At 58.3% G+C, this 113,845-nt stretch carries 100 protein-coding genes, 2 tRNA genes and 6 pseudogenes (1 of these 108 cut by a window edge); 42 read left to right on the top strand and 66 right to left on the bottom strand.

Annotated elements, in window-relative coordinates; all coding sequences use genetic code 11:
- A protein-coding gene (locus JTJ32_RS15330) for a methionine ABC transporter permease (protein ID WP_099229332.1) crosses the window boundary here: on the top strand, positions 1-473 show its 3' portion. 172 nt of this gene lie to the left of the window's left edge; the window shows 473 of its 645 coding nt (coding positions 173-645); its start codon lies off the left edge, out of view; its stop codon occupies positions 471-473.
- Positions 474-518: 45 nt separating this feature from the next.
- Positions 519-1,145: a class I SAM-dependent methyltransferase gene (locus tag JTJ32_RS15325; RefSeq protein ID WP_210042554.1), complete on the top strand. Its 627-nt coding sequence runs from the start codon at positions 519-521 to the stop codon at positions 1,143-1,145.
- Positions 1,146-1,289: 144 nt separating this feature from the next.
- Here the strand turns inward: JTJ32_RS15325 and JTJ32_RS15320 are convergent, their stop codons facing one another.
- The 11 genes from JTJ32_RS15320 to JTJ32_RS15270 all read right to left on the bottom strand — a co-directional run bounded on the left by JTJ32_RS15320 (position 1,290) and on the right by JTJ32_RS15270 (position 14,765).
- On the bottom strand, positions 1,290-4,394 hold the full coding sequence (locus JTJ32_RS15320) for an efflux RND transporter permease subunit (protein WP_210042552.1): 3,105 nt from the start codon (positions 4,392-4,394) through the stop codon (positions 1,290-1,292).
- Positions 4,391-5,461: an efflux RND transporter periplasmic adaptor subunit gene (locus JTJ32_RS15315; RefSeq protein WP_099229329.1), complete on the bottom strand. Its 1,071-nt coding sequence runs from the start codon at positions 5,459-5,461 to the stop codon at positions 4,391-4,393. Before JTJ32_RS15315 ends, JTJ32_RS15320 begins: the two co-directional genes overlap by 4 nt.
- Positions 5,458-6,576, bottom strand: a complete 1,119-nt coding sequence (locus JTJ32_RS15310; protein ID WP_099229328.1) for an efflux RND transporter periplasmic adaptor subunit — start codon at positions 6,574-6,576, stop codon at positions 5,458-5,460. The genes JTJ32_RS15315 and JTJ32_RS15310 overlap by 4 nt, the downstream gene beginning before the upstream one ends.
- A gap of 246 nt (positions 6,577-6,822) precedes the next feature.
- Positions 6,823-7,941 carry an RHS repeat-associated core domain-containing protein gene (locus tag JTJ32_RS15305; RefSeq protein ID WP_236059322.1) on the bottom strand — a complete coding sequence of 373 codons (1,119 nt, stop codon included), beginning with the start codon at positions 7,939-7,941 and terminating at the stop codon, positions 6,823-6,825.
- A 75-nt stretch (positions 7,942-8,016) separates the two neighbouring features.
- Positions 8,017-9,063 carry an RHS repeat-associated core domain-containing protein gene (locus JTJ32_RS15300; RefSeq protein ID WP_099229327.1) on the bottom strand — a complete coding sequence of 349 codons (1,047 nt, stop codon included), beginning with the start codon at positions 9,061-9,063 and terminating at the stop codon, positions 8,017-8,019.
- Between the two features lie 125 nt (positions 9,064-9,188).
- Complete coding sequence (locus JTJ32_RS15295) at positions 9,189-10,184, bottom strand: RHS repeat-associated core domain-containing protein (protein WP_210042551.1); 996 nt, start codon at positions 10,182-10,184, stop codon at positions 9,189-9,191.
- 127 nt (positions 10,185-10,311) lie between these two features.
- The gene (locus JTJ32_RS15290; protein WP_099229325.1) at positions 10,312-10,524 is read right to left on the bottom strand and encodes a DUF6124 family protein; all 213 of its coding nucleotides are present in this window, start codon (positions 10,522-10,524) and stop codon (positions 10,312-10,314) included.
- A 436-nt stretch (positions 10,525-10,960) separates the two neighbouring features.
- Positions 10,961-11,980: an ABC transporter substrate-binding protein gene (locus JTJ32_RS15285; RefSeq protein ID WP_099229324.1), complete on the bottom strand. Its 1,020-nt coding sequence runs from the start codon at positions 11,978-11,980 to the stop codon at positions 10,961-10,963.
- A 44-nt stretch (positions 11,981-12,024) separates the two neighbouring features.
- On the bottom strand, positions 12,025-12,891 hold the full coding sequence (locus JTJ32_RS15280) for an ABC transporter permease (RefSeq protein ID WP_099229323.1): 867 nt from the start codon (positions 12,889-12,891) through the stop codon (positions 12,025-12,027).
- Positions 12,892-12,973: 82 nt separating this feature from the next.
- Positions 12,974-13,855 carry an ABC transporter ATP-binding protein gene (locus JTJ32_RS15275; RefSeq protein ID WP_231660054.1) on the bottom strand — a complete coding sequence of 294 codons (882 nt, stop codon included), beginning with the start codon at positions 13,853-13,855 and terminating at the stop codon, positions 12,974-12,976.
- Between the two features lie 13 nt (positions 13,856-13,868).
- The gene (locus JTJ32_RS15270) at positions 13,869-14,765 is read right to left on the bottom strand and encodes a TauD/TfdA dioxygenase family protein (protein WP_210042550.1); all 897 of its coding nucleotides are present in this window, start codon (positions 14,763-14,765) and stop codon (positions 13,869-13,871) included.
- A gap of 289 nt (positions 14,766-15,054) precedes the next feature.
- On the opposite strand from JTJ32_RS15270, the gene JTJ32_RS15265 reads away from it, so the two are divergent.
- From JTJ32_RS15265 to JTJ32_RS15255, 3 genes are all read left to right on the top strand, one after another.
- The gene (locus JTJ32_RS15265; RefSeq protein WP_408004599.1) at positions 15,055-18,123 is read left to right on the top strand and encodes an autotransporter domain-containing protein; all 3,069 of its coding nucleotides are present in this window, start codon (positions 15,055-15,057) and stop codon (positions 18,121-18,123) included.
- Between the two features lie 165 nt (positions 18,124-18,288).
- The gene (locus JTJ32_RS15260) at positions 18,289-19,650 is read left to right on the top strand and encodes a DUF6861 domain-containing protein (RefSeq protein WP_210042548.1); all 1,362 of its coding nucleotides are present in this window, start codon (positions 18,289-18,291) and stop codon (positions 19,648-19,650) included.
- 10 nt (positions 19,651-19,660) lie between these two features.
- Positions 19,661-20,278 (top strand): GAD-like domain-containing protein, encoded by a 618-nt coding sequence (locus JTJ32_RS15255; RefSeq protein ID WP_184322154.1) that lies wholly within the window; start codon positions 19,661-19,663, stop codon positions 20,276-20,278.
- A gap of 366 nt (positions 20,279-20,644) precedes the next feature.
- Here the strand turns inward: JTJ32_RS15255 and JTJ32_RS15250 are convergent, their stop codons facing one another.
- The 4 genes from JTJ32_RS15250 to JTJ32_RS15235 all read right to left on the bottom strand — a co-directional run bounded on the left by JTJ32_RS15250 (position 20,645) and on the right by JTJ32_RS15235 (position 24,734).
- The gene (locus tag JTJ32_RS15250) at positions 20,645-21,427 is read right to left on the bottom strand and encodes a MetQ/NlpA family ABC transporter substrate-binding protein (protein ID WP_099229317.1); all 783 of its coding nucleotides are present in this window, start codon (positions 21,425-21,427) and stop codon (positions 20,645-20,647) included.
- A gap of 198 nt (positions 21,428-21,625) precedes the next feature.
- Complete coding sequence (locus JTJ32_RS15245) at positions 21,626-22,576, bottom strand: sigma 54-interacting transcriptional regulator (RefSeq protein WP_210042547.1); 951 nt, start codon at positions 22,574-22,576, stop codon at positions 21,626-21,628.
- An 81-nt stretch (positions 22,577-22,657) separates the two neighbouring features.
- Positions 22,658-23,239 carry an alpha/beta hydrolase gene (locus JTJ32_RS15240; protein ID WP_184322018.1) on the bottom strand — a complete coding sequence of 194 codons (582 nt, stop codon included), beginning with the start codon at positions 23,237-23,239 and terminating at the stop codon, positions 22,658-22,660.
- Between the two features lie 211 nt (positions 23,240-23,450).
- Positions 23,451-24,734: an MFS transporter gene (locus JTJ32_RS15235; RefSeq protein WP_180274399.1), complete on the bottom strand. Its 1,284-nt coding sequence runs from the start codon at positions 24,732-24,734 to the stop codon at positions 23,451-23,453.
- A 597-nt stretch (positions 24,735-25,331) separates the two neighbouring features.
- On the opposite strand from JTJ32_RS15235, the gene JTJ32_RS15230 reads away from it, so the two are divergent.
- Positions 25,332-26,324, top strand: a complete 993-nt coding sequence (locus JTJ32_RS15230) for an AraC family transcriptional regulator (protein ID WP_210042546.1) — start codon at positions 25,332-25,334, stop codon at positions 26,322-26,324.
- A 68-nt stretch (positions 26,325-26,392) separates the two neighbouring features.
- On the opposite strand, the gene JTJ32_RS15225 is transcribed toward JTJ32_RS15230, so the two are convergent.
- The gene (locus JTJ32_RS15225) at positions 26,393-27,097 is read right to left on the bottom strand and encodes a Crp/Fnr family transcriptional regulator (RefSeq protein WP_210042544.1); all 705 of its coding nucleotides are present in this window, start codon (positions 27,095-27,097) and stop codon (positions 26,393-26,395) included.
- An 84-nt stretch (positions 27,098-27,181) separates the two neighbouring features.
- On the opposite strand from JTJ32_RS15225, the gene JTJ32_RS15220 reads away from it, so the two are divergent.
- Positions 27,182-27,706: an Mpo1 family 2-hydroxy fatty acid dioxygenase gene (locus tag JTJ32_RS15220; protein WP_099229311.1), complete on the top strand. Its 525-nt coding sequence runs from the start codon at positions 27,182-27,184 to the stop codon at positions 27,704-27,706.
- A 77-nt stretch (positions 27,707-27,783) separates the two neighbouring features.
- Here the strand turns inward: JTJ32_RS15220 and JTJ32_RS15215 are convergent, their stop codons facing one another.
- From JTJ32_RS15215 to dibA, 6 genes are all read right to left on the bottom strand, one after another.
- Complete coding sequence (locus JTJ32_RS15215) at positions 27,784-28,764, bottom strand: sulfate/molybdate ABC transporter ATP-binding protein (RefSeq protein ID WP_099229310.1); 981 nt, start codon at positions 28,762-28,764, stop codon at positions 27,784-27,786.
- A 2-nt stretch (positions 28,765-28,766) separates the two neighbouring features.
- Positions 28,767-29,639: a sulfate ABC transporter permease subunit CysW gene (cysW, locus tag JTJ32_RS15210; protein ID WP_004882801.1), complete on the bottom strand. Its 873-nt coding sequence runs from the start codon at positions 29,637-29,639 to the stop codon at positions 28,767-28,769.
- Between the two features lie 10 nt (positions 29,640-29,649).
- Positions 29,650-30,471, bottom strand: coding sequence for a sulfate ABC transporter permease subunit CysT (gene cysT, locus JTJ32_RS15205; RefSeq protein ID WP_057408445.1), 822 nt, complete (start codon positions 30,469-30,471; stop codon positions 29,650-29,652).
- Positions 30,472-30,568: 97 nt separating this feature from the next.
- Entirely contained in the window at positions 30,569-31,579 is a 1,011-nt protein-coding gene (locus tag JTJ32_RS15200) for a sulfate ABC transporter substrate-binding protein (protein WP_099229309.1), read from the bottom strand.
- 130 nt (positions 31,580-31,709) lie between these two features.
- The gene (gene oscA / locus JTJ32_RS15195; RefSeq protein ID WP_099229308.1) at positions 31,710-31,892 is read right to left on the bottom strand and encodes a sulfur starvation response protein OscA; all 183 of its coding nucleotides are present in this window, start codon (positions 31,890-31,892) and stop codon (positions 31,710-31,712) included.
- 202 nt (positions 31,893-32,094) lie between these two features.
- Positions 32,095-34,026 (bottom strand): phosphodiesterase DibA, encoded by a 1,932-nt coding sequence (gene dibA, locus JTJ32_RS15190; protein WP_210042542.1) that lies wholly within the window; start codon positions 34,024-34,026, stop codon positions 32,095-32,097.
- Between the two features lie 157 nt (positions 34,027-34,183).
- Here dibA and desA point away from each other — a divergent pair, with 157 nt between their 5' ends.
- Both desA and JTJ32_RS15180 read left to right on the top strand, forming a co-directional pair.
- Entirely contained in the window at positions 34,184-35,368 is a 1,185-nt protein-coding gene (gene desA / locus JTJ32_RS15185; RefSeq protein WP_184322027.1) for a delta-9 fatty acid desaturase DesA, read from the top strand.
- 137 nt (positions 35,369-35,505) lie between these two features.
- Positions 35,506-36,492, top strand: coding sequence for a GGDEF domain-containing protein (locus JTJ32_RS15180; protein WP_099229306.1), 987 nt, complete (start codon positions 35,506-35,508; stop codon positions 36,490-36,492).
- A 68-nt stretch (positions 36,493-36,560) separates the two neighbouring features.
- Here the strand turns inward: JTJ32_RS15180 and JTJ32_RS15175 are convergent, their stop codons facing one another.
- A complete protein-coding gene (locus JTJ32_RS15175) occupies positions 36,561-37,532 on the bottom strand; it encodes a thymidylate synthase (RefSeq protein WP_004882817.1) in 972 nt (323 codons plus the stop codon).
- Between the two features lie 52 nt (positions 37,533-37,584).
- The gene (gene lgt, locus JTJ32_RS15170) at positions 37,585-38,397 is read right to left on the bottom strand and encodes a prolipoprotein diacylglyceryl transferase (RefSeq protein ID WP_099229305.1); all 813 of its coding nucleotides are present in this window, start codon (positions 38,395-38,397) and stop codon (positions 37,585-37,587) included.
- 125 nt (positions 38,398-38,522) lie between these two features.
- On the opposite strand from lgt, the gene JTJ32_RS15165 reads away from it, so the two are divergent.
- Complete coding sequence (locus JTJ32_RS15165) at positions 38,523-39,269, top strand: NRDE family protein (protein ID WP_210042540.1); 747 nt, start codon at positions 38,523-38,525, stop codon at positions 39,267-39,269.
- Positions 39,270-39,460: 191 nt separating this feature from the next.
- Here the strand turns inward: JTJ32_RS15165 and ptsP are convergent, their stop codons facing one another.
- Both ptsP and JTJ32_RS15155 read right to left on the bottom strand, forming a co-directional pair.
- Complete coding sequence (gene ptsP / locus JTJ32_RS15160) at positions 39,461-41,740, bottom strand: phosphoenolpyruvate--protein phosphotransferase (protein ID WP_025994331.1); 2,280 nt, start codon at positions 41,738-41,740, stop codon at positions 39,461-39,463.
- 21 nt (positions 41,741-41,761) lie between these two features.
- Positions 41,762-42,241 carry an RNA pyrophosphohydrolase gene (locus JTJ32_RS15155; protein ID WP_002555745.1) on the bottom strand — a complete coding sequence of 160 codons (480 nt, stop codon included), beginning with the start codon at positions 42,239-42,241 and terminating at the stop codon, positions 41,762-41,764.
- A gap of 142 nt (positions 42,242-42,383) precedes the next feature.
- On the opposite strand from JTJ32_RS15155, the gene JTJ32_RS15150 reads away from it, so the two are divergent.
- Entirely contained in the window at positions 42,384-43,040 is a 657-nt protein-coding gene (locus JTJ32_RS15150; RefSeq protein WP_184322033.1) for a histidinol-phosphatase, read from the top strand.
- A gap of 9 nt (positions 43,041-43,049) precedes the next feature.
- Here the strand turns inward: JTJ32_RS15150 and JTJ32_RS15145 are convergent, their stop codons facing one another.
- Both JTJ32_RS15145 and ilvA read right to left on the bottom strand, forming a co-directional pair.
- Positions 43,050-43,478, bottom strand: a complete 429-nt coding sequence (locus JTJ32_RS15145; protein ID WP_099229302.1) for a DUF2269 family protein — start codon at positions 43,476-43,478, stop codon at positions 43,050-43,052.
- Positions 43,479-43,633: 155 nt separating this feature from the next.
- Positions 43,634-45,148, bottom strand: a complete 1,515-nt coding sequence (gene ilvA / locus JTJ32_RS15140; RefSeq protein ID WP_210042538.1) for a threonine ammonia-lyase, biosynthetic — start codon at positions 45,146-45,148, stop codon at positions 43,634-43,636.
- 145 nt (positions 45,149-45,293) lie between these two features.
- Between ilvA and rpiA the strand changes: the two genes are divergently transcribed.
- The gene (gene rpiA / locus JTJ32_RS15135) at positions 45,294-45,965 is read left to right on the top strand and encodes a ribose-5-phosphate isomerase RpiA (protein ID WP_024694429.1); all 672 of its coding nucleotides are present in this window, start codon (positions 45,294-45,296) and stop codon (positions 45,963-45,965) included.
- 67 nt (positions 45,966-46,032) lie between these two features.
- On the opposite strand, the gene JTJ32_RS15130 is transcribed toward rpiA, so the two are convergent.
- From JTJ32_RS15130 to JTJ32_RS15115, 4 genes are all read right to left on the bottom strand, one after another.
- Positions 46,033-46,941 carry an SdiA-regulated domain-containing protein gene (locus JTJ32_RS15130; protein WP_184322037.1) on the bottom strand — a complete coding sequence of 303 codons (909 nt, stop codon included), beginning with the start codon at positions 46,939-46,941 and terminating at the stop codon, positions 46,033-46,035.
- Between the two features lie 108 nt (positions 46,942-47,049).
- On the bottom strand, positions 47,050-47,982 hold the full coding sequence (locus tag JTJ32_RS15125) for an SdiA-regulated domain-containing protein (RefSeq protein WP_210042536.1): 933 nt from the start codon (positions 47,980-47,982) through the stop codon (positions 47,050-47,052).
- A 179-nt stretch (positions 47,983-48,161) separates the two neighbouring features.
- Entirely contained in the window at positions 48,162-48,827 is a 666-nt protein-coding gene (locus JTJ32_RS15120; protein ID WP_099227314.1) for a fumarylacetoacetate hydrolase family protein, read from the bottom strand.
- Between the two features lie 73 nt (positions 48,828-48,900).
- The gene (locus JTJ32_RS15115) at positions 48,901-50,295 is read right to left on the bottom strand and encodes a D-2-hydroxyglutarate dehydrogenase (RefSeq protein WP_210042535.1); all 1,395 of its coding nucleotides are present in this window, start codon (positions 50,293-50,295) and stop codon (positions 48,901-48,903) included.
- A 161-nt stretch (positions 50,296-50,456) separates the two neighbouring features.
- Here JTJ32_RS15115 and serA point away from each other — a divergent pair, with 161 nt between their 5' ends.
- Positions 50,457-51,686 (top strand): phosphoglycerate dehydrogenase, encoded by a 1,230-nt coding sequence (gene serA, locus JTJ32_RS15110; RefSeq protein ID WP_099227312.1) that lies wholly within the window; start codon positions 50,457-50,459, stop codon positions 51,684-51,686.
- 89 nt (positions 51,687-51,775) lie between these two features.
- Here the strand turns inward: serA and JTJ32_RS15105 are convergent, their stop codons facing one another.
- From JTJ32_RS15105 to gabT, 3 genes are all read right to left on the bottom strand, one after another.
- Positions 51,776-52,264, bottom strand: a complete 489-nt coding sequence (locus tag JTJ32_RS15105) for an Lrp/AsnC family transcriptional regulator (protein WP_002555947.1) — start codon at positions 52,262-52,264, stop codon at positions 51,776-51,778.
- A 47-nt stretch (positions 52,265-52,311) separates the two neighbouring features.
- A complete protein-coding gene (locus JTJ32_RS15100; RefSeq protein ID WP_210042534.1) occupies positions 52,312-52,968 on the bottom strand; it encodes an HAD family hydrolase in 657 nt (218 codons plus the stop codon).
- Between the two features lie 80 nt (positions 52,969-53,048).
- Positions 53,049-54,353: a 4-aminobutyrate--2-oxoglutarate transaminase gene (gene gabT, locus JTJ32_RS15095; RefSeq protein WP_210042533.1), complete on the bottom strand. Its 1,305-nt coding sequence runs from the start codon at positions 54,351-54,353 to the stop codon at positions 53,049-53,051.
- Positions 54,354-54,635: 282 nt separating this feature from the next.
- Here gabT and JTJ32_RS15090 point away from each other — a divergent pair, with 282 nt between their 5' ends.
- Together JTJ32_RS15090 and JTJ32_RS15085 are read left to right on the top strand one after the other, a co-directional pair.
- Positions 54,636-55,565: a 2-hydroxyacid dehydrogenase gene (locus tag JTJ32_RS15090; protein ID WP_210042532.1), complete on the top strand. Its 930-nt coding sequence runs from the start codon at positions 54,636-54,638 to the stop codon at positions 55,563-55,565.
- A 77-nt stretch (positions 55,566-55,642) separates the two neighbouring features.
- A complete protein-coding gene (locus tag JTJ32_RS15085; RefSeq protein WP_099227308.1) occupies positions 55,643-56,287 on the top strand; it encodes a TetR/AcrR family transcriptional regulator in 645 nt (214 codons plus the stop codon).
- Positions 56,288-56,331: 44 nt separating this feature from the next.
- Here JTJ32_RS15085 and JTJ32_RS15080 read toward each other — a convergent pair whose 3' ends face one another.
- From JTJ32_RS15080 to JTJ32_RS15050, 7 genes are all read right to left on the bottom strand, one after another.
- A complete protein-coding gene (locus JTJ32_RS15080; RefSeq protein WP_210042531.1) occupies positions 56,332-57,447 on the bottom strand; it encodes an RHS repeat-associated core domain-containing protein in 1,116 nt (371 codons plus the stop codon).
- 132 nt (positions 57,448-57,579) lie between these two features.
- Positions 57,580-57,795, bottom strand: coding sequence for a TOBE domain-containing protein (locus tag JTJ32_RS15075; protein WP_002555770.1), 216 nt, complete (start codon positions 57,793-57,795; stop codon positions 57,580-57,582).
- Between the two features lie 27 nt (positions 57,796-57,822).
- A complete protein-coding gene (ssuB, locus tag JTJ32_RS15070; RefSeq protein WP_099227306.1) occupies positions 57,823-58,635 on the bottom strand; it encodes an aliphatic sulfonates ABC transporter ATP-binding protein in 813 nt (270 codons plus the stop codon).
- Positions 58,632-59,429, bottom strand: coding sequence for an aliphatic sulfonate ABC transporter permease SsuC (gene ssuC, locus JTJ32_RS15065; RefSeq protein ID WP_099227305.1), 798 nt, complete (start codon positions 59,427-59,429; stop codon positions 58,632-58,634). Before ssuC ends, ssuB begins: the two co-directional genes overlap by 4 nt.
- A gap of 28 nt (positions 59,430-59,457) precedes the next feature.
- Complete coding sequence (locus tag JTJ32_RS15060) at positions 59,458-60,423, bottom strand: sulfonate ABC transporter substrate-binding protein (RefSeq protein WP_025996024.1); 966 nt, start codon at positions 60,421-60,423, stop codon at positions 59,458-59,460.
- Between the two features lie 275 nt (positions 60,424-60,698).
- On the bottom strand, positions 60,699-61,337 hold the full coding sequence (locus JTJ32_RS15055) for a peroxiredoxin (RefSeq protein WP_099227303.1): 639 nt from the start codon (positions 61,335-61,337) through the stop codon (positions 60,699-60,701).
- A gap of 169 nt (positions 61,338-61,506) precedes the next feature.
- Positions 61,507-62,859 (bottom strand): OprD family porin, encoded by a 1,353-nt coding sequence (locus JTJ32_RS15050; protein ID WP_184322053.1) that lies wholly within the window; start codon positions 62,857-62,859, stop codon positions 61,507-61,509.
- A gap of 777 nt (positions 62,860-63,636) precedes the next feature.
- On the opposite strand from JTJ32_RS15050, the pseudogene tauA reads away from it, so the two are divergent.
- The 3 genes and pseudogenes from tauA (at position 63,637) to tauC (ending at position 66,251) form a co-directional block, all read left to right on the top strand.
- Positions 63,637-64,614, top strand: a pseudogene (gene tauA, locus JTJ32_RS15045) (taurine ABC transporter substrate-binding protein).
- 24 nt (positions 64,615-64,638) lie between these two features.
- A complete protein-coding gene (gene tauB, locus JTJ32_RS15040) occupies positions 64,639-65,424 on the top strand; it encodes a taurine ABC transporter ATP-binding subunit (RefSeq protein ID WP_099227300.1) in 786 nt (261 codons plus the stop codon).
- Positions 65,421-66,251 (top strand): taurine ABC transporter permease TauC, encoded by an 831-nt coding sequence (gene tauC, locus JTJ32_RS15035; RefSeq protein ID WP_099227299.1) that lies wholly within the window; start codon positions 65,421-65,423, stop codon positions 66,249-66,251. The genes tauB and tauC overlap by 4 nt, the downstream gene beginning before the upstream one ends.
- Before the next feature lie 279 nt (positions 66,252-66,530).
- On the opposite strand, the gene JTJ32_RS15030 is transcribed toward tauC, so the two are convergent.
- On the bottom strand, positions 66,531-66,971 hold the full coding sequence (locus JTJ32_RS15030) for a hypothetical protein (RefSeq protein WP_099227298.1): 441 nt from the start codon (positions 66,969-66,971) through the stop codon (positions 66,531-66,533).
- Here JTJ32_RS15030 and JTJ32_RS15025 point away from each other — a divergent pair.
- Positions 66,970-67,425 (top strand): tRNA (cytidine(34)-2'-O)-methyltransferase, encoded by a 456-nt coding sequence (locus JTJ32_RS15025; protein ID WP_099227297.1) that lies wholly within the window; start codon positions 66,970-66,972, stop codon positions 67,423-67,425. The two genes, JTJ32_RS15030 and JTJ32_RS15025, sit on opposite strands and share 2 nt — an antisense overlap.
- A gap of 154 nt (positions 67,426-67,579) precedes the next feature.
- On the opposite strand, the gene secB is transcribed toward JTJ32_RS15025, so the two are convergent.
- Genes secB through JTJ32_RS15010 form a run of 3 tightly spaced genes read right to left on the bottom strand, consistent with a single transcriptional unit; the run spans position 67,580 to position 68,777 of the window.
- Positions 67,580-68,071 carry a protein-export chaperone SecB gene (gene secB, locus JTJ32_RS15020; protein ID WP_004883102.1) on the bottom strand — a complete coding sequence of 164 codons (492 nt, stop codon included), beginning with the start codon at positions 68,069-68,071 and terminating at the stop codon, positions 67,580-67,582.
- Between the two features lie 38 nt (positions 68,072-68,109).
- Entirely contained in the window at positions 68,110-68,361 is a 252-nt protein-coding gene (gene grxC, locus JTJ32_RS15015) for a glutaredoxin 3 (protein WP_099227296.1), read from the bottom strand.
- Between the two features lie 2 nt (positions 68,362-68,363).
- Entirely contained in the window at positions 68,364-68,777 is a 414-nt protein-coding gene (locus tag JTJ32_RS15010; protein ID WP_024685360.1) for a rhodanese-like domain-containing protein, read from the bottom strand.
- Positions 68,778-68,922: 145 nt separating this feature from the next.
- On the opposite strand from JTJ32_RS15010, the gene gpmI reads away from it, so the two are divergent.
- The 4 genes from gpmI to JTJ32_RS14990 all read left to right on the top strand — a co-directional run bounded on the left by gpmI (position 68,923) and on the right by JTJ32_RS14990 (position 74,070).
- Positions 68,923-70,455 carry a 2,3-bisphosphoglycerate-independent phosphoglycerate mutase gene (gene gpmI / locus JTJ32_RS15005; protein ID WP_099227295.1) on the top strand — a complete coding sequence of 511 codons (1,533 nt, stop codon included), beginning with the start codon at positions 68,923-68,925 and terminating at the stop codon, positions 70,453-70,455.
- A gap of 153 nt (positions 70,456-70,608) precedes the next feature.
- Positions 70,609-71,919: a murein hydrolase activator EnvC family protein gene (locus JTJ32_RS15000; RefSeq protein WP_099227294.1), complete on the top strand. Its 1,311-nt coding sequence runs from the start codon at positions 70,609-70,611 to the stop codon at positions 71,917-71,919.
- Between the two features lie 33 nt (positions 71,920-71,952).
- Positions 71,953-73,284, top strand: a complete 1,332-nt coding sequence (locus tag JTJ32_RS14995) for a S41 family peptidase (RefSeq protein ID WP_025993337.1) — start codon at positions 71,953-71,955, stop codon at positions 73,282-73,284.
- 3 nt (positions 73,285-73,287) lie between these two features.
- On the top strand, positions 73,288-74,070 hold the full coding sequence (locus JTJ32_RS14990; RefSeq protein ID WP_184322061.1) for a divergent polysaccharide deacetylase family protein: 783 nt from the start codon (positions 73,288-73,290) through the stop codon (positions 74,068-74,070).
- 3 nt (positions 74,071-74,073) lie between these two features.
- Here the strand turns inward: JTJ32_RS14990 and JTJ32_RS14985 are convergent, their stop codons facing one another.
- Positions 74,074-74,829: a substrate-binding periplasmic protein gene (locus JTJ32_RS14985; RefSeq protein WP_184322063.1), complete on the bottom strand. Its 756-nt coding sequence runs from the start codon at positions 74,827-74,829 to the stop codon at positions 74,074-74,076.
- 237 nt (positions 74,830-75,066) lie between these two features.
- Between JTJ32_RS14985 and JTJ32_RS14980 the strand changes: the two genes are divergently transcribed.
- A complete protein-coding gene (locus JTJ32_RS14980; protein WP_210042530.1) occupies positions 75,067-76,581 on the top strand; it encodes a trypsin-like serine peptidase in 1,515 nt (504 codons plus the stop codon).
- 56 nt (positions 76,582-76,637) lie between these two features.
- Here JTJ32_RS14980 and hisF read toward each other — a convergent pair whose 3' ends face one another.
- From hisF to JTJ32_RS14945, 7 genes are all read right to left on the bottom strand, one after another.
- Positions 76,638-77,408: an imidazole glycerol phosphate synthase subunit HisF gene (gene hisF / locus JTJ32_RS14975; RefSeq protein WP_025993341.1), complete on the bottom strand. Its 771-nt coding sequence runs from the start codon at positions 77,406-77,408 to the stop codon at positions 76,638-76,640.
- Positions 77,409-77,443: 35 nt separating this feature from the next.
- On the bottom strand, positions 77,444-78,181 hold the full coding sequence (hisA, locus tag JTJ32_RS14970) for a 1-(5-phosphoribosyl)-5-[(5-phosphoribosylamino)methylideneamino]imidazole-4-carboxamide isomerase (RefSeq protein WP_210042529.1): 738 nt from the start codon (positions 78,179-78,181) through the stop codon (positions 77,444-77,446).
- Positions 78,182-78,204: 23 nt separating this feature from the next.
- Positions 78,205-78,465 (bottom strand): DUF2164 domain-containing protein, encoded by a 261-nt coding sequence (locus JTJ32_RS14965; protein WP_099227289.1) that lies wholly within the window; start codon positions 78,463-78,465, stop codon positions 78,205-78,207.
- A 5-nt stretch (positions 78,466-78,470) separates the two neighbouring features.
- Entirely contained in the window at positions 78,471-79,109 is a 639-nt protein-coding gene (gene hisH / locus JTJ32_RS14960; protein WP_004883085.1) for an imidazole glycerol phosphate synthase subunit HisH, read from the bottom strand.
- On the bottom strand, positions 79,109-79,702 hold the full coding sequence (hisB, locus tag JTJ32_RS14955; RefSeq protein WP_004883084.1) for an imidazoleglycerol-phosphate dehydratase HisB: 594 nt from the start codon (positions 79,700-79,702) through the stop codon (positions 79,109-79,111). The genes hisH and hisB overlap by 1 nt, the downstream gene beginning before the upstream one ends.
- A 283-nt stretch (positions 79,703-79,985) precedes the next feature.
- Positions 79,986-81,182, bottom strand: coding sequence for an amino acid aminotransferase (locus JTJ32_RS14950; protein ID WP_210042528.1), 1,197 nt, complete (start codon positions 81,180-81,182; stop codon positions 79,986-79,988).
- 173 nt (positions 81,183-81,355) lie between these two features.
- Positions 81,356-83,017 carry an OFA family MFS transporter gene (locus JTJ32_RS14945; protein ID WP_210042527.1) on the bottom strand — a complete coding sequence of 554 codons (1,662 nt, stop codon included), beginning with the start codon at positions 83,015-83,017 and terminating at the stop codon, positions 81,356-81,358.
- Between the two features lie 263 nt (positions 83,018-83,280).
- Here JTJ32_RS14945 and JTJ32_RS14940 point away from each other — a divergent pair, with 263 nt between their 5' ends.
- The 8 genes from JTJ32_RS14940 to JTJ32_RS14905 all read left to right on the top strand — a co-directional run bounded on the left by JTJ32_RS14940 (position 83,281) and on the right by JTJ32_RS14905 (position 90,533).
- The gene (locus JTJ32_RS14940; RefSeq protein ID WP_099227286.1) at positions 83,281-83,685 is read left to right on the top strand and encodes an acetyl-CoA sensor PanZ family protein; all 405 of its coding nucleotides are present in this window, start codon (positions 83,281-83,283) and stop codon (positions 83,683-83,685) included.
- Positions 83,686-83,788: 103 nt separating this feature from the next.
- Positions 83,789-86,017 (top strand): AsmA family protein, encoded by a 2,229-nt coding sequence (locus JTJ32_RS14935; RefSeq protein WP_210042526.1) that lies wholly within the window; start codon positions 83,789-83,791, stop codon positions 86,015-86,017.
- A gap of 159 nt (positions 86,018-86,176) precedes the next feature.
- Positions 86,177-87,244 carry an A/G-specific adenine glycosylase gene (gene mutY, locus JTJ32_RS14930; RefSeq protein WP_210042525.1) on the top strand — a complete coding sequence of 356 codons (1,068 nt, stop codon included), beginning with the start codon at positions 86,177-86,179 and terminating at the stop codon, positions 87,242-87,244.
- Entirely contained in the window at positions 87,241-87,513 is a 273-nt protein-coding gene (locus JTJ32_RS14925) for an oxidative damage protection protein (protein ID WP_004883065.1), read from the top strand. Before mutY ends, JTJ32_RS14925 begins: the two co-directional genes overlap by 4 nt.
- Positions 87,514-87,614: 101 nt before the next feature.
- A tRNA-Phe gene (locus tag JTJ32_RS14920) sits at positions 87,615-87,690 on the top strand.
- 332 nt (positions 87,691-88,022) lie between these two features.
- Positions 88,023-88,304 (top strand): hypothetical protein, encoded by a 282-nt coding sequence (locus JTJ32_RS14915; RefSeq protein ID WP_029244073.1) that lies wholly within the window; start codon positions 88,023-88,025, stop codon positions 88,302-88,304.
- Between the two features lie 262 nt (positions 88,305-88,566).
- Positions 88,567-89,913, top strand: a complete 1,347-nt coding sequence (locus tag JTJ32_RS26610) for a methyl-accepting chemotaxis protein (protein WP_210042524.1) — start codon at positions 88,567-88,569, stop codon at positions 89,911-89,913.
- Positions 89,914-90,047: 134 nt separating this feature from the next.
- Positions 90,048-90,533 (top strand): hypothetical protein, encoded by a 486-nt coding sequence (locus JTJ32_RS14905; RefSeq protein WP_099227282.1) that lies wholly within the window; start codon positions 90,048-90,050, stop codon positions 90,531-90,533.
- A 243-nt stretch (positions 90,534-90,776) separates the two neighbouring features.
- On the opposite strand, the gene gabP is transcribed toward JTJ32_RS14905, so the two are convergent.
- Positions 90,777-92,168: a GABA permease gene (gene gabP / locus JTJ32_RS14900; RefSeq protein WP_184322073.1), complete on the bottom strand. Its 1,392-nt coding sequence runs from the start codon at positions 92,166-92,168 to the stop codon at positions 90,777-90,779.
- Between the two features lie 536 nt (positions 92,169-92,704).
- On the opposite strand from gabP, the gene JTJ32_RS14895 reads away from it, so the two are divergent.
- The 5 genes and pseudogenes from JTJ32_RS14895 to JTJ32_RS14875 all read left to right on the top strand — a co-directional run bounded on the left by JTJ32_RS14895 (position 92,705) and on the right by JTJ32_RS14875 (position 96,969).
- Complete coding sequence (locus tag JTJ32_RS14895) at positions 92,705-93,478, top strand: ABC transporter ATP-binding protein (protein ID WP_024685593.1); 774 nt, start codon at positions 92,705-92,707, stop codon at positions 93,476-93,478.
- A gap of 13 nt (positions 93,479-93,491) precedes the next feature.
- Positions 93,492-94,253 (top strand): ABC transporter substrate-binding protein, encoded by a 762-nt coding sequence (locus JTJ32_RS14890; RefSeq protein ID WP_099227280.1) that lies wholly within the window; start codon positions 93,492-93,494, stop codon positions 94,251-94,253.
- Between the two features lie 66 nt (positions 94,254-94,319).
- Positions 94,320-95,015 (top strand): ABC transporter permease, encoded by a 696-nt coding sequence (locus tag JTJ32_RS14885; RefSeq protein WP_099227279.1) that lies wholly within the window; start codon positions 94,320-94,322, stop codon positions 95,013-95,015.
- Positions 95,012-95,701, top strand: coding sequence for an ABC transporter permease (locus JTJ32_RS14880; RefSeq protein WP_210042523.1), 690 nt, complete (start codon positions 95,012-95,014; stop codon positions 95,699-95,701). The genes JTJ32_RS14885 and JTJ32_RS14880 overlap by 4 nt, the downstream gene beginning before the upstream one ends.
- 1 nt (position 95,702) lies before the next feature.
- Positions 95,703-96,969: pseudogene (locus tag JTJ32_RS14875) on the top strand (methyltransferase).
- A 299-nt stretch (positions 96,970-97,268) separates the two neighbouring features.
- Here the strand turns inward: JTJ32_RS14875 and JTJ32_RS14870 are convergent.
- Positions 97,269-97,595: a DUF6124 family protein gene (locus tag JTJ32_RS14870; protein ID WP_210042520.1), complete on the bottom strand. Its 327-nt coding sequence runs from the start codon at positions 97,593-97,595 to the stop codon at positions 97,269-97,271.
- Between the two features lie 440 nt (positions 97,596-98,035).
- Entirely contained in the window at positions 98,036-99,049 is a 1,014-nt protein-coding gene (locus JTJ32_RS14865) for a J domain-containing protein (protein ID WP_099227274.1), read from the bottom strand.
- 822 nt (positions 99,050-99,871) lie between these two features.
- Here JTJ32_RS14865 and JTJ32_RS14860 point away from each other — a divergent pair.
- Positions 99,872-99,947, top strand: a tRNA-Thr gene (locus JTJ32_RS14860).
- A gap of 1,727 nt (positions 99,948-101,674) precedes the next feature.
- On the opposite strand, the gene JTJ32_RS14855 is transcribed toward JTJ32_RS14860, so the two are convergent.
- The 5 genes and pseudogenes from JTJ32_RS14855 to JTJ32_RS14835 all read right to left on the bottom strand — a co-directional run.
- Positions 101,675-102,394 carry a peptidoglycan recognition protein family protein gene (locus JTJ32_RS14855; RefSeq protein ID WP_210042519.1) on the bottom strand — a complete coding sequence of 240 codons (720 nt, stop codon included), beginning with the start codon at positions 102,392-102,394 and terminating at the stop codon, positions 101,675-101,677.
- Positions 102,394-102,933 carry a PAAR domain-containing protein gene (locus JTJ32_RS14850; RefSeq protein WP_184322081.1) on the bottom strand — a complete coding sequence of 180 codons (540 nt, stop codon included), beginning with the start codon at positions 102,931-102,933 and terminating at the stop codon, positions 102,394-102,396. Before JTJ32_RS14850 ends, JTJ32_RS14855 begins: the two co-directional genes overlap by 1 nt.
- Positions 102,934-103,161: 228 nt before the next feature.
- A pseudogene (locus tag JTJ32_RS14845) lies at positions 103,162-104,131 on the bottom strand (phage baseplate assembly protein V).
- Positions 104,116-104,814 carry a hypothetical protein gene (locus tag JTJ32_RS14840; RefSeq protein WP_184322083.1) on the bottom strand — a complete coding sequence of 233 codons (699 nt, stop codon included), beginning with the start codon at positions 104,812-104,814 and terminating at the stop codon, positions 104,116-104,118. The pseudogene JTJ32_RS14845 and the gene JTJ32_RS14840 overlap by 16 nt, the downstream one beginning before the upstream one ends.
- Positions 104,811-105,062 (bottom strand): annotated as a pseudogene (locus JTJ32_RS14835) (baseplate complex protein); the annotation flags it as partial. The pseudogene JTJ32_RS14835 and the gene JTJ32_RS14840, both read right to left, overlap by 4 nt.
- On the opposite strand from JTJ32_RS14835, the pseudogene JTJ32_RS14830 reads away from it, so the two are divergent.
- From JTJ32_RS14830 to JTJ32_RS14820, 3 genes and pseudogenes are all read left to right on the top strand, one after another.
- Positions 105,051-105,440: pseudogene (locus JTJ32_RS14830) on the top strand (tyrosine-type recombinase/integrase); the annotation flags it as partial. The pseudogenes JTJ32_RS14835 and JTJ32_RS14830 sit on opposite strands and share 12 nt — an antisense overlap.
- Positions 105,441-106,350: 910 nt before the next feature.
- Positions 106,351-107,331, top strand: coding sequence for an integrase domain-containing protein (locus JTJ32_RS14825; RefSeq protein WP_210042518.1), 981 nt, complete (start codon positions 106,351-106,353; stop codon positions 107,329-107,331).
- Complete coding sequence (locus JTJ32_RS14820) at positions 107,328-107,603, top strand: hypothetical protein (RefSeq protein WP_099169306.1); 276 nt, start codon at positions 107,328-107,330, stop codon at positions 107,601-107,603. Before JTJ32_RS14825 ends, JTJ32_RS14820 begins: the two co-directional genes overlap by 4 nt.
- 150 nt (positions 107,604-107,753) lie before the next feature.
- On the opposite strand, the gene JTJ32_RS14815 is transcribed toward JTJ32_RS14820, so the two are convergent.
- Together JTJ32_RS14815 and JTJ32_RS14810 are read right to left on the bottom strand one after the other, a co-directional pair.
- A complete protein-coding gene (locus tag JTJ32_RS14815; protein ID WP_069553461.1) occupies positions 107,754-108,386 on the bottom strand; it encodes a hypothetical protein in 633 nt (210 codons plus the stop codon).
- Between the two features lie 195 nt (positions 108,387-108,581).
- Positions 108,582-109,184 (bottom strand): hypothetical protein, encoded by a 603-nt coding sequence (locus tag JTJ32_RS14810; protein WP_210042517.1) that lies wholly within the window; start codon positions 109,182-109,184, stop codon positions 108,582-108,584.
- Positions 109,185-109,427: 243 nt separating this feature from the next.
- Here JTJ32_RS14810 and JTJ32_RS14805 point away from each other — a divergent pair.
- A pseudogene (locus tag JTJ32_RS14805) lies at positions 109,428-111,032 on the top strand (DUF6119 family protein).
- Between the two features lie 38 nt (positions 111,033-111,070).
- Here JTJ32_RS14805 and JTJ32_RS14800 read toward each other — a convergent pair.
- Together JTJ32_RS14800 and JTJ32_RS14795 are read right to left on the bottom strand one after the other, a co-directional pair.
- A complete protein-coding gene (locus JTJ32_RS14800) occupies positions 111,071-112,003 on the bottom strand; it encodes a retron St85 family RNA-directed DNA polymerase (RefSeq protein ID WP_210042516.1) in 933 nt (310 codons plus the stop codon).
- Entirely contained in the window at positions 112,000-112,938 is a 939-nt protein-coding gene (locus tag JTJ32_RS14795) for a retron St85 family effector protein (protein ID WP_210042515.1), read from the bottom strand. The genes JTJ32_RS14800 and JTJ32_RS14795 overlap by 4 nt, the downstream gene beginning before the upstream one ends.
- Positions 112,939-113,845 lie beyond the last annotated feature (907 nt).

The raw sequence follows: 113,845 nt of genomic DNA, 5'->3' as shown, positions 1-113,845 counted from the left end.
ACCTGTTCCGCTCGATCCCGTTTCTGATTCTGATGGTGGCGCTGATTCCGTTCACCCGGCTGATCGTCGGCACCACCTATGGTGTATGGGCAGCCATCGTCCCACTGACCATCGCCGCCACGCCGTTCTTTGCGCGCATCGCCGAGGTCAGCCTGCGGGAAGTCGACCATGGCCTGATCGAAGCCGCACAAGCCATGGGCTGCCGACGCCGCCACATCATCTGGCACGTGCTGCTCCCCGAAGCGCTGCCTGGAATCATTGGCGGTTTCACAATCACGCTGGTGACCATGATCAACTCCTCGGCCATGGCCGGAGCCATCGGCGCGGGCGGCCTGGGCGATATCGCCTACCGCTATGGCTACCAGCGTTTCGACACACAAGTGATGCTGACGGTGATCGTGCTGCTGGTGGCGGTAGTGGCATTCGTGCAACTGGGTGGCGACCGGTTGGCGCGGCGCTTCAACAAGCGCTGACGGTCCGGGGTATATTAGCCGCCTTCCCGGACCGGACCGCCTTTGATGAAACTCGATCCCCAGACCCTCGACCAGATCACCACGACCACGCTGGATAACTACAACCGCGTCGCCGAAGACTTTCGCGAAGGCACGCGGGACCATGACGTCAGCCAGAACATCGACGCGCTGCTGCGCCATATCGAAGGGCCGACGCCTTGGCAGATTCTGGACTTCGGCTGCGGGCCGGGGCGTGACCTGAAGGCCTTCACCGCGATGGGTCATGTCGCGGTCGGGCTGGACGGCTCCGAGCGCTTCGCCGAGATGGCCCGAACAGAGACCGGCTGCGAGGTGTTGCAGCAAAACTTCCTCGAACTCGACCTGCCGCCCGCACGCTTCGACGGCATCTTCGCCAACGCCGTACTGTTCCACGTGCCGCGTCAGGAACTGCCCCGCGTGCTGCTGCAGCTCCACGCCACGCTCAAGCCGGGCGGCGTGCTGTTCAGCTCCAACCCGCGCGGGCAGAACCAGGAAGGCTGGAACGGGGAACGCTACGGCACCTACCACGATCTGGAATCATGGCGCGCCTTGCTGACCGAGGCCGGGTTCGTCGAACTGGAACACTATTACCGCCCCGCCGGACTGCCGCGAGAGCAACAGCCATGGCTGGCGAGCGTCTGGCGCAGGGTATAAGCCTGTCCGGAATGTGAAGGGGACTTGTATACGATGAGCGCGGAACGTGAGGCACGACGACAATCAGCCAACTGATCGCTCCCACGCGTTGGAATGCCGCCCAGTACGCTGCGCGTCCGACTCCACAGCCGACGCGCAGCTCAATCAGTGCCCTGTCGCCAGTTCGCCCTCCTGATCCTTCTTCTCATCCGCCTCGCGCCGCTGTTCATCGGTTGGTTCCTTGATCCGGTACCAGGCCACATACAGCGCAGGCAGGAACAACAGTGTCAGCAGCGTCGCAATGATGATGCCGCCGATCATGGCGTAGGCCATCGGTCCCCAGAACACTTCCCGCGCAATCGGGATCATGCCCAGACTTGCCGCCGCAGCCGTCAGCAAAATCGGCCGACGTCGATGCTCGGTGGCTTCAACCACCGCATCCCACGGCAGATACCCGCTGCGCTCGTAGGCGTCGATCTGGGTCACCAGAATCACTGAGTTGCGGATGATGATGCCGATCAGCGCCAGCACGCCCAGAATTGCCACAAATCCCAGCGGCGTGCCGGTCGGGATCAGTGCCAACACAACACCGATCAGGCCCAGCGGCGCGACACTCGCAACCAGGAACATCTTCTGCACGCTGTGCAGCTGAATCATCAGGAAGGTCGCCATCAGAAACAGCATCAACGGCACCACGCTCGCAATCGGGCCTTGGGCCTTGCTGCTTTCTTCCACCGTGCCGCCGGTCGCCACCTTGTAGCCCACCGGCAGGCCGGCGGCGAATTTATCGATCTCGGGCTTCAACTGCTTGACCAGGTCCGTTGGCTGAATCTCGTCGCGCACGGCACCTTTCACGGTGATGGTCGGCTTGCGATCGCGACGCCACACCAGCGGCTGTTCAAGCTCATAGCCCACGGTCGCAAACGCCAGCAACGGAATGGACGCGCCGCTCGGCGTGACGATCTGCAGGTTTTGCAGGGTTTCCGGCGTGCCGCGCTCGGCGTCTTCGGCGCGACCGACCACGTTGATCAGGTAGATATCGTCGCGCACCTGAGTCACGGCAGAACCGCTGACCACGCTGTTCATCAGGTTGGCGACATCTTCGGAAGACAACCCCAACTGCCGCGCCTTGTCCTGATTGATGTCGATGCGCAACACCTTGCCCGGCTCGTTCCAGTCGTAGATCACCTCGCCCACATGGGCGTTTTGATCCAGCAACGTGGCCAGTTCGATGGCGTGCTGACGCACCTTGTCGACGTCCTCGCCGCTGACGCGGTACTGCAAGGGACGTCCAACCGGAGGCCCCATTTCCAGCGGCTGCACATAGGAGCCGATGCCGACGAAATCATCACGCAAACGTTTCTGCAGACGCGCCGTCAATGCGCCACGCTCTTCCAGACCTTTGCTGACAATCACCAGCTGGGCGTAGAACGGGTTTTCCAGTTGCTGGTCCAGCGGCAGGTAAAAACGCAATGCGCCCTGGCCAATGTAGGTGCTCCAGCGCTCAATGTCCGGATCGTCCTTGAGGCTTGCCTCGAAGCGATCAACCACCTTGCGCGTCTCGTTGACCGACGCATTCTGCGGCAGGTTCAGATCGACCAGAATCTCAGGCCGGTCGGATGACGGGAAGAACTGACTCTGCACAAACTGCATCGAGAACAGCGACGCAGCGAAAAGAGCCAGTGTGATGCCAATCGCCAGCCAGCGATGACGCATGGCCCAGACCATGCTGCTGTTGAAGGCACGACCGACGCGGCCCGGCTCTTCGGATTTGGGTTTGACGTTGCTGCTCAGGATATGAATCCCGATCACCGGCGCAAACAGCACGGCCACCAGCCAGGACACCAGCATCGCCACCGCGATCACTGCAAACAGCGTGAAGGTGTATTCCCCCGCCGAACTGTTGTTCAGGCCAATCGGCACGAAGCCTGCCACCGTGACCAGCGTGCCGGTCAGCATCGGGAAAGCCGTCGAGGTGTAGGCATAGGTCGCGGCCTGCTCCTTGGTCTCGCCCATTTCCAGCCGTGTGACCATCATCTCGACCGTGATCATCGCGTCGTCCACCAACAGACCGAGGGCGATGATCAGCGCTCCGAGGGAAATCCGCTGCATGGTAATGCCGCTGTATTCCATGAACACGAACACCATCGCCAGCACCAGCGGAATGGAGCACGCCACCACAAGACCGGCGCGCACGCCAAGGCTGATGAAGCTGACGACCATCACGATGATCACCGCTTCGAACAGGGCGCTGGTGAAACCGCCCACCGCCTTGTCCACCACTTCGGCCTGATCCGATACCTTGTGCACGCCAACGCCGACCGGCAGTTCAGCGGTCGTGGCGTCCATGCGTTCATGCAGCGCCTTGCCGAATGCCTGAATGTTGCCGCCCTTCTTCATGGCAATCGCAAGGCCAATGGCGGGCTTGCCGTTGTAACGGAACAGCGGCTTGGGCGGGTCGGTGTAGCCACGGCTGATGTCAGCGATATCGCTCAGACGGTAGAAGCGATCATTGAGCCGCAGGTTGACGGCTGCCAGATCCTTCTCGGACGCGAACTGTCCCGAGGTGCGAACGGAAATCCGCTCCGGCCCGGCTTCGATCACGCCCGCAGGTGTCACGGCGTTCTGCGATTGCAGGCTTTGCACGACCTGCCGCTGATCCAGCCCGAGCGCCGCCAGTTTGCGGGTCGAGAAATTCAGGTAAATCACTTCGTCCTGCTGGCCGACCATTTCGACCTTGCCCAGCCCTTCGACTGAACGGATATCGACGCGAACCTTTTCGACGTAATCGCGCAACTGCCGCATCGAGAACCCGTCCGCCGTAAAGGCGTAGATGGACCCGTACACGTCGCCGAATTCATCATTGAACGCAGGCCCCTGCAGCCCTTGAGGAAATTGCCCGCGAATGTCGTCGATCTTCTTGCGCACCTGATACCAGATCTCCGGTATCGCCTTGGCGCTGGTGGTGTCGCGCAGGAAAACCATGACCGTCGACTCGCCCGGCCGGGTGTAGCTTTTCACATAGTCCAGGGAGTCCAGCTCTTCGAGTTTTTTCTCGATGCGGTCAGTCACCTGTTCCAGCGTTTCGTCCACCGTCGCGCCCGGCCAGCGGGTCTGGATGACCATGGTCTTGATGGTGAACGAAGGATCTTCCTCGCGCCCCAGCTTCATGTAGGAAAAAACGCCCATCAACAGCGCGACGAACATCAGGTACCAGACGAACGACTGATGCTTGAGCGCCCACTCGGACAGATTGAAATTCCCTTTCATTGCGGGCTTTCCTCATCGACTTTGACTTTCTGCCCCGGCTTGAGGCTGTTGACGCCCGCACTGATCACTTTTTCTCCGGCGCTCACGCCGCTGGCCAGCAGAAAACTGCTGTCGTCCTGGCTCACAATATTGACGACTCTCGGGTTGACGGTCTGGCTCTGCGGATCGATGACCCAGATCTGGCGTTTGCCATCGACGTCCTGCAAGGCGTTGAGCGGCAGGCGGATGCGCGGGGCGATGGCCGAGCTGAGGGTCACACTGATCGCCGTTCCCAGGCGCAGCGCAGGCGGCGTTTCGGTCAGCGAAAAGCGCGCCCGACGCGTGCGGGTCGAGCGGTCCGGTTGCGGTTCGATTTCACGCAGCGTCGCGGTGGTGTTCACGTCCGGATCAAGCTGGCTTGCGACGGTGTACACCACATCGGCAGGCAACTGGTCAGCCAGTTGGGCAGGCATGTCGATCACCGCTTCCTTGATATCCGGACGCGCCAGCGTGACCACTTCCTGACCGGCCGTGACGACCTGCCCGGCTTCGACTTTCCATTCGGTGACCACCGCATCGTGATCGCTGCGCAGCTCGCTGTAGCTCAGTTGATCACGGGCCTGCTGCTCGGCAGCCTTGGCCTGATCCAGCGATGACTGAGCGGTTTTCAGGTTGGTCAGCGCGATGTCCAGCTGCGCCTGCGCACCGACACCACGGTCGAACAACGCCTGTTGGCGACGGGCATTGGCCTGCGCGTTGATCCACTGCGCCTGAACATTGGCCAGATCACCTTGACGGCCACGCACATTGTTCTGCTGATCGGTGGGATCGAGCGTGGCGAGCAGATCGCCCTTTTTCACTTCACTGCCCACGTCCACGTGACGACTGGCAATGCGGCCCGGCACGCGAAAGCCCAGCACGCTTTGGTAGCGCGCTTCGATATTGCCCGCAAAGCGCCCGAAATCCTCCATCGACTCAGGCTTGGCTTCGACGAACACCACCGGACGTACAGGCTCTGGCGGGGTTTCATCCTTGCCACAACCCGCCAGTAGCAAGCCACTCAATACGACGCACGATAGACGCTTCATGGCTGCACCTTGGCATTCTGCGGCCGGGATTGATCGGCGATTTCCACCTGCATGTCCGGGTGCAGCAACTGCCCTCCTGCGGTGACCACCTTCTCTCCCGCCTTGAGGCCGTCACTGATGATGACGTGGGAGGTCAGGTAACGCGCAACCGTGACGCGGCGCAGATTGGCCTTACCCTGCTCGTCAACGACCCATACGGCAGGTTTGCCAAGGTGCTCGCCAAGGTCTTTGGTGAGCGCCGACCACGGCAGCTCGACGCTGGCATTGGCCGGTTTGCTCAAGGCAACACTGACCACCGACCCCAGGTCCATGCCCTCAGGCAGCGGGTCGAGCGCGATCTTGACCTGCAGGGTGCCGGTTTGCGCCGACACCGCTGGCGTGACCTCACGCACCTTGCCGCTGACCTTGATCGCCGGGTTGTCGAGCAGAGTCACCTGGACCGGCTCGTCACCCGGTGGCTGCACGAACAGGGACTCGTAGACGTTGAATACCGCATCGCGCTCGCCATCACGCGCCAGATCGAAGATAGGCACCGTGGCTTGCACGACCTGCCCGACTTCGGCCTGACGGGCTGTGATCACACCCGACACGTCGGCGACCAGTGCGGTGTAACTCAGCTGCTCACGGGCGTTGGCCAGTTGCGCCTGGGCGGCTTTCAGCGAACTTTCGCTGCCACGCAGCGCGGCCTGCGCAGAATCGTATTCGCTCTGACTGGTATAACCCTTGGGCAGCAACTTCTGCTGGCGGACAAAGGCGGCACGGGTCTGGCTGACACGTGCCTGCTCGGCCGCGACCGACGCCTGCGCCGAGTCGACATTGATCTGCAGATCCTTGGGGTCGAGCCGCGCCAGCACCTGCCTGGGCGTTACCCGATCCCCTACATCCACACTGCGCTGGATGATCTTGCCGTTGACCCGGAACGACAGCTGCGTTTGCACCCGTGCCTGAATATCGCCCGTCAACGCAACACTGGCGGCGAACTCAGCCGTTTTAACCGGCTGCACGTACACCCGGGGCAAATCGGGCGCCGCCGGTTTTTCCTCGCCACAGCCGGCCAGTACCGCCATGGCAGCGGCAAGGCCGAGCGTAAACAAACTTGAAGGACGGGCAGGCATGCAGACTCCTTTTGCGGATGCCAGGGTGCAAGCGTAGGGGTTACGAGAGAATCACGTGAACATGCGACTGTTGGCGCGCGGGAGGGTTCCTTGTAGGCGCTCGCAATAGAGGTCCGTGTGACTGGCAGGGCAGGTTTGATGGCGGCGCAAGATGCCCGAGCAATTGGACGGGGCAAACGCGTCGATCACGCATGCCTGCCATGATCACCCAGCAGCAGGCATGCGAGATATCACGCAATGGATCTCTCAGGCAGTTGTCTCACGCACATCTGGCACGGACCTTCTGATCTGATCTGACGAAAACTCAATGACACGCGCCGGCCTTGCCATAGCCTCGTCGTAAGAAGGTGGAGGCAACTCAAGATTGCCCTGCGAAAACAACTCCTCGTAGGCAGGAGGCCTATCCCTTTGAGCAGCAGAACCTCGTTCATTGATGGAAAAAGCACGACTCCCATCGCCTCGTGATGGGCCAGACGGTGCAGAAATGCCGTTTCTGCGCCCTCGCAGTGCGCCATTGCCTGAAACAAAATTATTCACGCGCTCTCGCGCCGCACGACGTCCAGGAGCAGCACCATGCGGTTGTAGTCCTGCAAGGACTTCAGTGCGTCCTGGGTTAGCCCTTCTTGCAAGCGCCGCACCGACCGAGCTGCCCAGTACTGCCACTCCCAGGGCTGCGGTCACGCTCCCTGCTATGATCAGTGGCATGGAAAGTTCCGGGTTTGACTCCTTAGTCACCCCGCCGGCTACCGTGGCTCCAATGCCAGCAGTCGTGAGTATCAAACCGGCTATAGCCCCGAGTGAAATGAAACTCATCTGCCCCGTCGGATCGATGCGGTTAACCGGATTGCCCGCACAATAGGCATACGCATTCAACCCGCCCTTACCGAATGGACTCAGGCTGTCCGGACTATTGAAGCGCATCAACGTCGGGTTAAAAGCGCGATAGCCATTGCCCAGCAAGTAATGCCCCGTCACCCGCTCGGGTTGTGCGCCGGTGAAACCCGGCAGCGCGGTGCCGAACAGGTCAGGGTCGCGATGGCCGTAAGGCGAATAGGCGATATCGATCTGTTGCGCCGCGATGGTCACTCCCAACGCGCTGTTCTGCGTATCAGTAACGATCAAATCGACAGCACTGTCATTGCCCTCCCGATTCAGTTGCGCCAGCAGGTGAGTGTCTGCCTGGAACAATGTGCGCATCAGGTCTCCCTGACGCTCAGTCGTCATTCGTCCGTTGCAGTAGAAGCGTTGAGTGAGTGCCTGAGCCAAGGGGCTCAGTGTCGCAATTCGGTCCAGCGGATCGTAGGTGTAGGTGCAAAGAAGCGTCATGTTCATGTCCCTATGATTAAAGAAGGTGTCCTTTGGCATGCTTGGGAACACCAATAACTTTATTGAACAGACAGGCCCGTTGCCGCCTGAAAGCAAACGGCACCCTGTGAGTATTCAAGCGCCCGACTCTCTTATACTTCGCATAGGAAAATTGCCATGAGACAGAAGTAACCTCATTTCATCAAAGGTCGTGTCGGGCGGGAGCGGTATCGCGAAGGCGATCCGTTCAAGTCCTGCAACGGTGGGTAGACGCCGAGACAGGTAAGCGGGGTCTTCAAGAGCATGCTGATCCAGTCTTTGCAGTTTTATGGCGCTGATGGCTCGCTTATCTTCAAGATTTTCTATACGTTTAATCAGATTCGAATAGGAGTCATCACCACCTCGACCGCTGAAACCGGGTCTATGTTTCGATCCGGGCGAACTGACTGAAGGTGAAGTGAGCGTTTTTTTTCTTGCACCGATCCTGCGGGTGGCTGTCACCCCACCCAAGAGTGCCAAGCCGGAGCCACCCAGAACCGCTCCGGCGGTTAAAAGTTTCCCGGAGAGCTCAGGGTTTGAGCTCTGAGTGAACGCACCCGCTATGAGGGTGGCAGCCCCAGCAAACACACTCAATAAACCTAGTGCAGTAACCGGTATAGAAAAATCGACATGCCCGGTAGGATCAATGCGGTTGACTGGATTGCCCGCACAGTAGGCATACGCATTCAACCCGCCCTTACCGAATGGACTCAGGCTGTCAGGGCTATTGAAGCGCATCAACGTCGGGTTAAAGGCGCGATAACCATTGCCCAGCAGGTAATGCCCCGTCACCCGCTCGGGTTGTGCGCCGGTGAAACCCGGCAGCGCGGTGCCGAGCAGGTCAGGGTCGCGATGGCCGTAAGGCGAATAGGCGATATCGATCTGTTGCGCCGCGGTGGTCACTCCCAACGCGCTGTTCTGCGTATCAGTAACGATCAAATCGACAGCACTGTCATTGCCCTCCCGATTCAGTTGCGCCAGCAGGTGAGTGGCTGCCTGGAACAATGTGCGCGTCAGGTCTCCCTGACGCTCAGTCGTCATTCGTCCGTTGCAGTAGAAGCGTTGAGTGAGTGCCTGAGCCAAGGGACTCAGTGTCGCGATTCGGTCCAGTGGATCGTAGGTATAGGTGCAAAGAAGCGTCATGATCACGTCCCTGATGAGTCAGACAGAATTCAAGCGTGCGCCGGTTCGGCATGCAGGTCCACTGGCAGAAATGCCAACGCAGCAGCGGCAAAACGTGAGTAGTCCCGGCGTTGTTCGAATCCAGGTCAGAGCCGTGTGTCCTCCACAAGCTCACTCTCATTACCCCGCACGCTAGAGGATTGGCTACGGAGGCTGGGTCGGGGGTTGACTGCTGCGGCAGTCGCACGCTTGGCTGCAAGTTTTGCCATTTCGGCGCGAGCGAAATTAAATCCCCGAAAACCCAGCGTGGAAAAGCTCAGTGCCACCGCAAGTCCGGCCAGAGGCTTTTGCAGGGGTGAGTCGGGGGCCGCGTTTTTGACAATGAACGCGGAGCCCCAAGCAATACCGGCGGTCACTGCGCCTACTGCGACGACAGCCGAAAGCTTCTCGCTCGTATTGGCAGGCCGTCTGAGTGCGGGTGGCGGCGGGCTTACGTCGGCGGCCGCGCCTTTCACCTTTACCCCTCTGAACACTGCTTTCAACGAAGGCCGAGCCATTGCCAGACCAATTCCAGCCGTCGCCAGGCCAGCACCGATATAGGCAGCCGATAGCGCAATATCAAGCCAATCATGCCCACTGGCGTCGCTCCGATTGACAGGATCCCCGGCGCAGTACGCATAGGCATTCAAACCACCCTTGCCAAAAGGACTCACGCTGTCCGGGCTGTTGAAGCGCATCAACACAGGATTGAAGGCACGATAACCATTGCCCAGCAGGTAATGGCCCGTGATCGGGTCGCAGGGTTGACCGTTGAAGCCAGGCAGGTGAGCCAGCGGAATGCTGTGGCCGTAGGGGGTGTACGCAATCGCTTCAATCTGCCTGGGTGCGACCACGCTCATGATGCTTTGCTGATGATCAGAGGCCGTGAGTGACACGCTGGAGGAATGGCCCTCAGTCGCCCGGCAGGCCAGCAATTGGTGGTCGTGGCGCAAGAAGCTGCGTTGGTCGATGCCTTGGGTTTCAGTGATCGGCTTGTCGGCCTGATAGAACATCCGAACAGCGGCCTGCGCCAATGGGGTGTGGGTGGCGAGCCGGTCCAGAGGATCGTAGCGGTAGCGGCAGAGGATCGGGTTCTGAGGCATTTCACGCATCCGTGCTGGCTGATCTGCAGGTGTTCGGTGCGAGCAAAATGCGCTTGCTCACACCGCTACTCTGCATCGCCGTGTACGTAAGCTGCTACTGACAGAACTGCGAGGTTTGCCGCTGCGCTCAGTACGTGGCGATATCCTCCAGCGAGCGATCCAGCCGGGTTCTGGCGATGTCGATCAGGTGGACCACCGAGAATGCCAGGTCGCGTTTCGCGCCGTTGAGGGCATCGCCGGATTCGTACGCAGCGGCCGAGGCGCAGCGCAGGATGTCACTGACCTGGATCAGGGTTTCTTCGAGGGACGTGTGAGGTGGAGCCGGGGTGGAGTTGATCATTGCTGTGGTCTCTACTGATAAGGCCACCTTGCATTCGCTGCTAAACGAAAAGGGTGGCGACTTTGACACGGGTTAGCAGACCGGTAGAGAACACGAAACCCGGCGCACCTTAAGGTGCCCCACGCAAAGCCGCCATCAAGCGGTTCCTGTATTCGTGACTCTGGGCAGGCTGCTAAACCCGATCGCTGAAACGCAGCGACCGACGCAGCCTAGTGTCCAGAATTCATGCACACAAGGGCCCGGGATTTTCTAGGAAAGTTCGTACTGAGGAAAGGGAAAGGCCTGAAAGAATCGCCCTTCAAAAGCGGATTTTCGTTAGCTCAGGTTACACACGCACTTCAACATATCGGAAGCTGCATGCCCACGCGAAGCATGGGCACGATCAGTGCGCTTGAAATCCCCGACCGTTAATTCAGGACCTCAGCAGACACCTGCCTCAACTCCCCGCACCACCCTGCGCTTCTTCGAAGAAGTAATCCTTCCAGCTTGCCGCCTTGTTCTTCAGCACGCCCAGCTCATGCAGCTTCTCGGCGTAGATGAACGTGCGCTGCGGGGTGATGGTGAAATCGATTTCAGGGTCGGAGACGATTTTTTCCACCAGCGGTAACGGCAGTTTGGACTGCTCGACGCGGATGTAAGTCTGCGCAGCCGCTGCCTTGTCGGCCTTGATGATCTTCTCCGCCTCGGCCAGTGCGTCGTAGAACGCCTTATAGGTTTTGGGATTCTCGTCGTGGAATTTCTCGGTGGTGTAGAGCACGTTGAACGTGGCCTGACCGCCCAATACATCGTAGGAACTGAGCACCTTGTGCACGTTCGGGTTTTCCAGCGCCTGATACTGGAACGGCGGACTGGAGAAGTGTGAGTTGATTTCCGAACCGCCCGCGATCAACGCCGCCGTGGCATCTGGGTGCGCGAGGCTGACCGAGATGTTGTCGAATTTCTTGTAGTTGTCGTCACCGAACACCTTGGCGGTTTCGATCTGCAGAGTACGCGACTGGAAACCCACGCCCGCGGCCGGCACCGCGATGCGGTCCTTGTCGGTAAAGTCCTTGATCGTCTTCACGTTGGGGTTGTTGGTCAGCAGGTAGTTAGGCATCGAACCCAGCGAGGCGATGGCCTTGACGTTCTGTTTGCCCTTGGTGCGGTCCCAGACCGTCAGCATCGGCGGCACGCCAGCCGACACCACGTCCAGCGCGCCCGCCAGCAACGCCTCGTTCATGGCCGTGGCGCCGGAAATGCTGTTCCAGTCAACCTTGATGTCGAGGCCCTGCTCCTTGCCGTGTTTTTCGATCAGTTTCTGATCACGCACCACGTCGAGAATCAGGTAACCGATGCCGAATTGCTGGGCGATGCTGATCTTGCCTTCGGCCTGCGCGCCGCTGCTGAGCAGTGCGCCAAACAGACCGATTGTCGCCGCCAGTGCAGTCAGCACCGGACGCTTGAAAGAAGTTGCCATGAAATGCTCGCTCCAGTCGTTCAAAGAGTCGTTATGGGTTTGATTCAGCGTTGCATGCCCCAGCGCTTGACTGTGAGGCGCTCGATGTTGGCAAACAGCAGGTTCTCCACCAGCAGACCGATCAGGATCACCGCCGCCAGCCCGGCAAACACCTTGTCGGTGTACAGCTCGTTGCGGTTCTGGAAGATGTACCAGCCAAGCCCGCCTTTGCCCGAAGACGCGCCGAATACCAGCTCGGCGGCGATCAAGGTGCGCCAGGCGAACGCCCAGCCGATTTTCAGGCCCGCCAGAATCGACGGCAGCGCGGCCGGAATCAGGATGTGCCAGACAAAGCGCAACCCCTTTAGCCCATAGTTGCGACCCGCCATGCGCTGGGTTTCGGAAACACCGAGAAAACCTGCGTAAGTGTTGAGCGCCAGCGCCCACAGCACCGAATGCACCAGCACGAAAATCAGACTGTTCTGCCCCAGCCCGAACCACAGCAGCGCCAGCGGCAGCAGCGCAATGGCGGGCAACGGATTGAACATCGCGGTCAGGGTGCCGAGCAGGTCACGACCCAGCTGTGTGGACACCGCCAGCGTGGTCAGGCCGAACGCGAGGACGATGCCGATCAGATAACCCTGAATCAGCACGGTCAGGGAAATCCAGACCTTGCCCGGCAGTTCGCCGCTGACGATGCCGTCGTAGAACGCAGCGGCGGTCTGCAGAAAGCTGGGCAGCAGCAGGTCGTTGTTCTGAAGACGCGCAGCGAGTTCCCAGACCACGGCCAGCGCAATCATGATCACGGTCTTGCGCACCCAGCCCAGTTGCCAGATGCGCTGGGCCAAAGGCAGATCGCGGGCCAGGTCTTCCTGAGTGAAGGGCTGCAGCGTGATTTCGTATTCTTCGCGAACGGGAGGTGCGAGGCTCATGGTGTTCGGTTCCCTGATTGTCTATATGGAGCGCGGCTCGTCTGATCGCGCCCATGCTCTGCGCAGGCTCGGTCAGCAACGATCAATACGCGATCCGGATGTCCTGGAAATTCAGTTCTTCATCGACCTGCCCCGCTTCGCCCTCATCGAACAGCAGGCGATGAATGCGCTGGGCGGTCTGTTGGAAACCGACACCACCCAGGCTTTTCAGGTCGTACTGATGGCTGTTGATCTCGGCACGTACACGCCCCGGATGGGGCGACAGCAACAGGATGCGATTGCCCACCACCAGCGCTTCCTCAATGGAATGGGTGACAAACAACAGCGTGAAGCGCACTTCGTCCCACAGCTCCAGCAGCTCTTCCTGCATCTTGCGGCGCGTCAGGGCATCGAGTGCGGCGAAGGGTTCGTCCATCAGCAGGATTTTCGGCTGCATCGCCAGCGCCCGGGCAATGGCCACGCGCGCTTTCATGCCGCCGGACAAGGTGTGTGGATAAGCATCGGCAAAGGCGCTGAGCCCGACTTTCTCCAGGTAATAACGCGCACGTTCCAGCGCCTCGGGACGCTTCAAGGTGCGCGACGCCAGCAGCGGAAACATGACGTTTTCGATCACGGTTTTCCAAGGCGGCAACTGGTCGAACTCTTGAAACACCACAATGCGGTCCGGGCCAGGCTCGCGCACCTGATTGCCTGCCAGCCGGATCTCACCTTCGCTGGGCTGGATGAAACCGGCCACCGCCTTGAGCAGCGTGGATTTTCCACAGCCCGATGGGCCGAGCAGGACGAAACGGTCTGCCGGATCCACCTCGAAGCTGACCTGATGCGTCGCCCGCACCACGCGTTCGGGCGTACGGTATTCGAGGCTGACGCCGCGAACCTGCAACAAGGCTTCAGTGGTGTGCTGAGCGGCCGGTTGCGATGGGGTGTTCTGGCTGGCCGTGTGGCCTTGCAGAGCAGCATTCATGAACGGTTCTCCATCAGAACGGCGCTGAGCCTTGAATGGTCGTGCGATGCAGCTTGCGTCGCAGATGCGCCGGGCAGCCCGCCGCCAGATGGATCAGCGAACGGTTGTCCCAGAACACCATGTCGTCGGGCTGCCACTGATGGCGATAGATATGCTCGGGGCGAACGCTGTGTGCGTAGATTTCGTTGAGAATCTGACGGCTCTCGTCTTCCGGCAGACCCAGAATGCGCGTGGTGAAACCTTCACTGACGAACAGCGCCTTGCGACCGTTTTCAGGGTGGGTGCGCACGATGGGATGGCTCACTTCGGCTACCTGAGCCAGTTGCTCGGCGGTCAGGGTCGGGCGCCAGTTGACCGCGTTGTGGCCCTCGGAATAACGCGCGGTGTAGCTGTGAACGGCAGAACGCCCTTCGACCGCATCGCGCAGGTGCTGCGGCAGCGTGTCCCACGCCTGATGCATGTTCGCGAACAGGGTGTCGCCGCCCTCGCTGGGCAACTCCTGTGCGTACAGCATCGAGCCCAGGCTAGGCAGCTCCTTGTACGACAGGTCCGAATGCCAATACTTGCCAGCGTCGCCCAGACCGACCGGCTGGCCGTTCTCGACAATGTTGGAGACGATCAGGATTTCCGGGTGGTTGGCCAACAGAAACTGCTTGAGCACGTGGATCTGCAGCACGCCGAAACGACGGCTGAAATCGATCTGTTGCTGCGGCGTGATGTGCTGATCACGAAACACGATGACGTGGTAATCAAGGTGCGCCTGATGAACGCGCGCAAAGTCGGCGTCGTTCAACGACCTGGACAAATCCAGCCCGACGATTTCAGCGCCCACCTTTTCGGCGAATGGGCGCACGTCGAACGATTGCGAGGCCAGTGAAGCGGACGATGAAACGAGGGAGGCTGCGGGCATGAGAACTCCGACTCCAGAATGTGACTGAAGCAGGAACTGTATAGCTATAAGAAACGGATTTTAAATACCGTTGGGGAATATGCATAGCGCGGAATGGGATAGCACCCTGCCCGCTGGCCATCTATCGCCGGCAAGCCGCCTCCCACAGTCCAAGTGTGTGCTGCGAGCCCCACATAAATGTGTCACGGGCGATACATCCAGTTGTAAGAACGGCTTGTTAGCGTCAGCGCCTTCTTTCAACTGCGTGCAGGACAGCAATATGCCGAGCGTCAAACCCACCGCCCATGTCATGGTATCGACGTTGATACTGTCGCTGCTTGCAGTTTCAGTACACGCAGCAGGCAGGTCAGGGGATGACCGCATCAACGGCGTTGACCTGCTATCGGGCTTCAACACCTTGTGGACGACCGGCGCGACCTGGGACACCGGCACGCCGACCGCGCTGGGTCAAAGCCTGCTCAGGCGCAACCTGCAACTGGTACTCGACCGCGCCAACTCGCGCACACTCGCGCAGGAAACCGCCGCGTATTTCGATGACCGCCGCGACCAGAGCTACAGCGCCATCAGTGGTCTGGGCTCGCTGAGCGATGCGTACAAGACAGGCTCCGGCGCCTTCACCACCATTACCCAGTTCGACGACACCAACAAGACCGTGAAGTACGACGACAAGGGCAACGGCGCGGGCAGCTCATCCTCGGCACTGGGCAAGGTCGTCGATCTGGTCGGAGCCGTGCGTAACGACGCGTCCACCACCCCCGCCAAGTCCCATTATCTGTACCCGCGTCCGTGGCGTCAGACGCTGGACGGCCAGAATCTGGAATTCGTGGTGCAGCCTTCTCTGCGCCCGGCAAAAAGCACCACGCCCGCCAGCGATTCGGGCTTCCCGAGTGGCCACACCAACGCGGCGTACCTGTCATCCATCGCCCTCGCCTATGCGATTCCCGAGCGCTATAGCGAACTAATGCTGCGTGCCTCGGACATTGGTGATAACCGCATCGAAGCCGGTATGCACTCGCCTTTCGATGTGATGGGCGGGCGTATCACGGCCACCTATTTCGCCATCGACAACCTGTCCAACCCGACCAACGCCCAGCTGCGCGCCGATGCCCGCGCCCAAGCGCTGGCCTACTTCACCGCGCAGTGTGGCGGCGATGTGAATAACTGTGTGGCGAAGATTGATCCGGCTACCGACCGCACGTCCCAACACGCCCAGGACAAGGCGCTGTACACCGCACGCATGACCTACGGTTTCAGCCCGGTCGGCCCGACCAACCTCGCGCCCGTGGTGCCGGTCAACGCTGAAGTGCTGCTGGAAACCCGCTTCCCGTACCTGGACGCCAGCCAGCGCCGCGAGATTCTGGGCACCACCGAGATTTCTTCGGGGTACGCAGTAATCGATCAGTCCAATGGCTACGGCCGTTTGAACCTGTACGCCGCAGGTGACGGTTATGGCGCATTCAATTCCAACGTCACGGTCAACATGAACGCCAGCCTTGGCGGCTATAACGCCATCGATGCCTGGCGCAACGACATTTCAGGCACCGGCGGCCTGATCAAGAACGGCACTGGCAACCTGATGCTGACTGGCAACAACACTTACTCGGGGGGCACTGTCATCAACGGCGGCGTCCTGACCGGTCACGCCCAGGCGTTCGGCAGCGGGACAATCACCGACAACGCGACGCTGGTGCTCGATCAGTCGACCAATGACACCTTCAGCAACGCTATCACCGGCAACGGCGCATTGATCAAACAAGGCGCAGGCTCGTTGAACCTGACCGGCAACAGCAGCCTGTCCGGCGCGACCACTGTGCAGGCGGGGCGACTGGCGGTGAACGGCAACCTCGGCAACTCGGTCGTGACCGTGAACTCAGGTGCAGTGCTGGGTGGCAATGGCTCGGTGGGCGGCATCAATGCGGCGTCAGGCGGTGTCGTCGCGCCGGGCAATTCCGTGGGCCAGCTGAACGTCAACGGCAACGTCAACTTTGCGCAGGGTTCGGTCTATCAGATCGAGTCGGATGCCGCCGGTAACGCCGACCGCATTGTCGCCACAGGCCGCGCCACGCTGAACAACGCCACCGTTTCACTGGTCGAGGCCGGCAACTGGGTCGCGGCGAGCCGTTACTCGATCCTCTCGGCAGCGGGCGGCATCAACGGCACGTTCAACAACGTGCAATCGAACTTCGCGTTCCTGACGCCCACCCTCAATTACACCGCAACCGACGTCGGCCTGACGCTTGACCGCAACGCGCAAAGCTTCGCCAGCCTCGCGAACAGTCGCAACGCCCGGGCAGTCGCTCAGGGACTGGATAGCGCAGGCGCAGGCAATGCGCTGTGGAGAAGCGTTGTGCAGGAAGACGCGCAAACCGCGCAAGCGACCTTCAACGCGCTATCGAACGAACTGCATGCCTCGACTCAGTCTGCATTGATTGAAGACAGTCGCCTGGTGCGTAACGCCATTGCAGACCGACTGCAGCAGTCGCAATCCGGGCAAGCGTCCGGTGGCGCTTCGCAAACCCTGGCAGGCGATGCCTCTCGCGGTCTGGTCTGGACTCAGGCCATTGGCGCAACCGGCCGAACCGACAGCACCCAAGACGCCTCTGGCCTGGACAGCCATACCAGCGGTCTGTTGTTCGGTGCCGACGTGCCGGTCAACGATACCTGGCGTGTCGGTGCGCTCGCCGGTTTCAGCCGCAGCAGTTTCGACCTGCGCCATGCGTCGGGTTCGAGCGACAGTGACAACTACCACTTGGGTGTCTACGGCGGCGCAAAATGGGGCCAACTGGGCCTGCGTCTGGGTGCAGTGCGAACCTGGCATGACCTGACGGCCAAGCGCACGCTGGACCTGCCGGGCTCTTCCGAGCGCTTCAAGCAGGATTATCAGGCCGCGACCAATCAGGTATTCGGTGAGCTCGGCTATGCCATCGAACTGGGCAACGCGCAACTCGAACCCTTCGCCAACCTTGCCCATGTAAGGCTGGACACCGACGGCTTCGACGAAAACAGCAACGCCATCAGCCTGCGCAACAAATCCGAGGAAAACCACGTCACCTTCAGCACTCTCGGCCTGCGGGCAGCCACGCACATGAACGTGGGCAGCGTTGACGTCCAGCCCAACGCCACCGTCGGCTGGCGCCGTGCGTTCGGCGACGTGACACCCGAAAGCCGCGCAGCCTTCAGCGGCGGCGACACCTTCGCACTCTCCGGCGCACCGATTGCGCGCAACGCAGCCGTGTTGGGCGCGGGCGTGGACCTGGGGCTGAGTGAAAAGCTGAGCGTAGGCGTGAGCTACAACGGACAGATCGGCAGCGACACGACCGATCAGGCGTTGAATGCGCGAGTGACGTTGGCGTTTTAATCAAGCACTGCAGTCGCTGCCCGTTTCTGATAAAGCGGGCAGCGCGTCAGACTCTACGACGCAATGCGTAGGACCAATCAGAAATGCCCAAACCGCTTTGACTTCACTTCCCCTCCATCCCTATCGTCCCAGCGTAATGATCCACAAACGTCAGGGAGACGCTGGATGCCGATATGGAATATCGTGCCCACATGGTTCGAGATAGAAAACCGCATTACCCACAGCGTGGGTTATCAAGGTGGCGGCACTTACCGCATCCACAACAATAAACCCGTCCCGACGCTAGCGCTCCATCTCCGCCGCATCAACCACCTCAGAAGCGCATTTACCCGTGCTGAATGGACGGCTGCCAACAGGTTGAGGCGACGTTTTTCGGACATCGACATCTCCAGTATCGTCAATGATCTGATCGACGTTGCAACCCAGGTCGCCATGATTGTCGCAGGTAGCACCTTGACCGGAGGTGCCATAGGGGCTGGCGTGGGTACTTTGTTTGGTGGTGCAGGAGCTGTTCCGTTCGGCGCTGCGGGCGCAATGATGGGCTTGCAGGTCAGCACCTGGATACTGAGTGCGTTGGGCTTGATGTCGATTGCCGAATTCCTCGTCGATAACCTGCCGCGTATCGGTGAGTATTACCTGAGCGGGATTTCCATCGTGTGGAACGGCACACGAGGAGATCATGGCCTCAACCCCTTTGGCGGTGATGACTTCCAGGCTGTAGACAGGGCTGCGGATCAGATCGCGCGAGGCCATGAAGAAATGGTGCTGCTGTTATTGGGTGCCATCGTTGCGTACCTCACCCGTGGTCGTGGTAACGCTTCTGTGCTGGCGAGTGAAATGCAGGCCAGCTCAAAAGGCGCAAGGTTGGGGCAGTGGATGCTCAAACACGAGGACGCGCTGAAGAGGCGCACCGACCTGCCACAATCCGAGCCGCGTAGAAGTGCAGTTGGCCGTGATGAACAACCGGCACCACCTCCCCCTCATCAAGCGGACCAGCCGCCATCCAGAAAACTGTCAGGCATGCCGGAGCACAAGGTGCCATGCTTCAATGTGAGCCCGAAACACCTTGATCGGATTCCTGAGTTTGACCGGCAGTTGGCGGGTCAGCAGAAGGGGTTGAATGATCTGACGGTGGATGAGTATTTGAAGGGGCGGGAAGCGTTTACGAGTAAGGATGTGGTTAGGGATCCGAAGGTGGCTAAAGCCGCGCGAGAGCAATTCACGAACAATATGGTGGTCGATCTTTTTCGTGAGTTAAGGTCAAAAAATATCTCAGTGGGGCAGGCAAAAAATTTAGCCAACCAGCTAGCCTCGGAAAAAATGAACACTTTGGCTGCACTGCATAATCCGGATCTTTCTGCCGGAGGAAAAGACAGAATTAATGATTTCGGTGATCGGCGTATTAACTCGAGTATAGGGCCTCAATGGTCTGCTCGCATCAGCGGTCTCGACGTGGCGGCGAAAAGTATTCCCAAGACTGATCGTGGCGCTATGAAGATTAATGCAAAACTTGAAAGGTGTAGATAAGGAGCAAATTGTGGATGAGGATTATGCATATTTTGTTAAAAACTTTGGGCCTTCAATCATTCGAGAGGAGGTTCCAGAGTCAAGCATTGCCCGATACCAAGGAAAACTTCCCAAGCAGCTATTAGATTATTGGAGCGAGTACGGCTGGTGCGGGTATGCAAGTGGGATGTTTTGGGTCGTCAATCCTCAGCCCTATCAAGAAATACTCGATCAGTGGCTCGCGGGTACAGAGTTTTATGGGCAAGATGATTATCATGTCATTGCACGCGGTGCTTTTGGAGTGCTTTATGTCTGGGGAGAGAGAAAAGGGCATTGCTTGACAATATCCTCGCTGATGGGGCGCTTCTCTTCACATTCCTCAATGTTTACGGAGGATAAGCTTGATCTTGGAGCTAGAGTTTTTTTTTCGTGCCTAGAGCCTGACCATAATGATCTTATCGAGCTTTTTAAACCCGCTCTTGAAGTGCTTGGCATGCTTAAAAGCGATGAAATGTATGGCTTCGTACCCGCTCTCGCACTTGGCGGTCCCATGGAACTGAAAAATCTACAAAAAGTTAAAGTCATCGAGCATCTTGAATTTCTTTCTCAACTCTCGCCGCTTCAGGAGTGGGGGTTTCCAGAAGCCTGATCACGAGTCTGTGAACGCCTGAGCGTGGGCGTGAGCTACAACGGACAGATCGGCAGCGACACGACCGATCAGGCGTTGAATGCGCGGGTGACGTTGGCGTTTTGAGGGGTATGGGACGTCTCAGCGCGCCCTGAAGCTCCCCGATAAACGGTAGAGGCTGGCTGAGCCTATATCCCATGGGCGTGAGTTTGATCCGGGCGGCAGTCTGACGATGAATAATGACGGCGATTGTTCTGACAAACCGTGCTGACTTCATCCCCGGCAAGCCGCCTCCCACAACTGCGTGTTTGCTGAGGGACATCGCGGCCCCGAAGAGGCCGCGGTGTCCAGCAACTTATGCGCAGAGCGTGGTCGCAATCAGTTCAATCAGAACGCCGGCAGTACCGCGCCGTCGTACTTCTTGTTGATGAAGTCTTTGACTTCCTGACTGGTCAGGGCCTTGGACAGTTTCTGGATGGCGTCGCTGTTGGCGTTGTCTTCGCGGGTAACCAGGAAGTTCACGTACGGCGAATCGGCACCTTCAATGATCAGGGCGTCTTTCTGCGGATTGAGTTTGGCTTCCAGCGCGTAGTTGGTGTTGATCAAGGCCAGGTCAACCTGACCCAGTGCGCGCGGCAGTACAGCCGATTCCAGCTCGCGGAACTTGAGTTTCTTCGGGTTGGTGGCGATGTCTTTCGGCGTGGCCAGCGCGTTGGTCGGGTCTTTCAGGGTGATCAGACCGTTCTTCTGCAGCAGAAGCAGTGCGCGACCGGCGTTGCTGCCTTCGTTCGGAATGGCAACGGTTGCGCCTTCAGGCAAATCGGCAATTTTCTTGTACTTTTTGGAGTATCCGCCGAAAGGTTCGACGTGTACGCCAACACCCGTTACCAGGTTGGTGCCCTTGCCTTTGTTGAAGCCATCCAGGTAAGGCTTGGTCTGGAAGTAGTTGGCGTCCAGACGCTTCTCGCTCAACTGCACGTTCGGCTGAACATAGTCAGTGAAGACCTTGATTTCCAGGTCCACACCTTCCTTGGCCAGGGTCGGCTTGATCAGCTCAAGGATTTCCGCATGCGGCACAGGCGTGGCGCCCACAACCAGTTTTTCACCGGCGTGCGCCAGGCCAATCGAGAAAGCAGCCGCCAGAGCGGTCATCAACAACGTCTTTTTCATGCAATGTCCTTAGCGAATCCGTGAGCGTCACAAAAAATGACGCCTTTTCAGTGGTTTGCCGCGGCGCTATCCCGTGCTGCGACATCATGTGGACATTACCGAGATTTCTTATTCCGAGAAAAGACTTTTTAAGCAAATGCTTATGCTTTTTTTCTCAAAGTCCTGTTCGACCTCATCAGCAGCGCTCTGCGACAAGGGTTATGCCGGGTCTTGCTCAAGCCGTTCGTTGATTGTTTCCAATAATTGCCTGAGCGCAGCAAGCTGCCCGGGATCGTCTTCAGCGAGCAGCCGCCGGGTCTGATGCTCGATCTGTGCAAGAGGGCTGGCGAGTTCGGGCAGGTGAATGTCTTCGGGCTGGATTTCGTCGCCCTGGCTGACCAGCAGCGCAAAATGGATGACGTTCTCAAGCTCGCGGGTATTGCCGGGCCAACTGTAGGCTTCCAGCGTTTTCTGCGCGGCCTCGCTGACCAGTTGCACAGGCAGATTCAGACGCTGGCTGTAGATACCGACGAAGTACTCGGCCAGCGGCAGGATGTTGCCGGGCTGCTCGCGCAACGCTGGCAGGTCGAGTTTTCCTTCGCGCAGGTAGTCGTAAAGCCGCTCATTGAATTTTCCGGCCGCCACCGCCTGCGCCAGATCGATGCTGGTCGCCGCCACCAGCCGCACGTCTAACGGACTGGGCTGATGCGCACCGACTCGGGTGACTTCGTGGTTCTCCAGCGCCGCCAGCAACTTCACCTGGATGGGCAGTGGCAAGTCACCGATTTCATCCAGATACAGGGTGCCGCCGTTGGCCGAACCGAACCAGCCTGCGCGGCTGCTGACCGAGCCGCTGTGCGCTCCTGCCGCGTAGCCGAACAGCTCGGCATCGGCGTAGGTCGGGCTGATGGCGCCGCAGTTAACGGAGACGAACAGGCCGGAGCGATCACTGCCGCGATGAATATGCCGCGCCAGTAATTCCTTGCCCGTCCCCGACTCCCCGCGAATCAACACGGGCAGCGAACGCGGCGCCAGCAATTCCATTTCCTCGCGCAACTGGCGCGAACGCGGGTCGATGAAGACCAGCGCCTTGGCGCGAATGCTCAGCGGGCTTTTGTCGGAATCAGGGAAGGTCAGCAGCGGCTGACCGAAGGTTTCGTGAAGGCTCATGACGCACTCCCGCCCGAGCCGTTCACGGTCTCAGGCGTTGAAAAAACGGGGCCGGATGGCCCGCAGTACAAGGCAATCCGGTCATGCGCGACGACGCGCGTGTTGCTCCAGACGATTTTGCAGACGGTACAGATAAGCGAACCCCTGCTCCCAGCGTTGGTGGCCGGACTTGACGTTGATGTGCCCGGCTTCGCTCAGAAACCCCAGTTCGGCGCCCCAGTGACGGGCCATTTCCATCGCCCGCTGCGAGCTGACGGCCGGGTCGTTGTCGGAGCTGACAATCTGGGTCGGAAACGGCAGCAGGTCGGTGGGTATCGGGGAGAAGTTGCGCAACGCAGGCGGGCAGTTCGGACGATCCACATCGGCAGGCGCTACCAGCAGCGCGCCCTGCACCTGACGCAGCGTTTCCAGCGGAGCCAGTTGCGCCCAATGCGCGACGGTGATGCAACCCAGGCTGTGAGCGATCAGGATCACGGGTGTGTCTTGTGCAGCAATGGCGCGCTGCAACTCACCCACCCAGTCTTCACGGCGCGGCTTGAGCCAGTCAGCCTGCTCGACGCGCGCACTGTTGGGCAGGCTGTTCTGCCAGTGGGTTTGCCAGTGATTATCAGGGGACCCCTGCCATCCTGGCAGGATCAGATACCGGATCGACTCGTTATGCATGGATTCGCCTCCTGCACGTATGCGTTCATGGGGCGAGTATAGGGACGGAACATATATTCGCTAAGGAATAAGAAGATATTTATTAATTCCTAAAAAGAATATAAAGCGCAAGGCAAAAAAAGGACCGCTCCCTGCCTTGAAGGAACGGCCCTGAATAAAAAACTACAGTGCGAAGGTTAACCGGCCTTTATGACAACCGTGCGACGCCGCATCAGGTCGCAGGCACGGGGCGGGTGTCCGGTGCGATGTCATTCACGATCAGCGGATCGTCTTTCTGGGTGACTTCACGCGCCACGGTCCAGACCACAAACGCTGCAATGATGTCGAAGATTGCCAGCACGACGAACAGCGGGCTGTAGCCGATCTTGGTGACCAGCACACCGAACACCATGGTGAACGCCGCCGCGCCGAGGAAACCGAACATGCCGCCCATGCCGGTGGCCGTTGCCACCTCATTCTTGCCGAACGAATCCGAAGTGATCGAGTACAGCGCGCCCGACAAGGTCTGGTGGGCGAAGCCTCCGATGCACAGCAACGCGATGGCGGTGTAAGGGCTCGCAACCAGCCCGATGCACGCCGGGCCGATCATGCAGAAGCAACCGAACAACATGACCATCTTGCGCGAGGTGAACAGCGAAACCTTGCAGTATTTGTGAAACAGCGGGCTGAGGTAGCCGCCCAGCACGCAGCCGATGTCTGCCGCCAGAAAGGGCAGCCAGGCGAACATCGCGACTTCCTTGATGTTCATGTGCCGCTCGGTCATCAGGTACAGCGGAATCCAGGCATTGAACGTCTGCCAAGCGGGCTCGGACAGGATCCGCGCCGAGGCAATGGCGTAGAAATTGCGATTCCTGAACAGCTTTTTCCAGCTGCCCTTCTGCGCCGGAGCGTCCTTCAAACGTGCTTCCTGACCGCTGAGGATGTAATCGCGCTCGGTGTCGCTCAAGCGTTTCTGGTCACGTGGGTGTTTGTACAGCAACAGCCACAGGCCGCTCCAGATGATGCCCAGACCGCCGACGATCAGGAACGCCAGTTCCCAGCCGCTGTGCAGGATGGCCCACACCACCAGCGGTGGTGCCAGCAAAGCACCGAAGGACGAACCGATGTTGAACCAGCCGATGGCGACTGAACGCTCCTTGGCCGGAAACCATTCAGTGGTGGCCTTGACCCCGGCAGGCAGACCCGCCGCCTCAGTCAGGCCGAGCAATCCGCGAAAGATCGCCAGACTCTGCCAGCCAGTGGCAAACGCAGCCGCCGCACAGGCTGCAGACCAGGCCACGGCAAAGATCGCAAAGCCCATTTTGGTGCCGATGGCGTCGATGATGTAACCGGCAATCGGCTGCATCAGTGCATAACACATCTGCCACGCGACCACGATGTGCGCGTACTGCTCGGTCGAGATGCTCAGCTCACTCATGAGCGTCGGCGCTGCGACAGACAATGTGTTGCGAGCGAGGTAGTTGACGACCAGACCGGCTGTGACCAGCCCGACCATCCACCACCGAATGCCTTTTACTTTCATCTCTTCACCCTGCTTATTCTTGGATTGGCGACGAGCGTCCCGCAGCCTTGACCGTGGGAGCGACTGAATTTGTAACTTCAGGTTACTGATACTGAAAGAGCGTAATGGATGCACAATTGGCGAATTACGGCTTTTTTGCCGTGTTTTTCGCACCATTGCGACTGGATTCCGAGCGGGGAATGGACGTTGGGCATGGATTTGTTACTCTTTGAATTATTTTTATGATTGTATTTTTTGAAAGCTCGATGTTGTCGTACAACATGGCGCATTTATAGTCATTTGCCATGAGCGTGTCAAATGCGGAAATCGCCTGATAGCACCGTTCAATCGGTAAAAAACGCGCTTGATGCATCAAGCCGTGCGGACCCTGTCATACGATGACCTGAACTTTTCGCGCGTTGCTGGTTGCTCTTGCGTGTAAAGCCTTGCATTCAGTCAGGCAGCACTTGCAAAAATGTCATAAAAGCTTCCATTCTCTGGAGGCAGCGTCAGGCAAAGGAGTTGCCCATTGATGCCTTGTCGGCACAGACCGACGTTGAATGCCAGTCGAAGACAGGAAGGGTCGCCCGCATGCCTGAGCCAAGCAGCCTCGCCAGTTGGACCCGTGCGCTGCGCAAGCAACTGGATGCGCTTGGCCTGAACAGTGACGACCTGTGCCAGGCAGCAGGCGTCGATACGCAGCAGCTCAATGACCCCGATGCCAGCTTTGCAGCAAGCGCCACGGCGAAGCTCTGGCAACTGGCCGTGCAGGCCAGCGGCGATCCGGCGCTGGGGTTGCGGGTCTCGCGCTTTGTCAGTCCCACCACGTTTCATGCATTGGGTTACACGCTGGTGGCCAGCGGCTCATTGCGCGAGGTTTTCGAACGCATCGTGCGCTATCACTCGATGGCCGAGGATTCACTTGAACTGGACTTCAGAGCTGCAGGCGAGCGTTACGAATTCCGCTTCACCGCGCCCGCGTCCTGCCAGTCGACACCCCATGAACTGTTGGATGCCTTTGCCGCCATTTATGTACGCACCTGCCGCAACAGGCTGGGCAGGAATTACGCACCGCTGGCCGTTCACCTGCAACGTCCACCGCCTGAAAATCCACACCCCTGGCACGAGTTGTTTCGAGCGCCGCTTTTTTTCTCGGCGCCGGAGAACCGACTGGAATTTGCCTGCAATGACTTCGACAGTCATCTGGACGATAACCCGATTGTGCTGGCCGAACAGGTGCCCAGCGCAGAAGCCTTGCCATCGCTGATCTGGGAGCAGCGCGTGCGCTCGGCCATCGAAACCCTGCTGCCGGACGGCGAACCTTCAGCCGAAAGCATCGCCGAAGCCCTGCACCTGACCCCGCGCAGCCTGCAGCGGCACCTGGCCGACGAAGGCTGTCGCTATGACTTGCTGCTCAACCAATGCCGACAGAATCTGGCGCTGCTGCACATGAGTGATCCGCACAGCTCACTGAGCGAAGTCGCCTACCTGCTGGGTTTTGCTGACATCGACAGCCTGAGCCGCGCCTTCAAGCGCTGGACCGGCATGACGCCGGGGCAGTACCGAAGTGATTTGATGCGCTGATGGTCCGCTGCTTCGTCTGAACCGGAATATTCGCTTGATCGGTGTCGAATGCCCCGAGGTCGGCACCTTCAACACACGGCACTGGCCTTGGAAAAATTCGCCACCTTGCGCAGTTTCTCTACCTCGAAGACTTCCAGTTGCCCCTCCCCCAGGCGCACGATCCTGCGCTGATGCAGGTCCTGCAGCACTTCAAGCAAAACAGCCGGAGAAAGATCAGAGGGCGGCTGGATTTCGTCCAGCGTGATCAGACGCCGCGCATGACTGAGACTCCCATAGCCTTCGGACAGCATCAGCAGCCGCCACGCAACCCGATGCCTGGCCGGCCATCGGGCCATCTCCTCAGGACGCGGGATTGGCAGCCCAAGCTTGTGGCTGAGCAGAACGGCAAACGAGCGCCAGTAGTGCGGATGCTGATCGAGCAATTCCATTAGCACGCGCTGTGGAACATGCAGAAAGATCGTCTGCTCCTGTGATACCACGTCGAATCTGCGCGGCAGCCCGTCGAACAACGATACTTCTCCAAACCAGCAAGGCAAGCGAACGGGCTCCAGACGTGGCACCAGACGTTGGTCAGCAGCAGGACCGACACGCACACTGCCTTCGACCAACACGTAAAGACCGCACGCCGGATCGCCTTTTTTGAAGAGTGTCTTGCCAGGCGTCTTGCGAATCTGGAAAGCGGCGTCCAGCAGGCTATCCTGCAAACCGGCGGGCAGATGAGAAAACCAGTAATCGGACAGCAATCGTGACCGCCATAACGTTCCATTTGTCATATTTGCTCCCTTGTTTTCCAGGCAGTCGTATTGCAAAAGCGATACGGTGAACAACCCGGATCAGCGTTTCAGGCAGGAATAATAATGAAAAACCTTGTCGACCATCTCAGCCAATATGCGTCCTATCACCGCGATTCACGCAATATCGTGACCCACTTCATAGGTATCCCGCTGATTGTTCTGGCGGTGGCCGTGCTTTTGTCCCGGCCGGGCTGGTCGGTAGGCGGCATCTGGATATCGCCTGCGGCCTTGGTGGCGCTGGCTTCAACGGTGTTTTACCTGCGACTGGATCGAGTGCTCGGCGTGGTGATGGCGGTACTTCTGCTGCTGTGTATCTGGGCGGGCGCGAATCTGGCGCAGCAGACGACGATGGTCTGGCTGAGTGCGGGTGTAGGACTGTTTGTGGTTGGCTGGATCATCCAGTTCATCGGTCATTACTACGAAGGCCGCAAACCGGCGTTTATCGACGACGTGACCGGCCTGATCATCGGCCCGTTGTTCGTGGTGGCAGAACTGGCGTTCCTGATGGGCCTGCTGAAACCTCTGCAGCACGCCATCGAAGAGCGTGCTGGTCCGGTAGGACGCAACGTGCGCAAGGCTGCGGTTTAACTCACAGCCAGCGCCGCCTCCCACAGGTTATGCATTCAATCAGAGCGCATAACCCGCGGGCGATCAGCTTGAGTGCCTCACAACTTCTGCCAGACCTTGGGCTTGAAGAACAGGGTCTCACCCCGTGCCAGCCCCACCAGGCTGTCGTGGTCCTTGACCACTTCGGCCTCAATCAGCTCACTCTGCCCCTCGACCTTGAGCGTGACCCGCGTGGTCGCACCTAACGGACGGATGTCACGCACTTCAGCGGCGTGGTGGTCTTCCAGTTCCTGGCGTGACAACGACACTTCATGCGGGCGGAACAGGACGTGGCCGTCATCACCCAGGCTCAGGCGATTGGAATCACCGAGGAAGTGGTAAACGAAGTCGTTGGACGGATTCTCGTACACCTCGCCCGGTGAGCCGATCTGTTCGATCACGCCTTTGTTCATCACCACGATGCGATCCGCCACCTCCATGGCCTCTTCCTGATCGTGGGTCACGAAGACCGACGTCAGGTTGATGTCTTCGTGCAGACGCGCCAGCCAGCGACGCAGTTCCTTACGAACCTTGGCGTCCAGCGCACCGAACGGCTCGTCCAGCAGAAGCACTTTGGGCTCTACAGCAAGGGCACGGGCCAGTGCGATACGTTGGCGTTGACCGCCGGAAAGCTGCTCTGGATAACGGTCCGCCAGCCAGTCCAGTTGCACCATGTTCAGCAGCTCGTGGACCTTCTCGGCGATCCGCGTCTCGTTGGGCCGTTCGCGCTTGGGCTTCATACGCAGGCCGAACGCGACGTTGTCAAACACGGTCATGTGACGGAACAGCGCGTAATGCTGGAACACGAAACCGACATTGCGATCACGCACGTCATGGCCGGAGACGTCTTCGCCGTGGAACACGATGCTACCGGCATCCGGGGTTTCCAGGCCGGCGATGATACGCAGCAAGGTGGTCTTGCCGCAGCCTGACGGGCCCAGCAAGGCGACCAGTTCGCCACTCTGGATGTCCAGATTGATGCTGTTCAGGGCCTTGAACGCGTTGAAATTCTTGCTGACGTTACGGACTTCGATCGACATGATTATTCCTCCGCCGCGTTATGGCGCAGACGGTTAATACGGGATTCGCTCCACTGCTTGAGCAGCAGGATGAACAGCGCGAGGATCAGCAACAGGCTTGCCACCGCGAAAGCGGCAACGTGGTTGTATTCGTTGTAGAGGATCTCGACGTGCAGCGGCAGGGTGTTAGTGACGCCGCGAATGTGGCCGGACACTACCGACACCGCGCCAAATTCACCCATCGCCCGCGCAGTACACAGCACCACGCCGTAGATCAGGCCCCACTTGATGTTCGGCACCGTCACATGCCAGAACATCTGCCAGCCATTGGCACCCAGCAGGCGCGCCGCCTCTTCTTCCTGCGTGCCCTGCTCCTGCATCAGCGGGATCAGTTCACGCGCCACGAACGGCACGGTCACAAAGATCGTTGCCAGCACGATGCCCGGCAAGGCGAAGACGATCTGAATGTCATGATCCTGCAGCCACGGCCCGAACAGACCCTGTGCGCCGAACATCAACACATAGACCAGACCGGCGATCACCGGCGATACCGAGAACGGCAGGTCGATCAGCGTGACCAGAATGCTCTTGCCACGGAACGAGTACTTGCTCACGCACCATGCGGCGCTGACGCCGAATACCAGGTTGAGCGGTACCGAGATCAGCACGGCAATGACGGTCAGCTTGAGCGCCGACAACGCGTCCGGTTCGAGCACCGCCTCGAAGAACGCGCCCAGACCGTTTTTCAGGCCTTGCGAGACCACGATGAACAACGGCAACCCGAGAAACAGGGCGAAGATCAGCCAGCCGAGGCCGATCAGGATACGACGTGCTACAGCGTTGCCACGACGTGCGTCGTTGGCGGAGGCCGCAGCGGATACCGATGAATAAGACATGCTCGCCTCCTCAGGATGGAGTTTCGATGCGCCGCTGCAGCAGGTTGATCAGCAGCAGCAGAATGAAAGAAACCACCAGCATCAGAACGCCAATGGAGGTCGCGCCGGTGTAGTCGTATTGGTCAAGCTTGACCATGATCAGCAGCGGCATGATTTCGGTCTTCATCGGCATGTTGCCAGCAATGAAGATGACCGAGCCGTACTCGCCCACGCCACGGGCAAACGCCAGCGCAAAGCCGGTCAGCCAGGCAGGCAGCAGCGCGGGCACGAGGATGTGGCGAAACACCTGCAGCGGGCGAGCACCCAGGCAGGCGGCGGCCTCTTCGACTTCACGCGGGATATCGGCCAGCACCGGCTGAACGGTGCGCACCACGAAAGGCAGCGTCACGAAGGTCAGCGCCAGAGTAATACCAAGGGGGGTGTAGGCGATCTTGAAACCCAGGTCCGTGGCGAATTGCCCGACCCAACCGTTGGGCGCGTACAGCGCCGTCAGGGCAATACCGGCCACGGCGGTCGGCAGGGCAAACGGCAGGTCGATCATCGCATCAATGATCTTGCGGCCGGGGAAGGTGTAACGCACCAGCACCCACGCCAGCAGCGTACCAATCACGCCGTTGATGACAGCCGCATAGAACGCGGTGCTGAAACTCAGCTTGAGCGCCGCCAGCACGCGGGGCGCGGTGATGATGGTCCAGAACTGATCCCAGGTGAGCTGTGCGGCATGCACGAACATGGCGGCCAGCGGTATAAGCACAATCAGACTGAGGTACACCAAGGTGTAGCCCAGCGTCAGCCCGAAGCCGGGTATGACGGGGGAGATACGACGCGACATAGAAGTCCCTGGTTTTACTTGCACGAAGCCCGGACGTTGATCCGGGCTGTTTTACCAACGGGCAATACCGCCTGCGAACGGCGGTATCGTCACTCGGTTACTGCGCTTGATAAATCTGGTCGAACACGCCGCCGTCATTGAAAAACTTCGGCTGCGCAGTCTTCCAGCCGCCGAAGTCTTTGTCGATAGTCACCAGATCCAGTTTCGGAAATTGCTTCTCGTATTTGGCGGCGATCTCTTTATCACGTGGACGATAGAAGTTTTTCGCGGCAATTTCCTGACCTTCCTTGCTGTACAGGTGTTTCAGGTACTCGGTCGCGACGGCGGTATTACCTTTCTTCTCGGCATTCTTGTCGACGACCGCGACCGGCGGCTCGGCCAGGATCGACAGCGACGGTACGACGATATCGAACTTGTCCGCACCACCGTCTTCTTTCAGCGCCAGGAACGCCTCGTTTTCCCACGCCAGCAGCACGTCACCCTGACCGTTGTTGACGAAGGTGATCGTTGAGCCGCGCGCGCCGGTGTCCAGAATCGGCACATGCTTGAACAGGGTCTGAACGTATTCCTTGGCCTTGGCTTCGTCGCCACCGCCTGCCTTCAGGCCATAGGCCCAGGCAGCCAGGAAGTTCCAGCGCGCGCCGCCCGAGGTTTTCGGGTTGGGCGTGATGACAGAGACGTCTTTCTTGATCAGGTCGCCCCAGTCCTTGATGCCTTTTGGATTGCCCTTGCGCACCAGGAACACGATGGTCGAGGTGTACGGCGTGCTCGCATCCGGCAGACGGGTCTGCCAGTTTTCAGGCAGGGTTTTGCCCAGCTTGGCGATCTCGTCGATGTCACCGGCCAGCGCAAGGGTCACGACGTCGGCACGCAGGCCGTCGATCACGCCACGGGCTTGTTTGCCCGAACCACCATGAGACTGCTTGATGGTCACGGTGTCGTCCGGATGAGCCTGTTTCCAGTGCTTGGCGAATTCTGCGTTGTACTCCTGATACAGCTCACGCGTCGGGTCGTAGGACACGTTGAGCAGCTCGTAGTCCTTGGCGACTGCGGAACCTGCAAATACAGCACTGGCGAGAGCGGCCAAGGCAAAACGGCGAATGGACATAGGTGAAGCTCCTGGAAATTCTGTGTGTCGGCTTTTTTTGATTTTTTCGTCGCACGCCAGCGTGTGATTCACACTGGCGCGCTGCTTGTCAGGGGGTGCATCGCATTCGGTTATTTCATCCGGCGCTGTATCAGCCCGGTTTGTTACCAGGGTTCTGCAAACGGAATTTTTCCTTGCGCTCGATCTGCACCACTTGTGCGTTGTGCACAGTGATCTCGACGGCGCCAAAGCGCAGGTCACGCAACGCACTCTGAATCTCACGCAAAATTGCCGCTTCGTCCTGACCGTCAACACTACGTAGAGATGCGCTCATTATCGTATTCCTTGAAAGTGGAGCCTGCCGTCGCACCTGAAGCGCTGGCATGTGGCGATAAGGCAATAGTAGTGAGGAGCGGATATTCTTAAAAAGACTATTTAAGAATGCAGATATAACCAAAAGAAATTAGGCAATGTCATGTCGTGACAGGACGCATTGCACGTCCCGCCAGCACATGAATCAGACGCGTCAGAGCCCGTCAGACCGGGGCTGTGAGGAAGTTCGGGGCATGCGTCCAATTGATCGATTCGGCAGGCACTGGCCGGCCGAACCAGTAGCCCTGGCCCAACTCACAACCGTTATCAAACAGAAACGCCGCCTGCTCGGCCTGTTCGATACCCTCGGCCAGCACTCGCATGCCCATGCTGCCCGCCAGCGCGATGACCGCGCGAACAATCGCGATGTCGTCGTCATCGCCCGGCAGCCCCGCAACGAAGCCCTGATCGATCTTCAGCTTCTGGACCGGCATCCGCTTGAGCCTGAGCAGCGAGGAGTAGCCGGTACCGAAGTCGTCGATGGCCAGACTCAGGCCCAGCTCGCGCAGCCGATGCAGCTGCTCGATGGCCTGCTCGGGGTCTTCCATCACCGCGCTTTCGGTCACTTCCAGTTCCAGCAAGGCAGGGTCAAGGCCGGTATCACGCAACACTTGACCGACCTGACGGTCAAGATCGCCCGTGCTGAACAATCGACTGGAAACATTGACCGCCACAAAGCGGATCGGCACGCCGGATGCCTGCCAGGCCAGCATCTGCCGACACGCCGTTTCCAGTACCCAGGCATCGATATCGGCAATCAGCCCGCTCTGCTCGGCCACCGGAATGAATTCACCCGGTGAAACCATTCCTCGTGACGGATGCTGCCAACGCACAAGCGCTTCGACCCCCACGATGCAGCGAGTGGCAAGGTCGTGAACAGGCTGATAAAAGACGCGCAATTCCTGATGCTCGATGGCATGGCGCAGTTCGCTGACCAGCTGCACCCGCTGACGGGCGTGGGACGTCAGTTCCTGGGTGTACAACGCATAGCCGTCGCGCCCGTTGCTCTTGGCCTTGAACAGCGCAGAGTCGGCATTGCGCAACAATTGCTGATCGGTCAGCGCATCGCCGGGAAACAGGCTGATGCCCAGGCTGGCGCTGATGAACAACTGCTGTCCGCCGATGGTAAATGGTGCCTTGAGCATTTCGATGACCCGCTGCGCCAGGGCAGCTGCCTGGACCACCTGCGGGCAGTTCTTGACCAGCAAGGCAAATTCGTCACCGCCCAGCCGTGCCAGGGTCATGTCCGTCTCGATTACACCCTCGAGTCGAGCGGCAATGGCCTTGAGCACTTCGTCGCCGACGTTATGGCCAAGGCTGTCATTGATGTTCTTGAAATGGTCCAGATCAATCAACAGCAGCGCGCAGCCGCGCTTGCTGGAACGGGCAGACGTCAGCGCCTGACTGATCCGGTCGGTGAGCAGCAGACGGTTGGGCAGACCGGTCAGCGCGTCGTAATGGGCCAACTGAGCCAGTTCCTGCTCGGAACGCTTGATGGCGGACATGTCGGAAAACACCGCGACGAAGTTTTTCGGCTGACCATCATCGGCCTTGATGCTGCGGATCGTCTGCCACTGTGGATAGACTTCGCCACTCTTGCGCCGATTCCATATCTCGCCGCTCCATTGACCGGCGCTGAGGATCGAACGGTACATCTGCCGATAGAACTCCGCACCATGTCGGCCGGACTGGAATTTGCTGGGGTTGAAACCCAACACTTCATCGGGCTGATAGCCGGTAATGTCCACGAAAGCCCGGTTGACGTGCACGATCCGCCCTTTGGCGTCCGTCACCAGCACCCCTTCCAGCGTACTGTCGAACACCGCGGCAGCCAGTCTCAGCTGGTCGTGATCCTCCTGATGACGCGCCACCTGTGCCTTGCCGGTGATGACTTTCATCAAACGGTCACGCGCGACGAACAGCATGACCGCGCTTATCAACACCCACCCGTAGCCGCCCGCGCGCTGCCACATGGCTAAATGAGCCGGATCTTCGATGAACAGCGGCAGCAGGCAATCGAAGGCCAGCAACCAATGAACGGACAGCATGCCGTACAGAATGGCCGTCCGTAGCGCTCCGTCAGTAGAGTCCGTCACACGAAAATCCAAGGCCTTATGAAAGGAGCGCAATTATAAAGCAAGAAACATCCTGCGACGCTTATCTAAAAGCGTGACTGGTTTTCTGTGGGATGTCAGTGATAATGCAGTTGTTACTTTTTTCTTCACGCGTATCTTTACGAGGGCCAAACAGCCTATGTGGTACAACGGTTTGCTCGACCTTTCCGTCTGGCAGGTAATAGCAGTCACGCTGGCCATGACCCATGTGACGATTGTCGGCGTCACGGTCTATCTGCACCGCTACTCCGCTCACCGCTCCCTGGAACTCAATGCAGGGCTCAAGCACTTCTTCCGTTTCTGGCTGTGGCTCACCACGGCGCAGAACACCCGCGAGTGGACCGCCATCCACCGCAAGCACCACGCAAAATGCGAAACCGTCGATGACCCGCACAGTCCGGTCGTCAAAGGGCTGTCCACTGTTCTGCGCAAGGGCGCCGAGCTGTATCGCGAAGAGGCTCGGAACGAAGATACTTTGCGCATCTACGGCAAGAACTGCCCGGAAGACTGGATCGAACGCAATCTGTACTCGCGCTACAAGATGCTGGGTATCGCCCTGATGGCGGTCATCGATCTGGCACTGTTCGGCGCTATCGGCATTACCGTCTGGGCGATCCAGATGATGTGGATTCCGTTCTGGGCCGCCGGTGTGGTCAACGGTCTGGGTCATGCCGTGGGTTATCGCAACTTCGAGTGCCGTGATGCGGCAACCAATCTGGTGCCGTGGGGCATCATCATTGGCGGCGAAGAACTGCACAACAATCACCACACCTACCCGAATTCGGCCAAGCTGTCGGTCAAGCCGTGGGAGTTCGACATGGGCTGGGCCTGGATCAAGGTGTTCAGCTTTCTGCGTCTGGCCAAGGTACAGCGCGTCGCGCCTATCGCCCATCGGGTCGAAGGCAAGGGTCATCTGGACATGGACACTGCGATGGCGATCCTCAACAATCGCTTCCAGATCATGGCCCAGTACCGCAAGGTCGTGATCGGTCCACTGGTGACTCAGGAACTGGCCAAGGCCGATGCCTCGGTCCGTCATCAGTTCCACCGCGCCAAGCGTCTGCTGTCCCGCGAGACCAGCCTGCTGGACGACCGGCACCACGTGCGCATCCAGACCATGCTGGAACACAGCCAGGCACTGAAGGTGATCTATGAAAAACGCCTCGCGCTGCAGCAGATCTGGGTCAAGACCAGCACCAACGGGCATGACATGCTGTCAGCCATGAAGGAATGGATTCACGAAGCCGAAGCCAGTGGCATTCAGTCCCTGCGCGACTTCGCCGACCAGTTGAAAACCTACTCGCTGCGCCCTGCTCAAGCCTGACACCGTTGATCGGCATGCCTCCGTGCGGGCATGCCGGTTTCGGAACTTCCCTCCCTTTAAAACATCTGATCGTTTTTCCCGCTGTGAATGGGAGAGCGTGCAAGCACTGGCTGCGCGCTGCTTGAGACGTCGCCTTTATGGAAAAGCAAAGCCCTATCGCTCCCACTACCGAAATGCCCGCCGCCGCCGAAACCCTGCTGGCCCTGATGCATGCACAGGCTGAAGTGGCGCGTCTGAGCGAGCGCGAACAGTTGTTCAGTTCGCTGCTGGTCAGCGTCAACGCTGTTCTGTGGGCGTTCGATTGGGAAACCCAGCGCATGATCTACGTCAGCCCGGCCTACGAGCGCATCTTTGGACGCTCTGCAGGGCTGTTGCTGGCCGATTACGGTGAGTGGCGCGACAGTATCTATCCGGATGACCTCAACTACGCCGAGCGCAGCCTGAGCGAAGTGATCGAGAAAGGCGCCATTGAAGACCGCGAGTACCGGATCATTCGTGCCGACGGTGAAGTGCGCTGGCTGAGCGACAAGTGCTTCGTCAGTCGCCAGACCGATGATGCACAGCGTCTGGTCGTGGTGGGCATTGCCGAGGACATCACCGAGAAGAAACAGCTCGAGGATGAACTGCAGCGACTGGCAACCACCGACGTGCTGACCCAGAGCAGCAACCGACGCCACTTCTTCGAATGCGCCCAGCGCGAGTTCGAACTGGCGCGCCTGAATGGCACGCCACTGGCCTTCCTGCTGCTGGACATCGATGACTTCAAGCTGGTGAACGACACCTACGGCCACCAGGAAGGCGACACCGTGCTGCAACGCATTGCCGAGAGCGGTCGCTCGGCATTGAGACGCGGAGATCTGTTCGGACGGATTGGCGGCGAAGAGTTTGCAGCGGTCTTTCCCGGCTGTGCACCTGAAATGGCCATGCAGATCGCAGAGCGCCTGCAACGCGAGATCCAGCGACAGAGCTTCCAGTGCGGCAACAGCACCTTCAGCATCACCGCCAGCCAGGGCCTGACCAACCTGACCAAGGACGACCACAGCCTGGAAGCCCTCTACGGCCGCGCCGACGCCGCGATGTATCAAGCCAAGCGTCAGGGCAAGAATCAGATCGTGCTGGTTTGACCTGACCGTTTAATCCCCCACTGATGATCGTCCCCACGCAGCACATGGGGAACGATCGTCATCGGCGCTTAAACCGCCATCGGCGCGGTCATCGCCGGGTGGTGTTCGTAACCTTCCAGGGTGAAGTCAGACGGTTCGATCAGTTCCAGCCACTCCGGCTGATACACACCGGTCTTGGCAAACTCCGGGACGCGGTCGGAGATTTTCAGCTTCGGCATCGGGAACGGCTCGCGGGTGAGCTGCTCGTTGAGCATGTCCAGATGGTTCTCATACACGTGGGCATCACCGATGAAATAGGTAAACCAGCGCGGCGTGTAGCCCGTCAGACGGCCGATCAGGCTCAGCAGCGCAGCGCCTTCGGTCAGGTTGAACGGCGTGCCCAGCCCTAGATCGTTGGAACGGATGTAGAGGGTCAGCGAGATTTCACGTGTCTGCGGGTTCGGGTGCAACTGGTACAGCAGGTGGCAAGGCGGCAGCGCCATCTCGTCCAGTTGCGCACAGTTCCAGCCGTGGAACAGAATCCGGCGGCTGCCGGGATCGTTGATGATGGTGTCGACACACTGACGAATCTGGTCGATAGCCTTGTACAGCACCACGAACGCCTGACCGTCTTCTTCGGATTCGGCAATCTGACGATAACCCTGACCAAGCGCCAGTTCGATCGCCGCAACATTGGCGGCGTCGATGCGCTTGTAGGCGGGCCATTTGCGCCACTGTACGCCGTATATCTCGCCCAGATCATCTTCGCCCTTGCGGAACGGATTGTTCAGCCACTGAGCGTTCTCGTTGGCGTTCTGGTCCCAGACCTTGCAGCCCAGCTCGCGGAATTCGGCCGCATTGCTCACGCCACGCAGAAAACCGACCATCTCACCGATGGCCGACTTGAACGCCATGCGGCGTGTGGTGATTGCGGGGAAACCTTCCTGCAAGTCATAACGCAGCATCGCACCCGGAAAGCTGATGGTGTTCACGCCGGTACGGTTGGACTGCAAGGTCCCGTGCTTGATCACGTGCGCGACCAGTTCCAGATATTGCTTCATAAATCACCTGCATTGTTGAAAGCGCCACACGCGAACATGCGGCGTTTCGGTGTTAAACCGCTGCGTTGGTTGCCGACGGAGCGCGCTTGTAAGCGAACCAGATCAGGAGCAGGCCTGCGATGATCATCGGCAGACTCAGGATCTGACCCATGGTGACCCAGCCCCACGCCAGATAGCCCAGTTGCGCATCCGGTACCCGGACGAACTCGACCACGAAACGGAAAATGCCGTAAAACAGTGCGAACATGCCGGAAACGGCCATGGTCGGGCGAGGTTTACGCGCATAAAGATTGAGGATGATAAACAGTGCCACACCTTCCAGTGCGAACTGATACAGCTGCGACGGATGGCGCGCCAGTTGTGCAGGGTCGCTGAACGGTGGGAACACCATCGCCCACGGCACATCGGTCGGCTTGCCCCATAGCTCGGCATTGATAAAGTTGCCGATACGCCCGGCACCCAGACCGATTGGCACCAGCGGTGCAACGAAGTCCATCAGTTGGAAGAAGCTTTTGCCGTTGCGCTTGCCGAACCACCAGGCCGCAATCATCACGCCGACAAATCCACCGTGGAAGGCCATGCCGCCTTTCCAGACCTCGAAGATGAGCAACGGATTGGCGATGTAGGCCGACAGGTCATAGAACAGTACATAGCCCAGCCGCCCGCCGACGATCACGCCCATGGCCAGCCAGAAAATAAGGTCGGAGAGTTTTTCTCTGGTCCAGGTCGGGTCGAATGCATTCAAGCGACGTGACGCCAGCAGCCATGCGCCACCGATGCCGACCAGGTACATCAAACCGTACCAGTGAATTTGCAGCGGGCCGATGGCAACGGCTACCGGGTCAATCTGCGGGTAAGGCAGCATTGCGTATCCTCAATTGAACGCCCGTACGGGCGACTGAATCAGGCGGGCATGTTACCGGAGCCCGGCCGGTTGCTCTAGCGGCCACCGATCAAAGCTGCGTACAGTTCAGGAAAAAGGAGAACCTAATGTGTCTGATCGTATTCGCCTGGCGCCCGTCCCTCGCCCAGCCGCTGATTGTGGCGGCCAATCGTGACGAATTCTATGCACGCCCTACCCGGCCACTGAGTCAGTGGGAAGACGCGCCGAACATTTATGCCGGACGGGACCTCGAAGCTGGCGGCACTTGGATGGGCATCAGTGCACAGGGGCGCTTTGCCGCTGTGACCAATATTCGTGATCCGGGCCAGACGCCGGGCCTGCGTTCCCGTGGCGAGCTGGTGGCCAGGTTTCTGGCGAGCGAGCAATCGCCTGAGGATTACATGGCGGAAATGACTGCGCGGGCCAGTGAATACACCGGTTTCAACCTGCTGGCGGGTAACGCAGAGCAGTTGTACTACCTGAACTCGACCGACCCGACGCCCCGGTTGCTGGGTGAAGGCGTGTACGGGCTGTCCAACGCTGGGCTGAACACGCCCTGGCCCAAACTGCTCAAGGCCAGAGCAGCGCTGACGGCGCAACTGGATGACCCTCGGCCCGAACGATTACTGGAGCTGCTGAAGGATCCGCAGCCAGCCGCAGATGCCGAGCTGCCTGAAACGGGCGTGAGCCTTGCCACCGAGAAGCTGCTGTCGAGCGTGTTCATCGCCAGCCCCAACTACGGCACCCGCGCCAGCACCGTGCTGATTGTCAACGCAGACGGCACGCGGCAGATGATCGAACACAGCTTCGGGCCGCAGGGTGGACGGTTGGGCGAGGTCGAGCTGAGGGTTTGAGTGAGTGCTGTCTCGCAACGGACACCGAGCCGTGGGAGGCGGCTTGCCGGCGATGGCATCCTTTCACAGTTGCTGACAGGTCGCCTGACAAATCGAATCGCCGGCAAGCCGCCTCTCACGAGAGAGACGTTGCTCCAGCAGTTTAGTGGGTGCTTGAGGAAGCCAGGCGCACGCCAATTCAACACAGGAACCTAGTGTCCCTTCACGGACCCCGGGTTGATCATCCGCGACAGACCAAGGTTTTTCAGCGCAAGCTGCAGCGAGCTGCTGATGACTTGCGGGTTGTCGTTGGTCATCAGTTGCGCCAGCAGGTCCTTGGCCTTGCTCAGGTTGATCTGGCGCAGCATCCACTTCACTTTCGGCAGGTTGGTGGCGTTCATCGACAGGCTGTCGAAGCCCATCGCCATCAACAGCACCGCCGCTGCCGGATCACCGGCCATTTCGCCGCAGATGCTGACTGGCTTGCCTTCGGCATGGGCGTCACGCACCACGCTTTGCAGGGCCTGTAGCACCGCAGGGTGCAGGTAATCGTAAAGGTCGGCGACACGCGGGTTGTTGCGGTCGACCGCGAGCAGGTATTGGGTCAGGTCGTTGGAGCCAACCGACAGGAAGTCCACCTGACGGGCCAGATCGCGGGTCTGGTAGACCGCCGCCGGGACCTCGATCATCACGCCCACCGGCGGCATCGGCACGTCGGTGCCCTCGTCACGCACTTCGCCCCAGGCGCGGTGGATCAGGTGCAGCGCTTCTTCCACTTCGTGGGTGCTGGAGATCATCGGCAGCAGAATGCGCAGGTTGTTCAGGCCTTCACTGGCCTTGAGCATGGCGCGGGTCTGAACCAGGAAAATTTCCGGGTGATCGAGGGTGACGCGAATGCCGCGCCAGCCGAGGAACGGGTTGTCTTCCTTGATCGGAAAATAGGACAGCGCCTTGTCACCACCAATGTCCAGGCTGCGCATGGTCACCGGCAGTGGATGGAAGGCGGCCAGCTGTTCGCGGTAGATCGCCAGCTGTTCCTTCTCGCTCGGAAAACGCTGGTTGATCATGAACGGCACTTCGGTTCGGTACAGACCCACGCCTTCGGCGCCACGCTGCTGAGCGCGAGCCACGTCGGCAAGCAGACCGGTGTTGACCCAGAGCGGCATGCGGTGTCCGTCGAGTGTCACGCACGGCAGCTCACGCAGCGCATCGAGGCCCTGGGAGAGCTGGCGCTCCTCCTCGACCACTTTGCCGAACTGCTTGCGCATGATGTCGCTGGGGTTGGTGAAGACCTCACCGTGGTAACCGTCAACGATAAGGTCGATGCCATCGACCTTGGAATACGGGAAATCCACCAGCCCCATGACCGTCGGAATGCCCATCGCCCGGGCCAGAATCGCGACATGGGAGTTGCCGGAGCCCTGCACCGAGACCAGACCGACCAGCTTGCCTTCCGGCACTTCACCCAGCATGGCTGGCGAGAGCTCTTCGCTGACCAGAATCGTATTGTCGGGATAGACCAGCGCCTGTTGCCGCGCTTCCTGAAGGTACGCCAGCAGACGACGGCCCAGATCCTTGACGTCCGAGGCGCGCTCACGCAGATAGGCGTCGTCCATCAGTTCGAAACGTTTGACGTGTTCGTTGACCACCGAGCGCAACGCGCCCTGCGCCCACTGGCCGGTCTTGATGACGTTGGTGACTTCGCTACCCAGCGAGGCATCGTCGAGCATCATCAGGTAGACGTCGAACAACGCACGCTCTTCAGGGCGCAATTGTGTGGCCAGTTTGGCGGACAGGGTGCGCATGTCATTGCGCACGCCTTCCAGTGCGTTCTGAAACAGCGCCAGCTCGGCAGCGATGTCCGTGACCGTCTTGTCCGGCACCACTTCCAGATCCGCAGGCGGCAGCATGACCACCGCCACACCCACCGCAGCACCGGGCGAACCGGCCACGCCGACGAATTTGGCTTCCTGAATACCCTTGCCCTGGCGACCCAGACCACGGATCGAGCCAGTCGCTTCAGCATGGGCAATAACGCCTGCCAGTTGCGCACTCATGGTAACCAGGAACGCTTCTTCGCCCTCGTCGAACTGGCGGCGCTCCTTTTGCTGGATCACCAACACCCCGACCACACGGCGGTGGTGGATGATCGGCGCACCCAGGAACGACGCATAACGCTCTTCACCGGTTTCGGCAAAGTAGCGATAACGAGGGTGATCGGCAGCGTTTTCGAGGTTCAGCGGTTCTTCGCGCGTGCCCACGAGGCCTACGAGGCCTTCGTTCGGCGCCATGCTGACCTTGCCGATGGACCGCTTGTTGAGGCCTTCGGAGGCCATCAGTACAAACCGGTTGGCTTCGGCATCGAGCAGGTAGACCGAGCAGACCTGGCTGCCCATGGCCTCCTTTACGCGCAGCACAATAATGCCCAACGCCGCCTTGAGATCCTTGGCGGAGTTAACTTCCTGGACGATCTTGCGCAGCGTATTGAGCATGGCTCGGGGTCGAACTCCGTGTCAGTCGCGCGATAAGAGGCGCGGGGCAAGCTCTTTGAGTGCGCGTCGATACACCTCGCGCTTGAATGTCACCACCTGGCCAAGCGGATACCAATAACTGACCCAGCGCCAGCCATCGAACTCCGGTTTCCCGGTCAAATCCATCCGCACCCGCTGCTCGTTGGAGATCAGGCGCAGGAGAAACCATTTCTGCTTTTGGCCGATACACAGCGGTTGGCTATGTGTCCGGACCAGTCGTTGCGGCAGACGATAGCGCAACCAGCCCCGGGTGCAGGCAAGTATTTGCACATCATGTCGTTCGAGTCCGACTTCTTCATTCAACTCACGATAAAGCGCGTCTTCCGGCGTCTCCTGTGGGTTGATTCCCCCTTGCGGAAACTGCCAGGCATCCTGGTTGATACGCCGAGCCCATAGGACCTGACCAGCATCGTTTGTCAGAATAATCCCGACATTAGGACGGAAACCATCGGGGTCGATCACGGCAACAACCTCGCAAACGCATGTCGCCGCATTGTTCCACAAAGGCGATCAAACCAGCAACGAGGCTCGTCACCTTATGTGAAGACTTGTGAAAACCTCGTATTCTGGTGCTCTTTTTTCAGCTAATTCAGCGAGTAACCGCATGCGCCTGGCACTATTCGACCTCGACAACACGCTTCTGGGCGGCGACAGCGATCACGCCTGGGGTGATTATCTGTGCCGTCGCGGCATCCTCGATACCGCGTCCTACAAAACGCGTAACGATGAGTTCTATCAGGATTACCTGGCCGGCACGTTAAACATGACCGAGTACCTGAACTTCACGCTGGAAATTCTGGGCGCGACCGAGATGGATCAGTTGGCGCAATGGCATCGTGAGTTCATGCGCGACTGCATCGAACCGATCATGCTGCCCAAGGCGATTGAATTGATCGCCAAACACCGTGCAGCGGGCGACAAGCTGGTGGTGATTACCGCAACCAACCGTTTCGTGACGGCGCCCATCGTGGAACAGCTGGGGATCGAGACGCTGCTGGCCACCGAATGCGAAATGGTCGATGGCCGTTATACCGGCCGCACCACAGGCATTCCGTGCTTCCGTGAAGGCAAGGTCACACGGCTGAATCTGTGGCTGGAGGAGAATGCGTTCAGCCTTGAGGACAGCTATTTCTACAGCGACTCGATGAACGACCTGCCGCTGCTGGAGCAAGTGGCCAATCCGGTCGCGGTCGATCCCGATCCGAAACTGCGCGCTGAAGCCGAGCAGCGCGGCTGGCCGGTCATTACGCTGCGCAATTGACCTCAGCGCTTACGCCGGTTTGAAGCCCATCAAACCGGCGATCACGACGAAACTCACCACACTGATCATCGCCAGCGCCAATGTGAAGCCACGCCTGTCGGTCCTGGCGCCCAGACGCAATCGGTCAAGCCTCGCCACCAGCCACACCCAGCTGAACAGACCCAACGTGTACAGCACGCTGCTGCCCAACACCCAGGTCTGCCCCAGCGACAGCCCCAACGAATGCACCAGCCACCAGCCGCTGAACGGCAGAATAGCCAGACAGACCGCCATCAGTAGCCAGAAGAACAGCAATGGGCGCTTGAGCAGACGGGTCTGGATGGTCGCATCGCCCTCGAGGCGCACCTTGATGACACCACTGGCCAGCACCAGAGCGCTGAGCAGCAACAGCGTGATGGCAGCGATGTGCAGGGTTTTCAGGGCGGTGACGGGTTCCATTGCAGGGTCTTCCTCTTGAATCGTGACGGGTTGAGTCTAGCAGTCAGACCTGCGTTAACGGGCTCAGTCATGGTCCTCACACTGATCGTTCCCATGCTCCGCGTGGAAAGGCCGCTCAGTATGCTCTGCCTCCCGGCGTCCGCAGCCTTGGGGCCTCAGCCCAAAAACAACCGGTACGCCGGGTTCTCGCTCTCGTCCCAATATGGATAGCCGATCTCGGTAAGAGCCTGGCTTACCAGATGCCGCTCCTCCTCCGGAACAACCAGCCCTGCGACGACGCGCCCATCCGCCGCGCCATGGTTGCGGTAGTGGAACATCGAGATGGTCCAGCGTCCGCCCAGGCGGTTGAGAAAGTTGAAGAGCGCGCCAGGCCGCTCGGGGAATTCGAAGCGCAGCACCACTTCATCGCTGACGCGCTCGGCATGTCCCCCCACCATATGGCGGATGTGCAGTTTGGCCAGTTCGTTGTCGGTCAGGTCCAGCACCGGAAAGCCCTGCTCGGTCAGGCTGGCGATCAACGCGCTGCGCGGATCGTTTTCCGGGTGGGTCTGCACGCCGACGAAGATGTGCGCTTCGCGGTCGGTGTGGTAGCGGTAGTTGAATTCGGTGATCTGCCGCTTGCCGATGGCCTCGCAGAAGGCCTTGAAGCTGCCCGGCCTTTCCGGGATGGTCACGGCGATGATCGCTTCGCGGCCTTCGCCCAGTTCGGCGCGCTCGGCCACGTGGCGCAGGCGGTCGAAGTTGACGTTGGCCCCGGAGTCGATCGCCACCAGGGTCTGGCCGCTGACGCCGCGCTGCTCGACGTACTTCTTGATGCCGGCGACGGCCAGCGCACCCGACGGTTCGGTAATGGAGCGGGTGTCGTCGTAGATGTCCTTGATCGCGGCGCAGATCTCGTCGGTGCTGACCGTGATCACTTCATCCACATAGTGGCGGCAGACTTCAAACGTGTGATGGCCGATCTGCGCCACCGCCACACCATCGGCAAACAGCCCGACCTGGCTGAGCACCACACGCTCGCCTGCGGCCAGGGCGGCTTGCAGGCAGTTGGAATCGTCCGGCTCGACGCCGATGACCTTGATGTCGGGCCGCAGGTATTTGACGTAGGCCGCAATACCGGCGATCAGTCCGCCGCCGCCCACCGGCACGAAAATCGCATCCAGTTGACCCGGCTGCTGGCGCAGGATTTCCATCGCCACCGTGCCTTGCCCGGCGATGGTGTCGGGGTCGTCGTAGGGATGGATGTACACAAAGCCCTGCTCATCGACCAGCTTCAGCGAATACGTCAGCGCTTCAGGAAACGAATCGCCATGCAGCACTACCGTTGCGCCGCGTGAGCGCACGCCTTCGACCTTGATCTCGGGCGTGGTGCGCGGCATCACGATAGTCGCTTTGATGCCCAGCTCCCGGGCTGCCAGCGCCAGGCCCTGCGCATGGTTGCCCGCCGAGGCCGTGACCACACCGCGCGCCGCGTCTTCAGCGGTCAGTTGTGCCAGCTTGTTGTAAGCGCCGCGAATCTTGAACGAGAACACCGGTTGCAAGTCTTCGCGCTTGAGCAGGATCTGATTGCCCAGTCGCTCGGACAGCTGACGCGCGCCGTGCAGCGGGGTCTCGATGGCGACGTCGTAAACGCGTGAGGTGAGGATTTTCTTGACGTACTGTTCAAGCATCGGGGCGACATCACTGATGAAAAGGGCAAGACCGGCAAGTCTACCCCGCACTCCGATGCACGACCATACGAATGACAGGGCTTTGCGCCGCAGTCGCCGCTATAATGCGGGCCCTTTTGCACACCTCTGGCACCGTGGAGCCCGCATGACCCAGGATCAACTCAAACAGGCAGTCGCCCAGGCAGCTGTCGATTTCATCCTTCCAAAGCTCGACGACAAGAGCATTGTGGGCGTCGGCACCGGCTCCACGGCCAACTGTTTCATCGACGCGCTGGCCAGGCACAAGGCTGCGTTCGACGGCGCCGTCGCCAGTTCCGAAGCCACCGCTGCGCGCCTCAAGGGCCACGGCATTCCGGTGTATGAACTCAACACGGTCAGTGATCTGGAGTTCTACATCGACGGCGCTGACGAAAGCGACGAGCATCTGAACCTGATCAAGGGCGGCGGCGCAGCCCTAACCCGCGAGAAGATCGTGGCGGCGGTCGCCAAAACCTTCATCTGCATCGCTGACGGCAGCAAGCTGGTGCCCGTGCTGGGCGCTTTCCCGCTGCCGGTTGAAGTGATTCCAATGGCACGCAGCCATGTAGCGCGCCAACTGGTCAAGCTGGGCGGCGACCCTGTCTACCGTGAAGGCGTGCTGACCGATAACGGCAACATCATTCTCGATGTGCACAACATGAGCATCACTAACCCGGTGGAGCTGGAAGCACAGATCAACGCCATCGTCGGCGTGGTTACCAATGGCCTGTTCGCTGCACGTCCGGCGGATCTGCTGCTGCTGGGCACGGCTGAAGGCGTGAAAACCCTGACCCGCTAAGCGTCACGGCTTCAAGAAGAGCCCACCTTGCGTGGGCTTTTTTTCAGCGAGCCACTGCTTGAAACCGTCAGGGCTTGCGAAACACGTAGAACAGATTCGGCTCGCTCACCAGATACAGCACTTCATCGTCGTCCATGGCAACGCCTTCGGCCTGGGGCACGGTCTTGCTCAACCCCATCTGTCCTTTCTTCAGCGAGCTGCTGCCGATCGGACGGCCATCGATACCCAGCTCGACGATCTGCCTGGACTCATCGGACAGTGCCAGCAAGTGGCCGCTGTTCTGATCGAACTGCAAGCTGGATAGATCGCGCACGAACAGACCCGCATCGCGCTTGCTGTCGGAAATCACCTGAAGATTGCCTGGCCCGTCTGCATTCGTCTTGGGGAAGCCGCGCACTTCGATGATCTGCACCGGATCACGCTCGCGGGCGACGAACAGGCGCTCGCCGTGCCGGTCATAGGCCAGACCTTCATAACCCTTGTTGCCACCCGCATTGAGCCCCAGCGTCAGTTGTTCGGCATTGGCCGCATCCACCGACTGGGTGCTGTCATCAATGTGCACCTTGATCAAGCGCTGCTGGCGCTCGTCGCTGATTACATAAACGCCCGGACTGATGTACTCGACGGCTTCTGCATCACCGAAGCCGATCAATTTGATACGGCGCAGGATGCGCCCATCGAGGCCGAGCTCGACCATTTCGGCGTTCTGGTTGGTGACCGTGAACAGGCTTTTGCGATCAGGATCGTAGCTCAGGCCAGAGACATCATCCGTCAGCCCGTCGATGACCTGCCCTTCAATCACGGCCCGGTATTGATCAAGGCCAATGGCTTCCTGTGAATCGGATTGCCAGAACATCTGCCAGTCGAATTGGGCACGCTCCACAAACCGGTACCGCTGGTTGGCGATGGAAAACAGCAGGGCGATCAACGGCACGAAGATAATCAGCAGGAGCAAAGAGCGGGTAGAGCGACGCATTGAGGTGACTCGAAAGGTTGAGCGGGCGGCATTGATAGCACGCCATTCTGAAAACAAGCTTAATGGCGTAGTGCTACTTTCTTACCAGTTATGTGTTGCCGTCCTGGCTCAGTGCTTGCGAAACGAATAGAACAGGTTCGGCTCGCTCACCATGTACAACGTTCCTGCCTCATCCAGCGCAACGCCTTCAGCACGCGGAATCGTATCTTTCAGGCCATTCATGCCGCCAAGCAACGTCATGAAACTGACCTGTTCGCCCTGCTCGTCCACTTCCAGCAGCAGATGCGAGTCCGCCGACAGCGCCAGCATGTGACCGGTGCGCGGGTCGATGCTCAACGACGACAGGTTGCGCATGTCCAGCGAACGACTTGGCAGTTTCTGTTTCTCGCCCTTGAGTACGTCACTGCCATCGCTAGCCCAGGTAAACAGCGCTGCGGGGCGTTCTTCGCCCAGAATCAACTGTTGGCGACGCGGATCCCAGGCAATGCCTTCGAAACCCTTGTTCTGGTTGTCGGATTTGCCCAGATCGTATTTCGGGAAGTCCTCGATGTTAAGCGTCGTGGTCTCTGCCGTGACGTTGACGATAGTAAGCTGATGCTGACGCTCGTCGGTGATGGCGATCAGTCCGTCATTCATGACTGCCACGCCTTCAGGATTGCTCCAGCCGACCAGCGGGATCTTGCGCAGCACATCGCCAGTCAGCGTCAGTTCGACCAGAAAGGCATTCTTGCCCATGACTGCAAACAGGGTCTTGGTGACCGGGTTATAAGACAGGTCCGACGCCTCGTCCTTTTCCATGCCGGGCAACGCTTTCGCATCGATATCTACATGGTAGTCCGGCAACCAGATGCTCGCGCTGCGGCCCGCCTTGTTCTCGAAACTTTCCTGAAGCCAGAGCACCGCACGATCATCCCAGTGCATTGCGAAGACCAGCCCATACCCCATGATCATCGCCAGCAACAGCCACGCGTACCAGCGCAGACTTCGAATGAAGGCAAAGCGTTTCTTGGAAGCAGGCAGTGTCTGGGAAGAAGAAGGCATTCAAGGTGTTCCCGAGCAGAGGTAACGTCGATAGGGCTTATCGCCCTTGAAGGGCCGGCAGGATTATCCAGAACAGGTGTGAAAAAAACGCAAATCGGAATGAACTATTACCCAGCGGACAAACAAAAGCCACCCGGACGTTGATCCGGATGGCTTGCGGTGAGCGGTTTTCGAAACGCTTAGCGAACGACGCTCTCGAACGGCGTCTGACCACCCAGTTCGAGGACGATCTGATCGCCGGCTTCGAACGGCCCTACGCCCGCTGGCGTGCCGGTCATGATGATATCGCCGGCCTGCAGGGAGAAGTTGGCCGCCATGTGCTGAATCATCGGCACAATAGGGTTGAGCATCAGGCTGCTGTTGCCGTCCTGAACGACCTTGCCGTTGAGGGTCAGACGAATGCCGATGTCGGTCAGGTCCGGGAACGTCTCGGCTGGCACGAAGGGCGCGATGACCGCAGCACCGTCGAAGCACTTCGCCAGTTCCCACGGCAGGCCTTTCTCACGCAGACGCGACTGCACGTCACGCAAGGTGAGGTCCAGGCCTGGTGCAAAACCGCTGATCGCATCCAGTACTTCTTCGCGGGATGGGTTCTTGGTCAGCGGCTTGCCGATCAGCACCACGATTTCGGCCTCGTAGTGCACAGAGCCACGGTCGGCCGGAATGGTGAAGCCACCTTCCAGCGCAACCACGGCGCTGCCCGGCTTCATGAAGATCAACGGTTCGGTGGGAACCGGGTTGCCCAGCTCTTTGGCGTGCTCAGCGTAATTGCGACCGATACACACCACCTTGCCCAGCGGGAAGTGAATATTCGTTCCATCGACATATTTGTGCTGGTAGCTCATGACGTCTCCTGAGTCGGGTAGATGCGGCTTTTATAAGGTTTTTATAGGGTTTTTTGTAGCGCTGCGACCGTAATCAAACAGCGAATATCTTGCCGGGGTTCATGATGCCGTTGGGGTCGAAGATCGCCTTCATGGCTTTCATGTACTCGATTTCCACCGGCGAGCGACTGTAGGTCAGGTAGTCACGCTTGGTCATACCGACGCCGTGCTCGGCGGAAATCGAGCCGTTGTATTTCTCGACCGTCTCGAACACCCATTTGTTGACGCGGGCGCATTTGACGAAGAACTCATCCTTGTCGAGGCTTTCCGGCTTGAGGATATTCAGGTGCAGGTTGCCGTCGCCAATGTGGCCGTACCAGAGCACGTCGAAGTCCGGATAGTGTTCACCGACAATGGCGTCAATTTCAGCCAGGAACTGTGGCACTTTCGAGACAGTGACCGAGATGTCGTTCTTGTAGGGCGTGAAGTGCGAGATGGTTTCGGAGATGTACTCGCGCAGCTTCCACAGATTGCGCAACTGCTGCTCGCTCTGGCTCATCACACCATCCAGCACCCAGCCCTCCTCGACGCAGTGTTCGAAGGTTGCCAAGGCCTGATTGGCCAGGTCCTCGGTGGTCGCTTCGAATTCCAGCAGCACATAGAACGGGCACGGCGTATCGAACGGCGAAGGCACGTCGCCCCGCGCCATGACTCGGGCAAATGACTTGTCGGAAAAGAATTCGAAGGCCGTCAGGTCGAGCTTGCCGTGAAAGGCGTGCAGCACCGGCATGATCGAATTGAAGTCGGTGGTGCCGAGCACCATGGCGGTCAGGTTTCGCGGGGCACGGTCCAGACGCATGGTGGCTTCGACCACGAAGCCCAGTGTGCCCTCGGCGCCAATGAACAACTGACGCAGGTCGTAACCGGTGGCGTTCTTGATCAGGTCCTTGTTCAGCTCAAGCAGATCGCCCTTGCCGGTCACGACCTTGAGGCCGGCGACCCAGTTGCGGGTCATGCCGTAGCGAATGACCTTGATCCCGCCCGCATTGGTGCCGATGTTGCCGCCAATCTGGCTGGAGCCCGACGAGGCGAAGTCGACCGGGTAGTACAGCCCGTTTTCGTCAGCCATCGACTGCAATTGCCGGGTGATCACGCCCGGCTGGCAGACCGCCGTGCGATCGGTCAGATTGAGGTCCAGAATCCGGTTCATGTAGTCGAACGAAACCACCACCTCACCGTTGGCCGCGACCGCGGCTGCCGAGAGCCCGGTTCTGCCGCCCGAAGGCACCAGCGCAACCAGACGCTCGTTGGCCCAGCGCACGATGGCCTGCACCTGTTCGGTGGTCTTGGGAAACACGATGGCCAACGGGGCCGGGGTGAATTGCTTGGTCCAGTCCTTGCCGTAAGTCTGCAGGGAATCCTCGTCAATCAGCACTTTGCCGGGGTCGACCAGGGTCTTGAGCTCATCAATCAAAGCGGGATGGGTCATGGACTCAACTCTCGAACAATTCATGGGCATCCTGAGAACGGTTCACGTTCAAGAATGGGGTTTCGCGGGGGGCTTATGCTAGCATACGCCCCCCGTGAACAGCGCCTGACGCCGTTTCGGCCACCCCCTGCCAATTTTCTCCGGGACACAGGTTTACGCAGATGAGCAAGACTTCCCTCGACAAGAGCAAGATCAAGTTCCTTCTTCTCGAAGGCGTCCATCAATCCGCCGTCGACGTCCTCAAGGCAGCCGGTTACACCAGCATCGAGTACCACACCAAGTCTCTGCCGGAAGCCGAGCTGAAGGAAAAGATCGCCGACGCTCATTTCATCGGTATCCGCTCCCGCACTCAACTGACCGAGGAAATGTTCGATTGCGCCAAGAAACTGGTCGCGGTCGGTTGCTTCTGCATCGGCACCAACCAGGTTGACCTGGACGCTGCCCGTGAGCGCGGTATCGCGGTGTTCAACGCGCCGTACTCCAACACCCGTTCGGTTGCCGAACTGGTACTGGCCGAGGCCATCCTGTTGCTGCGCGGCATCCCCGAGAAGAATGCGTCCTGCCACCGTGGCGGCTGGATCAAGAGCGCTGCCAACTCGTTCGAAATCCGTGGCAAGAAGTTGGGCATCATCGGCTACGGCTCGATCGGTACGCAGTTGTCGGTTCTGGCCGAGAGCCTGGGCATGCAGGTGTTCTTCTTCGATCCGCTGACCAAGCTGCCATTGGGCAACGCAACCCAGGTCACCAGCCTGAATGAACTGCTGGGTCTGGCCGACATCGTTTCCCTGCACGTGCCTGAACTGCCGTCCACCCAATGGATGATCGGCGAGAAGGAAATCCGTGCCATGAAGAAAGGCGCGATCCTGATCAACGCGGCGCGCGGCACCGTGGTCGAGCTGGACGCCCTGGCTGACGCGATCAAGGACAAGCACCTGATCGGCGCGGCCATCGACGTGTTCCCGGTCGAGCCTCGCTCGAACGACGACATCTTCGAAAGCCCGCTGCGCGGCCTGGACAACGTGATTCTGACCCCGCACATCGGTGGCTCCACTGCCGAGGCGCAGGCCAACATCGGTCTGGAAGTGGCAGAAAAGCTGGTCAAGTACAGCGACAACGGCACCTCGGTGTCTTCGGTCAACTTCCCGGAAGTGGCCCTGCCCGCTCACCCTGGCAAGCACCGCCTGCTGCACATCCACGAAAACATCCCGGGCGTGCTCAGCGAGATCAACAAGGTCTTCGCCGAGAACGGCATCAACATCTCCGGTCAGTTCCTGCAGACCAACGAGAAAGTGGGCTACGTGGTGATCGACGTCGACGCCGAATACTCGGATCTGGCGCAAGAAAAGCTGCAGCACATCAAAGGCACCATCCGCAGCCGCGTTCTGTTCTGATCGCGCTGCCGCATTGAAAAAGGAGACCTTCGGGTCTCCTTTTTTATGGGTCGTTCTTTTTGCGGGTCGTTCCGCGTGATCGCCGGATGTCAGTGGCGCAGCAGTTTGCGCAACGGCACGCCGTCTTTCATGACCGGGGATTTGATGACGATGTAGCTGAAGTACTTGGAGATGCCGATGTTCTTGTCCAGCAGTTCTTCGATCACTTCCTGATAGTGCTGGATGCTGCGGGTCATGAAGCGCACCAGATAATCGTATCCGCCGCTGATCAAATGACACTCCAGCACCTCATCAACATGGCGGATGTTGGCTTCGAACTTGGCGAAATCTTCGCGCTTGTGGTCGCTGAGGGAAATTTCCGTGAATACCGTGACCGACTCCGTGATCTTTGCAAGATTCAGGTGCGCCTTGTAGCTGGAAATATAACCCGCCGACTCCAGACGCTTGACGCGTTGCAGGCAGGGGCTCGCGGAAAGCCCGACGGCATCGGCGAGGCTGACGTTGGTCATGCGCCCGTCTTTCTGGAGTTCTACCAGGATATTGATATCAATCCGATCCAGTTTGACCAAGCCTTCCATTACCTACCTCGTGTTGTGCCATTCACAGTGCCTACCTTCTAGCAAAATCAGCGCCGTAAGGACAGCTGATGCTGAGCGACCAGATCGGCCATGCTGTTGATGCAGATGTCTGCGGTACATGGCAGGCTGTGTTGCGCACGGCTTCTGCGGATCAGACAAAGACCGCCGCTGCCCAGCGCCGTGGCAGGCGGACGCGACACCACCAGGGTTTCGGCAGGGTCCAGATCCATCCCGGCAAGCCATTGCGGATCGTCCAGTGGATGAGTCGTCAGCGACAGCAGACTGTCAGGCTCCAGGCCAAGCCGCTCGCAGAGCAGACCGCGGTCCTGCAGATCACGGTCGGCATAGACCAGCAGCCGGTAGAACTTGCGCAGATAGAGCATGGCGCCGGGGGCGTCTTCGAACAGCGTCCAGTTGGGCACCGAACGGGCGAAGGTCATGCCCTCCTCCCAACTGGTCTTGATGCCGAGCCGCTCGGCCAGCTGGCGATGGGCGAAACACAACAGGCCACTGAAGCCCAGCTCGTCAAAACGCGGATAGAGCGTTGCGATGACCGCGTTGAATTCGGTCAGCACAGCGTCGCGATCCGGTGCGGATATGGCGTTGTCCAGCAGCGGCTGCAAGGCGGTCCACACCCCGGAGTCGCGATCCACCAGAACTTCATCACAATCGATCAGCAGTGCGCGGTAATCAATAAGCCCCATGGCAGGCAACGTCTCCTTTCCAACAGTGGAACCTCAGCGCCCGGTCGCAGCGTCTTGCAACACCACGACCGGGCCCGGGCTCAGTTGGATTTCAATACTCGTGCCAGCGCGGCGTCGAGGATGGTCAGTGCTTCGTCAATCTGCTGCTCGGTGGTCACCAGCGGTGCCAGGAAGCGCAACACGTTGCGGTACACGCCGCACTTGATCACCAGCAGGCCGCCGATGCGCGCCTGATCAATGATCTTCGAGTTGAGGTCGGCGTCGGGGCTGCGCTGGGCATCGTCTTTGACCATTTCCATGGCCAGCATGAAACCGGTGCCACGCACGTCACCGATGCAGCTGTAACGCTCCTTCAGCTTGAGCAGGCCGGCACGCAGGTGCTGACCCAATTGCTCGCCACGCGCCAGCAGATTTTCCTGCTCGTAGGTGTCGATGACTGCCAGCGCGGCGGCGCAGGACAGCGCATTACCGCCATAGGTGCCGCCCAGACCGCCCGGAAGCGGTGCGTCCATGATCTCGGCGCGGCCGACCACGCCGGACAACGGCATGCCGCCCGCAAGGCTCTTGGCGACCGTGACCAGATCCGGCTGGATTCCGGCGTGCTCGAATCCGAACCACTTGCCGGTGCGACCGAAGCCGGTCTGGATCTCATCCAGAATCAGCACGATGCCGTGCTGTTCGGTCAGCGCACGCAGCGCTTTCAGAAACTCGACCGGTGCAGTCAGAAAACCACCGTCGCCCTGCACAGGCTCGATGAGAATGGCCGCCACGCGGTCGGGTGCAACCTGGGTCGCCAGCAGTTCATGCAGGGCGGCCAACGCCATGTCGCTGGTGACACCGCGGTACTCGTTCGGATACGGGGTGTGAAACACCTCGGGTGCCATCGGCCCGAAGTTCTGCTTGTACGGCTGGCTCATGCCGGTCAGCGTGGTGCCGAGCAAGGTGCGGCCATGAAAGCCACCACGGAAAGAAATGATCGCCGGACGATTGGTGTGAGCGCGAGCGATCTTCACCGCGTTTTCCACCGCTTCGGCGCCAGAGGTAAAGAACACCGCCTTGTGATCGATGCCGCTCGGCCCTGCCACCAGCAGACTCAGGCGTTTTGCCAGGTCCACGTAAGGCTGATAGGAAACCACCTGAAAACAGGCATGAGTGACTTTTTCCAGTTGCCCCTGGATGGCCTTGACCACGTTCGGATGGTTGTGGCCAATGTTCAACACCCCAATGCCGCCCACGAAGTCCAGATAACGCTTGCCGTCGACGTCCCACAACTCGGAGCCCTGCGCACGGTCGATAACCAGTGGATGGGCCGTGACGATGCCGCGCGGTACGAATTGATCGCGCTGACGGAGCAGATGAGGTGTTTCGTCGACTTTGCTGTTCATGGTTTTACCTATAGTGAGCCAGGCAACCGGCGGGTGGCTGCGATGCTGTTCAGGTTAAGCGTTCGGCGAAACGATCTAAGCCGAACTTGGCCCCTCAGAAGTCCATATCGACTGTTTTTCACCTCGCAAACGGCAGATTCCTTCACGCTCCCAAAGGCCCGGTTAATCTGCCGCAAAACGCACTTTTTCAGCGCGTACAGCGCTTGAGAACGGGCCTTTCAACAGATCGTGCTTCAGCGTTGCGGCAAGATGGAGCCCCACTCTCATACTCAGGAAAAGCCCATGCCCGCCTTCCTCTATAAAGCCGATCCTGCACGTGCCGAACGCTGGCGAGCACTGTTCGCCGAACACGCGCCAGACATCGAATGGAGGGAATGGCCAAACATCGGTCATCCGGACGACGTGCATTATCTGGGCGCCTGGCTGGCACCGGATGATTTGCAGGAGGTACTGCCGAACCTGAAGGTGTTGTTCGCGCTGTCGGCGGGGGTCGATCAACTGGACCTGAGCCGCATACCGAAATCGCTGCCGGTCGCGCGCCTGCTCGATCCGGGCATCAGCCGAGGCATGTGCGAATACGCGACGTTTGCGGTGCTGAGTCTGCATCGCGACATGCTGCGCTACAGGCAACAACAGGTAGAAGGACGCTGGAAAGCGCATCCATTGACCCCCGCCCACCAGCGCCGGGTAGGCGTGATGGGGCTGGGCCTGCAAGCGCAGCAGATTCTGTCGAGCCTGAAACCGTTTGGTTTCGAGCTGTCAGGCTGGGCGCGCAGCGAGCATCGCATTGAGGGCGTGGCGTGCCATGCGGGTGAAGAACAGCTCCCGGCCTTTCTGGGGCAGTGCGACATTCTGCTGTGTGTACTGCCTTTGACCGGGCAAACCGAAGGCATCCTCAATAGCAGGCTGTTCGAGCAACTGCCGCAAGGCGCTGCGCTGATCAATATGGGTCGCGGTGGGCATCTGGTGGAAAGTGATCTGCTGGCAGCGCTGGACAGCGGCCGACTCAGCGCGGCGGTACTGGACGTTCTGCAACAGGAGCCCGCGCCTGCGGATCATCCGTTCTGGATGCATCCGAATATCCTGCTGACACCGCATGTGGCCGCCATGACCCAGCCGGAAAGCGCATTTCCCGGACTGCTGGACAACATAAGGCGCTTCGAACGCGGCGAGGTCATGAACGGTCAGGTGGATCGCGGCCAGGGTTACTGAATCACGAGCCGCTTCGCTTGCCGACAGGCGTGAAGCGTTTGTCTTACAATGGCGCTCGTTCAACCGAGAGCCTCGTCATGACCCGCACCGCCGCCCCGCGAAAACCTCGAGCACGCAGTCAGGCCAGAATCGACTCGATTCTGGACGCGGCCCGCACGCTGCTGGCGTCGGAAGGCGCGGCCAGTCTGTCGATCTACAGCGTGGCGGAGCGCGCAGGCATCCCGCCGTCGTCGGTCTATCACTTCTTCGCCAGCGTTCCTGCTCTGCTGGAAGCCCTGACGGCAGACATTCACGCGGCGTTCCGGGCCTCCCTGCAGGCCCCCATCGAACATGAATCACTCGAAAGCTGGCGCGACCTGTCCCAAGTGGTAGAGATGCGCATGCTGGACATTTACAACGCCGACGCCGCAGCCCGCCAGCTGATACTGGCACAGCATGGACTGACCGAAATCAACCAGGCCGACCGCCAGCACGACATCGAACTGGGTCACTTGATGCTGGAGGTGTTCAACCGCCACTTTCACCTGCCCACTCTCCCGGATGACGTGGATGTGTTTGCACTTGCCATGGAACTGGGTGACCGCGTATACGCCCGTTCGGTGCAACTGCACGGTGAGATTACCCCGCGCATGGCGGTGGAAGGGATGCGGGTGTTTGATGCGTACGTGGGGTTGTATCTGCCGCCCTTTCTGATGAAAAGAAGTGTCCCGGCGATGGGCTGACTACGATCCTGATTGCGATCGGCAGATCACCAAAGCCCATCACCTCAGAAGGGCGCTTCCGAAGCCTGAGGCAATAGGACTGCTTCACCCCCTCTTATGTCTCTGATTGAAACAGTCTTGTAGAACCGCTCCTGTATCACAACTTCCATCTCACGGAGGTTGCGGGGTTTCAGGCCGCCTGCTCCCATAAGCCCATATCGGTAAGCAACGCCGCTGACTCTGGCAGGATAGTGGCTCATGTAGACGCCGAAAATCTCTGGCACGCTGCTGGGAAAATTTACCAGGGCAATGTGCGCAAAATCGATGGCAATGTGTGGCGTCAGCGATAAATAAAATCCTCTGCCACCGCTCAGGCCGGCAGAGCTGTTCATACGCGATGGATCGAGACCTTGTTTCAGGGATGTGCCGCTTTCCTGCGTCGAACCGTGAAAGCCTATGAATGATTTCGGCTGATTGAACTCATCGGAAAACATCGTCAAATCAGGCAAGGAGCGAGCTTTTTTGCCACCGCTGATCACTCTGTTGAGTGACGCATCAATGTCATTGAGCCTGTTGATCGTTTTTTCCAGCTGTATGCCACGTCGGGCAATGATCTTGCCCAGCATACTTTTTATCAGCGCCCAACCGGCAACATGACCAGAGGGATCAACCTTGTTGACGGGGTCCTGCTCGCAATACGCATACCCATTGACGCCCCCTTTTCCAAACGGGCTCAGGCTGTCCGGGCTGTTAAACCGCATAAGCGCCGGATTAAACGTCCGATAACCATTGCCCAACAAATAATGGCCGGTCACAAGATCGCGGCGTTCACCATTGAAGCCCATCAAAGAGGCCGTACAGACTTCAGTCGGATGATGTCCGTAAGGCGTGTAGGCCAATGGCTCGGGCCCAGAATTGCTCAGCGCCTGCAGCACAGAACGATGCTGATCGGTGGCAAGAATGTGGACGGTCGTGTCGGCACTTTCAACCTGCGTCTGGGCCAGCAGCAGATCGTCATACTGGAAAATACTGCGCTTCAGGGAGCCTTCAACTTCAGTCGCCAGACGGCTTTCCTGATAAAAGCGCCGCACATCCGGCTGGTCTGCGGGGGCGCTGGTGGTCAATCGATCCAGTGCATCGTAGAGATAACGACAACGTTGAGCGTGCGCTGACAAGACCATGTTCAATATTCCAGAGAAGACAAGTTCTCAGCATCACGTAAGCCCCGCCCTGCATGTACTGGCAGAACTGCTAGTCCAGACGAAAAAACCCCGAAGGGTCGTCACCGTTCGGGGTCGGGTGGTGAAATCTGATCACAACTTGGCAATCGAGACCTCAGTGGATTTGACGAAGGCAATCACTTCGCTGCCCACGACCAGTTCCAGTTCCTTGACCGAACGGGTGGTGATCACGGATGTCACGACGCCGGACGCAGTCTGCACGTCGATTTCGGACAACACATCGCCGTGGACGATTTCCTTGATGGTGCCTTTGAACTGGTTACGAACGTTGATGGCTTTGATAGTCATGGCAGGTCTTCCTTTGGGGGATCGGGGTTAAGTGGCCCAGCGCAATTGCGTAGGCAAGGGTGAAGAGGGTTCGGGCTCAGGCGGCGAGCCGGGAATGGCCAGCACCTGATTGAGCACCTGGGTCTCGAGAGCAGCGAGGCGATGCGAGCCACGGGCTCGAGGACGTGGCAGATCGACCAAAAGGTCGAGGCCGATGCGCCCTTCTTCGATCAGGATCACGCGGTCGGCAATGGCAACGGCTTCGCTGACATCGTGTGTCACCAGCAGCACAGTGAAGCCATGCTGGTGCCACAGTTTTTCGATCAGTTGCTGCATTTCGATGCGCGTCAACGCATCCAGCGCACCCAGCGGCTCGTCGAGCAACAGCAGGCGCGGCTTATGGATCAGCGCACGTGCCAGTGCAACGCGCTGCTTTTGACCGCCGGACAATGCGGCAGGCCATTCATTGGCACGCTCGGCCAGGCCGACGGCTTCCAGCGCTTCAAGGGCTTGTCCGCGCCAGTCGCCCGTCAGGCCAAGACCGACGTTGTCGATGATCTTTTTCCACGGCAACAGCCGTGCTTCCTGGAACATCAGGCGCGTGTCTTCGCGGGCATCACCCAGCGGCGCGGAGCCTGCGAGCAGCTCGCCCCGGGTCGGGCTGTCGAGCCCGGCCAGCAGGCGCAGCAAGGTGCTTTTGCCGCAGCCGCTGCGCCCTACCACTGCCACGAATTGTCCGGCCGGGATGTGCAGGTCGATGTCCTTGAGCACTTCACGTGAGCCGAACGCCTTCTTGATGTTCTGTATCGCCAGTGGAATGCCGCGCAGCAGGTGTGCCGGTTGTTGTTTCAGATTGCTCATGCGGCACCGCCTTTGCTGACTTGATAGGCCGGGTGCCAGCGCAGGCAGACCCGCTCCAGACCCCGCGCCGCCAGATCGGCGAGCTTGCCGAGTACGGCGTACAGCACGATGGCCAGCACCACGATGTCGGTTTGCAGAAACTCACGGGCGTTCATCGCCAGATAGCCAATGCCGGAGCTGGCCGAGATGGTTTCGGCCACGATCAGCGTCAGCCACATGAATCCCAGTGCGAAGCGCACGCCGACCAGAATCGATGGCATGGCGCCTGGCAGGATCACATGGCGAAACAGGCTGAAGCCGGACAGGCCATAGCTGCGCGACATTTCCACCAGCGCCGGGTCGATGTTGCGTATGCCGTGATAGGTGTTCAGGTAGATCGGGAACAGCGTGCCCAATGCCACCAGAAATATCTTGGCGGTCTCATCGATGCCGAACCACAGGATCACCAGCGGAATGAGTGCAAGATGCGGCACGTTACGAATCATCTGCACCGAGCTGTCCAGCAGACGTTCGCCCCATTTGCTCAGGCCGGTGATGAAGCCCAGCGCAAGACCGATGCCGCCGCCGATCACGAAGCCGAGGCCGGCGCGCCAGCCGCTTATGGCCAGATGCGTCCAGATTTCACCACTGGAAACCAGTGTTACACCCGCCTCGATGACGGCGCTGGGTGCAGGAAGAATGCGTGTGGATAACCAGCCGGCACTGACCGACAGTTGCCAGACCGCCAGCAGCAGGACAGGCAGCGCCCAGGGCGCCAGCCGGTGAATGATGCGTTGCGAAGCACTGAGGCTCATGGAGTGGTCTCCTCGAAAGGCCTGTCAATCACTGTGCTTGAGCAACAGCAGCAGGTGGCGTCCAGACCACGTCAGCAATGCTGAGCGGCTTGGGAATCAATTTGAGCTGAAAGAAGGTGTCGGCAATCTTCTGTTGAGCTGCGACCACTGGCGGGGTGATGAACAGCGCGCCGTAGCCCTGACGCTTGACCGAAGTCAGCGTGATATCGGCTGGCAGCCCCAGCAAGGGCGCGACCTGTTTGGTCACTTCCTCGGGATTGGCCTTGGACCACTCGCCTACCGCACGCACTTCTTCGATCAGCGCCTGAATCACTTTCGGATTTTTCTGCGCGTAGGGTTTGGTCGCGAGGTAGAACTGGTGGTTGTCGACGATGCCGGAACCGTCTCTCAGGGTGCGCGCCTGCAATTGTTTCTCGGCAGCGGCCTGGTACGGGTCCCAGATGACCCAGGCGTCGACACTGCCACGCTCGAACGCGGCACGGGCATCGGCGGGGGGCAGGAACACGGTCTGGATATCGGAGTATTTCAGGCCGGCATCTTCCAGCGCACGCACGAGCAGGTAATGCACGTTGGAGCCTTTGTTGAGGACGACTTTCTTGCCCTTGAGGTCCTTGACCGAGGTGATGGGAGAATCCTTGGGTACCAGAATCGCCTCACTGGTCGGCGCGGGCGGCTCGTAGGCCACGTACAGCAGATCGGCACCGGCCGCCTGGGCGAACACTGGCGGCGTTTCGCCGGTGACGCCGAAGTCGATCGAACCGACATTCAGGCCTTCCAGCAATTGCGGGCCGCCGGGGAACTCCGTCCACTGCACCTTCACGCCCTGCTCGGCCAGACGCTTTTCCAGAGAGCCTTTGGCCTTGAGGAGCACCAGCGTGCCGTATTTCTGATAGCCGATACGCAGGTCCTCGGCCTGAGCCTGACTCAGGGCACCGAACGTAACCGCGGCAGCCAACAGAGCGGCCAGACCTCGACGCAAAATAACTGTGCGCATGGCGCGCTCCTTATTGAAGACTGGACTAGCGTGAACCGCCGGAATGGAATGACAGTAACAGCGATTTTTTATATCTATAAATCTCATTTTTTCATTTGATTATTCCATAAGGAGATATACGAAAACCCTGCCTTGCGCTTATCACCAACCGAACGCCCGCACCGCCCTGAACCCGAGGCGAACGCTTTGGCGACACTCATCACAATGCTCAAAAACCGCCCATAAAAAAGGGCCGATCAATCGGCCCGAATACCCCACGTTTGGTGAATCAGGTATCAACGGTTCGGCTGAGGCGTCAGGCGCAGGTAAGGCGTGACAGCCGTATAGCCCTTGGGAAAACGCTGCTTGATTTCTTCCTCGTCCTTGATCGACGGCACGATGACGACGTCCTCGCCATCCACCCAGTTGGCGGGCGTGGCGACTTTGTAGTTATCGGTCAGTTGCAGGGAGTCGATGACCCGCAGAATCTCGTGGAAGTTACGCCCGGTACTGGCTGGATAGGTAATGGTCAGGCGCACCTTCTTGTTCGGATCGATCACGAACAAGGAGCGCACGGTCAGCGTGTCACTGGCGTTGGGGTGAATGAGGTCGTACAGATCGGAGACCTTGCGGTCCGCGTCAGCCAGGATCGGGAAATTGACCTGAGTGTTCTGCGTGGTGTTGATGTCGTCGATCCATTTGACGTGCGAGTCGACCGGGTCCACTGACAGCGCAATCGCCTTGACGCCGCGCTTGGCAAACTCGTCTTTCAATTTGGCAGTGAAACCCAGCTCAGTGGTGCAGACCGGCGTGAAGTCTGCGGGATGGGAAAACAACACACCCCAGCTGTCGCCCAACCACTCATGAAAGCGTATACGGCCTTCGCTGGAATCCTGTTCGAAGTCGGGGGCGATATCGCCAAGTCGCAGTGTCATGGTGTGGCTCCTGTCTTGTTCGATTGAGTCTTTTATTCAAGACCACTGTGCCTGCTGGCGAGGTAAATTAAAAAGAATGGATATCGCTTTGGTTAGATCGTTAACGAATATCAAAAAACAGGCAAAAGAAACCCCGCACGGGGCGGGGTTTCTTTGACACTCAATACACTTACATGAAGTTGTAGGTGTAGTTGAAGATCAGACGGGTCTGATCGGTGTCAGCAGTGGTTGCGCTGTCGCCGCGGAAAGTACCGTGACGCAGAGTGGTGCCGAAGCCCTTGAGTGGACCGCTCTGGATGACGTAGTCAACACGCATGTCGCGTTCCCACTCGGAGTGAGAGTCACGAGCACGGTTCACGTCACGGATGTCATCACCGCTCAGGTAGGCAATCGCAGCTTTCAGGCCTGGGACACCAACCTTGGCGAAGTCAAACGAGTACTGACCGAACGTAGTGTTTTCACCCGCGCGGTTGAAACCGTTGATCATCGAGTCAGTGAACAGGTAGAAGCTGGAGCCGCCGTTACCTTCCAGACTGCCAAGACCGTTGTTTTTACGAACGTTGCCTTGGCCGAGGTAAACCATGCCGCCGTCGTCGCCTACCTGCTGGTGACCAACCATGAGTGCGTGGCCGCCCAGGGTGTAGGTGAACATGGCAGACCAGGTCTGGTTATCAACTTCGCCCGGAGTCTTGGCATAGCCACCGTTGTTGCTGAAGCTGTAGCCCGAGGTGTTGCTGCTGTTCTTGCCGTCAGCGCTGCTGTTGAAATAACGCAGGTCAGTCTTGAAGGACTGGTTGTCGTTGATCTGGTAAACGTGAACCAGACCCAGGAAGTGCTGCTTGTAGAAGTCTTCCAGGTTGGCGTAGTAGTACTGAAGGGTCAGGTCTTTGGTGACTTTCCAGTCAGCACCGGCAAAGCGGAACTCGTCGCTGGTCTTGGCAGCACCGGCCACGGACAGGTCAGTCCAGTTGCTCGAAGCACGGCCAATGGATTTGCTCAACTGACCGGCAGTAAAGGTCACATTGTCCAGATCCTTGGAGGTCACGATGCCGCCTTGGAAGGCTTGCGGCAACAGACGACCGTCGTTGCTGACCAGGATCGGCAGGTTAGGCGCCAGAGCGTTACCCACTTTCAGCTCGGTCTTGGAGAAGCGGACCTTGGCGTTGGCGCCGGCACGGCTCCAGTCGCTGACAGAAGAACCGTCAGTGTCGGTCGGAACAACGGTGTTGGACGTGGCGGCGTTGTGGTGCTGAATGCCACCACCCAGGTGCAGACCCATTACTGCCTGTGCATCAAGACCGAAACCGACCGTGCCTTGAGTGTAGCCAGACAGGTAGTCGAACTTCAGACCGGTAGCGGTTTCGCGCTGATCCGGAGCACGACGGCCTTCACGCAGGTCGTTGTTGAAATACAGAGTACGAGAACTGATGGACGCTTTACTGTCTTCGATGAAACCAGCTGCACCGGCCTGTTGCGCCAATACACCAACGGTTACGGCCAGGGCCAGGGTGGACTTCTTCATTGCAACGCTCCTCGTGAATCTAATTTTTTATTTCCACGGTGCCGGGCATTTTTGCCCTGACCCATGGATTCGCGCAGGTGACAGGCCCGACCTTGAGGTCAATGGTTTCTGTGCACCCCGACTGCATGACTAGACCGCGCATGTCGGTGGCTGGACGGTAGTGAAAACCCTTAAGAACAGAAAGGAATCAATCAATCCCAATCAATAACTTTTCGGCATATGTCACAACTCGTGTCAATCACGACGTCACGGAGTGTATCGACCTAATTCGCTAATTCACAAAATATATTTTGCTACCGCTCGTCAGATCGTTCTGTTTCGTGCAACCAAATGGCCAGTTCAAGACCCGCCGGTCACGCCCGACCCAAAGAAAGCCTTTAGCCATCTCAGCTAAAACCCTTACAGATCGGGAGCTTCGGAGAGAATAGGGATCAATTGTTACAGTTGTCATCGCCTTGCAGACGCACCTTCACCCTCCTCAAATATTTTTTGAAGAATGGTTTTTCAGGCCTTAAAAAGGCCGTTTTCGTCTGTTGAGACACTCTCAACAAAGGTGCACGCCTGAACAAATCGTCCGTTTTATTGTCCTGCGCCAGCGATGTGAGCCAGTTGGCAGATGCAGAATAGACGTGAATGTGCGGTTTGCCCGTTTTGTATTCCCAAAAAAGAGACACAGCCGTTTCTAAGCTAATGCACAAACGTTATTTATCTTGCGATTCTTAGATCATTTAGTCTCCAGATCAGCCAGTACCCGGCCCGCCTGATTCGGAGCAACTCATGAAACTGCATTTTTCCTTGCGCCTGCTAACGGCGTTGTCGCTGACGGGCGCGGCGTTCATCGCGCAGGCGGCTGACTTTACGGTGGCGTACCAGACCACCGTCGATCCGGCCAAAGTGGCCCAGTCCGACAGTGCTTATGAAAAAGCCACTGATTCGAAAATCGCCTGGCGCAAGTTCGAAAACGGGGCTGACGTGATCACCGCAATCGCTTCCGGAGACGTGCAGATCGGTTACCTGGGTTAAAGCCCGTTCACAGCCGCCGCCACCCGCAAGCTGCCCGTCGAGACCTTCCTCATCGCGACCCGGATCGGTGCCGCAGAAGCGCTGGTGGCGCGCAACGGGTCGGGGATCGATTCGCCGCAGGACCTGATCGGCAAGAAAATCGCCGTGCCGTTCGTGTCCACCGGGCACTACAGCCTGTTGGCCGCGCTCAAGCACTGGAACATCGATCCCGCCAAGGTGACGATTCTGAATCTGGCTCCGCCCGCCATCGCTGCGGCATGGAAGCGTGGCGACATTGACGCCACTTATGTCTGGGACCCGGCACTGGGTGTCGCCAGGGAAACCGGCAAGGTACTCATCACCTCCGGCGAACTGGCCAAGGTCGGCGCGCCGACCTTTGATGCCTGGATCGTGCGCAAGGACTTCGCTGCCAAGCACCCTGACGTGGTCAGCGCTTTCGCCAAAGTCACGCTCGACGCCTATGCCAGCTACCGTCAGGACCCGAATGCCTGGATCGCCAACGCGTCCAACATCGACAATCTGACCCGGCTTTCCGGGGCCAAGACCGCAGACATTCCGGGCCTGCTGCAGGGCAATGTCTATCCGCTTGCCGCAGAGCAGGCCACGCTGCTCGGCGCACCCACCATCGAAGCTGTGACCAAAACCGCCGCGTTTCTCAAAGAGCAAGGCAAGGTCGACGCCGTGCTGCCTGATTACTCACCGTACGTGACGGACAAATTTATCCCTCGCTGATTGACCCGGAAGGAGCCAAGGGCAATGGCCTTATTGAAGCTGGAGCGCATCGGCGCGCAGTATCCCGGCGCAGCGCAGCCCGTGCTGACGGACATCAACCTGAGCCTTGGCCCCGAGCAATTGCTGGTAGCACTCGGGCCATCCGGCAGTGGCAAGACCTCGTTGCTGAACCTTATTGCAGGCTTCGTCAAACCCGCGACAGGGCGTATTACGCTGGACGGCGTAGCGGTTGAAGGACCCGGTGCCGAGCGTGGCGTCGTCTTTCAGGACGACGCCCTGCTGCCCTGGCAGGACGTGCAGGCCAATGTCGCTTTCGGCCTGGAACTGGCAGGCGTCGGGCGGGCCGAGCGGGAAGCGAAAGCGCGGGATATGCTCGCGCTGGTAGACCTGAGCGGCTTTGAACAACGGCGCATCTGGCAACTGTCCGGTGGACAACGCCAGCGCGTGGGTCTGGCACGGGCGCTGGCCGCAGACCCTCGGGTGCTGTTGATGGACGAGCCGTTCGGCGCACTGGATGCCTTCACCCGCGAAAGCATGCAGGAGCTGTTGCTGCAGGTTTGGCGACGCACGGCTAAACCGGTGTTCCTGATCACCCACGACATAGAAGAAGCGGTGTTTCTGGCCACGGACCTGATCCTGCTCGCGCCCAATCCGGGACGCGTCGCCGAACACTTGCGCCTGGACTTCGGCCAGCGCTACAGCGCAGGAGAGTCTGCACGAGCGATCAAATCCGATCCGCGTTTCATCGACACCCGCGAGCACGTGCTGGCCAGTGTGTTCTCGCAACGCGCCCGGGAGCAGCACGCATGAACAGCTATGAACTGAGCAACCCGGTCAAATCCGGTCTTCCGGCACGCCGGTCGCGCTTACACCTGAGCACCCGTGCCATCAGCGTCGTGACCCTCGTCGTGCTGCTGGCACTGTGGTGGGCCGTGACGGCAGCCGAATGGATCGAGCCTTTGTTTCTGCCGCCACCCTCGGCGGTGCTGGAAAAAGCCTGGCTGCTTCTGACCAAGGGCTACATGGATTCCACACTCTGGCAGCATCTGGGCGCCAGCTTGCAACGTATCGGTCTGGGCCTGGGCGCAGCGATCCTGACGGCCATTCCGGTGGGAATTGCCATCGGCCACAACCGTATCGCGCAGGGCATCCTGGACCCGCTGATCGAGTTCTATCGCCCTATCCCGCCGCTGGCCTATCTGCCGCTGATCGTGATCTGGTTCGGTATCGGCGAGTTTTCCAAAGTGCTGCTGATTTATCTGGCGATCTTCGCGCCCATCGCGATTGCCACCGCAACCGGCGTACGCACGGTCGATCCGGCAAGGGTGCGCGCTGCGCAATCACTGGGCGCTACTCGCTGGCAACTGATCCGCCACGTCATCCTGCCCAGCGCACTGCCGGACATCCTGACCGGCATTCGCATCGGACTTGGTGTGGGCTGGTCGACACTGGTCGCCGCCGAACTCATCGCCGCCACCAGCGGGCTGGGGTTCATGGTGCAGTCGGCGGCGCAGTTTCTGGTTACCGATGTCGTGGTGCTGGGGATTCTGGTGATCGCCATCATCGCTTTCGTCATGGAACTGAGCCTGCGGGCGCTGCAACGTCGACTGGTGCCATGGCACGGTCAGCATCACTGATTCGGACGGTCCAGGATACAAATTGCATCAGCTTGGTGTGGCGCACGGTTGTGATGCGCAAATTGGGTGCACAAATAAAGACGATGGCGGAACGGTCGGGAGGGTAGGAACGACCCGCTCAACAGTATCGGAGTCATCGAAAGCCGCTCATTAGCGGCTTCAGGGGCACTGGAACAAGTTTTATCGCTTCTTTTGTCAAAACTGGCACGCTGCCTGCAAAAGGTATTACATCACCAGTTTTGGGGACCTTGGTACAGGCAGGCCGGGGAATCCCCTCTTTTATTCCTCCCGGAGACTGACCTCCAGTCTCCAGCGCCCGTCCACCTTCTCAGTGCGCCAGTCGCCCTGAAGTGGACGGGCAGCCAGGAGCGTCAGCACCAACCCCTTCTCTCCTCGTTCCAGCTTCCAGCGCGCAACCTTGCTGTCGAATCGCAATTGGCCATTCCACGGCCGTCCTGAAGCATCGAGCCTGAGCACCACTGCGCCGTCCACCGTGCTGCCTTCATAGCGGGGTTCTTCGTCGAACCATAGCGCCAGGCCCGTGGGCAGCTCTTCAATCTGCTCCAGTTCTACCGGCACAGGCTGCTGCAGGCGACCGATGATGGTGCCGATGGTGAAGCCGACGATGGCCATCGAACCAAGAACACGCGGCCATAGCTTCGGTCTGGGGTCCTCTTCGGGGGTAGAATGCATCCCGTCCTTTTGTTCGGAGCCGTGCATGTTTCACGTCATCCTTTTTCAACCAGAAATTCCGCCGAATACCGGCAATGTCATCAGGCTGTGTGCCAATAGCGGCTGCACCCTGCATTTGATCGAACCGTTGGGTTTCGAGCTGGACGATAAACGCCTGCGCCGGGCGGGTCTCGACTATCACGAGTATGCCACGCTGCAGACGCACGCCGACTTGGCCAGTTGTCTGGAAAAGATCGGCAACCCACGGCTGTTCGCCTTTACCACCAAGGGCTCCCGGCCGTTTCATGATGTCCGTTTCGAGCCGGGCGATGCTTTTCTGTTCGGCCCGGAAAGCCGCGGCCTGCCTGCCGAAATTCTCGACTCGCTGAGCGGCGACCACCGCTTGCGCCTGCCCATGCGCGAAGGCTGCCGCAGCCTGAACCTGTCCAACACCGTTGCTGTAGCCGTCTACGAGGCGTGGCGACAGCACGGATTCGCGTAACGCCTTGAGCAGATGTGGGCTGCATTCCCACGCGAGAGCCCTGGAAGCAGGATTCTTTGTGGGAGGCGGCGAGACAGCGGTGTGTCAGTGGAAGGGTGTACCCCTCCACAAAAAAAGCGCCCCGAAAGGCGCTTTTTTCATTCAGCCGTAACGCTTACTGAACAGTCGGCGTTTCGCCAGCTTCCTGCATGCGTTGCAGTTCCTGTGCGTACAGCGCGTCGAAGTTCACCGGAGCCAGCATCAGCGCAGGGAACGAACCGCGGACAACCAGGTTGTCGATGGCTTCGCGAGCGTAAGGGAACAGGATGTTCGGGCAGAACGCGCCCAGGGTGTGGCTCATCGAAGCGTCGTCCAGGCCCTTGATCAGGAAGATACCGGCCTGCTGCACTTCAACGATGAAAGCGACTTCGTCGCCATTGTTGACGGTCACGGACAGGGTCAGCACCACTTCATAGAAATCGCCTTCCAGCGGCTTCTGACGGGTGTTGAGGTCCAGGCTGACAGTCGGGGTCCATTCCTGGCGGAAGATCGCCGGGCTTTTCGGTGCTTCGAAAGACAGGTCGCGAACATAGATACGCTGCAGGGAGAATTGCGGAGCGTTTTCTTCTTCGTTGGCCACGGCGCCGTTGTTCGGTTGATCGGTCATTTCGGATCCTTCTCAAATGGGGCGGTTAAATAGGGGAATCAGCCAAGCATCGCATCGAGCTTGCCGGCACGTTCCAGAGCGAACAGATCATCACAGCCGCCCACATGGGTCGAGCCGATCCAGATCTGGGGTACCGAAGTGCGACCGGCCTTTTTGGTCATCTCGGCACGAACCTGCGGCTTGCCATCGACCCTGATCTCCTCGAAGGCCACACTCTTGCTCTGCAACAACTGCTTGGCACGTACGCAATACGGGCAGTAGTCGCTGGAATAGACGATGACTTGAGCCATTTTCATTTCACCAGTGGGAGATTGTCGCCGCGCCAGCTCGAGATACCGCCGGACAGCTTGGCCGCCTTGAAGCCGGTCTTGAGCAGCTCGCGGGCGGTGCTGCCAGCATGCTGCCCCATAGCGTCGACGATGATCAACGTCTTGTCCTTGTATTTCTGCAGTTCTGCGGTGCGGGTCAGCACTTTGTCCTGTGGAAAGTTCAGGGAGCCGACGATGTGGCCGTTGGCGAAATCCTTCTTAGAGCGCACGTCGATGACCACGCCCTGGTCGCTGTTGACCAGTGCGGTCAGCTCGCGGGTGCTCAGGCTCGCGCCGCCTTTGCTCAGTTCGTAAGCGATCAGCAGTCCCAACAGAATGACGAAGGCACCGGTGATCAAATAGTGGTTAGTAGCGAATTCAAGCAGATGAGCAACCATCGGTAGGTTCCAGGGCGTTAAAATGTCGGCCAGTATACACAGCACCCAAGGTCGGCCAAAGTCCGTACGGCAGTGACGCCGTTTGAACTTGTCCTTAAAATGCCGATCCCTTGTTCTTTATTCCAACCAGCCTCGAGTGGGTTCTATGACTGCCACCCCAAAACCTCTGGTCCTTATCATCCTGGACGGCTTCGGACACAGCGAACACCGTGAAGGCAACGCCATCCTGGCTGCGAAGATGCCGGTCATGGATCGCCTCTACAAGACCATGCCAAACGGCCTGATTTCGGGCTCTGGCATGGATGTCGGTCTGCCGGACGGACAGATGGGCAACTCTGAAGTCGGCCACATGAACCTGGGTGCCGGGCGCGTGGTGTATCAGGATTTCACTCGAGTGACCAAGGCGATTCGCGACGGCGAGTTCTTCGAGAACCCGACCATCTGCGCCGCCGTGGACAAGGCTGTTGCCGCGGGCAAGGCCGTGCACATCATGGGCCTGCTGTCCGATGGCGGCGTTCACAGCCATCAGGACCATCTGGTCGCCATGGCCGAACTGGCCGTAAAACGGGGCGCTGAAAAGATCTACCTGCACGCCTTCCTGGACGGCCGCGACACGCCACCGCGCAGCGCGAAGAAATCCCTCGAACTGATGGATGAAACCTTTGCCCGCCTGGGCAAGGGTCGCACCGCCACGATCATCGGCCGCTATTTCGCCATGGACCGTGACAACCGCTGGGACCGCGTTTCCAGCGCTTATAACCTGATCGTCGACAGCACCGCCGAATTCCACGCTGACAGTGGCGTGGCCGGGCTTGAAGCCGCCTACGCCCGTGATGAAAACGACGAGTTCGTCAAAGCCACGCGCATCGGTGAACCCGCAAAAGTCGAAGACGGCGATGCCGTGGTGTTCATGAACTTCCGTGCCGACCGCGCCCGCGAACTGACCCGCGTGTTCGTTGAGGACGATTTCAAGGACTTCGAGCGCGCTCGTCAGCCGAAGGTCAACTACGTCATGCTGACCCAGTACGCCGCCAGCATTCCTGCGCCGTCCGCGTTTGCAGCAGGCAGCCTGAAAAACGTGCTGGGCGAATACCTGGCCAACAACGGCAAGACGCAATTGCGCATCGCCGAGACCGAGAAGTACGCTCACGTCACCTTCTTCTTCTCTGGCGGTCGTGAAGAACCGTTCCCGGGTGAAGAACGCATCCTGATTCCTTCGCCGAAAGTTGCCACCTACGATCTGCAGCCGGAAATGAGCGCGCCGGAAGTGACCGACAAAATCGTCGATGCCATCGAGCATCAGCGCTATGACGTGATCGTCGTCAACTACGCCAACGGCGACATGGTCGGCCACAGCGGCATCATGGAAGCAGCGATCAAGGCCGTTGAATGCCTGGACGTCTGCGTCGGCCGCATCACCGAGGCACTGGAAAAAGTCGGTGGCGAAGCGCTGATTACCGCTGACCACGGTAACGTCGAGCAGATGACCGATGATCACACCGGCCAGGCTCACACCGCGCACACCTCCGAGCCCGTACCTTTCGTATACGTCGGCAAGCGCCAGCTGAAAGTCCGCGAGGGTGGTGTGCTGGCAGACGTTGCCCCAACCATGCTGCACTTGCTGGGCATGGAGAAACCGCAGGAAATGACCGGCCACTCGATCCTCGTGAACGAGTAATCGGCTGAAAACCGGCACAAGGCCATCAGGCAGTGCCGGTTTTTTGTGTTACAGGCCCCAAAGCAGTACGACCGGGGCGTTTTTTTTGTACCCCATGCCGGGCATACTAGGCCTGACATTTTTTCTCACAATTCCTCGGTATCGCCCACCCTCATGCTTCGCGCCTTGATCGCCCTTGTTCTGATCTGCCTGCTCAATCCGGCGTTCGCCGAAGACGAGCGTGCGCAAACCCAAAAACAGATAGACGCTGCGCGTCAGGATGTGGCTGAGCTGCAGAAAGCCCTGAAACAGGTTCAGGAAGAACGCACAGGCGTCCAGAAGGACCTGCGCACCACCGAAACGGAAATGGGCAAGCTGGAAAAGCAGGTCGAGGTCCTGCAAAAGGAACTAAAAAAGACCGAAGCCGAGCTGACGAAGCTCGACGGTGAGAAAAAAAAACTGAATAGCGCCAAGGTCGAGCAACAACGCCTGATCGCCATTCAGGCCCGCGCCGCCTACCAGAGCGGTCGCCAGGAATACCTCAAGTTGCTGCTCAACCAGCAGCACCCCGAAAAATTTGCCCGCACCCTCACTTATTACGACTACCTGAGCCAGGCGCGCCTGGAGCAGTTGCGCAACTTCAATGAAACCCTGCGTCAGTTGGCCAACGTCAGTAAAGACATTGACCTGCAACAGGCCCAGCTGCTGGTTCAGAAGAGCAACCTCGACAGCCAGACAGAAGAATTGGCCAAGGTTCGCCAGGAGCGTCAGCAGGCTTTGGCTAAACTCAACCAGGACTACAAGGCCCGCGACCAGAAGTTGCAGGCCCGTCAGCAGGATCAGGCCGATCTGGCCAAGGTCCTGAAGACCATCGAAGAGACGCTGGCCCGACAGGCCCGCGAAGCCGAAGAGGCACGCCAGAAAGCGCTGTTGGCGGCAAAGGAAGCCGAAGAGAAACGCCAGCGTGAAGCCCAGGCCGTCGCCCGTAACAGTGGCAAAACTGACGATGAACCCGCTCCGCGCCGCCCGGTCAAAAGCCCCGGCGCGCTGGTTTCCAGCGCCGGTGTTTCGTATGGCGGACCTTTTGCCGAGGCCAAGGGAAAACTTCCATGGCCGATCGATGGTCGATTGCTTGCACGTTTCGGTGAAGCGCGCGGTGATGACGAGCGGACCAAATGGGACGGCGTCATGATCAGCGCCTCGGCCGGAAGCCAGGTACATGCCGTACACGGAGGGCGAGTGGTTTTCGCTGACTGGTTGCGCGGCGCCGGGCTTCTGGTCATTCTCGACCACGGTAATGGCTATTTGAGCCTGTACGGACACAATCAGAGCCTGCTCAAGTCGGCAGGCGATATCGTAAAAGCCGGTGAAGCGATTTCCACCGTAGGCAACAGCGGCGGTCAGGACACATCAGCGTTGTACTTTGCTATTCGTCAGCAGGGTCGCCCAAGCGATCCAGCCCAATGGTGCCGCACTCAAGGATAAGTCGGCACCAATATCAGTAGGAGCTCGTCAGACATGCTGCATTTGTCCCGCCTCACCTCGCTGGCCATGGCGATTGCCATCGTTATCGGCGCGCCGCTGGCGCAAGCTGCCGAAAAAACCACGCCAGCCCCGACAGCAGCAGTCGCTCCGGCCAATGCCAACGCCAAACCGCCGCTGCCGCTCGAAGAGCTGCGCACGTTTGCCGAGGTCATGGATCGGGTCAAGGCCGCCTACGTAGAGCCGGTGGACGACAAGACCCTGCTGGAAAACGCCATCAAGGGCATGCTCAGCAACCTTGATCCGCACTCCGCCTACCTTGGCCCGGAAGATTTCCAGGAACTGCAGGAAAGCACCAGCGGTGAATTCGGCGGCCTGGGCATTGAAGTCGGGGTGGAAGACGGCCTCGTCAAAGTCGTTTCGCCCATCGACGATACACCGGCCTCCAAGGCTGGCATCGAAGCCGGCGACCTGATCGTGAAGATCAACGGCGCGCCGACGCAGGGTCAGACCATGCAGGAAGCGGTCGACAAGATGCGCGGCAAGATCGGCGAAAAAATCACCCTGACACTGGTACGCGACGGCGGCACCCCGTTCGACGTGACGCTGGCGCGCGCGACCATTCAGGTCAAGAGCGTGAAGGCGCAGATGCTGGAGAACGGCTACGGCTACATCCGCATCACCCAGTTCCAGGTCAAGACCGGCGACGAAGTCGGCAAGGCGCTGGCCAAGTTGCGCAAGGACAACGGCAAGAAAATGAGCGGACTGATTCTGGACCTGCGCAACAACCCTGGCGGCGTATTGCAGTCGGCAGTGCAGGTGGCGGACCACTTCCTTACCAAAGGCCTGATCGTCTACACCAAGGGCCGTATCGCCAACTCCGAGTTGCGTTTCTCGGCAGACCCGGCAGACGCCAGCGAAGGCGTGCCTCTGGTCGTGCTGATCAACGGCGGCAGCGCCTCGGCGTCGGAAATCGTTGCCGGTGCGTTGCAGGACCAGAAACGCGGCATCCTGATGGGCACCGACAGTTTCGGCAAAGGCTCGGTGCAAACCGTACTGCCGCTGAACAATGATCGCGCACTGAAGATCACCACGGCGCTGTATTACACGCCAAACGGTCGCTCGATTCAGGCACAGGGCATCAACCCTGACATCGTGGTGCGCCGCGCCAAGGTCACCAACGAAGTCGATGGCGAAAACTACAAGGAAGCCGACCTGCTCGGTCACCTGGGTAACGGCAACGGCGGCGCGGACAAACCGACCCTCAAGGGCGGCGCGGCAGCCAAGGCGCGTCCGCAGGACGACGACTTCCAGCTCAGCCAGGCCCTCAGCCTGCTCAAGGGGTTGAGTATTACGCGCGGCAACTGACGGATGCGTATTCTCTGCCTTCTGCTGTTGGGATTCTCGATCACTGGCGCTGCCCACGCAGCGTCAGTCGAGACCAGCACAAAACCGGCCAAAGCCTACCTCAGCCTGATCATCGATGACCTGGGCCAGAACCCCGAACGCGACAGCCGTACGCTGGCGCTTCCCGGCCCGGTCACGCTGGCGATCATGCCCGACACACCCCACGCCACCGACTTCGCCAGACAGGCGCACCGTGCGCACAAGACCGTCATGCTGCACATGCCCATGGACCCGGCAACCGGTCCCTATGCGTGGCACCCTGAACTGCCGTTGCCGGAACTTGAAAGCCGCCTGAATGCCGCACTGCTCAAAGTGCCGTACGCAGCAGGCATCAACAACCACATGGGCAGCCGCATGACCGCAGAGCCGGTTGCCATGGCGTGGTTGATGGAGGAGTTGCAGCGTCGGCACATGTTCTTCGTCGACAGTCGCACCAGTGCCAAGACTGTCGCCGCCGCCCAGGCGCAACGTATCGGTCTGGCCAGCGTGTCCCGCGATGTGTTTCTCGACGATGAGCGTAATGCCGAAGCCATCACCCGGCAGCTTCAGACCGCGATCAAACTGGCACACAAGCAGGGCTCGGCCGTGGTCATCGGCCACCCCTACCCTGTCACGCTGGATGTGCTTGAGCGCGAACTGCCCAAACTGAAAGCGCAGGGCATCGAGTGGATCGAACTTCGTGAAATGATCAGCCAGCGTGGCAACAAGGCCATGGCCGGTCATGGCAAAGACGGGACCTATCGCTAGGTTTTACAGGTAACGGTCGCTGATCTTCTTCAACTGCCCTTCGTCACGCATCGTATCCAGCGCAGCCTGCAGACGATCCACCACGTCCTGCGGCGTGTCCTTGTTCAAGGCCAGATACAGCTCGGCGGTGTGGAAACGCAGCACGATCCTGAGATCGGTGATGCCTTCCTGCCTGGCCAGGTAAAGGCCCACGGGATCGGCCGTTGCCCACAGATCGATCTGCCCGTTGACCAGTTTTCGAGCGTTGTCCTGATCGCGCAGCATGACCACCGGATCGAGGCCCTTGAGCGCCAGATGCTCGGCTACCGCATCGCCCTTGTAGGCGCCGATCTGGTAACCCTTGGCCTGCTCCAGGCTCGACAGGGCAATCGTGCTGTTTGCCGGTGCCAGCAGTACCCAGTCAACCGGCCCGATAGGCCCTACCCACTTGAAGAGTTTTTCCCGCTCCGGCGTACGCACCGTGGAGAAAACACCATAACCGTGCTTTTCCAGCGCAAGCTTGTACACCCGCTCCCAGGGAAAACGCAGAGTCAGGTTGTAGCCTACACCGGCACGCTTGAACATCTCGCGAACCACATCCACGGCAATGCCATTGATGTTGCTGTCCTGAGCGAAATTCTTGCCATCCGCTGCCATGTTGTAGGGTGGGTAGTTTTCGGTCAGCAGAACCATTGAGTAGCCCGGCGAAACGTCAGCATGGGCGACCTCGCTGAGCAGAACCCCTGCCCCGACCAGTGCGAGAAAAAGACGTTTGAGCATGTTCCGGCACTCGATCTTGAACGACTGAGGCAGAGTGCCGTGAACCTGCCGCACTGTCTAGCCCGCGACTTGTGGATGTCGCTTTCAAGCACATTCCGCCGATGGCCTATCCCATCGGTGCCCTCACAAAAAACCGGCCCCGTTAACTATTTACGGCACAGCCCGATTCGAAAGGCGTTTTGATAGGCCGCGTCAGCACAACTGACCCGACACCCTCGCCTATCAAAGGAATGATAAATGAGCCTCAGAAAAAAACCGTACCTGGCCCTGCTGTCGGCCTGCGTATGCAGCATTGCGCTGGCCCAGCCAGGCGATTACGGCGACGGCATCGCTGCGTTCACACCTTCCGTGCTGCTGGAAAACAAGGATGGCCGTTTCAATCACTGGAACGGTATCGGTCGCATGGAAAGCATGGAAAACCGAATGTGCACCGCAGTACTGATCGATACCCGAACTGATACCAATGTCGATGCACCTGCCTATGTGCTGAGCAGCGGCCATTGCACCTATGTCCAGCCCGGTCAGGCGGCTACTGACCTGGAAATCGAAGGCCATGTGGAATTCAATTACTTCAAGGACATCCCGCCGGGTAAACGTCCGGTTTATCCATTGAAGAAAATCCACTGGAGCAGCATGCGCGGCGTCGACCTCGCCTTGCTGGAGTTGCAGGCACCGCTGTTGCGCCTGCTGGAAGACGGCATCACGCCCATGAAACTGTCCGGGACTGCGGCGCAGACGGGCAGCGAAGTCCTGTCAGTCAGCGCGCCGCTGGCGCCCAACGGCCACACGCTGCGGCTTTCTGCCTGCGAGGTGGACGCCGTCGTGAACATCATCGAGCATCCCTATGCGTGGAACGCGAACCTGCGCAACCGCTGTGAAGACGTACTGCCGGGCAGCTCGGGCAGTCCTCTGATTGATCGTCATACCAACACGATCATCGGCATCATGGGCACCGGCACCCGGGGCGCCACCGAGCAGAGCCGCTGCTTTGCCGATTCGCCTTGCGAAGTCAGCGATGGCAAGGCTACCTGGTCAGCCGACACGACCTACGCCAGCCCGATCGACGTATTGCACGCCTGCTTCGTCGAGGGTGTCTTCGAGCGTTTGCTCCCGACCTGCAGACTGCAGACCGACGCCCGGGTGACCCTGCCCAACCCGTCTTATCAGAAGCACATGATAAGGCTGGAACGCGACGCGCAAGGCGCAGTGATTGCGCCACGCTGGGACATGAAGTTCACCATCAACACCTCACAGTTCAAATTCAAGACCACCCGCAACCCCAGCCAATGCCGGGAACCGGATGGTTATCGCAGCTCACGGGACGCACGCACCGCGCACATCAATTCAGTGATCGGCACCGAGCCCGGCTTGTATTCGCTGTGTATCGTCGGCCACAACGGCAACGAGGGCGATCTGCCTGGCGTGCGGGAAAATGCCTTCATTCACAGTGTGGAACTGGTGGATTCCGGCACAACACCTGCGCCTGCTGTCACGGTCACGCAACTGGACACCGGCAAGTACCATGTCGCCTTCACCCGCAGCCTGCCCACGCACGCCAGCCATGCATTCAAGTTCGGCGCGCCAGACTCGACCGATTGCGCGGATCCAAAGGGCTACAAGACGGTGTACTACAACTTCAACATCAGCCCCCGATTGCTTCCGGCCACGCTGTGTACTGTGGCCAAAGATGCGTCGGGACAGGCTTCCGAGCCTCGTGTCGACAGCCTGATCGCACCCGCAACCGATAACTGAAACGAAAACGAGCGCGCTGACCGGGTCAGCGCGCTCGTCTGTTTTTCGACGCTGGCTCAGCGCATCACGATTCCGCGACTGGCCATGTAAGCCTTGGCTTCCGGCACCGTGTATTCACCGAAGTGGAAAATACTCGCGGCCAGTACGGCACTGGCGTGGCCTTCCAGCACGCCGGCGGCCAGATGCTCCAGGTTGCCGACACCGCCCGAAGCGATCACCGGAATGCCCAGCGCGTCACTGATGGCGCGGGTAACGCCCAGATCGAAGCCGTTCTTCATGCCGTCCTGATCCATGCTGGTCAGCAGGATTTCGCCCGCACCCAGCTCTTCCATCTTCTTCGCCCAGACCACAGCGTCCAACCCGGTAGGCTTGCGCCCGCCATGGGTGAAGATTTCCCAGCGCGGCGTTTCGCCGGGCCCGGAAACCTTCTTGGCGTCGATGGCGACCACGATGCACTGCGAACCGAAACGGGCCGCGGCTTCGCCGACGAATTCCGGATTGAACACGGCAGCGGTGTTGATCGACACCTTGTCGGCACCGGCATTGAGCAGGTTGCGGATGTCCTGCACGGTACGCACGCCGCCGCCCACGGTCAGCGGGATGAACACCTGGCTGGCCATGCGCTCGACGGTGTGCAGCGTGGTGTCACGGCCGTCGACACTGGCGGTGATGTCCAGAAAGGTGATTTCGTCGGCGCCCTGCTCATCGTAGCGACGCGCGATTTCCACCGGATCACCCGCGTCGCGGATGTTCTCGAACTTGACGCCCTTGACCACTCGACCGTTGTCGACGTCCAGGCAAGGGATGATGCGTTTGGCTAGGGCCACAGGATCAATCTCCGGTTAATTGAACCAGCGCAGGCTTAGCGCTGCTCCAGATCACACAAGGTCTGAGCCTCGGCAACATCCAGCGTGCCTTCGTAGATGGCGCGACCGGTGATGGCACCGATGATGCCCGGTGCCTTGGCATCGAGCAGCGCCTTGATGTCGCCCAGGTTATGGATGCCGCCGGACGCGATGACCGGAATCCGCGTGGCCGCCGCCAGCGCAGCGGTGAACGGGATGTTGCAGCCCTGCATCATGCCGTCTTTGGCGATGTCGGTGTACACGATGGCCGACACGCCATCGGCTTCAAAACGCCTGGCCAGATCGATGACCTGTACCGAGCTGACTTCAGCCCAGCCGTCAGTCGCGACGAAACCGTCCTTGGCGTCCAGACCGACGATCACCTTGCCGGGGAACGCACGGCAGGCTTCAGCCACGAACTCAGGCTCCTTGACCGCCTTGGTGCCGATGATGACGTAGCTCACGCCCGCCTTGACGTAGTGCTCGATGGTTTCCAGCGAACGGATGCCACCGCCGATCTGGATCGGCAGATTCGGGTAGCGCCGCGCGATGGCGGTAACCACGTCACCGTTGACCGGCTGACCTTCGAACGCGCCGTTGAGGTCAACCAGATGCAGACGGCGGCAGCCGCCTTCGACCCACTTGGCAGCCATGGCCACCGGGTCATCGGAGAACACCGTGGAATCTTCCATGCGGCCCTGACGCAGGCGCACGCAGGCGCCGTCTTTAAGGTCGATAGCGGGGATAATCAGCATCGGGGAACCTACTTGTCCGGAAATTAGTTTTTCTCGAGCGCCCACAGGTCACTTTCGATGCTCTCGAACCTCTCCTTGAGGTGCTGCTGAACATCGAAAATGGCTCGATTGTAGTAATGCGGGGCAATCTCTCGCGTGAACAGCTCAAGCACCTCAGCCACCTCGAACGACCCCAGTTCCAGCTCGAAGCGCTCTGCGAACAGACGCTTGAGCTTGTCGATCGCCTGCTGCTCATGCTCGGGCGAGAGGGTCAGGATGGGTGGCTTGGCCTTGGCTTTGCTCATGTCGGTTACCAGCGACCGTCCCACGCCGCGAAGTTCTGCAGCAACTGCAGGCCATGGGTATGGCTCTTCTCCGGGTGGAACTGCACGGCAAAGCGCGAGCCGTCAGCCAGCGCTGCCGCGAAATCGATGCCGTAACGACCACGGCCCACCACCTGACGCTGGTTGACGGCGTCGATGTAGTAGCTGTGGACGAAGTAGAAACGCGCCAGATCGGGGATGTCGTGCCACAGCGGGTGATCGACCGACTGAGTGACCTGATTCCAGCCCATGTGCGGCACTTTCAAATGCTCGCCGTCTTCATGCAGGTCCTTGCCGAAGAACTTCACCTGACCGGGAAACATGCCGATGCAGTCCACGCCATCGCTCTCTTCGCTGCTGTCGAGCAAGGCCTGCATGCCGACGCAGATACCAAGAAACGGGCGGTCCTTGCTGACTTCCTGCACCAGCGAATCAAAACCCAGACGGCGGATTTCGGCCATGCAGTCGCGAATCGCGCCCACGCCCGGAAACACCACACGGTCGGCCTCACGAATCACATCGGCGTCGCTGGTGATCAGCACACGGCCTGCGCCAACGTGCTCCAGGGCCTTGGCGACCGAGTGCAGGTTGCCCATGCCGTAATCGATGACCGCAACTGTCTGCATCAGAGAACACCTTTGGTGGAAGGCATCTGCCCGGCCATGCGTTCATCCAGCTCGACCGCCATGCGCAGGGCACGGCCGAAGGCCTTGAAGACCGTTTCGATCTGGTGATGGGTGTTGTGGCCACGCAGGTTGTCGATGTGCAGCGTCACGTTGGCGTGGTTGACGAAGCCCTGGAAAAATTCCTGGAACAGGTCAACGTCGAAGCCACCGACGGTCGCACGGGTGTACGGCACATGCATTTGCAGGCCGGGACGACCCGAGAAGTCGATAACCACACGCGACAGCGCTTCGTCGAGCGGCACATAGGCATGGCCGTAACGGCGAATGCCTTTCTTGTCGCCAATGGCCTGGCTGAATGCCTGACCCACCGTGATACCGACGTCTTCCACCGTATGGTGATCGTCGATTTCCAGGTCGCCCTTGCACTCGATGTCCAGGTCGATCAGCCCGTGCCGGGCGATCTGGTCGAGCATGTGCTCAAGAAAAGGCACACCGATGTCGAATCGGGCCTTTCCGGTGCCATCCAGGTTGATCGAGGCTTTGATCTGGGTTTCCAGAGTATTGCGCTCGACGTAAGCCTTACGTTCGGCCATCACCAGCTCCGCAAAATCATTGGGCGAAAAAGGCGATCATTATAGGCCCAGAACGGCTGCGCATGAAGCAAACAGACGACAGACAGGGGATTTACTGCGCATCCTCCTCTCACACCTCGCGGCAGACACTGGCCGTGAGAGGCAGCTTGCCGGCGAACGCGTCGGTTCAGTCGCTGATGCCGCACCTGAAAAACCGAATCGCCGGCAAGCCGCCCCCCCACATTCTGCGCTGCTGCGAGACGTCATCGCGTCAGGAGCAGAGTGACACCGCGCTCGGGAGAAATCAGATGAACAGGCTGGCGATTGCGTCGCACACCTTGTCGATATTCCCCTCGTTCAGCCCGGCCAGGCACATGCGGCCGCTGCGGATCAGATAGACACCGTGGGCGTCCTTCAGCTCATCGACCTGCGCCGGAGTCAGACCGGTGTAGCTGAACATGCCGTTCTGCCGGAGGATGAAGCTGAAATCGTGCTGCGGCACCTTCTGCGCCAATACCGCGACCAGACGAGTCCGCATGTCGAGGATACGTTGACGCATGACCTCGACCTCGGTCAGCCACTGGTCACGCAACTGCGGCGAGTTGAGCACGCGGGAAACCACTTGCGCGCCATGGGCAGGCGGGCTGGAGTAGTTGCGGCGCACGGTCGCCTTGAGCTGACCCAGCACGTTGACGGCCGAGGCACTGTCTTCGCAGACCACCGACAGTCCGCCCACGCGCTCGCCGTACAGCGAGAAAATCTTCGAGAACGAATTGCTGATGAACGCCGTGACGCCGGCATCCGTCATCGCACGAATCGCGTACGCGTCTTCGTCCATGCCATTGCCGAAGCCCTGATAGGCGATGTCGAGAAAGGGAATCAGCTGACGGTCTTTGACCACTGCGACCACCTGATCCCACTGCGCAACGGACAGATCCGCACCAGTCGGGTTGTGGCAGCACGGATGCAGCAACACGATGCTGCGGGCAGGCAATTGCTGCAGCGCATCCAGCATGGCATCGAACTTCACTCCGCCAGTCTGAGCATCGAAGTAGGGATAGGTATTGACCTTGAAACCCGCGCCGCCAAACAACGCGTTATGGTTTTCCCAGGTCGGATCACTGACCCAGACTTGCGAATCCGGGAACGCATACTTGAGGAAGTCGGCACCGACTTTCAACGCGCCGGAACCGCCAACAGTCTGGATCGTGGCGACACGCCCCGCCAGCACGGCCGGGTTGTTCTCGCCGAACAGCAGGGTCTGCACCGCCTGACGGTAAGGCGCGAGGCCTTCCATTGGCAGGTACAGCGAAGCGGTCTGCTCGCCCTCGGCCAGTTGCTGCTGCGCGCTGACTGCCGCGTCGAGACGAGGAATGCGGCCCTGTGCGTCGTAATACAGACCGATGCTCAGGTTGACCTTGTCGGCGCGAGGATCCTTGCCGAAGGTTTCCATCAACGAAAGGATCGGATCACCGGCGTACGACTCCACGTGGGCTAGCATGCAAACAACTCCTTAAAAATGAAAATCAGGCCGGACAAGGATCAGGTCTGTGGTTCTGCTGCGGGATATTAACCCTGCCCGCCTCTCTCGTCTTGCCACACCAAACCGAAAATCGGGCAAAAAAAAAAGCGCATGCACCGAAGTGCACGCGCTTTTTCAGGACTCGCAGACTGTCAGTGGAACAGTACGGCGGTCTTTTGCAGGGTCACCCAGACGCCCCACGCCAGTGGAATGCCCACTGCCAGCCAGGCGGCGATCACCAGCGGCTTGCTGCCCGCAGAGGCTTTCCACTCCAGCGAAGTGGTCGCATTCGCGCCCTTGTCGTGGCCGATGGCTTGTTCAGCCGCCAGCTCTGCGTCGGTCATGAAGTACTTGTCGGCCACCGGACGGATCATCAGGTTGCAGAGGAAGCCCAACACCAGCAGACCGGCAAGGATGTACAGCGTGATGTCGTAGGCATCGGCACGTGCAACACCATGGCTGAGTTGATACTCACGCAGGTAATTGACCAGTACCGGGCCCAGTAAACCCGCTGCAGCCCAGGCAGTCAGCAGACGACCGTGGATGGCACCGACCATCTGTGTACCGAACAGGTCGGCCAGATAGGCAGGTACGGTTGCGAAACCACCGCCGTACATCGACAGCACGACACAGAACGCGGCGACGAACAGCGCGATGCTGCCCATGTGGCCCAGCGTCGGAACCGATGCGTAGAGCACGAAGCCCAGTGCGAAGAACACGAAGTAAGTGGCCTTGCGACCGATGTAGTCCGAGCACGAAGCCCAGAAGAAGCGACCACCGATGTTGAACAGGCTCAACAGACCGGTGAAGCCCGCAGCGATGGCGGCGATGGCTTTCAACTGGTCAGCGCTGAGCTGACTGAAGGTCAGATCGTTGCCCAGCAGCTTGCCGGCGAACACTTCCTGCAGCAGCGGCGAAGCCATGCCCAGGATGCCGATACCGGCCGAAACGTTCAGGCACAGCACCAGCCAGACCAGACGGAACTGCGGCGTCTTCCAGGCCACGCTGACGTGCACGTGACGGTTGGTGATCATCGCGTTCTTGGCCTTGGCAGCCGGAGCGGTCCAGCCTTCAGGCTTCCAGCCGGTCGGTGGAACGCGGTAGCCCAGTGCGCCGCCGATCATGAAGATGAAGTAGATCACCGCCATCACGACAAAGCTCTGCCACACGCCCACGCCGTCAGCCGACGCGAAGTGGCCCATCAGGAAGGTCGCCAGAGGTGCACCCACCATTGCGCCGCCGCCGAAGCCCATGATCGCCATGCCGGTCGCCATGCCGCGCTTGTCCGGGAACCACTTGATCAGGGTCGACACCGGGGAGATATAGCCAAGCCCCAGACCGATACCGCCGATAACCCCCGAGCCCAGCCACATGAGCCAGATCTGGTGAGTATAAATACCCAACGCGGAAATCAGCAGACCGCCACACCAGCACAGTGCCGAAACGACACCGGCCTTGCGTGGACCTGCGTGCTCGAGCCAGCCACCCCAGATGGCAGCCGAACAGCCCAGGAAGATAAAGAACAGGGTGTAGATCCAGCCCAGCATGGAAATCTGCCAGTCACAGGTCGATGCAAACATCTGTGCAAAGAAGCCCATGTCCGGTGTGCAAGCCACGGGTGCCGAAACACCGACCGCTTTCGACAACGGCAACCAGAAAACCGAAAAACCGTACGCCATACCAATACAAAGATGGATGGCCAGTGCGGCTGGTGGAACAAGCCAGCGGTTGAAACCGGGCTTGGCGATAATGCGCTCTTTGGACAAGAACGCAGGCTGAACGGCTGCGCCGCCCAATGCTGTGCTTGTGCTCATTATAATTACCCCAATGTGTGAAGCTTGCAGATGGTCCCGCTGATCCGCCACAGACTCCATGCCGAGCGGCCATATCTGTTTTATCGGCAGGTTGTTCAGATACGTGACAAAAAGACGCACCTGAACCAGCAGATGCGGAGACTATCACTTACTGATGGCCAATAAGCATCTTGTTACAGTGTTTTTGTTATTAATATCACCCACTTAATCCACGTTATCTATGACCCCATAGATACAGTCAATTAAACATCGGGAGAAGACGCATGCCGGTCTTAGTTGGGCTATTAAGTTCGCCCACTTTTCAGGATCAGGAAGACCTGCAAAAGATATATCTCGACGCACCGGCGGATATGCTGCCGCCTTTTTCCAGTGCAGCACAGTTGATTGAAAGGACACTGGGTGACGATGCCCTGCTGGTCGGACGCTTCAATGACCGGCTGCTGGGCGCGGCCCGACTTGAACGCGGCAAGACGGTCTGGCACCTGTCTCATCTGTGCGTGCGCAAACCGACACGTCGACGCGGTGTGGCCGAGCGCATAGTCTGCGAAGGGCAGAAACTGGCCCGAAAAGCGGGTTGCGAACTACGCTTGCTGGCAACCGCCGAGTGTCCCGAAGTCCTCGCCCTGGCGGCCAGGCTTTCTGTGCAACTGGACGTCGCAACGCCCTGAATCACCGGGCGTGATCCAGCCATGAAAGCATCCGAAGCCCGAGACCCTCCTCAGAGCGGTATACTCGTGGGCTATTTTTGAACATCGACACAAGGACTCGCCCATGAAAGCGTTCGGCAAAATCCTGGGGCTGTTTATTCTCGGGTTGTTGCTGATCATCGTGGCTCTTGGCTTCGCCTTGACCCATCTGTTTGATCCCAACGACTACAAAGACGAGATTCGGCAACTGGCACGTGAAAAGGCCAACGTCGAGCTGACCCTCAATGGCGATATCGGCTGGAGCCTGTTCCCGTGGCTCGGACTGGAACTGCACGACACCCATGTGGCAACACTGACCGCACCCGACCAGCCCTTTGCCGATGTTCAAATGCTGGGTTTGTCCGTCCGCGTCCTGCCTTTGCTGCGCAAACAGGTGCAGATGAGCGACATCCGTGTCGAAGGCCTGAACCTGATGCTGCATCGCGATGAACAGGGTCACGGCAACTGGGAAGACATCGGCAAACCGCCCGCTGTCGCGTCCACCGATGCAACACCGGACGCCACGCCGACACCCGCGCCGCAAGCACCGAAGCCGGAACGTTCTTCTCAGCCTCTGAAGCTGGACATCGACAGCCTGACCGTCAACAACGCCCGTGTGGACTACAGCGACGCCAGAAAAGGCCAGACCTTCACGGCAGAAAGTATCCAGCTGAGCACCGGCCCGATTCGCGAAGCGTCCGACATTCCGATCAAGCTGACCGCTTTCCTCAGTACCAACCAGCCCGTCGTGCGCGCCAAGACCGAACTGGTTGGCGAGCTGCGCATGGACCGCGTGCTCAAGCGCTATCAATTCGAAGACATGCGCCTGTCCGGCGAAGTCGCTGGCGAGCCGCTCAAGGGCAAGACCGTGACCTTCTCGGCACAAGGTCAACTGCTGGTGGATCTGGCGGCCAACATCGCCGAATGGAACAGCCTGAAAATCTCGGCCAACCAGCTACGCGCGCTTGGCGAACTGCGTGCCCGCGAGCTGGACAAGACACCTCAGCTCAGTGGCGGCCTGTCCATCGCTCAGCTCGATGTGCGCACCTTCTTTGAAAACATCGGCCAGCCACTGCCGCCGATGGCCAATGGCGCCCTCAGCAAGGTCGAAATGGTCACCCGCCTCAGCGGCACGCCTACCAGCGTCGTGCTGGACGGCCTGAACCTGAAAGTGGACGACAGCACCTTCACTGGCCGTGTCGCGATAGACGACTTCGCCAAACAGGCCCTGCGCGTGCAACTCAAAGGCGACACCTTCGACGCCGACCGCTACCGCCCGGCCGAAAGCGAAGAAAGCAAGGGCACCAAGGCCGCGCGCAAAGCCGAGGTGCAGAGCGGTGAGGCCGCGGCTGTTGCCGGGGACTCGCCACTGCCCGAGCAGCCGACCAAGGCTGCCTGGAGCACCGCCAAGCTGTTGCCGCTGGAGCGCCTGCGTACGCTGGATGTCGAGGCCGACATCAGCCTGGGCAAACTGACCCTGAACAAGCTGCCCATCGACAATGCGGTGTTCAGGACTCAGGCATCGGGCGGTGTCATCAAGCTCGATACGCTCAGCGGCAATCTCTACAACGGCAACTTCGAGGTCAAAGGCAATCTGGATGCACGTCCCGACCTGCCGACCATCAGTGTGCAAACGCGTACTGCGAAACTGCCGGTGGAACGCGTTCTGGAGAGTCAGGGCCAGACGCCGCCGGTACGCGGTCAGCTGACGCTGAACAGCAGCCTGACCGGCCAGGGCAACAGCGAGAAAGCGCTGATTGACAGCCTCAATGGCACCGCCAGTTTCGCGCTCAACAACGGTGTGCTGGTCAACGCCAACCTCGAACAGCAACTGTGCAAAGGTATTTCAACGCTGAACCGCAAACCGCTGACCGGCGAGCCCCGCGCCAAGGACACGCCCTTCCAGCAACTGGACGGCAATCTGGTCATCCGCAACGGCGTGGCGAGCAACCCGGACCTGAAAGTGCGCATCCCCGGCCTGACCGTCAACGGCAACGGTGATGTGGACTTGCGCGTGCTGGGCATGAACTATCGCGTCGGCATCATCATCGAAGGCGACAAGAGCGACATGCCGGATCCGGCCTGCGAGGTCAATCCGCGCTACGTCGGCATTGAGTGGCCAGTGCAATGCCGAGGCCCGCTGGAACTGGGCGCGAAGGCCTGCCGTCTGGACCGCGAAGGCGTCGGCCAGATCGCCGCAAAACTGGCAGGCGACCGGATCAGCGAAAAACTCGAGGACAAGCTCAACGAGAAACTGGGCGACAAGGTCAGCCCGGAACTCAAGGACGCGCTCAAGGGGTTGTTCAAGCGCTAGTGAGCACATAACACCTTGTGGGAGGCGGCTTGCCGACGATGAACGATGACGCGGTCAGGCTGACAGACCGCGTCGATCCGATCGCCGGCAAGCCGCCTCCCACATTTGATACGCGCCTTTCATCAGGTCATGAGCGGTTTCACAGGAGCCCAGCAGGCGATGCAACCCGAGCAATTTTCCAGCGCAGTTCTGGATTGGTATGACCGCCACGGCCGACACGATTTGCCTTGGCAGCAGGGCATCACGCCGTATCGGGTCTGGGTGTCGGAAATCATGTTGCAACAGACGCAGGTCAGCACCGTGCTGAACTACTTCGACCGCTTCATGGACGCCCTGCCCACCGTGCAGGCCCTGGCCGAAGCGCCGGAAGACGAGGTACTGCACCTGTGGACCGGCCTGGGTTACTACACCCGCGCCCGCAACCTGCAAAAGACCGCGCGCATTGTCGTGGCCGAACACGGCGGTGAATTTCCCCGGGATGTCGAAAAACTGACTGAACTGCCCGGCATCGGCCTGTCCACCGCTGGCGCCATCGCCAGTCTTAGCATGGGCATCCGCGCATCGATCCTGGACGGCAACGTCAAACGCGTTCTGGCGCGCTTCACGGCTCAGGAAGGCTATCCGGGCGAGCCCAAGGTTGCCAAACAGTTGTGGGCCACGGCAGAGCGCTTCACGCCCCACACGCGGGTGAACAACTACACACAGGCGATGATGGACCTGGGCGCCACCCTCTGCACCCGCAGCAAACCCAGCTGCCTGCTCTGCCCGCTGGAGCGTGGCTGTCAGGCACACATGCTGGGCCTTGAAACGCGCTACCCGATTCCCAAGCCGCGCAAGACCGTGCCGCAAAAACGCACCCTCATGCCCATCTTCGCCAACGGCGACGGCGCGATTCTGCTGTACCGCCGCCCGTCCAGCGGACTGTGGGGCGGCTTGTGGAGCCTGCCGGAACTCGACCACTTCGACGACGTGCAGCATCTGGCAACGCAACACGCTCTGGAATTGGGCAAGCATCACGAACTGCCCGGCCTGATCCACACCTTCAGCCACTTCCAGTTGAGCATCGAACCCTGGCTGGTACAGGTCCAGGAGACCGCCCATCACGTGGCCGAGGCCGACTGGCTCTGGTATAACCTCGCCACCCCGCCGCGCCTGGGCCTTGCCGCCCCGGTGAAAAAGCTGCTCAAACGCGCAGCCGACGTATTGAACGCAGGAGAGTCGTCATGACCCGCACCGTAATGTGCCGCAAGTACAAAGAAGAACTGGAAGGCCTCGAGCGCGCCCCTTATCCGGGTGCCAAGGGCGAAGACATCTTCAACCACGTCTCGAAAAAAGCCTGGGCCGACTGGCAGAAACACCAGACCCTGCTGATCAACGAACGCCGCCTGAACATGATGAACGCCGAAGACCGCAAATTCCTTCAGGCCGAAATGGACAAGTACCTGTCCGGCGAGGAATACGCTCAGGCTGAAGGCTACGTTCCGCCCGAGAAATAAAGCGTTTCACGCAGTGAAGGTCGTAAGCGTCGGTAATAATTCAATATTTTTTGAGAACGCGCTTGACGACCTCCTGAAAAACACGTTTAATGCGCCCCGTTGCCCAGATAGCTCAGTCGGTAGAGCAGGGGATTGAAAATCCCCGTGTCGGCGGTTCGATTCCGTCTCTGGGCACCACCTTTCGTTTTCAGGTGATGCCAGTCACACCTGAAAACACACAAGAAGCCCGCCTCGTGCGGGCTTTTTGTTGCCTGCAATTTGTTGCCTGCAATTTCCCGTTCTTCTGGACGTTGCCTCGACCGGTCCAAGCGATAGCGGCTCAACTCATCAACGGCGCCCAGCGCTTGATCAAAACAGCTTGGATCAGGGCCAAGTCAGCAACCCGGCCCCACTTATTAACGGTTTCCCTCACCGTTTCTGAAAACGCGTCCCCACCCTCAACCCCATTGAACTAATCCCCCGCCCATCCCCTCGAAACTCATACATTTGTTTTCAAAGGGAAAAATCCTGTGCTCAAGTTTACCGCCTCCGCCCTCATCATCGCCGCCACCCTTGGCCTCGCCGCCTGCGACAGCAAATCCGAGCAGAAAGCGCAGGATGCTCAGGCGCATCAGGAAAACGCTCAGCAGAAGATGGAATCGGCTCAGGCCAAAGTGAACGACGCGGCGAAAGAGAACGCCGAAGCCGCCAAAGACAAGGCTGCGTCCAAGGAAGCGGCTGCCGAAGAGTCCAAGACCTTCGTGCCGACCTCCGAAGTGACGAACACCGTTCAAACACCTGAAAAAAAGTAAAAACGGCCTGTTTTCTTCACAAAGTTTTCACAGCCGATAAGCCATTGTAGAGCTGCTCCCAAGTGTGAATCCTTAAGCCCGCTCCCCCATCGCGGGCTTTTCTTTGTCCGGCGTTTGGCGCTGACCGCGTCTTGCCGGAATCCCCCGCTGATCCCGCGTGCATCCCTCCCGTCCAAAACGCTGTTACAGCCGCTAATGCCTTATGACTTGTTGTCGATAGCCTGACAACGAGGGTTACGCAAAACCACAGCAGGGGCAGTTTATGTTCGGAAATAAAAGCAAAAACGAACTGGCAGCCATGAAGGCAGAAGTAGATAGCGCAAAAGGACTGATGGGCGCACTTGAAAAATCGATGGCGGTGGTCGAGCTGGATCTGGATGGCAGAATTCTGCGCGCCAACGACAACTTTCTAACAGCGATGGGTTATCGGGCGGAAGAGCTTGCCGGCAAGACCCACCGCGACTTCTGTGAACCTGAACTGGCGCGCAGTCGCGAATATGCCGATCTATGGGCATCGCTGCGTACAGGCAAATTCATTTCCGGCACCTTCAAACGTGTAGGCAAGAACGCAAAAAGCGTCTGGCTTGAAGCCAGCTACAACCCTGTGGTCGATACTCAGGGCAAAGTGATCAAGGTGGTCAAGTACGCGCTCGACGTCACCCAAAAGGTCATGCTCGAAAACGAAACCCACAGCAAGCTCAATGCAGTGGATCGGGCCATGGCGGTGTGCGAGTTCGACCCTGCTGGCCATGTACTGACAGCCAACGATAACTTCCTGCATGTGATGGGTTTTTCACTGACGGACATCAAAGGCAAACACCACAAGACCTTCTGTGAACCGACGTTCGTCAACAGCTCGGAGTACACCGAGTTCTGGCGCAAGCTGAACCACGGTGAGTTCGTGGGCGGCCAGTTCAAACGTCTGGGCAAGCATGGCCGGGTCGTCTGGCTGGAAGCGACCTACAACCCGGTCTATGACGTCGAGGGCAAGCTGTACAAGATCGTGAAGTTCGCCAGCGACATCACTGACCGCGTGGAAAAGCAGGAAGCCGACGCACACGGCGCGTCCAAGGCCTATCACATCTCGGCCGAAACCGAGAAAGTGGCCGAACAGGGCACCCTGGTGATCCAGGAAACGGCACGCGAGATGCGGCAGATTGCCGAAAACATCGGCGCATCCGCCAGACTGGTCGGCCAGTTGGGTGATCGATCGGAACAGATCACGGCCATCGTCAACACCATCCGCGGCATTGCCGACCAGACCAACCTGCTGGCGCTCAACGCGGCCATCGAGGCTGCAAGGGCTGGCGATCAGGGGCGTGGCTTTGCGGTTGTGGCCGATGAAGTCCGGCAACTGGCGGGACGCACCAGCGGCTCGACCACAGAAATCGCCGAGATGATCGGCAAGATTCTGGCCGAGACACGCGAGGCGGTCGCAAGCATGAGCGCGACTCAGGAAGGCGCAAACCGCGGCGTCACGCTGGCGGATCAGGCCGGACAGGTGATCGTGCAGATTCGTGACGGTGCGAGCGATGCCGTCGAAGCAGTCAGCATGTTTGCCAACCGCATGGACGAGGCAGAAGCGTTCGCCAAAACCGGCAAAAAATGACCGTTGGCTGTGCCGCAACACTGAAAGCCCGCGCCCTGCGGGCTTTTATGTTTTCGCCCCCCGGCCTTGGCTATTCGGGCGCTGTGCGCTTCAATAGCCGCCATTGCCCTTACCGCCTGACAAAGGACCGCCTCATGGCCTCGCCAGACAAGCAACAAAAACGTGCCAAGCGCGCAAAGATCAAGGCCAAGCAGAACCGCTCGGGCAAGTCACCGACCAATGTCGTGCATCCAGTGTTCGCCTCTGCGCTGGTCAACCAGCCGTTCGACGATGTGCAACTGGACATGAGCACGTTCGACTTCAAGGACATCGTTGAAAACGGTTTCGACCCAGCCGACTACGAAGACCTGTTCGACACCATGAAGGCCGCCGAGGCCATCAGCCAGCTGGCGATGTGTCTGGTGTTCCTGCAATACCCGGTGCTGGCGCTGGTGGTTTCGGAAGAAGATGAAGAGGAAGCGACCGACTTCATGATGGGCCTGCTCATCACCTACCGCGCCATCCATCACAACGAAGACGAAGACACCGCCGTGGAGTGGGTCGAGGGCAAGGCATTTCAGGCAGACTTCCAGATGGCGTCGGACCTGCTGATGAAGCGCGACACCAGGGCGATGCGCTGAGGGGGCGAGGGTTTGCGATCATCCATGATCACCAAGTCTTCGAAGTACCGCTGTCGCGAAGCAAACGCGGGGCGTAGTGGGAGGCGGCTTGCCGGCGATTTGGTCTCTTATGCGACCGATCAGCGACTGAGCTGACGCCAGCGCCGGCAAGCTGCCTTCCACGGTACTGTGTTTGCAGCGAGACAGCGGTGCTTCCTGGACAGTGCCAACGCGGGGCGTTGGCACCATCAGATACAGGTCACATCACCCCAGCGCAGCCGCTCCGACCCGCGAAGCCTTGCGGCGGCGGGAAACGATCAGGCCGGCACTGACCACCAGCAGGCTGAGCAGGCCGGTCGCAACGATTTCGATGCGGTGCTCTTCCTGGATCAGCATGATTGTCAACACCGCGACGATGAACACAATTACCATCCAGGTCAGCCAAGGGAACAGCCACATCTTGAAGTCGATGGGCTCACCCGCCGCAATACGCTTCTGACGCATGCGCAGTTGCGACACGGCGATCACCAGATACACCAGCAACGCGATGGCGCCGGAGCTGGCCAGCAGGAAGTCGAACACAGCGGCAGGCGCGATGTAGTTGGCGAATACGGTCAGGAAGGCAGCAGCTGTCGACAGCAGAACCGCCCAGTAAGGCGTGCCACCTTTGCTGGTGCGCCTGGACAGTGCAGGTGCGTCACCGCGCTTGCCCAGCGAGAACAGCATGCGCGACGCGGTGTACAGCGCCGAATTGAGGCAACTGGTCACCGCAACCAACACCACCAGATCGACAATCAGCTTCGCGTTGGGAATGCCCATGGCATCCAGCACAGTCTGGTACGAGCCCACTTCCGCCAGACGCGGGTCGTTCCACGGCACCAGCGACACAACGATGAAAATCGAAACCAGATAGAACAGGAAGATCCGCCAGATCACCGAATTGGTGGCCTTGGTAATCTGCTTGCCCGGATTCTTGGATTCCGCCGCCGCAATCGTGACGATCTCGGTGCCCATGAACGAGAACATGGTGGTCAGCATCGCCGCCAGCACGGCGCCCATGCCATTGGGCAGGAAACCGCCCGTGTCGAACAGATGGCTGACACCGCTGACCTGGCTGGTCGGCAGCAGGCCGAAGATCGCCGCCACACCCAGCACCACGAACGCAATGATCGCCACGACCTTGATCAGCGCGAACCAGAACTCGAACTCGCCGTAGTTCTTCACACTGAACAGGTTGGTGGCCGTCAGCAGCAAGGTGATGACCAGCGTAAACATCCAGATGGCGATGTTCGGAAACCAGGCGTGCAGAATGGTCGCCGCCGCGTTGGCTTCCAGCGGAATCACCAGCACCCAGAACCACCAGTACAGATAGCCGATGGTGAAACCGGCCCAATGCCCGATGGCTCGGTCGGCGTACGTCGAGAATGAACCGGTGTCAGGCGAGGCGACAGCCATTTCGGCCAGCATGCGCATCACCAGCACCACGAGCGTCCCCGCTGCGGCATAAGCCAGCAGCACGGCAGGTCCGGCCTCGGCAATGGCGTGGCCGGAACCGACGAACAAACCGGCGCCGATGACGCCAGCGATCGACAGCATGGTGATGTGTCGAGGTTTCAGCCCTTGTTCGAGCTCGGAAGAGTTAGCGGTACTGCTCATAAAACCACCTGTGCAAGACGAGCGAGGCACACCGATGCGTCTCGTAAAAAGAAACCAACGGTGCCGTTCTTTATTATTGACGCAAGAATTACGCCAAAATATTTCAAAAACGACGTCGCTCACGAAACACAAGGGTTGTAGCCGGGCAGCCCATGAGTGGACAAATTGAAAATAGGGTCTATGGCGTAGGATTTGTTACCTGACGCCCCAAAACCCACCCGCGCCACTGCACCGAAAATGCACACCTCACACCATAAAGCCCATCAATGGTGCATAAGGACAGTCACCGCTCGGCAAAAGCTGCTTCCAACACCCGGCCAAAAATGGCAACATCGCGCCTTTTTCGCGCACGCCCACCTCCAACGGGTACTCGATTCACACGCTCGCCTGCTATTTGGCGACCGTCTGCTGCGGCGATTCGACAAACCGTAAAACGCTGTCACATTCACCGTTCGGCGCAGTTGGTTGTCTTTTGAACGCTGTGCTAGCTTGGCGCTCGCCTCGCAGAAGAGCGCACAACACTATGAGGACCCCACATGGCTGAGGCCACGCCCGCCCTGGAAATCCGCAACCTGCACAAACGCTACGATCAGCTGGAGGTGCTCAAGGGCATCTCGCTGACAGCGCGTGAAGGTGACGTCATCTCGATTCTGGGTTCATCCGGCTCAGGCAAGTCCACCTTGCTGCGCTGCATCAATCTTCTGGAAAACCCGCATCAGGGTCAGATTCTGGTCGCAGGCGAAGAACTCAAGCTCAAGACCGCGCGCAATGGCGAACTGGTTGCTGCCGACAATAAGCAGATCAATCGCCTGCGCAGCGAGATCGGTTTCGTGTTCCAGAACTTCAACCTGTGGCCGCACATGAGCGTGCTCGATAACATCATCGAAGCGCCGCGCCGCGTGCTGGGCCAGAGCAAGGCCGAAGCCATCGAAGTTGCCGAAGCGCTGCTGGCCAAGGTCGGTATCGCCGACAAGCGCCACGCCTACCCGGCCCAGCTCTCGGGCGGTCAGCAACAGCGCGCGGCCATTGCGCGCACGCTGGCCATGCAACCCAAAGTCATTCTGTTCGACGAGCCGACCTCGGCACTCGATCCGGAAATGGTTCAGGAAGTGCTCAACGTTATCCGCGCGCTGGCCGAAGAAGGCCGAACCATGCTGCTGGTGACCCACGAAATGAATTTTGCACGCCAGGTTTCAAGTGAAATCGTGTTTTTGCATCAAGGAATGGTCGAAGAACAGGGCACACCACAGCAAGTGTTCGAGAACCCGCTGTCGGTAAGGTGCAAACAATTCATGTCGAGTCACCGCTAACGGAGCAACACCCATGCAGACGTACAAGAAGATCCTGCTGGTCGCAGCGGCCACCCTGGCTTTCACGACCAGTGCTTTTGCCGAAACCTTGAAGATGGGTATCGAAGCGGCCTACCCGCCGTTCAACAACAAGGACGCCAGCGGTCAGGTCGTGGGGTTCGACTATGAGATTGGCCAGGCACTGTGCGCCAAGCTCAAGGCGGAATGCCAGGTGGTGACCTCTGACTGGGACGGCATCATCCCGGCCCTCAACGCGCAGAAGTTCGACTTCCTGATCTCGTCGCTGTCGATCACCGACGAGCGCAAGCAGGTCGTGGACTTCACTGATCCGTACTACTCGAACAAGCTGCAATTCATTGCGCCGAAGACCACGTCTATCGACGTCTCGTCGATCGACAAGGCCAAGGAAAGCCTTGAAGGCAAAGCCGTGGGCGCACAGCGCTCGACACTGGCCGCCACGTGGCTGGAAGACAAGTTGGGCATCCTTGATGCCAAGCTGTATGACACTCAGGAAAACGCCTTCCTTGATCTGGTGTCCGGCCGTGTTGACGCCATGCTGGCCGACAAGTACGTCAGCTATGAATGGCTGAAAAGCGATGCGGGCAAGAACTTCGAGTTCAAGGGCGAGCCTGTCGAGCAGAACGACAAGATCGGCATCGCCGTGCGCAAGGGCGACCCGCTGCGTGAGCGCCTGAACACCGCCCTGAAAGAAATCATCGCTGACGGCACTTACAAGAAGATCAACGACAAGTATTTCCCTTTCAGCATTCTCTGATTCACCCGACAGCGCCGCCGCGGCCTCGATTCGAGGCCCGGCGACCTGTCCTGAATAAGCCTGCCCATGAACATTGATCTCCACGGATTCGGCCCGGCCCTTGCGGCTGGTGCGCTGATGACCGTCCAACTGGCCCTTTCGGCCCTGTGCCTGGGCCTGATACTCGGCCTGCTCGGTGCCCTGGCCAAAACCTCGCCCTACAAGCCTCTGCAATGGCTGGGCGGTACTTACTCAACCATCGTGCGCGGCGTTCCCGAACTGCTCTGGGTATTGCTGATCTATTTCGGCACCGTCAACGGCATGCGCGCGCTGGGTGAAGTGTTCGGCAAGCCGGACCTGGCGCTGAGCGCGTTCGCCGCGGGCGTCATCGCGCTGGGCCTGTGTTTCGGCGCATACGCCACCGAAGTGTTTCGCGGCGCCATTCTCGCCATTCCCAAAGGTCATCGTGAGGCAGGCCTTGCGCTGGGCATGTCGCGCACGCGCATCCTCTACAAGCTGATCCTGCCGCAGATGTGGCGTATCGCCCTGCCGGGCCTGGGCAACCTGTTCATGATCCTGATGAAAGACACCGCGCTGGTCTCGGTGATCGGCCTCGAGGAAATCATGCGCCATGCGCAGATCGCCGTCGGCTTCACCAAGGAAGCGTTTACCTTCTATATGGTCGCGGCCATCATGTACCTAGGCCTGACCGTACTGGCGATGATTGGCATGTACTTCCTGGAAAAACGCGCCGCCCGCGGCTTTGCGAGGAGCGCATCATGAACTGGGACGTCATCATCAAATGGCTGCCACGCCTGGCACAGGGCGCCACCCTGACGCTGGAACTGGTAGCCATTGCGGTCATTGCGGGCCTGATTCTCGCCATCCCGCTGGGCATCGCCCGTGCCTCACGGCACTGGCCGGTACGCGCCCTGCCCTACGCCTACATTTTCTTCTTCCGCGGCACGCCGCTGCTGGTTCAATTGTTTCTGGTCTACTACGGCCTGGCGCAGTTCGATGCCGTGCGCCAAAGCTCGCTGTGGCCATATCTGCGTGATCCGTTCTGGTGTGCGGTCATCACCATGACCCTGCACACCGCCGCCTACATCGCAGAAATCCTGCGCGGCGCAATCCAGGCTGTACCGCCCGGCGAAGTCGAAGCGGCAAGGGCGTTGGGCATGTCGAAGTGGAAAGCACTGTTCTACATTGTCCTGCCACGCGCCGCCCGTATCGGCCTGCCTGCCTACAGCAATGAAGTGATCCTGATGCTCAAGGCCAGCGCCCTGGCCAGCACCGTCACGCTGCTGGAACTGACCGGCATGGCTCGCACGATCATTGCGCGCACCTACATGCCGGTCGAGATTTTCTTCGCCGCCGGTATGTTCTACCTTGTCATGGCGTTCGTGCTGGTACAGGGCTTCCGCCTGCTGGAAAAGCTGTTACGCGTAGACGCGAGCCAGGGTCGCTGATATGAAGGGGGCTGGCTTTCAGCCGGCCAGTCTCCCAAGTGAAGCCGCCGATCATGATTTCTGAACCCAACCTGCAGAACGACACGCTTCGCAGCCACTTTGGTGCGCTGGACAGCTTCCTGTTCGCGCATCAGGGATTATGGCGACCCAAGCCCTTCACCCATCTGTATCTGCCGTGGGAAGGCCAATACCCGGAAATGGCCCTCTGGCTGCGCCAACGTACGCTCGAACAGGCTGAAGCGGCGCACCTGGACCCGGACCAGCTCGACGCACCCTTCCCGTTTTCGGCACTGGCGTCCGAAGCCGTTGCGCTGAGTCAGGTTGCCGAATTGCCCGTCTACCCACTCGCCCCCGCCGAGCCGCGCATGAGCGTCGATGTGCCGGGGCGTAAATGGCAGCAGATCGAAGCTTTCGCCCGTCATGTAGACACCGGACAGTCAGGCACGCACTGGCTGGACTGGTGCGCAGGCAAGGGCCATCTGGGTCGTCGCCTGACCGACCGCGGTCAGCAACTCACCTGCATCGAGCGCGACCCGGCACTGATCGAAGCAGGCCTTACGCTGAGTGCCCGCCAAGGCCTTAATGCCGAGCATGTGCAACAGGACGTCATGGCCGATGACGCGTGGCGCTGTCTGCAACCGCACCACACGCCCGTCGCGCTGCATGCCTGCGGCGACCTGCATGTACAACTGATGCAAGTGGCCAGCCACACCGGCTGCCAGCGCATGGCGATTGCGCCCTGCTGTTACAACCGCACCCGCTTCGATCACTACCAGCCGCTGTCCCGCGAAGGCCAAGCCTCGGGGCTTGCGTTGTCGCGTGACGAACTCGGCTTGCCGTTGAGTGAGACCGTGACCGCTGGCGCCCGTGTCCGCCGCCAGCGGGACACCTCGATGGCACGCCGCTTGGGCTTCGATCTGCTGCAGCGCACCCTGCGCGACATTGATGCATACCTGCCCACCCCCTCATTGCCCGTCTCGTGGCTCGACGTTCCCTATGAAGATTACTGCCGTCATCTGGCTCGACTGAAAAACCTGCCATTGTCGGGCGAACAGAACTGGGCGCAATGGGAGGCAGCGGGCTGGCAGCGACTGGCTCAGGTGCGCAACCTGGAACTGGTCCGAAACCTGTTTCGGCGCCCGCTGGAGATGTGGCTGGTGCTCGATAGAGCGCTGTATCTTCAGGAGCAGGGTTACCACGTCAGCGTGGGGACGTTCTGTCAGCGTCCGCTTACGCCTCGCAACCTGCTGATACTGGGTCACAAATGAGGCTGTAAAACCACAGAATATCCTGTGGATAAGTCTGTTGATGAAAATTCTGAATGGCGCGTTAAAGCTTGGTACACCAGTAACTGAAGTCCCTGATTTTTCCTGCCTGCTCCGTCAGGAACCCACGAAAACAGTGGTTTGCGACACAGTCCGGGTATTTGCACACTTATTGGCATGTACGCAAATATTTATGTAGCGATTGTGCATAAAGATTTAGTAAGGGCTCTGGAACGGGCCTGTTGCAGTACCGGATCGCGTGCGGGTAACACGCCGTAAACGATCCGGTCTGCAAGCGGATTTCAGGCTTCTTCGACACACTCCAAAGATCGTTCGACCATGACCTTGGCCATTTCAGCCATGTGCATCGCAGCAAACGCCAGATCCCGTTTCGACCCGACCAACTCATCGCCTAGTTCATAAGCGGTTGCCGAGGCGCAGCGCAGAAAGTCCAGTGCATGCAGTAACGTCGCTTCCAGATTCATGTAATCGGTACTGTTGTCTTGAGATTCGGTGTGGGTTCGACCTATGGGCAGGTAACACGCCATCGCACGCTTGACGACGGCCTGATCGAAGACCGGTGCGCCGGTGGATGCTTTGGAGGGTGGATCGGGGGTGACTTTGACCATGTTCTGGCTCCTTCGATGAAATCGCTGTCCTCTCGCTACTAAACGAAAGGGCGGCGACTGTGCACGAGTTAGTAGACCGGTGAGCCAGGCAACCGGCGCACCCGAAGGCGCCAAGCGCACAGCCGCCATAGCATCGGGACGGACCTGATGAAACACGGTTGTGATGCCTTGCTCATTGCGGGCTACTAAACCCCATCGCTGATGGGCAGCGACGGACGGGAGAGTAGAAGCACAGATGGCAAGGCACAAGTGGGTCGGGATTCTCTCGGAAATGTCCCGCAAAGGAAAGAGACAGAGCCTTCAAAAACACGCCTGAAAGCGTTGCAAAGCGTGAGTTACGCCGGCTGCCGATCGTTCCTCACGCTCCGCGTTCGCATGCCGCCCAGGACGCTCCGCGTCCGCTTCGAACTGCTAATGGACGCCTGAAATGTGAAGCGCCCCTAAAACTGATCATCCTTCAACCGCGTAAACGGCACACTGCGCCCCTGCAACTTGCGCAACGTCAGCTTGTACGCACTGGACTTGATCTGGCTGCCCATTGGCGTCTCTTCCAGCAGAATCCGACCCGAGACAAACGCACAGCCCGTATCCAGCATCTTGTACTTGAGCAGGTACAAACCTGCGTCCATCTTGGCGAACGAGAACGAAGCCCCCACCGGAATGTACGCATGCCGGAACGCCTTGCGCCCCACCGCGTCGGTGACCTTCGCGTACACCGCAGAACCGCCTGCCGTGTTATCGACAGTGATCTGCGACCAGCCATTGTCCTTGAGCGTCGGCATGTCTTTCACATAGCCCGCCTTCTGCGGCCAGGGCGCGCCCATCGGATCAACCGTCGGCACCTCACACTCGGACGCAGCCACGTCTGCCGCCTTCTCAGGCACGCTGACAGGCTCAACCACAGGTTCGGGCGCAACAGCAGGCTTGACCCACGGCTGAACCACAGGCACCGATTCGGTCGGCACGAAGGACTTGCCAGCATTGGGGTCGTACCCCATCCACGCGCCGCCCGCGCAGAAAATCACAAACACCGCCGCCCAGCGCCACGCACTGCCGTGGCGCTGACTTCTGGACGGTGGTGGAGAAGCATTGGCCCGACGCTCAGGGCCGGTATAGGCGGAGTGCTGCGATGCAGCAGACGCCGAGCCCGACGCACTGGCATACACATGAACAGCACGCCCACGCATCGCCTGCACCTGCCTGCGGCGTGCAGCGTCTTCGCGAGCCCGTTGCTCATCGGCCACCAACTGCGCGTCATACGCCGCGCGTCTGCCAGCATCGGCCAGCACATCGTGAGACGCGTTGACGACACTCATCATGTCCGAAGCGTAAGGGTCGGAATTCCTGTCCGGGTGCAGCTTCTGAGCGATCTTGCGATAAGCCTTCTTGATCTGGTCAGGAGAGGCATCGCGAGCGACATTCAGCAGCTCGTAATGCGTGGGCGTTCTCTGCATTGCACTTGCTGTCCATGGCCGACTGCCATTTTGATACAGCTGTATCGGCCAGAACCGCCCGAACTCCAATCGCAATGCTACAGACCCGATACAAACGCAAAAAAATGCCCGGATCCTGAGATCCGGGCATCGTTTTAAAGCATCGAGACCATCAAAGACCCGCCGAAGCGACCTTGACCGTACCCGACTCGGTGACGACTTCATCATCGTCCAGACGCACATTCATGCGATTCAGACGGCAATGCATAGCCTCTCTGTCACCTGACGCCTGTCCGAGCGGACAAAACGTCGTTACCAATATCTCCAAACCGCTTCTCAGTGAATGGCCGGCCTACGGTGTACTGCATCCCCGAAGTCCCGCAACGATCCTTCGTGTCATTCAACGGATAATCCTTTATCCCTGACTGAAAAGTGAACGCCCCTCGCCGCCTGACTCAGTGGCTTGGGCCGTTGAGAACAAGCCTATGCAAAGCGCCCCGAGCGTGCAAATGGCCCAAAAGCGTCCAGCTCGTCCTGAACGCTGAACGACGCCAGATAGCCACCACCGTCTAAGTTATTGATTCGCATGAACAGGTTAAAAATCGACGCAGGTTATAGCCAAATCACCCTCATCGTCACATGCTCAAACCGGCACGCCGAAAAGCCCTTCTACCCGCCATCAGGCAGCCTAATCCGCCAAACCACAGAGAAACGTCCTGCATCCACCACCGCCCCCGTCCTGCACCCCGACCCCGAGGCGCACCGGCGGTCAAATTTTTTCAACTGAATCAGTCAGCTAGGGTTTACAAGCGCATCAGACTCTATATACTCGCAGCCCATTACGCCGGTATAGCTCAGTTGGTAGAGCAACTGACTTGTAATCAGTAGGTCCCGGGTTCGACTCCTGGTGCCGGCACCATATAAATCAAGGGCTTGCAGCGATGCAGGCCCTTGTTTTTTCCCACAGACGTAATAAGCCACGTAACAAGGCCACCGATCGGGCCTGTCTTACGCGCTCCACGTCGAGCTCCAACCGCAGCTACAGACGCTCATGAGCATTAGCGCGAGACCCTGGCCAACCGCTCGATACAGGGTGCCCCGCTCAAAATCTGAGGGGGGTCAGAAAAAAGGTAATATTAGTAATACGGCTCGGGAAAAATGGCTGCAGCCCTTGCAGCCCGTGGCTTTCAGCGTTTTCAGGCAAAGGTAATATTGAAGCGATACACAGTCGATAATATTACCTTTTACTAAAGCTATATTTTCATTTCCTAAAACCCAATGAATCAGGGGGTTTCAGGAAAATATTACCTTTCATATCGCTTCATATTACCTTTCGATGTAATACGCGCAGCCCAGTAAAACCTTGGCCTCCAGCCTAGGTTCGTGGGTCATATAGCTAATATCGCTCTTTTTGAAAACACCCTCCCATACCTGAGATTCGATCTCATTTAAAACGGCTTTTTTCAAACCGCCGACTGCAGCGGATTAAGGTCTTCAGGTCGTCACCAGTACGTGTAACCGTGTGCAACGTCCAAAGCATCCTGAGTGCGGCTATAGCCCCCGTCCTGCGTGCGTTGTAGAGGTTTAACCTGATCTGGCTATCGATGCCCTGGTGCGCCGCTTCAGGACTGGTGTCGATTTGGAAAACCACCTTCCTCCTCGGTTTTCCAACTTTTCACCCAAGCGGGCCGGCCCCCCGAGGTTTGCCACCATCTGTACCGCTCCGTCGCTCACTCTGTAAGGCGCTGACATTTTTCTGCATAAGCTTGCACGTTGTGCAATTGCCGCTTCCCTGAGCAACCCCACGGCTGGCCTAGGCTGGGGTAGTGCTTTCATCGCATCTGGATTTGCACAAAAAACGGACGCGGAGCCCGTCGGCGGGAGGGGGATAAGTGCTTTTCGCAGATGTTTTTTTTCCCGAGAATTCTTTTGGCGAGACGCTCAATGTCCGGGAATAGATTTTCACTGACGTCCGGGGATAGTCGTCATTATGCCCAAGGCGCAGTGGTCCAGCACGTTTACGCCGGGAATGATGGCGTCGCTCATGGCGCTAGTGGGTGATGAGATGGGCAGTGTGTTGCAGACGGTCAGTGGTACATTCTCGCCGCGCTGATTATGGGGACAAGGTGTGGTGATTGACACCACACCTGACCAGCAAGCCATTGGGGTTTCCCCAGCGACTGAATGCCCAACACAAGGATTTGATATGAACCCACATTTGATGCCAGCCCCCTTCTATGAGGACACCGTTGTGCTGGAAGTCAGATAACGGAAGCATCGTTATCGTCGCCGTGAATGGCGAGCCCTTCTGTAAGCGGCTTCGCCTCAAAGGAGGCGGTGTCATTCTGCAGTTGGAGAAACCTTACCTTTTTTTGCACTTATCAAGGTCTTCTTGAGTTTGTAAGTTAGTGGTCACGCCTAGCCGGTACTTGCAGTACTGGATAACCAACTTCCGCTCCACCTCATTTAACTCATTCAAATTTTTGTCATCTGACTCGTACGCGAAAATGTTTTCAAACCTCATCTGAAAAGTCGGGCTTTTCTTGATGAAAAATACTTTTTCCGAATAGGCGTCCTCCATCTTTTCATAAAAGCCGATGTAAAGGACGACGGCAAGTGTGATTGCGAAGAAGATAGTCAAGGATTTCATGATGAAGGTGGTGGCAAAAGTTTGGTTTTGATTCGAAGGTTTCTCACGAGTTCCATTCCAATGTTGCCTGGACAAATCTTCCCTTCGCCGGCTTGCATGGGAAATTCACGATGTCCGCCTAAAGTGGTCACTCTAAAAACGCTGGACAGGGCCTGGATCAAGGTAAGAAGAGTGTCGATTTGTATGCCGGGAATTTTCTGGTCCATGTTGCCGTTGAGGGTTTCAAGAGCCTGACGGGCGAGAGCAACCATGTCGCCACCTTCTTCAGCAGTTGTCAGGTTCTCTAGCAAAACGATCCCAATTACACCTGTGTTGTAATTATGTACGCTTGAGCCTTTGAATCGTATGTCGCGTCCTTCAAAGACTGTTCCCGTACAGTCGATACCGTAGTGGTAACCGATATCATCAAACTTAGCCTGATGCTCACTTTGAATCGCGCGCATTTGTCCTGCTCCGGCACCGCAGCCCATACTTCGGCCTGCATGATGCAGGGCGATCATTGAGTAGTCCCAATCATCGACCATCGCACCTTTTGCTTTATGTGCTCCCCATGACGATCTTTCTACGAACTCACATTTATTTTTACTGAGAAGCCTGATGATCGCTTCTCGTGTTGCTGCACGATCATTAATCGTAATTTCAATCGGGATTGGACACATGAGCTCGCCAGGTTTTAATTCTTGCGCAGTTGCCTGTGTAGCAAACTTGGCGGGCATTACTGTTCCTCCGAGAGTTCGTGAAGTATCCGGTTGGGAGCATTGAACTTGATATGAAGTGATATTTTCGAGGTGGGAGATGGTGCTTTTACGTGTGCAATCCCGTTCGCGTCTGTTACGCCTGGAGTTTGCACACCGTCAACGGTCGCGACAAACTCCCTGAGGGCTAAGGGCTTGCCCGTTTCACTATCGCTTATACTGAATGACTGCCCGAAAGTTTTCTGGAGAAACAAGGGTAATGGTGGGATAAACGGTGCCGGTGTATGGGTATCACCGATGATCACCGTACCCGAGCCACCAATCACAACGTCGCCGTGCGTGCCGACAGTGCCGACTAGTGCGGCATTCTTGCCATTGATAAAAACCGTTGCTGACACACCTGAAGTTAAAGCGCTGCCACAGGTGCAGGTGTCGCCTTTGGTAGCGGCTGCAAGACCGTCGAAGAAAACGTCTGGAGATCCGGAGGCAATGGCTTTGGCGCCATGTCCGGGCATTGGGCAACTGGTGGGATCGGTGATTCGTGCGGCTGGCTTTGCCATGCAAGACTTCCTGTCAGTGATGTTACCGAGAGCCTACTGTAAAAATAACGACGTAACACTCTGTCCATTCTCTTGACTGCAAATGAAACCCCAGCCCATCTCTCTCAAGCTTTTCTATCTGTCCTGGCATCGCTCACATCCATTTTGAATCGACGAAGTAGTGACTATGGCACAAGCGTACCTCTGTTGAAATCCGCGTCAGTGACTCCTCAAAATAAAATGGTAACGTCACAGCGTGATCGGTTTCAGTAATCCTGATAACAGTACCGCCTTCGCGGCATCTGCAGTGAAGGCCGCTGCGTTCCCCGGTACCGGACTCGGCCCATGCTGGTGAGCTGCCAACTGGGTGTTCATGTCTTGTACAAGATCGAGGAGATCGCACACGACTTGAAAGATGTTCACTCCGCCCGACCCAACCCAGTTTTTAGGAGCCTGCAAACGCTGGCTCTTATTGGTGATGCTCTCGCGCAAGCCCTGGATTCGTTCGTGCATGTCGCCCCCCACCGTGGCGTTGTGCTTCTGGCCGACTACCAGGTTCAGGTCACGGCCCGTCGCCTGGTGCAGGTCATGAACGGCTGCCAGACTCGCAGAACCTCCCGACAGCAGCTTGAGCGCCCCCAGGGCCTCGATCTTCTTCACGCACCCACTGACTCGGTCGAATGATCATCTACCGTCCTGGTGTGGCTCTGGAAGCGCTCAGCGTTGGTCATCGCGTCGACTTCTCGCTCAATCGCCTGATCCTGAATCTTACCGTCGGTCTTTCGCAACCAGTTGCCGTCCGCGTCGACGCGCTGTTGCACAGCATCACTGTGCTGCCACACCTGGTCACCTTTGGGTACTTTCGGCAGCGTCAGGCCGTGCGGCAGGATGGTCTGGATGTAGGGCTTGTTCGGCAGGCCATGGCGAAACACACGACGACCTGCGTGCCTTCCTCCGGAAAGGCAAAGAACCCCATTTCATCGCCACCCACCGGCATGGGCAGGGGTACGCCTGCCAGGACCGGCAATGCCGGATCGATCTCGCCGTCTGGCCCCATCACCTGCAGGTCGACAGAAAAGCGCGGCCGGAAGTCGTCGCACAGCCCGGCATTGGCCGGCGCATCCGCCACCGCCATGACCTTGGCGAAGCGCGGTAGGTGATAACCGCCGGAAATCTCGGGAAACTGGCGTTCTACACTGCGTTTTATTGCGTCGTCCATTTGATGGCCATCTGTGTGCCGGACAGCGTCACGTTCGTGATCCGCTCGCCCTGGTTGATCGATGCGCCGGGGCGCAGGCCTGGTAGGGCTGCGATCATCGCGCTCTGGTTGCCCTGATAGCCGTCAAACAGGTTGACCGGCAGCTGCAGCGGCGCTCGAGCACCAAAGAAGCTGTCGGCCCAGGCACCGACGAATACCTCGCCGTCTCCCTGCTGCTGCCAGACGAAGTCCTTAATGCCGAATACCCGCGCCATGCTGTCCATCGCCTGGTACCCGGCCGCCAGGTTGTAGAAAAACGGTGTCCGGACACGGGTGTAGCCCTGATCTGGAACACGGAAACGCAGACCGGTCCTGATGCTGATGTCGGCCAGCACGGCGCGCAGATCCACATGACGCAGGTTCATCGGCAAGGGCTGGGCCAGGACCGCGGCTACTTCACGGCACAGCACGACCTGTTCGACGCCGTTAGTGGCGGTGCAGCGCTCCACGTAGCCAATGAAGTGACGCTGCAGGGCCGATTCGTTGTAGCCGATATCGAGCGTCACCAGCCCTTTGACGGTGGCACCGGCCTTGATCGTGAACGTGGCACGGCCCGGACTTTTGAGGTCCAGCCGGACATCGTCCGTGACCAGGGGTACGACTACACCGCCGATCGACAGCACCTTATGCAGCTTCATGCTCATGGCGTGCCGCCCAGGTAGTTGTCGACCTTCTTCAGAACCGCTTCAAACCCTGTCAGCTCTTCGGGCGTACCCGATCCGCTGCCTGCCACACCGTCACCAGGTGCTGACTGAGACGTTACGCCGTTGCCGGCGCGACGATTCTCGACCTTTTCCGGGTTAGACAGCTTCTCACTCAGGGTGAACTGGACGATCCACTGCGCCAGGGTGTCGTCTTCACGGGCGCTGACGCCGTCCGAAAATTCGACCTGGTGTTTGCAGGCGATGCCAAGCCCTGGAAACCCATGTCCGAAAATACCGTGAACAACGCGTTACGGACGATGGGATATGACAACAAAACCGATATCTGCGGACACGGGTTTCGTTCGATGGCCTGCAGCGCTCTGATCGAGTCAGGACTTTGGTCGGAGACAGCTATTGAACGGCAGATGAGCCACAAGGAACGCAACAACGTCCGCGCCGCTTACATCCACAAGGCCGAGTTCATCGAGGAGCGCAGGCTGATCATGAACTGGTGGAGCCGGTACCTGGAGGTCAACCGGCAGGAGCATGTCAGCCCACACGAATTCGCCAACCAGACAGGAGCGAACGTCACTCGCCTAAAAGCAAAACGTGGCGCAACTGAGTAAGCGCTCGGTCCTCATATCTCAGCGATCCGCTTGTCCACGCGGGTCCATCCAAACAGGGCTGCAAAGCCGCCCTGCTTGGATGGACCTCACTTAAAAAATCTAAAGCCCACACAACTGTCTGTGGGAAACCACTGATTTCCACCAGTGGATAATTTCATCCACAGCCGCAGAACTCCCAAAAATTGGAGCCTTGACCCGAATTATCCACAGGCGTAGAAAAGATCGGGCAAAGCGCTGTCGTTGACAGCAACCCAGGTAGCCAGAACCTTTAAGGCTACGCCACATCGTGGTGGTTCTCCCAAAGTGCGATTAGCGTCCGGCGGCTCGCACGGTCACTCACCGAGTGATGGATGCCTACTTCAGATCATTGCCATTGCGGCAAATACATCCCCCTCCCCAGCTGCCCTGCAGCAACCTACCCGCTTGGCCATTTCACTGCGCCAACCTGCGCCCGTCTCTTTCTCCCGGAAAGAGACGGGCGCTCCTACCACTGCTGCAGCCCAACTCGTACAAGGCTTTGCGGCATTCCCTCTCGTGACAATCGGCGTGACAAACACCGAAGTCACCCGCAACAGCGATGCAGATGATGGTGCCGCAGCCCACGGAATGGACTGCACCTGACTGACAGTCAGGCATGCCCCGATCATCGCATCACTGCCTTCACCCGACTCAGGATCTCGCGGCGCTGGTCTCGTCAGCCAGTGCAGCCTCCACCCGCCCACTTCTTCGGATGTGCTCAGGAGGCCAGATCATGAGATGCCCAAGCACCCGGCCGTAAGGAGCCGCCAGTCCCGCGTTAGTGGACAACCCTCACAGGCCGCAGGGGCCTTGATCCCTGATAACACTCAACATTCGTGGCGGGATGACGTGGGGAAAGTTTCAAAGATTTGGCTTCGACAGGAGTTTGATCATGGCATTGGTAGGTAGACGGGATGGGCGGAATTTTGGATATGGACGGCAACTGAGTTATGCCGGGCCACAGGCGTTGCGCGATCTGTTTGGCGGCGGGCATTACGGCACGGTCAAGGCGCACAGTGATCGCTGGCAGGCGTTTGTGCGCTGGTGTCGCTCAGATGATGGACCAAGACTCAACGATGCACGGCAGATAGATCGCCAGATCTTGTCGGATTACGCGGCGCATCTACGTCACTTAGTCGAGCGCGGCGACCTCGCTATCGCCACCGCACAAAACCGATTGTCCAGCGTCAACCGAACCATGGCGGCACTTCGCGGTGATCAGCATGTGAAGGTGCCGAGTCCGAGCAAGGCGTTGGAAATGCAGCGAACCACCATCCGCACGATAGTTCCACAAGGCCAAGACCGCGAACACGTGCAGCGGATCGTCGACGTACTTTACGAACACCAGAAGCCGCGCGCCGCGGCCATCGCTCAGTTAGCGCGAACCACCGGCATGCGCTTACGTGAGGCCATTTTGGCGGACCTACTCCGTCTAAAACGTGAAGCCAAGCAATTCGGTAAGATCAACATTCAGGACGGCACCAAAGGTGGCCGCTCGGGCGCATCAGCTCCTCGTTGGATTACGGTAGATGATCATATTCGTGACGCGCTGAAGTTTGCCGATCAGGTCTCGCCCGACGGCAGCCGCAACCTGCTTGCACCGAACGAAAGCTACCTCGATTTCCAAAAGCGAATCGTCCGTCCAGCCCGGGACACCCTTCATGCGCACAACCTAAAAGGCTTCCACGAACTGCGGGCAGCCTATGCGTGCGAACGCTATGAGCAAATCACCCAGCATCCTGCGCCCATCAACGGTGGCAGTTGCTACCAGCTCGACCGACGCCTCGATCAGGCGGCCCGAGACCAAATCAGCTATGAACTCGGGCACGGCCGTATCGACGTAGTATCGGCGTATATCGGGGGACGAGCTTGAGCAAGCCATTCGATATGGAGTTGTTCCTGGCAAGCGTACTGACCGGGTCGCATGCCACACGCGAGCGTCACCTACGCCAAGCAAAGGCCATTCAAGCGGCGATGTCTAATCGCTGGCACCGTGACAATCCATGGACCTGGCAGCAAAAGCATCTCGACTGGTTTCTAAATCACCACCTGAATCAGCACGCTGAATCGACGCGCTATTACTATCTCCTGACCATCCATTTGCTAACTCTTCGTATAGGGAAATCCTGGCAGTTCAAGCGTTAGGCGAAGGTCAGCAATCGGCCAAAAGTGGCCGACTGACCAACGGTCACACCCTGACATTTCTGGCTGGAAGTTTTCAATCCGTAGAGTTGTAGAAAGACTGACATAAGTCTAAGCCAAACATTAAAACCCCTCCATAAAAATAGATATTACTCATTGCACGTGCATTAGTTGTCTGAATTCCTGTTCGACGGCCGTCCGAGTCTCATGCATTTCGTAATTCACTTTCTCGAACAATTTTTGAAGGTGAGGCGTCTCACCGTGCCCCAGTGCCTCCCCTGACCGCATGGCTACTCTAGCCTGATCCAATGTCTGAGCAGCCGAAACATAGAAGTCTGAAATTCTTTCTGACGTTGCCTTGGAAAAATAAATTTTATTTTTCTCATAAACCTCAACGAAGGCATCGAATTTTGGCAATGCCGATTCATATGCCTGCGTGATTGAAGGTCGTTGTCTCCCAAAATAATCGGGTCGAATAGTTTCATATATGGCTTCGTGCAGATCAACGAGAAGCTTGTAGCTTTCGTCGATAAATACAGCTCTTTTTTCGATCAGATTTGCATGCCCCAATTGAACTAGGTGACGCTCGGTTTGCAATGCGCTTTCCAGATTCTGTGTCTGGCGAGAGTGCTCTGATTTGAGTTTTTCTATAAGAACTTCAAAAGTCGCCTTCTCTCTCAAGCTGATGCGATCCTTCCAAATACTCCCCAGCCAAGCCGAAAGTCCGGTAATGACGATTGCCGCGCCACCAACTTGGCCGATTAAAGAGTTAAATATCTCAAACATATCGAACTACTCCGATAAAAACATAAAAAATTTGTGCGCATAATTTTAAAAAAATCAAGGCCATAGTAGGTTGCCAAAACCTTTAAAAGCTCCAGTCCTTGTCATAGTATTCGCAAGAATAAACTCGCCCGTCGGAAGTTCGGACGGCATCTTTGACGATGTCCGATCTTTTTTTGCGGGCTCGCCTTCCCTACATTATCCATTGCGTCTGTGATCTAGCCACTCGATGCTCTTAGTGATTGGATCAACGCGAACAAATATAAGTCCACTCGGCGGATTGGCATTAGAGTCAAAACCAATTTCGTCAAGCTGCTTTATTCCTGCATGATACTCAGATAGGAAATCCAAAAAAACATTAACTATTTCGTTGTAGTCGTTTTCTACTGACGATTTCTTTGGGAGAAGTAGTTTGAATTTTTTGCCATCATTTGCTTCCGCATATATGGAGAAAGCGAGGGAGTATGGATTTTCCGTACTCAGCTTACCTGCTGATCCTAAGAGGACTGGCTCTATTTTAGGTTGCGACATCACCTTGCCTGCTGTTTCGGAAAGTTTTTCCTTCAGAAGCAAGTAATGGTCCTTACCCATCTCCCCAAAAAGTGCCTTAAAGTAAGGTTTTGCTATGTAAGCCGCGACAATTGGAAAAATAAACCACTCAAGACATGCTTGAGGTCCACTAGGGGGCCTAGACTCAATCGCTATACGGATATTTGGGTTGTGCAATGCCTTCTCGAAATCAATATACAATTCACTTGGCATGCCCTCTTCATAGATTAGTGCAACGTCTGGCTTATTCATCTTTTTTCCTTAATACGTAATGCCGAACACTGCGGCGTGACCAATCGAAAAATCCCGCGCCATCAGACGCGAACAACTATCATTAATGAGCCAGCTCTCGAAGACCATGGACATTCGCCACACTGGAAAACTCAGTCTCCCAAAAAAAATTGCTAAGCTCTTTCAACTATAGCAATATCCAGAGGGGTGGAGTAGCGTTATGCCACGCACGAGATATCACCTAGGGAAAGGAGAATACCAGGAATGAAATATCGTCACTTAAATGTGTTCATGATGAAACCAGATACTGTTATCAACGGTTTCTCGGATCTACTAGTTTTGGATAAGGACGTAGTCCCATATGAACTCGATGCAGATTTTAGCTTAGAAGGAGTTTTATATGTAAAGCGCACAGTTGAAAAAAGGCCGACTTGGGGCGAATTGGTTGACACAATTACCGGAACCAACGTAATACAGATCGGAAACAAATCAAGCTCTGCGGTATTATTCATAAAAACAGATACCGACATATTCGCTATAACTTTTGGTTATGGCCGACACCTAGTAAATCTTGCAAACTTCGCCCAAGACTTCGGGCTAAAAACCGCCTTAAATACTCTTAATCACGAAAGTTTAAGAAGCGTAGATATTCATACATTAGAAGACCAACCGGTTCAAAAAAGATCACAGGCCGCACGCGACTCAGAAATAAGTGTGTTTGGCATTGATATATCTAGAGATATATTGAGAGCTGTGACTGGAACACCTAAACCAGGTATAGATTTCAAAAATATCTCTGGCGGTGACGCAATGTTTTCATTTGGTATTGAAATGGAGATCAGCGATTTACCAACCATAACTGAGAATTTAAAAACCCACTACCTAAAAGATGATTATAAAACAGACTTTCTATGGGTAGATAACGTTAGAAGAATCAAGGAAAAATCACACATAGACCAGTTAGACCGGGTTCTGCTTGAAGCAATTAAAGACCGTGATCCGAGTATAGTTATAACACTACCAGAAATAGAGAAATGGGACTCGATAACCGGCTTCAGCTTTACCCGAGCCAAAAGTGATCGATCACCAACTGTATCATCGGAAAAATATCTATCTACGATTGACAATACAAAGTTATCTATCGAGTCAGTCGAAAGAGATCATTTGTATGTTTTCGATATACATGAAAACGAATTTGATCACTCAATATACAAATGCATCTACTATGAAATAATAAACGCGAACAAAACCAACATAATATTTGGAGGGACCTAGTATGAAATTGACAACTCATTCATAGGGAGAATCAATTCTAGCTTAGCGAATATAGGTGTTTCTGAACTTCAATTTCCATGGGTCTACGTGTGGCGAGAAGCTGAGAAGGCAAAAATAGAGACTGAAGGTGATTACAATATTAGGGCCTCTCAGATGCACGGATATCACTTATTAGACAAGAGACTGATCAAAAGTAACAAATCGACTAGTTCAGTTGAACTGTGCGATTTTCTTTCAACTGAGAAGCAATTCATACACGTCAAACATCGCAAAGGGGGATCTGCTGGACTAAGCCATCTTTTCGCACAAGGGAGCGTCGCCGCAGAGATATTGCTCGGAGACCGAGAATTTAGAAAATCAGCCAGAAAGGTATTGGGTACTTTCAGTAACGCTGCACGCGAAATCATTCCACTCGACAACTTTCGAAGCGCAGAATATGAAGTGGTTTTTCTGATATTGGGCGACGATGCCGCAAACGTGAAAAGCAATCTGCCCTTCTTCAGTAAAGTAAACCTTGTTAGGGCATATGATAGTCTTTCCCAGCGAGGTTACTCCGTAAAAATATCAGCCGCCGCCAAAGTAGAAAGACCATGAACGCTTTCACGGAGATTGAATAATAATGCCCGCGGGTCTCACTGACGCTTTCTCAGAAGATTCAATATGGTTTTCATCCCATATTTCTTACCTAAACGCGATAAAAACAACGGTTCTACATCAGCAGCGAAACCGAGCAATCCCTGAAGCCTAAACACGTCTTTTTGTTCAAGCAGTCCCAGACCATACTTATGGACAAGAGCGCTAATTTCTCGCTTTCTATCACGACCAAGAGAAACTTTATCATCGTTTGTGATTACTAATCCGGTAATCCTGCGGCTCCCTCGCTTAGACAAATGTATCGTCTTATCAACATTCAAGCTTAAGCGTGGGTATTTCAAACTAGACAACAAATCTTTTATTACAGGCACGACGGACTCAGAAGCGTAAGGTAAAGACGTGGAAAATGTTAAATCGTCAGCGTAGCGAGTATAAACAAATTTGTTTTGAGATGCCCAATCAGCTACTACACTATCAAACTCATACATGATGGAGTTCGATAGTATTGGTGAAGCTGGAGAGCCGATACTCAGAGCACCGCCATTCCCTCTATTAATACATGACAGTCTTGCAATATATCGAATTTCTAGCAAATCAAGAAAAGGCAAGCTTTTCTGAAAGTGCGCTATCAGGTCATCAATTTTAATAGACGGGAAGAAGTCTTTAAAATCCAGCTTAACCATGTACTCGTTTGTTCTGTGTGCCTCGGCATTCTTTTTAATGCTTGCACCTTTTACATATGCCGACGCGGCCTCATGAATTGGCAATAGATGAAAAACGTTATGAATCAACCAATGTTGAACATACTTTGTTTCCCTGGCAGGTTGAGAGATTATTCGCAACCCGCCATTCTTTTTTGGAATACTATAAGTTTTATAAGAATAAGGAGCCCTCGAAACCACACGTACTAACTGTTCGCTTGACAATGACAAATCAGCCAACATTTTCTCAAGCGTTTTATGGGCGATCACTTCCCACCCCCAAACAGCCGACGAATAACTCTAAGCCGGTGATTATCTTTTCCCGAAGTATTATAGAACTCTTTACACTCTGTAGAAATACGTAGCTTATCTATCGGCACAGAAGAGCTCGCAGAAAAATTAACCCTGTGGAACTCAGAGTTTCTAGCGACGTAAAATTGGGAATCACTATAAATCTCAAGACTAATGAGCCTGAATCGCTGAAGCAAAAAAAGTTTGCCCCTTAGTTGATCCCTGCCAGTGTCAACTCCTAGCCTGGAAAGGTAATCCAATAGCTCGCTCTCTTTAACGGCAACAAATAGCTTTATAAGCTCATACAAGAGAACAAAAACATGGGAGCTATTGGATACTTTAAGAAGCTGCGATTTCGGCAGTTCGTCCAACTCGCGCTGAACATCAACCACAACATCCTCTATGATCTCAGCAGTTATAGTAAGTGGAAATCCGACTTCAAATGGATAACTTTTTACTGCAGTTCGCTTATCGTTTGAGATATGTCGAAAAATACCTAATTTTATGAATGAGTCATTCTGAAAGTGACCTTCCGAGCAAACAGCAACAATTTTGTCGTTGAACTCCTTCAACTGAGAAAACGCACCAAGCTCAGCTATTGCTCCGGGACTCTCTAGTATGATAACAACCAGAGAGCACATTGCAGCCAACTCCACCTCGAGATCAATCAGATTTCTAAAGATTGCGTCAACTTGCCAATTAGTGACATCCTCAGGCTTGAAGAACTCAATTCTATTATTGAGGTCTGTCTCAAGCGCGTGACGTAGCGACTGTACCGAAGGGGTGGGATCGTCCGGATGCCCCTTTTCAGGCGACCGGCCACCACACAGAAGAACGATGTGAGACTTACAGTACTCGACTCTTGATGACTCTATTTTTATCGATGATAGAGCAGCAAGTCGAGGATCTGTCATTTAGAAGAGGTTCTTTACCAAGAAACAGCCGCAGAGAATATCTGTGGACCGTAATGAGCCCGCGATTGGAGGGCCGCAGATATTCTCTGCGGAATAAATCCAAGCAATTTTCTAGAGTCTGGCTAATCGCCCGACTAAGCATCGGTACCGAGACCGAGCTTGTACGCGTAAAGAACGGGTCGAATATCCCAAACGGCATTGACGCTGTCAATATGACATACGCGAAATTTAAGAATTTTTAGCTCATTCCTCTTTCAGATCACGAATAGTCGCTCATATCAATAACGAACACCCTCCATTATTTGATCCACGATCAGGGTATAAATAGAGGTAGCGCCTCAAAGGCTACGACCTTAAACCATTGATTTTTAACTAAATAGTAATGCGATTTGACTCCTGGTGCCGCACCATACGCAAGACCGAAGAAGGCTCACCGAAAGGTGGGCCTTTTTTGTTTGTGGCGTGCCGGTCCCGCATTGCTCGCGCGACCCTCTTACGCTTTTCAAGAAAGCGCACCGTCAAGGGGCTCGTTCACCTGTAAAGCGACGCACTCCTGCCCCAGAGGCAAGTACCCGCTGCGAGACGATTCATGCAGCGCGGCAAGCCATCCATTTCCACATCACAAACGCTACGCAATCCAGGCAGCAACCGAGCGTTGCAACGCAACAATTCCAACCTCAACGCCGCCCCCAACCAGTCACACTTTGTAACACCCCCGACACACCACTCATCCCTCCCCCCTAAAGCTATCCCCCCACCCCGTCGATACCCCTTGCACATACTCTAATCATGGATTGATGAAATGATTATCTCCTTAAGCACTACTGCCCCTGTAGTGGTCTAATGATTCCGGACACTCATTTAGGCGAGAATATCGCCAGATAGAGGTGTCTGATGACCAAACAAC

This window comes from Pseudomonas alliivorans, from assembly GCF_017826695.1.
In the GTDB taxonomy this organism is placed as follows: Bacteria; Pseudomonadota; Gammaproteobacteria; order Pseudomonadales; family Pseudomonadaceae; genus Aquipseudomonas; species Aquipseudomonas alliivorans.
This window is presented reverse-complemented; position numbering and strand designations above follow the sequence as displayed.

What these genes read in the sequence shown, in the direction of transcription:
- JTJ32_RS15325 (WP_210042554.1), top strand. Translation starts at nt 519, where the DNA reads ATGAAACTCGATCCCCAGACCCTCGACCAGATCACCACGACCACGCTG.
- JTJ32_RS15320 (WP_210042552.1), bottom strand. Translation starts at nt 4,394, where the DNA reads ATGAAAGGGAATTTCAATCTGTCCGAGTGGGCGCTCAAGCATCAGTCG.
- JTJ32_RS15315 (WP_099229329.1), bottom strand. Translation starts at nt 5,461, where the DNA reads ATGAAGCGTCTATCGTGCGTCGTATTGAGTGGCTTGCTACTGGCGGGT.
- JTJ32_RS15310 (WP_099229328.1), bottom strand. Translation starts at nt 6,576, where the DNA reads ATGCCTGCCCGTCCTTCAAGTTTGTTTACGCTCGGCCTTGCCGCTGCC.
- JTJ32_RS15305 (WP_236059322.1), bottom strand. Translation starts at nt 7,941, where the DNA reads ATGCCAAAGGACACCTTCTTTAATCATAGGGACATGAACATGACGCTT.
- JTJ32_RS15300 (WP_099229327.1), bottom strand. Translation starts at nt 9,063, where the DNA reads ATGACGCTTCTTTGCACCTATACCTACGATCCACTGGACCGAATCGCG.
- JTJ32_RS15295 (WP_210042551.1), bottom strand. Translation starts at nt 10,184, where the DNA reads ATGCCTCAGAACCCGATCCTCTGCCGCTACCGCTACGATCCTCTGGAC.
- JTJ32_RS15290 (WP_099229325.1), bottom strand. Translation starts at nt 10,524, where the DNA reads ATGATCAACTCCACCCCGGCTCCACCTCACACGTCCCTCGAAGAAACC.
- JTJ32_RS15285 (WP_099229324.1), bottom strand. Translation starts at nt 11,980, where the DNA reads ATGGCAACTTCTTTCAAGCGTCCGGTGCTGACTGCACTGGCGGCGACA.
- JTJ32_RS15280 (WP_099229323.1), bottom strand. Translation starts at nt 12,891, where the DNA reads ATGAGCCTCGCACCTCCCGTTCGCGAAGAATACGAAATCACGCTGCAG.
- JTJ32_RS15275 (WP_231660054.1), bottom strand. Translation starts at nt 13,855, where the DNA reads ATGAATGCTGCTCTGCAAGGCCACACGGCCAGCCAGAACACCCCATCG.
- JTJ32_RS15270 (WP_210042550.1), bottom strand. Translation starts at nt 14,765, where the DNA reads ATGCCCGCAGCCTCCCTCGTTTCATCGTCCGCTTCACTGGCCTCGCAA.
- JTJ32_RS15265 (WP_408004599.1), top strand. Translation starts at nt 15,055, where the DNA reads ATGGTATCGACGTTGATACTGTCGCTGCTTGCAGTTTCAGTACACGCA.
- JTJ32_RS15260 (WP_210042548.1), top strand. Translation starts at nt 18,289, where the DNA reads ATGCCGATATGGAATATCGTGCCCACATGGTTCGAGATAGAAAACCGC.
- JTJ32_RS15250 (WP_099229317.1), bottom strand. Translation starts at nt 21,427, where the DNA reads ATGAAAAAGACGTTGTTGATGACCGCTCTGGCGGCTGCTTTCTCGATT.
- JTJ32_RS15245 (WP_210042547.1), bottom strand. Translation starts at nt 22,576, where the DNA reads ATGAGCCTTCACGAAACCTTCGGTCAGCCGCTGCTGACCTTCCCTGAT.
- JTJ32_RS15240 (WP_184322018.1), bottom strand. Translation starts at nt 23,239, where the DNA reads ATGCATAACGAGTCGATCCGGTATCTGATCCTGCCAGGATGGCAGGGG.
- JTJ32_RS15235 (WP_180274399.1), bottom strand. Translation starts at nt 24,734, where the DNA reads ATGGTCGGGCTGGTCACAGCCGGTCTGGTCGTCAACTACCTCGCTCGC.
- JTJ32_RS15230 (WP_210042546.1), top strand. Translation starts at nt 25,332, where the DNA reads ATGCCTGAGCCAAGCAGCCTCGCCAGTTGGACCCGTGCGCTGCGCAAG.
- JTJ32_RS15225 (WP_210042544.1), bottom strand. Translation starts at nt 27,097, where the DNA reads ATGACAAATGGAACGTTATGGCGGTCACGATTGCTGTCCGATTACTGG.
- JTJ32_RS15220 (WP_099229311.1), top strand. Translation starts at nt 27,182, where the DNA reads ATGAAAAACCTTGTCGACCATCTCAGCCAATATGCGTCCTATCACCGC.
- JTJ32_RS15215 (WP_099229310.1), bottom strand. Translation starts at nt 28,764, where the DNA reads ATGTCGATCGAAGTCCGTAACGTCAGCAAGAATTTCAACGCGTTCAAG.
- cysW (WP_004882801.1), bottom strand. Translation starts at nt 29,639, where the DNA reads ATGTCTTATTCATCGGTATCCGCTGCGGCCTCCGCCAACGACGCACGT.
- cysT (WP_057408445.1), bottom strand. Translation starts at nt 30,471, where the DNA reads ATGTCGCGTCGTATCTCCCCCGTCATACCCGGCTTCGGGCTGACGCTG.
- JTJ32_RS15200 (WP_099229309.1), bottom strand. Translation starts at nt 31,579, where the DNA reads ATGTCCATTCGCCGTTTTGCCTTGGCCGCTCTCGCCAGTGCTGTATTT.
- oscA (WP_099229308.1), bottom strand. Translation starts at nt 31,892, where the DNA reads ATGAGCGCATCTCTACGTAGTGTTGACGGTCAGGACGAAGCGGCAATT.
- desA (WP_184322027.1), top strand. Translation starts at nt 34,184, where the DNA reads ATGTGGTACAACGGTTTGCTCGACCTTTCCGTCTGGCAGGTAATAGCA.
- JTJ32_RS15180 (WP_099229306.1), top strand. Translation starts at nt 35,506, where the DNA reads ATGGAAAAGCAAAGCCCTATCGCTCCCACTACCGAAATGCCCGCCGCC.
- JTJ32_RS15175 (WP_004882817.1), bottom strand. Translation starts at nt 37,532, where the DNA reads ATGAAGCAATATCTGGAACTGGTCGCGCACGTGATCAAGCACGGGACC.
- lgt (WP_099229305.1), bottom strand. Translation starts at nt 38,397, where the DNA reads ATGCTGCCTTACCCGCAGATTGACCCGGTAGCCGTTGCCATCGGCCCG.
- JTJ32_RS15165 (WP_210042540.1), top strand. Translation starts at nt 38,523, where the DNA reads ATGTGTCTGATCGTATTCGCCTGGCGCCCGTCCCTCGCCCAGCCGCTG.
- ptsP (WP_025994331.1), bottom strand. Translation starts at nt 41,740, where the DNA reads ATGCTCAATACGCTGCGCAAGATCGTCCAGGAAGTTAACTCCGCCAAG.
- JTJ32_RS15150 (WP_184322033.1), top strand. Translation starts at nt 42,384, where the DNA reads ATGCGCCTGGCACTATTCGACCTCGACAACACGCTTCTGGGCGGCGAC.
- JTJ32_RS15145 (WP_099229302.1), bottom strand. Translation starts at nt 43,478, where the DNA reads ATGGAACCCGTCACCGCCCTGAAAACCCTGCACATCGCTGCCATCACG.
- ilvA (WP_210042538.1), bottom strand. Translation starts at nt 45,148, where the DNA reads ATGCTTGAACAGTACGTCAAGAAAATCCTCACCTCACGCGTTTACGAC.
- rpiA (WP_024694429.1), top strand. Translation starts at nt 45,294, where the DNA reads ATGACCCAGGATCAACTCAAACAGGCAGTCGCCCAGGCAGCTGTCGAT.
- JTJ32_RS15130 (WP_184322037.1), bottom strand. Translation starts at nt 46,941, where the DNA reads ATGCGTCGCTCTACCCGCTCTTTGCTCCTGCTGATTATCTTCGTGCCG.
- JTJ32_RS15125 (WP_210042536.1), bottom strand. Translation starts at nt 47,982, where the DNA reads ATGCCTTCTTCTTCCCAGACACTGCCTGCTTCCAAGAAACGCTTTGCC.
- JTJ32_RS15120 (WP_099227314.1), bottom strand. Translation starts at nt 48,827, where the DNA reads ATGAGCTACCAGCACAAATATGTCGATGGAACGAATATTCACTTCCCG.
- JTJ32_RS15115 (WP_210042535.1), bottom strand. Translation starts at nt 50,295, where the DNA reads ATGACCCATCCCGCTTTGATTGATGAGCTCAAGACCCTGGTCGACCCC.
- serA (WP_099227312.1), top strand. Translation starts at nt 50,457, where the DNA reads ATGAGCAAGACTTCCCTCGACAAGAGCAAGATCAAGTTCCTTCTTCTC.
- JTJ32_RS15105 (WP_002555947.1), bottom strand. Translation starts at nt 52,264, where the DNA reads ATGGAAGGCTTGGTCAAACTGGATCGGATTGATATCAATATCCTGGTA.
- JTJ32_RS15100 (WP_210042534.1), bottom strand. Translation starts at nt 52,968, where the DNA reads ATGGGGCTTATTGATTACCGCGCACTGCTGATCGATTGTGATGAAGTT.
- gabT (WP_210042533.1), bottom strand. Translation starts at nt 54,353, where the DNA reads ATGAACAGCAAAGTCGACGAAACACCTCATCTGCTCCGTCAGCGCGAT.
- JTJ32_RS15090 (WP_210042532.1), top strand. Translation starts at nt 54,636, where the DNA reads ATGCCCGCCTTCCTCTATAAAGCCGATCCTGCACGTGCCGAACGCTGG.
- JTJ32_RS15085 (WP_099227308.1), top strand. Translation starts at nt 55,643, where the DNA reads ATGACCCGCACCGCCGCCCCGCGAAAACCTCGAGCACGCAGTCAGGCC.
- JTJ32_RS15080 (WP_210042531.1), bottom strand. Translation starts at nt 57,447, where the DNA reads ATGGTCTTGTCAGCGCACGCTCAACGTTGTCGTTATCTCTACGATGCA.
- JTJ32_RS15075 (WP_002555770.1), bottom strand. Translation starts at nt 57,795, where the DNA reads ATGACTATCAAAGCCATCAACGTTCGTAACCAGTTCAAAGGCACCATC.
- ssuB (WP_099227306.1), bottom strand. Translation starts at nt 58,635, where the DNA reads ATGAGCAATCTGAAACAACAACCGGCACACCTGCTGCGCGGCATTCCA.
- ssuC (WP_099227305.1), bottom strand. Translation starts at nt 59,429, where the DNA reads ATGAGCCTCAGTGCTTCGCAACGCATCATTCACCGGCTGGCGCCCTGG.
- JTJ32_RS15060 (WP_025996024.1), bottom strand. Translation starts at nt 60,423, where the DNA reads ATGCGCACAGTTATTTTGCGTCGAGGTCTGGCCGCTCTGTTGGCTGCC.
- JTJ32_RS15055 (WP_099227303.1), bottom strand. Translation starts at nt 61,337, where the DNA reads ATGACACTGCGACTTGGCGATATCGCCCCCGACTTCGAACAGGATTCC.
- JTJ32_RS15050 (WP_184322053.1), bottom strand. Translation starts at nt 62,859, where the DNA reads ATGAAGAAGTCCACCCTGGCCCTGGCCGTAACCGTTGGTGTATTGGCG.
- tauB (WP_099227300.1), top strand. Translation starts at nt 64,639, where the DNA reads ATGGCCTTATTGAAGCTGGAGCGCATCGGCGCGCAGTATCCCGGCGCA.
- tauC (WP_099227299.1), top strand. Translation starts at nt 65,421, where the DNA reads ATGAACAGCTATGAACTGAGCAACCCGGTCAAATCCGGTCTTCCGGCA.
- JTJ32_RS15025 (WP_099227297.1), top strand. Translation starts at nt 66,970, where the DNA reads ATGTTTCACGTCATCCTTTTTCAACCAGAAATTCCGCCGAATACCGGC.
- JTJ32_RS15030 (WP_099227298.1), bottom strand. Translation starts at nt 66,971, where the DNA reads ATGCACGGCTCCGAACAAAAGGACGGGATGCATTCTACCCCCGAAGAG.
- secB (WP_004883102.1), bottom strand. Translation starts at nt 68,071, where the DNA reads ATGACCGATCAACCGAACAACGGCGCCGTGGCCAACGAAGAAGAAAAC.
- grxC (WP_099227296.1), bottom strand. Translation starts at nt 68,361, where the DNA reads ATGGCTCAAGTCATCGTCTATTCCAGCGACTACTGCCCGTATTGCGTA.
- JTJ32_RS15010 (WP_024685360.1), bottom strand. Translation starts at nt 68,777, where the DNA reads ATGGTTGCTCATCTGCTTGAATTCGCTACTAACCACTATTTGATCACC.
- gpmI (WP_099227295.1), top strand. Translation starts at nt 68,923, where the DNA reads ATGACTGCCACCCCAAAACCTCTGGTCCTTATCATCCTGGACGGCTTC.
- JTJ32_RS15000 (WP_099227294.1), top strand. Translation starts at nt 70,609, where the DNA reads ATGCTTCGCGCCTTGATCGCCCTTGTTCTGATCTGCCTGCTCAATCCG.
- JTJ32_RS14995 (WP_025993337.1), top strand. Translation starts at nt 71,953, where the DNA reads ATGCTGCATTTGTCCCGCCTCACCTCGCTGGCCATGGCGATTGCCATC.
- JTJ32_RS14990 (WP_184322061.1), top strand. Translation starts at nt 73,288, where the DNA reads ATGCGTATTCTCTGCCTTCTGCTGTTGGGATTCTCGATCACTGGCGCT.
- JTJ32_RS14985 (WP_184322063.1), bottom strand. Translation starts at nt 74,829, where the DNA reads ATGCTCAAACGTCTTTTTCTCGCACTGGTCGGGGCAGGGGTTCTGCTC.
- JTJ32_RS14980 (WP_210042530.1), top strand. Translation starts at nt 75,067, where the DNA reads ATGAGCCTCAGAAAAAAACCGTACCTGGCCCTGCTGTCGGCCTGCGTA.
- hisA (WP_210042529.1), bottom strand. Translation starts at nt 78,181, where the DNA reads ATGCTGATTATCCCCGCTATCGACCTTAAAGACGGCGCCTGCGTGCGC.
- JTJ32_RS14965 (WP_099227289.1), bottom strand. Translation starts at nt 78,465, where the DNA reads ATGAGCAAAGCCAAGGCCAAGCCACCCATCCTGACCCTCTCGCCCGAG.
- hisH (WP_004883085.1), bottom strand. Translation starts at nt 79,109, where the DNA reads ATGCAGACAGTTGCGGTCATCGATTACGGCATGGGCAACCTGCACTCG.
- hisB (WP_004883084.1), bottom strand. Translation starts at nt 79,702, where the DNA reads ATGGCCGAACGTAAGGCTTACGTCGAGCGCAATACTCTGGAAACCCAG.
- JTJ32_RS14950 (WP_210042528.1), bottom strand. Translation starts at nt 81,182, where the DNA reads ATGCTAGCCCACGTGGAGTCGTACGCCGGTGATCCGATCCTTTCGTTG.
- JTJ32_RS14945 (WP_210042527.1), bottom strand. Translation starts at nt 83,017, where the DNA reads ATGAGCACAAGCACAGCATTGGGCGGCGCAGCCGTTCAGCCTGCGTTC.
- JTJ32_RS14940 (WP_099227286.1), top strand. Translation starts at nt 83,281, where the DNA reads ATGCCGGTCTTAGTTGGGCTATTAAGTTCGCCCACTTTTCAGGATCAG.
- JTJ32_RS14935 (WP_210042526.1), top strand. Translation starts at nt 83,789, where the DNA reads ATGAAAGCGTTCGGCAAAATCCTGGGGCTGTTTATTCTCGGGTTGTTG.
- mutY (WP_210042525.1), top strand. Translation starts at nt 86,177, where the DNA reads ATGCAACCCGAGCAATTTTCCAGCGCAGTTCTGGATTGGTATGACCGC.
- JTJ32_RS14925 (WP_004883065.1), top strand. Translation starts at nt 87,241, where the DNA reads ATGACCCGCACCGTAATGTGCCGCAAGTACAAAGAAGAACTGGAAGGC.
- JTJ32_RS26610 (WP_210042524.1), top strand. Translation starts at nt 88,567, where the DNA reads ATGTTCGGAAATAAAAGCAAAAACGAACTGGCAGCCATGAAGGCAGAA.
- JTJ32_RS14905 (WP_099227282.1), top strand. Translation starts at nt 90,048, where the DNA reads ATGGCCTCGCCAGACAAGCAACAAAAACGTGCCAAGCGCGCAAAGATC.
- gabP (WP_184322073.1), bottom strand. Translation starts at nt 92,168, where the DNA reads ATGAGCAGTACCGCTAACTCTTCCGAGCTCGAACAAGGGCTGAAACCT.
- JTJ32_RS14895 (WP_024685593.1), top strand. Translation starts at nt 92,705, where the DNA reads ATGGCTGAGGCCACGCCCGCCCTGGAAATCCGCAACCTGCACAAACGC.
- JTJ32_RS14890 (WP_099227280.1), top strand. Translation starts at nt 93,492, where the DNA reads ATGCAGACGTACAAGAAGATCCTGCTGGTCGCAGCGGCCACCCTGGCT.
- JTJ32_RS14885 (WP_099227279.1), top strand. Translation starts at nt 94,320, where the DNA reads ATGAACATTGATCTCCACGGATTCGGCCCGGCCCTTGCGGCTGGTGCG.
- JTJ32_RS14880 (WP_210042523.1), top strand. Translation starts at nt 95,012, where the DNA reads ATGAACTGGGACGTCATCATCAAATGGCTGCCACGCCTGGCACAGGGC.
- JTJ32_RS14870 (WP_210042520.1), bottom strand. Translation starts at nt 97,595, where the DNA reads ATGGTCAAAGTCACCCCCGATCCACCCTCCAAAGCATCCACCGGCGCA.
- JTJ32_RS14865 (WP_099227274.1), bottom strand. Translation starts at nt 99,049, where the DNA reads ATGCAGAGAACGCCCACGCATTACGAGCTGCTGAATGTCGCTCGCGAT.
- JTJ32_RS14855 (WP_210042519.1), bottom strand. Translation starts at nt 102,394, where the DNA reads ATGCCCGCCAAGTTTGCTACACAGGCAACTGCGCAAGAATTAAAACCT.
- JTJ32_RS14850 (WP_184322081.1), bottom strand. Translation starts at nt 102,933, where the DNA reads ATGGCAAAGCCAGCCGCACGAATCACCGATCCCACCAGTTGCCCAATG.
- JTJ32_RS14840 (WP_184322083.1), bottom strand. Translation starts at nt 104,814, where the DNA reads ATGAGCATGAAGCTGCATAAGGTGCTGTCGATCGGCGGTGTAGTCGTA.
- JTJ32_RS14825 (WP_210042518.1), top strand. Translation starts at nt 106,351, where the DNA reads ATGGCATTGGTAGGTAGACGGGATGGGCGGAATTTTGGATATGGACGG.
- JTJ32_RS14815 (WP_069553461.1), bottom strand. Translation starts at nt 108,386, where the DNA reads ATGTTTGAGATATTTAACTCTTTAATCGGCCAAGTTGGTGGCGCGGCA.
- JTJ32_RS14810 (WP_210042517.1), bottom strand. Translation starts at nt 109,184, where the DNA reads ATGAATAAGCCAGACGTTGCACTAATCTATGAAGAGGGCATGCCAAGT.
- JTJ32_RS14795 (WP_210042515.1), bottom strand. Translation starts at nt 112,938, where the DNA reads ATGACAGATCCTCGACTTGCTGCTCTATCATCGATAAAAATAGAGTCA.